This is a genomic window from Methylobacterium sp. GXS13, from assembly GCF_001455965.1.
In the GTDB taxonomy this organism is placed as follows: Bacteria; Pseudomonadota; Alphaproteobacteria; order Rhizobiales; family Beijerinckiaceae; genus Methylobacterium.
Genome location: NZ_LKKO01000022.1, coordinates 1 through 96,986, shown reverse-complemented (window position 1 = coordinate 96,986; position 96,986 = coordinate 1). Strand labels below are relative to the sequence as shown.

97 protein-coding genes and 1 pseudogene are annotated in these 96,986 nt (G+C 68.7%); 48 read left to right on the top strand and 50 right to left on the bottom strand.

Annotated features, from left to right (window positions below):
- The 5 genes and pseudogenes from AO398_RS07575 to AO398_RS07555 all read left to right on the top strand — a co-directional run.
- Nucleotides 1-495: pseudogene (locus tag AO398_RS07575) on the top strand (cell division protein FtsZ); the annotation flags it as partial.
- Nucleotides 496-932: 437 nt separating this feature from the next.
- Nucleotides 933-1,880 carry a UDP-3-O-acyl-N-acetylglucosamine deacetylase gene (lpxC, locus tag AO398_RS07570; RefSeq protein ID WP_058191441.1) on the top strand — a complete coding sequence of 316 codons (948 nt, stop codon included), beginning with the start codon at nt 933-935 and terminating at the stop codon, nt 1,878-1,880.
- Nucleotides 1,881-2,072: 192 nt separating this feature from the next.
- A complete protein-coding gene (locus tag AO398_RS07565; protein WP_058191440.1) occupies nt 2,073-2,954 on the top strand; it encodes an outer membrane protein assembly factor BamD in 882 nt (293 codons plus the stop codon).
- Nucleotides 2,955-3,132: 178 nt separating this feature from the next.
- Complete coding sequence (recN, locus tag AO398_RS07560; RefSeq protein ID WP_058191439.1) at nt 3,133-4,806, top strand: DNA repair protein RecN; 1,674 nt, start codon at nt 3,133-3,135, stop codon at nt 4,804-4,806.
- Between the two features lie 117 nt (nt 4,807-4,923).
- Nucleotides 4,924-5,124, top strand: a complete 201-nt coding sequence (locus tag AO398_RS07555) for a hypothetical protein (protein WP_058191438.1) — start codon at nt 4,924-4,926, stop codon at nt 5,122-5,124.
- Nucleotides 5,125-5,180: 56 nt separating this feature from the next.
- Here AO398_RS07555 and AO398_RS07550 read toward each other — a convergent pair whose 3' ends face one another.
- Entirely contained in the window at nt 5,181-5,426 is a 246-nt protein-coding gene (locus AO398_RS07550; protein ID WP_058191437.1) for a hypothetical protein, read from the bottom strand.
- A gap of 254 nt (nt 5,427-5,680) precedes the next feature.
- Between AO398_RS07550 and pstS the strand changes: the two genes are divergently transcribed.
- The 6 genes from pstS to phoB all read left to right on the top strand — a co-directional run bounded on the left by pstS (nt 5,681) and on the right by phoB (nt 11,430).
- Nucleotides 5,681-6,721 carry a phosphate ABC transporter substrate-binding protein PstS gene (gene pstS / locus AO398_RS07545; protein WP_058191436.1) on the top strand — a complete coding sequence of 347 codons (1,041 nt, stop codon included), beginning with the start codon at nt 5,681-5,683 and terminating at the stop codon, nt 6,719-6,721.
- Nucleotides 6,722-6,805: 84 nt separating this feature from the next.
- A complete protein-coding gene (gene pstC / locus AO398_RS07540) occupies nt 6,806-7,783 on the top strand; it encodes a phosphate ABC transporter permease subunit PstC (protein WP_058191435.1) in 978 nt (325 codons plus the stop codon).
- Nucleotides 7,784-7,795: 12 nt separating this feature from the next.
- Complete coding sequence (gene pstA, locus AO398_RS07535; RefSeq protein ID WP_082643170.1) at nt 7,796-8,692, top strand: phosphate ABC transporter permease PstA; 897 nt, start codon at nt 7,796-7,798, stop codon at nt 8,690-8,692.
- A gap of 22 nt (nt 8,693-8,714) precedes the next feature.
- Nucleotides 8,715-9,530, top strand: a complete 816-nt coding sequence (gene pstB / locus AO398_RS07530) for a phosphate ABC transporter ATP-binding protein PstB (protein WP_058191434.1) — start codon at nt 8,715-8,717, stop codon at nt 9,528-9,530.
- Nucleotides 9,531-9,847: 317 nt separating this feature from the next.
- Complete coding sequence (gene phoU, locus AO398_RS07525; protein ID WP_058191433.1) at nt 9,848-10,570, top strand: phosphate signaling complex protein PhoU; 723 nt, start codon at nt 9,848-9,850, stop codon at nt 10,568-10,570.
- A 164-nt stretch (nt 10,571-10,734) separates the two neighbouring features.
- Nucleotides 10,735-11,430 carry a phosphate regulon transcriptional regulator PhoB gene (gene phoB / locus AO398_RS07520; RefSeq protein WP_058191432.1) on the top strand — a complete coding sequence of 232 codons (696 nt, stop codon included), beginning with the start codon at nt 10,735-10,737 and terminating at the stop codon, nt 11,428-11,430.
- A gap of 17 nt (nt 11,431-11,447) precedes the next feature.
- On the opposite strand, the gene AO398_RS07515 is transcribed toward phoB, so the two are convergent.
- The 4 genes from AO398_RS07515 to AO398_RS07500 form a co-directional block, all read right to left on the bottom strand.
- Entirely contained in the window at nt 11,448-13,595 is a 2,148-nt protein-coding gene (locus AO398_RS07515; protein WP_201025725.1) for a protein-disulfide reductase DsbD domain-containing protein, read from the bottom strand.
- A 156-nt stretch (nt 13,596-13,751) separates the two neighbouring features.
- On the bottom strand, nt 13,752-14,261 hold the full coding sequence (locus tag AO398_RS07510; protein WP_058191431.1) for a hypothetical protein: 510 nt from the start codon (nt 14,259-14,261) through the stop codon (nt 13,752-13,754).
- Nucleotides 14,248-14,541: a hypothetical protein gene (locus tag AO398_RS07505; protein ID WP_152997449.1), complete on the bottom strand. Its 294-nt coding sequence runs from the start codon at nt 14,539-14,541 to the stop codon at nt 14,248-14,250. The genes AO398_RS07510 and AO398_RS07505 overlap by 14 nt, the downstream gene beginning before the upstream one ends.
- 126 nt (nt 14,542-14,667) lie before the next feature.
- Entirely contained in the window at nt 14,668-16,506 is a 1,839-nt protein-coding gene (locus AO398_RS07500; RefSeq protein WP_058191429.1) for an aminopeptidase P family protein, read from the bottom strand.
- Nucleotides 16,507-16,643: 137 nt separating this feature from the next.
- Here AO398_RS07500 and AO398_RS07495 point away from each other — a divergent pair, with 137 nt between their 5' ends.
- Complete coding sequence (locus AO398_RS07495) at nt 16,644-16,904, top strand: hypothetical protein (protein WP_058191452.1); 261 nt, start codon at nt 16,644-16,646, stop codon at nt 16,902-16,904.
- A 13-nt stretch (nt 16,905-16,917) separates the two neighbouring features.
- Here the strand turns inward: AO398_RS07495 and AO398_RS29305 are convergent, their stop codons facing one another.
- Both AO398_RS29305 and AO398_RS07490 read right to left on the bottom strand, forming a co-directional pair.
- Nucleotides 16,918-17,106, bottom strand: a complete 189-nt coding sequence (locus tag AO398_RS29305; RefSeq protein ID WP_082643169.1) for an Rmf/CrpP family protein — start codon at nt 17,104-17,106, stop codon at nt 16,918-16,920.
- A 30-nt stretch (nt 17,107-17,136) separates the two neighbouring features.
- On the bottom strand, nt 17,137-18,057 hold the full coding sequence (locus AO398_RS07490; protein ID WP_058191451.1) for a 50S ribosomal protein L11 methyltransferase: 921 nt from the start codon (nt 18,055-18,057) through the stop codon (nt 17,137-17,139).
- 308 nt (nt 18,058-18,365) lie between these two features.
- Here AO398_RS07490 and AO398_RS28980 point away from each other — a divergent pair, with 308 nt between their 5' ends.
- The 3 genes from AO398_RS28980 to modB all read left to right on the top strand — a co-directional run bounded on the left by AO398_RS28980 (nt 18,366) and on the right by modB (nt 20,503).
- Entirely contained in the window at nt 18,366-18,509 is a 144-nt protein-coding gene (locus AO398_RS28980) for a hypothetical protein (protein WP_201025724.1), read from the top strand.
- A 476-nt stretch (nt 18,510-18,985) separates the two neighbouring features.
- Nucleotides 18,986-19,795, top strand: coding sequence for a molybdate ABC transporter substrate-binding protein (gene modA / locus AO398_RS07485; protein WP_058191428.1), 810 nt, complete (start codon nt 18,986-18,988; stop codon nt 19,793-19,795).
- A gap of 15 nt (nt 19,796-19,810) precedes the next feature.
- Nucleotides 19,811-20,503 (top strand): molybdate ABC transporter permease subunit, encoded by a 693-nt coding sequence (modB, locus tag AO398_RS07480; RefSeq protein WP_058191427.1) that lies wholly within the window; start codon nt 19,811-19,813, stop codon nt 20,501-20,503.
- A gap of 33 nt (nt 20,504-20,536) precedes the next feature.
- Here modB and AO398_RS07475 read toward each other — a convergent pair whose 3' ends face one another.
- Nucleotides 20,537-21,193, bottom strand: a complete 657-nt coding sequence (locus AO398_RS07475; RefSeq protein ID WP_058191426.1) for a glutathione S-transferase — start codon at nt 21,191-21,193, stop codon at nt 20,537-20,539.
- Between the two features lie 275 nt (nt 21,194-21,468).
- Between AO398_RS07475 and modC the strand changes: the two genes are divergently transcribed.
- From modC to AO398_RS07460, 3 genes are all read left to right on the top strand, one after another.
- On the top strand, nt 21,469-22,575 hold the full coding sequence (modC, locus tag AO398_RS07470; RefSeq protein ID WP_058191425.1) for a molybdenum ABC transporter ATP-binding protein: 1,107 nt from the start codon (nt 21,469-21,471) through the stop codon (nt 22,573-22,575).
- Between the two features lie 163 nt (nt 22,576-22,738).
- Nucleotides 22,739-23,143, top strand: coding sequence for a TadE/TadG family type IV pilus assembly protein (locus tag AO398_RS07465; RefSeq protein ID WP_244498694.1), 405 nt, complete (start codon nt 22,739-22,741; stop codon nt 23,141-23,143).
- A complete protein-coding gene (locus AO398_RS07460; protein WP_058191423.1) occupies nt 23,140-24,789 on the top strand; it encodes a TadG family pilus assembly protein in 1,650 nt (549 codons plus the stop codon). Before AO398_RS07465 ends, AO398_RS07460 begins: the two co-directional genes overlap by 4 nt.
- Nucleotides 24,790-24,849: 60 nt before the next feature.
- On the opposite strand, the gene AO398_RS07455 is transcribed toward AO398_RS07460, so the two are convergent.
- Nucleotides 24,850-25,452 carry a PAS domain-containing protein gene (locus AO398_RS07455; protein ID WP_058191422.1) on the bottom strand — a complete coding sequence of 201 codons (603 nt, stop codon included), beginning with the start codon at nt 25,450-25,452 and terminating at the stop codon, nt 24,850-24,852.
- A 534-nt stretch (nt 25,453-25,986) separates the two neighbouring features.
- On the opposite strand from AO398_RS07455, the gene AO398_RS07450 reads away from it, so the two are divergent.
- From AO398_RS07450 to AO398_RS07435, 4 genes are all read left to right on the top strand, one after another.
- A complete protein-coding gene (locus AO398_RS07450; RefSeq protein WP_058191421.1) occupies nt 25,987-26,889 on the top strand; it encodes an alpha/beta hydrolase in 903 nt (300 codons plus the stop codon).
- Nucleotides 26,890-26,899: 10 nt separating this feature from the next.
- A complete protein-coding gene (locus tag AO398_RS07445; RefSeq protein ID WP_058191420.1) occupies nt 26,900-27,679 on the top strand; it encodes a helix-turn-helix transcriptional regulator in 780 nt (259 codons plus the stop codon).
- A gap of 122 nt (nt 27,680-27,801) precedes the next feature.
- Entirely contained in the window at nt 27,802-28,269 is a 468-nt protein-coding gene (locus AO398_RS07440; RefSeq protein WP_058191419.1) for a nuclear transport factor 2 family protein, read from the top strand.
- Between the two features lie 23 nt (nt 28,270-28,292).
- Nucleotides 28,293-28,829, top strand: a complete 537-nt coding sequence (locus AO398_RS07435; RefSeq protein ID WP_058191418.1) for a TetR/AcrR family transcriptional regulator — start codon at nt 28,293-28,295, stop codon at nt 28,827-28,829.
- A 9-nt stretch (nt 28,830-28,838) separates the two neighbouring features.
- On the opposite strand, the gene AO398_RS07430 is transcribed toward AO398_RS07435, so the two are convergent.
- The 6 genes from AO398_RS07430 to AO398_RS07405 all read right to left on the bottom strand — a co-directional run bounded on the left by AO398_RS07430 (nt 28,839) and on the right by AO398_RS07405 (nt 33,388).
- Nucleotides 28,839-29,996 (bottom strand): M20 aminoacylase family protein, encoded by a 1,158-nt coding sequence (locus AO398_RS07430; protein WP_058191414.1) that lies wholly within the window; start codon nt 29,994-29,996, stop codon nt 28,839-28,841.
- Nucleotides 29,993-31,270 (bottom strand): GNAT family N-acetyltransferase, encoded by a 1,278-nt coding sequence (locus AO398_RS07425; protein ID WP_058191412.1) that lies wholly within the window; start codon nt 31,268-31,270, stop codon nt 29,993-29,995. The genes AO398_RS07430 and AO398_RS07425 overlap by 4 nt, the downstream gene beginning before the upstream one ends.
- A 90-nt stretch (nt 31,271-31,360) precedes the next feature.
- Nucleotides 31,361-31,720, bottom strand: a complete 360-nt coding sequence (locus AO398_RS07420; RefSeq protein ID WP_058191411.1) for a helix-turn-helix domain-containing protein — start codon at nt 31,718-31,720, stop codon at nt 31,361-31,363.
- Nucleotides 31,690-31,971 carry a BrnT family toxin gene (locus AO398_RS07415; RefSeq protein ID WP_058191410.1) on the bottom strand — a complete coding sequence of 94 codons (282 nt, stop codon included), beginning with the start codon at nt 31,969-31,971 and terminating at the stop codon, nt 31,690-31,692. Before AO398_RS07415 ends, AO398_RS07420 begins: the two co-directional genes overlap by 31 nt.
- A 191-nt stretch (nt 31,972-32,162) precedes the next feature.
- Nucleotides 32,163-32,912: a glycerophosphodiester phosphodiesterase family protein gene (locus AO398_RS07410; RefSeq protein WP_058191408.1), complete on the bottom strand. Its 750-nt coding sequence runs from the start codon at nt 32,910-32,912 to the stop codon at nt 32,163-32,165.
- A 2-nt stretch (nt 32,913-32,914) separates the two neighbouring features.
- On the bottom strand, nt 32,915-33,388 hold the full coding sequence (locus tag AO398_RS07405) for a RidA family protein (protein WP_058191403.1): 474 nt from the start codon (nt 33,386-33,388) through the stop codon (nt 32,915-32,917).
- Nucleotides 33,389-33,671: 283 nt separating this feature from the next.
- Between AO398_RS07405 and AO398_RS07400 the strand changes: the two genes are divergently transcribed.
- The 3 genes from AO398_RS07400 to AO398_RS07390 all read left to right on the top strand — a co-directional run bounded on the left by AO398_RS07400 (nt 33,672) and on the right by AO398_RS07390 (nt 37,334).
- Nucleotides 33,672-34,862: an aspartate aminotransferase family protein gene (locus AO398_RS07400; protein WP_058191402.1), complete on the top strand. Its 1,191-nt coding sequence runs from the start codon at nt 33,672-33,674 to the stop codon at nt 34,860-34,862.
- 178 nt (nt 34,863-35,040) lie between these two features.
- On the top strand, nt 35,041-36,021 hold the full coding sequence (argF, locus tag AO398_RS07395; RefSeq protein ID WP_058191401.1) for an ornithine carbamoyltransferase: 981 nt from the start codon (nt 35,041-35,043) through the stop codon (nt 36,019-36,021).
- A gap of 278 nt (nt 36,022-36,299) precedes the next feature.
- On the top strand, nt 36,300-37,334 hold the full coding sequence (locus AO398_RS07390; protein ID WP_082643168.1) for an Hsp33 family molecular chaperone: 1,035 nt from the start codon (nt 36,300-36,302) through the stop codon (nt 37,332-37,334).
- Between the two features lie 138 nt (nt 37,335-37,472).
- Here AO398_RS07390 and speG read toward each other — a convergent pair whose 3' ends face one another.
- From speG to apaG, 3 genes are read right to left on the bottom strand one after another with little or no spacing between them, the layout of a single operon-like run.
- Nucleotides 37,473-38,021, bottom strand: a complete 549-nt coding sequence (gene speG, locus AO398_RS07385; RefSeq protein WP_280139118.1) for a spermidine N1-acetyltransferase — start codon at nt 38,019-38,021, stop codon at nt 37,473-37,475.
- Between the two features lie 14 nt (nt 38,022-38,035).
- Nucleotides 38,036-39,205, bottom strand: coding sequence for an acetylornithine deacetylase (argE, locus tag AO398_RS07380; RefSeq protein ID WP_058191399.1), 1,170 nt, complete (start codon nt 39,203-39,205; stop codon nt 38,036-38,038).
- A gap of 35 nt (nt 39,206-39,240) precedes the next feature.
- A complete protein-coding gene (apaG, locus tag AO398_RS07375; protein ID WP_007562424.1) occupies nt 39,241-39,633 on the bottom strand; it encodes a Co2+/Mg2+ efflux protein ApaG in 393 nt (130 codons plus the stop codon).
- A gap of 262 nt (nt 39,634-39,895) precedes the next feature.
- Between apaG and AO398_RS07370 the strand changes: the two genes are divergently transcribed.
- Nucleotides 39,896-41,035 carry a 2'-deoxycytidine 5'-triphosphate deaminase gene (locus tag AO398_RS07370; protein ID WP_058191396.1) on the top strand — a complete coding sequence of 380 codons (1,140 nt, stop codon included), beginning with the start codon at nt 39,896-39,898 and terminating at the stop codon, nt 41,033-41,035.
- 38 nt (nt 41,036-41,073) lie between these two features.
- Nucleotides 41,074-41,535: an Lrp/AsnC family transcriptional regulator gene (locus AO398_RS07365; protein WP_058191394.1), complete on the top strand. Its 462-nt coding sequence runs from the start codon at nt 41,074-41,076 to the stop codon at nt 41,533-41,535.
- 142 nt (nt 41,536-41,677) lie between these two features.
- Here AO398_RS07365 and AO398_RS07360 read toward each other — a convergent pair whose 3' ends face one another.
- The 8 genes from AO398_RS07360 to AO398_RS07325 all read right to left on the bottom strand — a co-directional run bounded on the left by AO398_RS07360 (nt 41,678) and on the right by AO398_RS07325 (nt 53,296).
- A complete protein-coding gene (locus AO398_RS07360; protein ID WP_058191393.1) occupies nt 41,678-42,199 on the bottom strand; it encodes a cysteine dioxygenase family protein in 522 nt (173 codons plus the stop codon).
- 387 nt (nt 42,200-42,586) lie between these two features.
- The gene (locus AO398_RS07355; RefSeq protein WP_058191388.1) at nt 42,587-43,654 is read right to left on the bottom strand and encodes an HD-GYP domain-containing protein; all 1,068 of its coding nucleotides are present in this window, start codon (nt 43,652-43,654) and stop codon (nt 42,587-42,589) included.
- A gap of 107 nt (nt 43,655-43,761) precedes the next feature.
- Nucleotides 43,762-44,487, bottom strand: coding sequence for a 6-phosphogluconolactonase (gene pgl / locus AO398_RS07350; protein WP_058191384.1), 726 nt, complete (start codon nt 44,485-44,487; stop codon nt 43,762-43,764).
- A 10-nt stretch (nt 44,488-44,497) separates the two neighbouring features.
- Nucleotides 44,498-45,478, bottom strand: coding sequence for a phosphogluconate dehydrogenase (NAD(+)-dependent, decarboxylating) (gene gnd / locus AO398_RS07345; RefSeq protein WP_058191382.1), 981 nt, complete (start codon nt 45,476-45,478; stop codon nt 44,498-44,500).
- Between the two features lie 138 nt (nt 45,479-45,616).
- A complete protein-coding gene (locus AO398_RS07340) occupies nt 45,617-48,463 on the bottom strand; it encodes a bifunctional transaldolase/phosoglucose isomerase (RefSeq protein WP_058191375.1) in 2,847 nt (948 codons plus the stop codon).
- Between the two features lie 151 nt (nt 48,464-48,614).
- Nucleotides 48,615-50,690 (bottom strand): transketolase, encoded by a 2,076-nt coding sequence (tkt, locus tag AO398_RS07335; protein WP_058191372.1) that lies wholly within the window; start codon nt 50,688-50,690, stop codon nt 48,615-48,617.
- The gene (locus AO398_RS07330) at nt 50,687-52,576 is read right to left on the bottom strand and encodes a glycoside hydrolase family 15 protein (RefSeq protein ID WP_058191371.1); all 1,890 of its coding nucleotides are present in this window, start codon (nt 52,574-52,576) and stop codon (nt 50,687-50,689) included. Before AO398_RS07330 ends, tkt begins: the two co-directional genes overlap by 4 nt.
- A gap of 138 nt (nt 52,577-52,714) precedes the next feature.
- On the bottom strand, nt 52,715-53,296 hold the full coding sequence (locus AO398_RS07325) for a hypothetical protein (RefSeq protein WP_058191370.1): 582 nt from the start codon (nt 53,294-53,296) through the stop codon (nt 52,715-52,717).
- Between the two features lie 197 nt (nt 53,297-53,493).
- On the opposite strand from AO398_RS07325, the gene AO398_RS07320 reads away from it, so the two are divergent.
- The 10 genes from AO398_RS07320 (at nt 53,494) to AO398_RS07275 (ending at nt 66,485) form a co-directional block, all read left to right on the top strand.
- A complete protein-coding gene (locus tag AO398_RS07320; protein ID WP_058191368.1) occupies nt 53,494-54,081 on the top strand; it encodes an ANTAR domain-containing protein in 588 nt (195 codons plus the stop codon).
- Nucleotides 54,078-55,091, top strand: coding sequence for a CmpA/NrtA family ABC transporter substrate-binding protein (locus AO398_RS07315; RefSeq protein WP_058191365.1), 1,014 nt, complete (start codon nt 54,078-54,080; stop codon nt 55,089-55,091). Before AO398_RS07320 ends, AO398_RS07315 begins: the two co-directional genes overlap by 4 nt.
- An 844-nt stretch (nt 55,092-55,935) precedes the next feature.
- The gene (locus tag AO398_RS07310) at nt 55,936-57,189 is read left to right on the top strand and encodes an FAD-dependent oxidoreductase (RefSeq protein ID WP_058191363.1); all 1,254 of its coding nucleotides are present in this window, start codon (nt 55,936-55,938) and stop codon (nt 57,187-57,189) included.
- A gap of 10 nt (nt 57,190-57,199) precedes the next feature.
- Nucleotides 57,200-59,011, top strand: a complete 1,812-nt coding sequence (locus tag AO398_RS07305) for a NirA family protein (protein ID WP_058191362.1) — start codon at nt 57,200-57,202, stop codon at nt 59,009-59,011.
- Entirely contained in the window at nt 59,008-60,612 is a 1,605-nt protein-coding gene (locus AO398_RS07300; RefSeq protein ID WP_058191360.1) for a sulfite reductase subunit alpha, read from the top strand. Before AO398_RS07305 ends, AO398_RS07300 begins: the two co-directional genes overlap by 4 nt.
- Nucleotides 60,613-60,842: 230 nt before the next feature.
- Entirely contained in the window at nt 60,843-63,539 is a 2,697-nt protein-coding gene (locus AO398_RS07295; RefSeq protein ID WP_058191358.1) for a nitrate reductase, read from the top strand.
- Nucleotides 63,540-63,764: 225 nt separating this feature from the next.
- Nucleotides 63,765-65,222 (top strand): siroheme synthase CysG, encoded by a 1,458-nt coding sequence (gene cysG, locus AO398_RS07290; RefSeq protein ID WP_058191449.1) that lies wholly within the window; start codon nt 63,765-63,767, stop codon nt 65,220-65,222.
- A gap of 89 nt (nt 65,223-65,311) precedes the next feature.
- On the top strand, nt 65,312-65,557 hold the full coding sequence (locus tag AO398_RS07285; RefSeq protein WP_058191357.1) for a type II toxin-antitoxin system Phd/YefM family antitoxin: 246 nt from the start codon (nt 65,312-65,314) through the stop codon (nt 65,555-65,557).
- A complete protein-coding gene (locus tag AO398_RS07280; protein ID WP_058191355.1) occupies nt 65,547-65,834 on the top strand; it encodes a type II toxin-antitoxin system RelE/ParE family toxin in 288 nt (95 codons plus the stop codon). The genes AO398_RS07285 and AO398_RS07280 overlap by 11 nt, the downstream gene beginning before the upstream one ends.
- Nucleotides 65,835-65,990: 156 nt before the next feature.
- Nucleotides 65,991-66,485: a cupin domain-containing protein gene (locus AO398_RS07275; protein ID WP_058191353.1), complete on the top strand. Its 495-nt coding sequence runs from the start codon at nt 65,991-65,993 to the stop codon at nt 66,483-66,485.
- Between the two features lie 13 nt (nt 66,486-66,498).
- Here the strand turns inward: AO398_RS07275 and nudC are convergent, their stop codons facing one another.
- From nudC to AO398_RS07250, 5 genes are all read right to left on the bottom strand, one after another.
- The gene (nudC, locus tag AO398_RS07270) at nt 66,499-67,398 is read right to left on the bottom strand and encodes an NAD(+) diphosphatase (protein ID WP_058191351.1); all 900 of its coding nucleotides are present in this window, start codon (nt 67,396-67,398) and stop codon (nt 66,499-66,501) included.
- Between the two features lie 7 nt (nt 67,399-67,405).
- Complete coding sequence (locus AO398_RS07265) at nt 67,406-67,825, bottom strand: HIT domain-containing protein (protein ID WP_058191349.1); 420 nt, start codon at nt 67,823-67,825, stop codon at nt 67,406-67,408.
- 86 nt (nt 67,826-67,911) lie between these two features.
- Entirely contained in the window at nt 67,912-68,505 is a 594-nt protein-coding gene (locus AO398_RS07260) for a hypothetical protein (protein ID WP_244498693.1), read from the bottom strand.
- Between the two features lie 73 nt (nt 68,506-68,578).
- Nucleotides 68,579-69,442, bottom strand: a complete 864-nt coding sequence (locus tag AO398_RS07255; protein WP_058191346.1) for a universal stress protein — start codon at nt 69,440-69,442, stop codon at nt 68,579-68,581.
- Nucleotides 69,443-69,469: 27 nt separating this feature from the next.
- Complete coding sequence (locus tag AO398_RS07250; protein WP_082643166.1) at nt 69,470-70,618, bottom strand: acyltransferase; 1,149 nt, start codon at nt 70,616-70,618, stop codon at nt 69,470-69,472.
- Nucleotides 70,619-70,828: 210 nt separating this feature from the next.
- On the opposite strand from AO398_RS07250, the gene AO398_RS07245 reads away from it, so the two are divergent.
- On the top strand, nt 70,829-71,533 hold the full coding sequence (locus AO398_RS07245) for a DUF4142 domain-containing protein (protein WP_058191344.1): 705 nt from the start codon (nt 70,829-70,831) through the stop codon (nt 71,531-71,533).
- A 323-nt stretch (nt 71,534-71,856) separates the two neighbouring features.
- Here AO398_RS07245 and AO398_RS07240 read toward each other — a convergent pair whose 3' ends face one another.
- From AO398_RS07240 to AO398_RS07230, 3 genes are all read right to left on the bottom strand, one after another.
- Nucleotides 71,857-72,519, bottom strand: coding sequence for a carbonic anhydrase (locus tag AO398_RS07240; protein ID WP_058191447.1), 663 nt, complete (start codon nt 72,517-72,519; stop codon nt 71,857-71,859).
- 45 nt (nt 72,520-72,564) lie between these two features.
- Nucleotides 72,565-73,080, bottom strand: a complete 516-nt coding sequence (locus AO398_RS07235; protein WP_058191343.1) for an NUDIX domain-containing protein — start codon at nt 73,078-73,080, stop codon at nt 72,565-72,567.
- A 91-nt stretch (nt 73,081-73,171) separates the two neighbouring features.
- Nucleotides 73,172-73,915, bottom strand: coding sequence for a DUF429 domain-containing protein (locus tag AO398_RS07230; protein WP_058191446.1), 744 nt, complete (start codon nt 73,913-73,915; stop codon nt 73,172-73,174).
- 118 nt (nt 73,916-74,033) lie between these two features.
- Between AO398_RS07230 and AO398_RS07225 the strand changes: the two genes are divergently transcribed.
- The 3 genes from AO398_RS07225 (at nt 74,034) to AO398_RS07215 (ending at nt 78,036) form a co-directional block, all read left to right on the top strand.
- Nucleotides 74,034-74,915, top strand: coding sequence for a CoA ester lyase (locus tag AO398_RS07225; protein ID WP_058191342.1), 882 nt, complete (start codon nt 74,034-74,036; stop codon nt 74,913-74,915).
- On the top strand, nt 74,912-75,382 hold the full coding sequence (gene dut / locus AO398_RS07220; RefSeq protein WP_058191341.1) for a dUTP diphosphatase: 471 nt from the start codon (nt 74,912-74,914) through the stop codon (nt 75,380-75,382). Before AO398_RS07225 ends, dut begins: the two co-directional genes overlap by 4 nt.
- 491 nt (nt 75,383-75,873) lie before the next feature.
- Entirely contained in the window at nt 75,874-78,036 is a 2,163-nt protein-coding gene (locus AO398_RS07215) for a TonB-dependent receptor (protein WP_160329316.1), read from the top strand.
- A 141-nt stretch (nt 78,037-78,177) separates the two neighbouring features.
- Here the strand turns inward: AO398_RS07215 and AO398_RS07210 are convergent, their stop codons facing one another.
- A complete protein-coding gene (locus AO398_RS07210) occupies nt 78,178-79,044 on the bottom strand; it encodes an ATP-binding protein (protein WP_058191339.1) in 867 nt (288 codons plus the stop codon).
- Nucleotides 79,045-79,195: 151 nt separating this feature from the next.
- On the opposite strand from AO398_RS07210, the gene AO398_RS07205 reads away from it, so the two are divergent.
- The 5 genes from AO398_RS07205 (at nt 79,196) to AO398_RS07185 (ending at nt 83,082) form a co-directional block, all read left to right on the top strand.
- Nucleotides 79,196-79,639, top strand: coding sequence for an OsmC family protein (locus AO398_RS07205; RefSeq protein ID WP_058191338.1), 444 nt, complete (start codon nt 79,196-79,198; stop codon nt 79,637-79,639).
- A gap of 123 nt (nt 79,640-79,762) precedes the next feature.
- A complete protein-coding gene (locus AO398_RS07200; protein ID WP_058191337.1) occupies nt 79,763-80,128 on the top strand; it encodes a nuclear transport factor 2 family protein in 366 nt (121 codons plus the stop codon).
- 85 nt (nt 80,129-80,213) lie between these two features.
- Complete coding sequence (gene serS / locus AO398_RS07195; protein ID WP_058191336.1) at nt 80,214-81,674, top strand: serine--tRNA ligase; 1,461 nt, start codon at nt 80,214-80,216, stop codon at nt 81,672-81,674.
- Entirely contained in the window at nt 81,674-82,438 is a 765-nt protein-coding gene (gene surE, locus AO398_RS07190) for a 5'/3'-nucleotidase SurE (RefSeq protein WP_058191335.1), read from the top strand. The genes serS and surE overlap by 1 nt, the downstream gene beginning before the upstream one ends.
- Nucleotides 82,435-83,082, top strand: coding sequence for a methyltransferase domain-containing protein (locus AO398_RS07185; RefSeq protein WP_082643164.1), 648 nt, complete (start codon nt 82,435-82,437; stop codon nt 83,080-83,082). The genes surE and AO398_RS07185 overlap by 4 nt, the downstream gene beginning before the upstream one ends.
- Before the next feature lie 134 nt (nt 83,083-83,216).
- On the opposite strand, the gene AO398_RS07180 is transcribed toward AO398_RS07185, so the two are convergent.
- From AO398_RS07180 to AO398_RS07155, 6 genes are all read right to left on the bottom strand, one after another.
- On the bottom strand, nt 83,217-84,095 hold the full coding sequence (locus tag AO398_RS07180; RefSeq protein WP_058191334.1) for a phytoene/squalene synthase family protein: 879 nt from the start codon (nt 84,093-84,095) through the stop codon (nt 83,217-83,219).
- Nucleotides 84,095-84,493: an MTH938/NDUFAF3 family protein gene (locus tag AO398_RS07175; RefSeq protein ID WP_058191333.1), complete on the bottom strand. Its 399-nt coding sequence runs from the start codon at nt 84,491-84,493 to the stop codon at nt 84,095-84,097. The genes AO398_RS07180 and AO398_RS07175 overlap by 1 nt, the downstream gene beginning before the upstream one ends.
- Before the next feature lie 11 nt (nt 84,494-84,504).
- Entirely contained in the window at nt 84,505-85,446 is a 942-nt protein-coding gene (gene secF / locus AO398_RS07170; RefSeq protein ID WP_058191332.1) for a protein translocase subunit SecF, read from the bottom strand.
- A 233-nt stretch (nt 85,447-85,679) separates the two neighbouring features.
- Nucleotides 85,680-87,284 (bottom strand): protein translocase subunit SecD, encoded by a 1,605-nt coding sequence (gene secD, locus AO398_RS07165; protein ID WP_058191331.1) that lies wholly within the window; start codon nt 87,282-87,284, stop codon nt 85,680-85,682.
- A gap of 57 nt (nt 87,285-87,341) precedes the next feature.
- Nucleotides 87,342-87,677 (bottom strand): preprotein translocase subunit YajC, encoded by a 336-nt coding sequence (gene yajC, locus AO398_RS07160; RefSeq protein ID WP_058191330.1) that lies wholly within the window; start codon nt 87,675-87,677, stop codon nt 87,342-87,344.
- Nucleotides 87,678-87,797: 120 nt separating this feature from the next.
- Complete coding sequence (locus AO398_RS07155) at nt 87,798-88,682, bottom strand: alpha/beta hydrolase (protein WP_058191329.1); 885 nt, start codon at nt 88,680-88,682, stop codon at nt 87,798-87,800.
- A gap of 124 nt (nt 88,683-88,806) precedes the next feature.
- Between AO398_RS07155 and AO398_RS07150 the strand changes: the two genes are divergently transcribed.
- The gene (locus AO398_RS07150; protein ID WP_058191328.1) at nt 88,807-89,199 is read left to right on the top strand and encodes a YidB family protein; all 393 of its coding nucleotides are present in this window, start codon (nt 88,807-88,809) and stop codon (nt 89,197-89,199) included.
- 83 nt (nt 89,200-89,282) lie between these two features.
- Here AO398_RS07150 and AO398_RS07145 read toward each other — a convergent pair whose 3' ends face one another.
- A complete protein-coding gene (locus AO398_RS07145) occupies nt 89,283-90,761 on the bottom strand; it encodes a peptidoglycan DD-metalloendopeptidase family protein (RefSeq protein ID WP_058191327.1) in 1,479 nt (492 codons plus the stop codon).
- A 190-nt stretch (nt 90,762-90,951) separates the two neighbouring features.
- On the opposite strand from AO398_RS07145, the gene AO398_RS07140 reads away from it, so the two are divergent.
- Nucleotides 90,952-91,518: a GNAT family N-acetyltransferase gene (locus AO398_RS07140; protein ID WP_058191444.1), complete on the top strand. Its 567-nt coding sequence runs from the start codon at nt 90,952-90,954 to the stop codon at nt 91,516-91,518.
- A gap of 151 nt (nt 91,519-91,669) precedes the next feature.
- Here AO398_RS07140 and AO398_RS07135 read toward each other — a convergent pair whose 3' ends face one another.
- The 8 genes from AO398_RS07135 to AO398_RS07100 all read right to left on the bottom strand — a co-directional run.
- On the bottom strand, nt 91,670-91,987 hold the full coding sequence (locus AO398_RS07135) for a hypothetical protein (RefSeq protein WP_058191326.1): 318 nt from the start codon (nt 91,985-91,987) through the stop codon (nt 91,670-91,672).
- Nucleotides 91,988-92,282: 295 nt separating this feature from the next.
- Nucleotides 92,283-93,560, bottom strand: a complete 1,278-nt coding sequence (locus tag AO398_RS07130) for a porin (protein ID WP_058191325.1) — start codon at nt 93,558-93,560, stop codon at nt 92,283-92,285.
- Between the two features lie 224 nt (nt 93,561-93,784).
- Nucleotides 93,785-94,633: a 23S rRNA (adenine(2030)-N(6))-methyltransferase RlmJ gene (gene rlmJ, locus AO398_RS07125; RefSeq protein WP_058191324.1), complete on the bottom strand. Its 849-nt coding sequence runs from the start codon at nt 94,631-94,633 to the stop codon at nt 93,785-93,787.
- A 66-nt stretch (nt 94,634-94,699) separates the two neighbouring features.
- The gene (locus tag AO398_RS07120; protein ID WP_058191323.1) at nt 94,700-95,362 is read right to left on the bottom strand and encodes a ribonuclease T2; all 663 of its coding nucleotides are present in this window, start codon (nt 95,360-95,362) and stop codon (nt 94,700-94,702) included.
- Nucleotides 95,363-95,364: 2 nt separating this feature from the next.
- The gene (locus tag AO398_RS07115; protein WP_058191443.1) at nt 95,365-95,826 is read right to left on the bottom strand and encodes a hypothetical protein; all 462 of its coding nucleotides are present in this window, start codon (nt 95,824-95,826) and stop codon (nt 95,365-95,367) included.
- Between the two features lie 282 nt (nt 95,827-96,108).
- Entirely contained in the window at nt 96,109-96,327 is a 219-nt protein-coding gene (locus AO398_RS28975) for a type II toxin-antitoxin system RelE/ParE family toxin (RefSeq protein ID WP_082643163.1), read from the bottom strand.
- Complete coding sequence (locus AO398_RS07105; RefSeq protein WP_058191322.1) at nt 96,320-96,598, bottom strand: type II toxin-antitoxin system ParD family antitoxin; 279 nt, start codon at nt 96,596-96,598, stop codon at nt 96,320-96,322. The genes AO398_RS28975 and AO398_RS07105 overlap by 8 nt, the downstream gene beginning before the upstream one ends.
- Before the next feature lie 119 nt (nt 96,599-96,717).
- The coding region (locus AO398_RS07100) for a family 16 glycosylhydrolase (RefSeq protein WP_152997447.1) at nt 96,718-96,986 on the bottom strand (269 nt) is incomplete at its 5' end.

Below are 96,986 nucleotides of genomic sequence, written 5' to 3'. Positions count from 1 at the left end.
CAGGCCGTGCAGGATCCGCAGGTCCAGGCCGGCCCGTTCGTGCCGCCGCGTCCGGCTGCCCCGGCCGCCGCGCCGCTCGCCCGGGCCCCGCGCATGCCGCAGATCCACGAGTTGCCGGCGATCGCCCAGAATCAGATCCTGGCGAACCGGGCGGCCGAGGAAGCAGCGCCGGAGTCCAAGCGGACCTCGCTGCTGCGTCGCCTCGCCACCGTCGGTTTCGGCGGAAAGCGCGACGAGATGGAAGGCGTGCCCGCCCCGCGGGCCGCGGCCCCGGTCGCTCCGCAGCCGCACGCAGCCCAGCCGCAGCACCTGGCTCAGCCGCAGTTGAACCATCCCCACGTGCCGCCGGCCCCGCGCGCCCCGCTCCCGGCGGCGCCGCAGTACCGGCCGGCCCAGGGCGGCCTCGATGCCCAAGGCCGCATCGCGCCCCAATCGCGGATGATGGACGACGACCAGCTCGAGATCCCGGCGTTCCTCCGCCGCCAGGCGAACTGAACGGCCTCGATCCGGGACGAGAAGCAGAGCCGGCGGGAAACCGCCGGCTCTTCGCGCTGCACCGAAGCAACTCTTGGTTGCTGATCCGGAGGACAGGAGTCACAGCGGCGTTAACGTTTGTGACGCTATCCCCAGGCGCGTGATGCATCGACGCCACAGAATGACCGTCGGTTAGCCACGCATTAACCAAGCTTTAAGCCTTTGTACCATCACGTTTTTAGCGGCTCCCAGCAGCAAGCGTGTCTGTAACAGAGCGTAAGAATCCGTGATTTGGCGGCCCTGTGCGGTGCAGCTATAGACACTCGTAGACCAATGAGACGCGCTTCAGGACACAACCTGATAGCGCGGATGGGGCTTCAAGCAGCGGACGGATCGGACAGTTTCCTCACCATCCCCGGTCGGGATGGCGGGACCTGATCGCGGCCGGGGGCTAATGAATGCGAACGCATAAACAGACGACCCTGAAGGGGCCCGTGACGCTCTCGGGCGTAGGGGTCCATTCCGGAAACCCGGCCGAGATCACGATTCGGCCCGCTCCCGCCAATCACGGCATCGCGTTTCTTCGCACCAGCACCACCCATGGCAACGACCGCCTGATCAAGGCCCATCACGCCCTCGTCTCCGCCACCGAACTCTGTACCGTCATCGGTGACGTCGAGACCGGTGCCGTCGCCACCATCGAGCATCTGATGTCGGCCCTCTACGGACTGGGTGTCGACAACGCCCTGGTCGAGATCGACGGGCCCGAGATGCCGATCCTCGACGGGTCTGCCCTCCAATTCGTTCACGCCATCGACACGGTCGGGATCGCTTCCTGCGCCACCCCGCGCCGCTGGCTCAAGGTCCTGCGCCACGTCCGCATCGAGACCGGCCGCGCCTTCGCGGAACTGCGCCCGATCGACCGGGGCTTCCGCCTCGACGTGGAGATCGATTTCGACAGCCCGGTGATCGGCCGCTCGCGCAAGGCGATGGACCTGTCGCCCGCCACCTACCGCCGCGAGATCGCCGGTGCCCGCACCTTCGGGATGATGAAGGACGTCGAGCGCTACTGGAAGGCCGGCTTCGCGCTGGGCGCCTCGCTTGAGAACACCGTCGCCGTCGGCGAGACCGCTGTGGTCAACCCCGAGGGCCTGCGCTTCCCGGACGAGTTCGTCCGCCACAAGATCCTCGATGCGGTCGGCGACCTCGCGCTGGCCGGCCTGCCGATCCAGGGGGCCTACCGCTCCTATTGTGGCGGCCACCGGATGAACGTCGGCGTGCTCTCCGCCCTGTTCGCCGATCGATCGAACTACGCCATCGTCGAGGCGCAGGGCTCGCGCCGCGAGGCCGTGCTCTCGGAACTCGGCGTCGGCCTCGGCATCGCCGCCTTCGCCGGCGAGCTCTGATCCCGAAACTGTCACCCGCGGGCCACAGCCGGCAACCGATCCAGGCTGCCGCAGCCTTGCCGCTTTCGTGCCCGAATCAAACGTCACGGTTTAATAGTCCGTGAACGACGGGCACGGCCCGGTCGGGTCGGATCCACTCACGCGATGGCACGACGGCGCGGGACGTGCGCCGGTTCCGGGAAAGAGCGCCAGATGCCTGTCACCATTCGTCATCGCCGGGCGGCGGCCTTCATGGCGCCCCTCGTGGCCGTTCTCGGCCTGGGCCTCGGTGGCTGCGACTTCGACCCGACCAACCTCTTCGCCGAGAAGTACAAGCCCGAGGTCGTACCGGACGTCCCGGCGGACAAGCTCTACAGCGAGGGTCTGGCCAAGCTGGAAGACAGCGACTACGAGGGCGCCGTCAAGAAGTTCGACAATCTCGACAAGCAGTACCAGTATTCCGAGTGGTCCCGGAAGGCGCTGCTGATGACGGCCTACGCGAACTACGAGGGCCAGAAGTACGACGAGGCGATCAGCGCGGCGAAGCGGTATCTGCAGCGCCACCCGGCCAGCAAGGATGCGGCCTACGCGCAGTACCTGATGGCGATGTCGAACTACAAGCAGATCCCGGACGTGACCCGCGATCAGGACCGGTCCGAGAAGGCTCTGGTTGCCCTGCAGGAGCTGGTTCAGAAGTATCCGACCTCGGAATATTCGACCGACGCACGGTCCAAGATCCAGATCACCCGTGACCAGCTCGCCGGCAAGGAGATGGAGGTGGGCCGCTTCTACCTGGAGCGGCGCAACTTCCCGGCCGCGATCAACCGGTTCCGCGACGTCGTCGCCAAGTACCAGACCACCCGCCACGCGGAAGAGGCGCTCGAGCGCCTGACCGAGGCGTACTGGGCGCTCGGCATCACCCAGGAGGCGCAGAACTCCGCGGCCGTGCTGGGGCATAACTTCCCGGACAGTCCCTGGTACAAGGATGCGCACGCGCTCCTGGCCCAGGGCGGCCTCGAGCCGCGCGAGGAGAAGACCTCGTTCCTGTCCAAGATCTATCGGACCGTGACGGGCAAGACCGCCTCGGCCGAGTGAGAACCGCGCGGACTGCAGTCCGCACGACGACGCCCCAAGGCCCGGAGCCGCCGCTCCGGGCCTTTCTCGTCTGCGCAGCCCCGCGGCACTGGGGATGGCGGACGTCGCATTTTTGGGGTGAATCCGCGCCGCAGCGGCCTTATGTCTGCGGTCCCTTCCTCAGGAATCCCGTCGCCGCATGCTGGCGCAGCTCGCGATCCGCGACATCGTTCTGATCGACAGGCTCGAACTGAATTTCCGGACGGGGCTGAGTGTCCTCACCGGGGAGACGGGCGCGGGCAAATCGATCCTGCTCGACGCTTTCGCCCTGGCCCTGGGCGGCCGCGGCGATCGCGCGCTCGGGCGCCACGGCGAGGCCCAGGGCGGGGTCACCGCGGTGTTCGACCTGCCCCTCGACCACCCGGCCCGCCAGATCGCGGCCGAGGCCGAGATCGATACCGAGGGCGACCTGATCCTGCGCCGGACCCAGATGGCGGACGGCCGCACCCGCGCCTTCGTCAACGACCAGCCGGTGGGCGTGCAGGTCCTGCGGGCCATCGGCGCGGCGCTGGTGGAGATTCACGGTCAGCACGATGACCGGGCCCTGGCCGACCCGGCCTCGCACCGGGCGATCCTCGACGCCTTCGGGGGGCTGCAGAGCCAGCTGGGGAAGGTCGCGGCAGCGGCCAAAGCCGTGCGCACGGCCCGCGCAGAGCTCGCCGAGCACCGCGCCCGCATCGAAGCCGCCCGGAAGGAGGCCGATTTTCTGCGCCACGCGGTCGAGGAACTCGCCGCCCTGGCGCCGCTGCCCGGGGAGGAAGCCCAGCTCGCCGAGCGCCGCAGCATCATGCAGCAATCGGAAAAGGTCGCCCGCGAGCTGAACGAGGCGCTGGACGCGGTCGGCGGTCCGCATTCCGGCGTGCCACATATCTCGGCCGCCCTGCGCAAGCTGGAGCGCCGCGCCGGCCATCTGCCGGCGCTGATCGATCCCTGCGTCAACGCCCTCGCCGCGGCCCTGGTCGCCCTCGACGAGGCACGCGCGGTCCTGGACGCAGCCGTCGCCGAGACGGAGTTCGACCCGCGCGACCTGGAACGGGCGGAAGAGCGGCTGTTCGCCCTGCGTGCCGCCTCCCGCAAATACGACGTCCCGGCCGACGACCTCGCGGCTCTGGCGGAGCGCTATGCCGGCGAAGTCGCAACCCTCGATGCCGGCGAAGCGGCCCTGGAAGGTCTGGAACAGGCCCGCGCCAAGGCCGAGTCCGTGTACGCCGAGGCGGCGGAAAAGCTCAGCGCCGGGCGCCGACGGGCGGCCAAGCAGCTCGACGCCGCCGTGAAGGCCGAATTGCCACCGTTGAAGCTGGAGCGCGCTCGGTTCATCACCGAGATCGCCACCGATCCGGAGGCCCGCGATCCGGCCGGCATCGACCGGGTCGAGTTCTGGGCCCAGACCAATCCCGGGACCAAGCCCGGCCCGATGATGAAGGTCGCCTCCGGCGGCGAGTTGTCGCGCTTCATGCTAGCTTTGAAGGTCGTGCTCGCCGACAAGGGCTCGGCCCCGACCCTGATTTTCGATGAGATCGATACCGGCGTCGGCGGCGCCGTGGCCGACGCAATCGGCCTGCGCCTGGCGCGCCTCGCCAGCACGGTGCAGGTCGTCGCGGTGACCCACGCACCCCAGGTCGCGGCGCGGGCGAGCACGCATTTTCTGATCGCAAAGGCGCCCGTGAAGGGCGCCGGCCGCGTCGCCACCAGGGTGGCGAGCCTGCCGGTGGCGGAGCGCCGCGAGGAGATCGCCCGGATGCTGGCCGGCGCCACCGTGACCGACGAAGCTCGGGCGGCGGCGGCCCGGCTGCTTCAAGGCGCGGACGCGTAAACACGCGTCAACCTTAACCGTTGGTTGAGCGTAACCCTTCGTTAACCATTTTTACCGAGACTGTTTTCATCCCGGTGCCGTGCTGAGGCGTACGCGGTTTAAGGGCGGGAGGAACACATGAAGCCGTCTATCGTCGCGTCCGATGGGCGCCCGCACCTCGGTCGGCGCCTCAAACAGGCGATCGACACGCAGCAGCTCGGCCTGACGCTTCGCACCGTTTACGAAGGCAGCGTCGACACGCAGCCGATCACCGACACCCATGTCGAACTCCTGCTGCGCCTGCGCCAGAAGGAGCGCGAGCTGCGCCGGGCCGGCTAGGGCCGTCCAACTGCCGGATCCGTATTTGCTTCGGCAGAATTTTTTTTCAGCCGGCGCTACCAGCGCCGCGAGCCGGGTCGCCGACGGTACTCGGCCGCCCGAATCTGCGTCAGGATCCTGTCGAGATCGACCAAAAGCTCGGCCTCCTCGAGCCGCGCCCGCGCCTCCGCCTCGGCGTCGGTGCCGTAACGCTGGCGCGCCTGCGCCAGGCTCAGCGCACGCTCCACGGCTTCGCGGTCAGCATGCAAGGCGCGCCAGCCCGCGTCGGGACCTGCCTCCGCGTCGGTCCCCTGGTCATCCACGATCCGACCACCTTCCCAGCATCGCGGACGGCATCGTCGAGCGCCGCCACAGGGCCTGAACGCACGAGCGACCGAAACCGGTCCCTCGGCCCTGCGACGCGGTGTCATGCCGATGTCATCTCACTGTCGTAACGCCCGACCCATCGGGCGGCCGGCGCCGGGTCTTTAGGAAGACCGGCCGCACAGCTCTGCCGCGGGCATGGGCTTGCCGGCAGAGAGGCGCAGGCTTTCGCCCGACGGCAACGGAGATATCCTTGAGACCCTTCGCTTACGCGCTCGCCGTCGGCCTCGCGACGGTTCAGCTGGCGTCCGCGGCACTCGCTGCCGACATCACAGGGGCCGGCGCCACCTTCCCGTTCCCGGTCTACTCCAAGTGGGCCGAAGCCTACCGCAAGGAGACCGGCTCCGGGCTGAACTACCAGTCCATCGGCTCCGGCGGCGGCATCAAGCAGATCCAGGCCAAGACCGTCGATTTCGGCGCCACCGACGCGCCGCTCAAGGGCGAGCAGCTGGCCAAGGACGGCCTCGTCCAGTTCCCGACCGTGATGGGCGGCGTTGTGCCGGTGGTGAACATCGCCGGACTCGAGCCCGGCAAGCTGAAGCTCACCGGCGACATTCTGGCCGACATCTACGCCGGCAAGATCTCGAAGTGGTCCGATCCGCGGATCGCGAAGCTCAACGAGGGCGTGAAGCTCCCCGACGCCACCATCACCCCGGTCTACCGGTCCGACGCCTCGGGCACGACCAACATCTTCACGACGTACCTGTCCCAGGCCTCCGAGACCTGGAAGAAGGAGTACGGCGCGGCCACGACGATCTCCTGGCCGGTCGGGCAGGGCGGCAAGGGCAACGAGGGCGTGACCGCCACCGTGAAGCAGGTGCCGAACGCCATCGGCTACGTCGAATCCGCCTATGCCAAGCAGAACAAGCTGGCTTACGCCCTGTTGCAGAACAAGGCCGGCAAGTATCCGCAGCCGGAAGACAAGGCTTTCCAGGCCGCCGCCGCCAGCGCCGACTGGAAGTCAGCTCCCGGTTTCGGCATCTCCCTGACCAATCAGCCGGGCGACGACGCGTGGCCGATCACGGCGGCGACCTTCATCCTTGTCCACAAGGAAGCGACCGATCCGGCCAAGGCCGCCGATACGCTGAAGTTCTTCGACTGGGCCTACAAGAACGGCGACAAGCTCGCCGCAGACCTCGATTACGTGCCGCTGCCGGACAACGTCGTCGCTCTGATCCACGAAGAGTGGAAATCTGTGAAGGGCAAAGACGGTAAGCCCGTCTTCAACATGTGAGACAGTTGGGGAGGGGGTTGCAACCCCCTCCCTCGCCTCGCGGCCCGCACCGCGCTACCACGCCCCCTTCGCAGAGAATCGCGGATGCCCGCTTTGACCGAGACGATTGCCCTCGCACGACCCCGCGCAGCCGCTGCGCGCAAAGGGCCGAGCCGGAGCCTCGACACCCTGTTTCGGGTCTGCTCCTACGGTGCCGCACTGTTCGTGCTCATCGTGCTGGCCGGGATCCTGGGTTCGATCCTGTATGGCGGCTGGCCAGCCTTCCGGGAATTCGGCTTCGCCTTCCTGACCTCCAGCGCCTGGAACGTCGGGACCGAGCAATACGGCGCCCTGGTCGCCGTTATCGGCACCGTGGCCTCGGCCACCCTGGCGCTTCTGATCGGCGTGCCGGTCTCCCTGGGGATCGCCGTCTACCTCACGCAGCTCTGCCCGGGCTGGGCCCGCAAGCCGGTGGCGATGACCATCGAGCTGCTCGCCGCGGTGCCCAGCATCATCTACGGCATGTGGGGCCTGTTCGTTTTCGCGCCCCTGTTCGCGCGCTTCATCCAGATCCCGGTCTCGAACCTGGTCGAGGGCATGCCGGTCGTCGGCACGCTGTTCTATGCCCGGGTGCCGTCCGGCGTCGGCGTCTTCACCGCCGGCATCATCCTGGCGATCATGATCGTGCCGTTCATCGCCTCGATCGCTCGGGACATGCTCGACCAGATCCCCACCGTGCTGCGCGAGAGCGCCTACGGCATCGGCTGCACCACCTGGGAGGTGGTGCGCCACGTGCTGGTGCCTCAGGCCTCCGTCTCGATCATCGGGGCGATCATGCTCGGACTCGGTCGCGCGCTCGGCGAGACGATGGCGGTGACCTTCGTGATCGGCAACGCCAACCGCCTCTCGGCCTCGATCTTCGACCCGAGCTCGACCATCGCGTCGCGCATCGCCAACGAGTTCAACGAGGCCGACGGTCTCCAGCTCAACGCGCTGATGGCCCTGGGCTGCATCCTCTTCGTGATCACCTTCGTGGTGCTCATCATCGCCCGGCTGCTGACGCGCCGCGTCAAGGCTGCCTGAGGAGGGCTCACGATGGACGCGTCCAATCCCATGACCATCTCCGACGCCGCGCCGCGTCGCTCCGGGCGGGTCCGCCAGAGCCGTCGGGTCGCCGACCGGGTGCTGCGGACAGCCTGCTTGATCGCCACGGTGGTCGGCGCCGTGGTGCTCGGATCGATCCTGCTGATGCTGATCGTCCAGGGCGTACGTGGCTTCACACCCGCCATGTTCATGCATCCGACCCCGGGCCCCGGCTCCGAGGGCGGCGGCATCGCCAACGCAATCCTGGGCAGCCTGGTGCTCACAGGGATCGGCATCACGATCGCGACGCCGATCGGCGTGATGGCCGGCACCTACCTGGCCGAATACGGCCGGTTCTCCAAGATCGCCGGGCTGATCCGCTTCCTCAACGACATCCTGCTCTCGGCGCCGTCGATCCTGATCGGCCTGTTCGTCTACACCCTGATGGTGCGGCCGATGGGGACCTATTCGGGCTGGGCCGGCGGCGTGGCGCTCGCAATCATCGCCGTGCCGGTGATCGTCCGCACCACCGAGGATATGATGCGCCTGGTGCCCGGCACCCTGCGCGAGGCCGGGGCTGCGCTGGGCGCACCGCCGTCGACGGTGATCATCAGCGTCACCTGGCGCGCGGCCTCGGCCGGCATCGTCACGGGGATCATCCTGGCGCTGGCCCGCATCGCCGGCGAAACCGCGCCGCTGCTGTTCACCGCGCTGAACAACAATTCCTGGTTCTCCCCGGACCTCATGGGCGGCGTCGCGAACCTCCCGGTCATGATCTACCAGTTCGCCCTCTCGCCCTATCCGAACTGGCAGAGCCTCGCCTGGGCCGGGGCGCTCCTCATCACCGCGACGATCCTGGTGCTGTCGATCATCGCCCGTCTCGTCATCAAGCCGCAGATGTCGCGCTAAGACCCTTCTCGAGGACACGACGATGAACGCCGCCTCCGCGATCCCCACGGTCGATCTCACCCGCAACCACGCCAACGAGGGTGGTGCGGTCCGGATCGCCGTGAAGGGGCTGAACTTCTACTACGGCAGCTTCCACGGGCTGAAGAACGTGGACATCAACTTCCACGACCGGCAGGTCACGGCCCTGATCGGACCGTCCGGCTGCGGCAAGTCCACCCTGCTGCGCTGCTTCAACCGGATCTACAGCCTCTACCCCGAGCAGCGGGCGGAGGGTCAGATCCTGCTCGACGGCCAGAACGTGCTGGATCCGTCCGTCGATCTGAACGATCTGCGCGCGCGCATCGGCATGGTCTTCCAGAAGCCGACGCCGTTCCCGATGTCGATCTACGACAACGTCGCCTTCGGGCTGCGCCTTTACGAGAAGCTGCCGAAATCCGAACTCGACGGACGGGTGGAGCAGGCTTTGCGCAAGTCCGCCCTCTGGGACGAGGTGAAGGACAAGCTGCGCCAGGCCGGCACCGGCCTCTCGGGCGGGCAGCAGCAGCGCCTGTGCATCGCCCGCACCGTGGCCCAGAGCCCGGAGGTGATCCTGTTCGACGAACCGACTTCGGCGCTGGACCCGATTTCCACGGGCCGCATCGAGGAGCTGATCGAGCAGCTGCGCGACGAGTTCACCATCGTGATCGTCACGCACAACATGCAGCAGGCGGCCCGCATCTCGCAGTTCACCGCCTTCATGTATCTGGGTGAACTGATCGAGTTCGGCCCCACCAATCGGATGTTCATGAACCCTGTGGAACAGCGCACCCAGGATTACATCACCGGCCGCTTCGGCTAAAGCAGTCGATCGGAAATTGAACACGGCTCATACGCAGCGCTGAGAGCCGCCATCAAGATGAGAAGGCGCGCCTGATCGTAAGATCGCCAAGCGCGACTTCGGAACAAGCCTCGTTGATACGGGAACATCGGCGGAGGCTGCCTGCTTGTTGATGCGTGTTGATTTCAGGGTGCCGATCCTGACCTCTCCGCATCATGTTCTCGACTGTGACAGGGACTGGGTACCGGGGAACGCGCCGCGGTATCCGTGATCGTAGCAGCGGGTTTCCGCCAGACCTCGCGGATCAAGGTTTGCGGGACGCCATCGAAGGATCCACCATGCCGGGCCATATCGTCAGCTCCTACGACACCGATCTGGATGACCTGCGCCGCTCGATCTCCGAGATGGGCGGCGTGGCCGAGAAGATGGCCGCCGAGGCAACCGACGCCCTGGTCCGCCGGGACGATACCCTCGCGCAAGCGGTGATCCTCGCCGACAAGCGTCTCGACGCGCTCCAGCGCGACATCGAGGAGCGGGCGGTGCTGCTCATCGCCCGGCGCCAGCCGCTGGCGATCGACCTACGCGAGACCATCTCGGCGATCCGCGTTTCCGGCGACTTGGAGCGGATTGGGGATCTCGCCAAGAACGTCGCCAAACGCGTCGTCGCGATCTCGGATCAGGCGCCCGCGCAGAAGATCGTCCTCGGTGTGCGCCACATGAGCGACCTCGCCGAGGCGCAGCTCAAAGATATCCTCGACGCTTATGCGAGCCGCGACGTCAAAGCGGCCTACGATGTCTGGGAGCGGGACGGGGAGATCGATGCGCTGTACAATTCGCTGTTCCGCGAACTCCTGACCTACATGATGGAGGATCCGCGCAATATCTCGTTCTGCACGCATCTCCTATTTTGCGCCAAGAACGTCGAGCGGATCGGAGATCACACCACCAATATCGCCGAGACGATCCACTATCTCGCGACCGGTGAGACGCTGGCCGGAGAGCGCCCGAAGAACGACGCGTCGAACTACGCGACGGTCGGTCCCGCCGCCACGGCCCCGTAACGCGGGGACCATGCAGCGCACGATGCGGCCTGGGGGCAGAATGCGATGAGAGGCGCACGCGGGTTGAGGGATCGCGGCGTCTGTCGCACCATTTGCCTGCGCGCGCCATCCGGCGCGGGCGAGCCGTCCGGTGCCGTCTACGGAACAGGTTATCGAACGTGAGCATGCAAGTCCTGATCGTCGAGGACGAGGAGGCCCTGACCACCCTGCTGCGGTACAACCTTGAGGCCGAGGGCTTCCTGGTGGATTCAGCCGCGCGCGGCGACGATGCGGAGTTGCTCCTGGCCGAGCGCACGCCCGATCTGGTGCTGCTCGACTGGATGCTGCCGGGCCTCTCGGGGATCGAGCTGTGTCGCCGCATCCGGGCCCGGCGCGAGACCGAGCGGCTGCCGGTCATCATGCTCACCGCCCGGGGCGAAGAGGGCGATCGTGTCCGCGGCCTCGGTACGGGCGCGGACGATTACATCGTCAAGCCGTTCTCGGTCCCTGAGCTGCTCGCTCGGGTACGGGCGCTGCTGCGCCGGGCCAAGCCGGCCCATGTTGCGGACCGGCTGGCAGCCGGCGATATCGAGCTCGACCGCACCGGCCACCGGGTCCGCCGCGCCGGCGAGGAGCTTCATCTCGGACCGACCGAGTTCCGCCTGCTCGAATTCCTGATGCTGGCGCCCGGCCGGGTCTTCTCCCGCGAGCAGCTCCTCGATGGTGTCTGGGGGCACGACGTCTATATCGACGAGCGCACCGTGGATGTGCATGTCGGGCGCCTGCGCAAGGCCCTCAATGCTCCGCGGCAGGCCGACCCGATCCGCACGGTGCGAGGCTCGGGCTACGCCTTCGACGAGACATTCTCGCTGGAAGCCTAGCTGCGCTCAAGGACAGTTCAGCGGGTCAGAGCCGCGCTCTTGCCCGCGGCCGGCACCGTCTCCAGGGCTGACAGAACCGTCCCCTCGGTGAGGATCTGCGGCAGCACCTGCGGCTCGCCGCTTCCCGCGTAAAGCAGGTAGAGCGGCACGCCGCTGCGCCCGTGCTTCTCCAGGAGGCGGGTAATCTCGGGATTCTGGTTGGTCCAGTCGCCCTTCAGGTAGGTAACACCCCGGTCGGCCATCGCTTGTCGCACCGCCTTCGTCGAGAGCGATGTCGTCTCGTTGACCGCGCAGGTGATGCACCAGGCGGCGGTCATGTTCACGAAGACCGGCCGGCGCTCGTTCACCAGGGCATCGAGGCGGGCCTGGGTGAACGGCTCGACGCCGTTGGCGGCAGCCTGGGCGGGGGCAGCGGCCCGCTCGTGGCCGAGGCTCAGCGTCAGGGCGGCAACCGCCAGGATCGTCAGCACCGCAAGACCCTGAGCGATCCGCCCGGCCCGGGGGGCCGCGGCGTGTCCGTGCTCCCAGGCCCAGGCGGCAAAGCCCACCAGGACGAGGCCGAACAGCCCGGCGAGCAGCCCCTGCGGCTCCACCTGCTGCGCCAGGACCCAGACCAGCCAAGCCACCGTGGCGTAGACCGGGAAGGCCAGAACCTGCTTCAGGGTCTCCATCCACGCGCCCGGACGCGGCAGCGCCCGCAGGGCCGGCGGCCACAGGGTGAGGGCCAGGAATGGTAAGGCGAGGCCCAATCCGAGACTGGCAAACACGGCAAGCGCGACGCCGGCGCTCTGGGTCAGGGCGAAGCCCACTGCCGAGCCCATGAACGGCGCCGTGCAGGGCGTCGCCACCAGGGTCGCAAGCACGCCCGTGAAGAATGATCCACTCAGACCGGAGCGCCGGGCCAGCCCGTCGCCAAGGCCGGCGAGCCGCCCGCCGGCATGGACCACGCCGGAGAGGCTGAGGCCCATGGCCAGGAGCAGGTAGGCGAGCCCGGCCACCACGGCGGGCGATTGCAGCTGAAAACCCCAGCCGATCGCCGCCCCGCCGCCCTTCAAGGCGAGCAGCAGGCCGGCCAGCCCGAGGAAACTGACCAGCACGCCGGCCGTATAGGCGAGACCGTGCAGCCGCAGGCGGGCGGGACTCTCGCCCGCATGCCGCAGGAGGCCGAGCACCTTGATCGATAGGACCGGGAAGACACAGGGCATCAGGTTGAGGATCAGGCCGCCGAGGAAGGCGAGCCCTGCCGCGGTAGCGAGGGTCAGGACGTCGAAGGCAGGGGCGGGCGGCGGCGGAGTCGCGATTTCGGACGCCGTCGCCGGAGCCGGCAGCACCGGCTCGTCGCCATACGCGAAGGCGAGGCGGTGGCTACCGACGCCCGTCGCTTCCTCGACGGTCAGCACGCCGGGCAGGGCGGCCGGTGCCGGCTCGGCCAGGTTGCTCCGGGCGAGGGTAAGATGCAGGCCGGATTCGTCGACCGTCATCACCTGGGCGGCGGCATTGTCGATCGCGGTCTCGGAATAGGGGAAGAAGGACGCGCCCTTGATCGTCTCCGGCTTGAGGCCGGTAGCGGCGAAATCGAGCTGCAGCGTATCGCCCTGGCTCGAGAGGCGCACAGGCCAGAGCGCCGGGGCGGGCAGGGCGGCTCGGGCGCGCTCGAACAAAGCGGTCTGGCCGGCATCCGGCCGGGGCTCGCCCACCGGCAGGGCCAGGGCGAGATCGGCGGAGCCAGGCACGCATTCGGTCTCGCAGACCAGATAGGTCAGCTTGGCCTGGATCCGCACCGGATCGGCCGGGTCGAGGCTCGGCGGCGGCGTGACCGGAACGAGCAGCGTGACCTCGCCCTCGTAGCCGTAATTCATCAGGGTCGCGATCGCGATGCGCTCGGGGGCCGGCCACCGGATCGCGCCGGCGTTGAAGCCCGCCGGCAGGGTCCAGGTCACCTCCGGCGGCAGGCCGGAATCGCCCGGATTGCGCCAGTAGACGTGCCAGCCCGGCTTCACCTGCATCCGCACCGCCAGCGTGAACGGCTGTGCGCCCGCCACCGCGACGGGCTCCGCAACGAGGCTCGACCGCACCAGATCGGGCGGCGTGCGGAAGTCCTGGGCCGAGGCGGCCGAGAGGCTCGCGGCGAGCATCAGGACCAGGAGTGCGAGGCGGCGGATCATGCTGTCCCTTCGCGCGCGGGGCGGTCGCGGTTTCACCCACGATATCGTCCGGACCGGCGTAGGCTATTCGTGACGGAGGACCTTATAGCGCGGTGGTCCACGCCCTGTCCTCCGCTCAGCTCCGTAAGGCTGAGACCATGACGCCGCTGGGACCGCTCAGCGGGGCTCGAACAGGATGAGGTAGAGGAAGGCCCGTCGCTGCTCCGCGTTGAGATGGGCCAGCCGGTTGACCGCCGACCGGGCCGTTTGCAGCGCCGCCCGCGCATCCGTCTGCAGGAAGGATAGGGACGGGTCGTAATCGGCGGCGTGCCGCCGGTCCTGCAAGTCCGAAACGGCCCCGGCAATCGTGACGACGTGACCACCAAATCCACCGGGGGGCTCATACCGCCTGATCTTCGGCTTCAGCGTCGCGGCTTGGAGATCGTTGCAGATGCTTTTTAAGCGCTGATGAGAGACCGAACGATACGCCAGCGTCCAGAGCGGATCCTTGCGCCGCGTCCGCCCCACCGCCTCGTCGGCCGCAGCCGTCAGGATCGCGTGAAACAAGCCGTAATAGGCGTTCGAGAAGGTCCGGCGCAGGTCGGCCTGCCGCAACGAGCTGCGGCCGATTTGGAGAAGAAACGCATCCGCCTGGCTGAACAGATGTTCGGGATTAATCAGCGCCAAGTTCGTCGAGCTCGCGCTGCTCAGCATATTCGACGACCACGCGCAGCGTCTCGCCGGCCTTCTGCAAGGCTTTGCGGATAGCGAGGCCGGCATCGAGCAGCTTGTCGCCGTCGAGCTGGTCGATGGCATCGTCGAAGACGATCAACTGAACGCGACGGACATCGTCGCCGTCGGACCCTTCCATGTCGCCGAGGCTGACTCTCTGCACCAGAGCGCTCCCGAAGGACGCATTGGCAGCCTTTTTCGCAACCTCGGCGAGATCCTGGGAGCGTCGGGGCATGGTCGAGCACCCTTAAAAAGCTTGGCCGCCCGTGGCGTGAGCGAACGAGGGCGACCAAACGGTTCGTCCACTCTGTCGTGCCGCCTTCGCCCGCACAAGGCCGCGCCCAGCATGGCCGCGCAGCCTTCAACCTGCCAGCGGCGCCGTGGCACGATCCAGCCAGACGCGGGTTTCCGCGTCGACGAGCGGTGCCAGGGTGTCACGCACCCGGGCGTGATAGGCGTCGATCCAGGCCCGCTCCTCCGGCGCCAGCAGGTCCGGGCGGATCAGCCGCCGATCGTAGGGGGCGAGCGTCAGGGTCTCGAAGCCGAGCATCGGGCGCTCGCCGCCGGGGATCGCCCGATGCTCGACCAGGACGAGGTTCTCGATCCGGATGCCGTAGGCGCCGCGCGCGTAGTAGCCCGGCTCGTTCGACAGGATCATCCCGGGCTCCAGGGCGACCGCTCCGGTCTTGGCGATACGCTGCGGCCCCTCGTGCACCGATAGGAAGGATCCGACGCCGTGGCCGGTGCCATGGTCGAAATCGAGTCCCGCCTGCCAGAGTGGAGCGCGCGCGAAGGCGTCGATCTGGGCGCCGGTGGTATCCTTCGGGAAGACCGCCCGGGCGATGGCGATGTGGCCCTTCAGCACCCGGGTGAAGCGGTCGCGCATCGCATCCGTCGGGTCGCCGACCGCGACCGTCCGGGTGATGTCGGTGGTGCCGTCCGGGTATTGCGCGCCAGAATCGATCAGGAACAGCTCGCCCGGCCGCACGACCCGGTTACTCGTACGGGTAACCCGGTAATGGACGATCGCGCCGTTCGGGCCGGAGCCCGAGATCGTCGGGAAGGACACGTCGCGCAGGTCGCCGCCGGCCGCGCGGATATCCTCCAGGGCCTCGACGGCGGCGATCTCGCTCAAGCCCCCCGCGGCGGCGGCACCATCGAGCCAGGCGAGGAAGCGCACGACGCTCGCACCGTCGCGGGTATGGGCTTCGCGGGCGCCTTCGATCTCGGCGACGTTCTTGACCGCCTTCATGGCGGTGATCGGGTCCTTGCCGATATCGGCGGTCCCACCTGCGGCCTCGATCTTCTCCTTGAGGGCGACGGCGCCGGTGGCGGCATCCACGCGAACGCGCACGCCGCTGAAGGACCCGAGCCCATCATCGAGGTCGGCCCGCGTCAGGATCTCGGCCACCGGCGCCAAGGCCGCCCGCAGGGCCGAATCAACCTTGGGGGAGGACAGGAACAGCCGGGCCCGACCCTCGCGCGGAAGGATCGCGTAGCCGAGCGCCAGTGGGGTATGACCGACATCGGAGCCACGCAGGTTGAACGCCCAGGCGAGGTTGTGTGGATCCGAGATCACCAGAGCGTCGCAGCCGCCCTCGGCCAGGGCTTCACGGATGCGGGTGAGCTTTGCGGCGACCGTCTCCCCCGCGAAGGCCTCGGGATGGAGGACGACCGCGCCGGCGGGCGGCTTCGGCCGGCCGGCCCAAACCGCGTCGACGAGGTTCGGCACGGCCCGCACCGAACCGCCGGCCTTCACCGCCGCCCGCTCCAGGCGCGCGACCCCGTCCGGCGTATGCAGCCAGGGGTCATAGCCGAGAACCTGATCACGCTTGAGGTTGTCGGCGATCCAAGCCTCGGGGGTCGATTCGCTCAGGGGCACCACGGTGACCACGCGGGTATCGACCTGCTCGGGCGCCTGCAGGGTGTAGCGGCCGTCAACGATCAGGGCTGCGGACTCCATAAGGATCACCGCGGTCCCGGCCGATCCGGTGAAGCCGGTAAGCCAGGTCAAACGCTCCGCGTCGGCGGGGACATATTCCGATTGGTGCTCGTCGGCCCGGGGCACCACGAACCCATCGAGGGCTGTCTCGCGCAGGGCGGCGCGCAAGGCCTCGATCCGCTCGGCGCCCTTGCGATGGCTGGGATCGTCGAACGTCTGGAACCGGTGGCGGGGCTGGTTCGGGCTGGGCTCTGTCATGGGGCGAGCCTATCGCCCGCCGGTCCATGGCTGCAACCGCATCGGATCCATCAGGAGATCCATAGACGTAGCCATAACCTATGGTTTAGCGTCGGGCGCAATCTTATCACGTCAGTTCTTTGCCCTATCTCTCGGTCATGCCACGCCGCGTCTTCTACCGGATCAGCGACAGACCCGACGGCCTCTTCGACGCCATCACCACGATCGAGCCCGACACCGTGATCCGGCGCGACGGTTTCGGATCGCTGGCGGAGGCCGAAGAATGGGTGGATGGATTGCGGATCCTGATGGCTGCTCTGGGCGCACCGGTGGCACAGGAAACCGATACGGAGCGCCCGGCCTTCGAAACGGCGCCGGTGGATCCGCCCCGGTCCGGTCAGCTGCGGACCGTGCGCTAGAACCTGCCCGCGATCAGGCATCCGCTATCGGCAGATCCCGAATTCGGCCGGTCGGGACCCCGTCATAGCCCTCCAGCCAGGCGATGCGGGCCGGCGACGCCACCGGATAGGGGCAAGCATCCTTGGGCCGGCCCCGGGCTCGCGCCCGCGCGCCCTCAGTCAAAGGGTCAACGAGCGGATCGTGATGCGGCGTCTGGCTCATGCCCGAGCAATGCGCGGACGAGGCGCCGGTTCAGCGCCGCGGCCGCTTCGCCGCACCACCGCGGGCCAGCACGAGGGCGACCCAGCCCTCGATCAGGCCATGGCGCACGAGATGAAACCCCTGGTGGCGATAGGTGGAGAGCACACCCGCGACGTCGCGCTCGATCAGCCCGGAGAGAACCAAGACGCCCGCGGGCGCGACGACCCGAGACAGGGTCGGGGCGAGGCGCCGAAGCGGCCGCGCTAGGATATTGGCGAAGACGAGATCGAAGTGCCGCGGTCGGTCTGCGAGCCGATGGCGTACCCCGGGCCCCTCGTAGAGCTTGAGGTAGGGCCCGAGACCATTGAGCCGTGCATTCTCCCGAGCGGTGCGCACAGCCACGCCGTCGAGGTCGCCGGCCAACACCGGCTGCCGCAGGGCCTTGGCGGCTGCGAAGGCCAGGATCCCGGTTCCGGTCCCCACATCCAGCACATGGGCTGGCCGCCGCTGCTTCAGCTCGGAGACGAGCGCCCGCAGGCAGCCGAGGGTGGTGCCGTGATGGCCGGTGCCGAAGGCCAAAGCGGCCTCGATCTCGATCGGCAGGTCGTTGCCGCGCACTGCATCGCGGTCGTGCGAGCCATGGATCAGGAATCGACCGGCCCGGACCGGCTTCAGCCCCTCCAGGGACGTGCGGACCCAGTCCTGCTGCTCGATGGTGCGGAATTCGGCCACGTCGGCCTCGTCCCCGATCACCGGCCGGATCAGGTCACGGACGTAATCCTCGTCCGGCGCGTCGGCGAAATAGGCTTCGAGTCGCCAGGTGCGGCCATCCGCATCCTCGAACGCAGCGACGGCGGTCTCGGTGGGATCGAACATCTCGCCCAATAGATCCGTCATCGCCCGGGCCGACCGTTCGTCGGTCGTGAGGCGCAGGATGTGAGTCGGGCGGTGGGGCGGCAGACCTTCCAGCATGATGCCCGGCTGTAGCGCCCGGGCGCGCCGCATCACAGGGGCCAGACGAAAAAATCGCATCCGGCCCGGCGGATTCGATCCGGTGCGGCGCATCCGTGGCAATGCCGGGCATCAGCAGGATCGCGATGGCTGGCTTGTTGCCGCTCAGTCACATTCAACAATCCGAATGTTCAAAACCACGTAAACCAGTTTCCGCACGTGAGATCTCTGATTACAACAGTCTCGGCTTCCCCAAGGCCAGACCCTCAACTCAGGCGCGCCGCTCTTCGTGATCCGGCGCGCCCGTTTTGATTGATGACAACGCAGCCATGAACGCGCCTCTTATCGTCAGCGCCGCCGTCACGCTCACGACGGCCCTCCTCGTCGCCTTATGGGCCAGTCTGGTCGCGACCGGCATGGCGCCGGTCCCGGAAACCGAGCCGCAGGACCGGCGTGACATTCGGACCTGGTAAGGTCGCGGCCGCCTCTCGGATTCGCAGCGGAAGCCGCCCAGGAATGCGGCAGAGTGTCTGTGCGTTAATCACAGGATCCACCGAATGCCTGCGGAACCGGCGCCGCCAGCCGGCGTTTTTGCCGGCTTTCGCAAGAGCCGTCATCGAGCAGGGTGCGTACAGCGTGACCAAGTCCAGGCGTTCAGGACCGCGCGGCCCCGTCGTCGTCAACGACGGCAGCGCCCGTCCGACACCGCGCGAGCGGCTCTTCGGTGGCCCGGCGCCGGATGGCCCGCTACCCGGCCATCTCCTGGTCCTGCTGAGCCAGCTGCATCGGGCGGAAACTGCTCCGCGCGAGCGCCGGGAGACGCCGCTCAGCTGAGCATGGTGGATACCTCGCAAGACCCTGGGCCGCGCTTGGCCCACAGGGTAATCGGTCCTATGGTTCTCGCTGCACCCCACCCGCCGGCGGGTCGCGACAGGGAAGGCCCGAACCGATGCGAGTTTTCCGACGGGTCTGGACCCTGCTCGCGGTGCTGGCCCTTGTCCCAGCGGCGAGCCCGTGCCGAGCGGCCGATCCGGTGGTCGTCTTCGCCGCGGCGAGCCTGAAGAATGCGCTCGACGATGCGACGGCTGGCTGGGCCAAGGACACCGGCAAAACCACCCGGATCTCTTATGCGGGATCGAATGCGCTCGCCAAGCAGATCGAGGCCGGGGCACCGGCCGACCTGTTCGTTTCGGCCGACCAGGCCTGGATGGACTATGCCGAGAAGTCCGGCAGCCTGAAGCCGGGCTCGCGCGTGGACCTCCTGCGCAACGCGCTCGTGCTGATCGCTTCCGGCCCGAAGACACCCGGTTCGGATCCGCAGATCGCCCTGGCGCCGGATCTCGGCACGACGCTCAGCCGGATCCTCGGCGGCGGCAAGCTCGCCATGGCCACGATCGATGCCGTCCCGGCCGGGAAATACGGCAAGGCTGCCCTCGAGAAGCTCGGCGCCTGGAATTCCGTGAAGGGGCAGGTCGCCCAGGCCGAGAACGTGCGTGCCGCCCTGTTGCTGGTCGCCCGGGGCGAGGCGCCGCTGGGCATCGTCTACGCCACCGATGCGGCCGCCGATCCGAGCGTGCACGTCATCGCGACCTTCCCATCCGACAGCCATCCGCCGATCGTGTATCCGGCGGCCCTCCTCAAGGATTCGGCCAACCCGGATGCCGCGGCCCTGTTGACCTACCTGCGCGGCCCGGCAGCCAGGGGCTACTTCGAGCACCAGGGCTTCACGGTGGTCGAGAAGCCCGGCGTCAGCCAGTAGACCTGCGCACCGACCTTGTTCGGCCTGCCCCCAGACGCCTGGACCGCCGTCGCCCTAAGCCTCCGGGTGGCGAGCGTCGCGACGCTCGCGAGCTTGCTGCCCGGGCTCGCGGTGGCGTGGCTTCTGGCGCGGCGCCGGTTCCCCGGTCGCGCACTCCTCGACGGGCTGGTCCACCTCCCGTTGATCCTGCCCCCGGTGGTGACCGGCTACTTGCTGCTGCTGGCGCTCGGCCGGCGCGGCTTCCTCGGCGGCGCGCTCGGGGAGATCGGCATCGTCTTCTCCTTCCGCTGGACCGGCGCAGCCCTGGCCTGCGCGGTGATGGGCTTTCCGCTGATGGTGCGGGCCATGCGACTGTCGATCGAGGCGGTCGATCCCAAGCTCGAACAGGCCGCTAGCACCCTCGGGGCCAGCCCGCTCGCGGTCTTCCTCACCGTCACGCTGCCGCTCAGCCTGCCGGGCTGCATCGCCGGCGCCGTGCTCGCCTTCGCCAAGGCGATGGGTGAGTTCGGGGCGACGATCACTTTCGTGTCGAACATCCCCGGGGAAACCCAGACCCTTCCCTCGGCGATCTACACGCTGACGCAGGTCCCGGGCGGGGAGGGGCCGGCCTTGCGCCTGACCCTGATCTCGGTCGCCCTGTCGGTGACGGCGCTGCTGATCTCAGAGTTCCTGGCATCCCGCGCCGGGCGACGGCTTCGGACGGGCTGAATGGCGGATCCCGGGAACACGCGCGCGCGCGCCTCAAGCATAGGCGTAGGGCCCGCCCCGCTCCAATGCGGTCCGGTAGGCCGTGCGTGCATGGATTCGTGCGAGCCAGGCGGTCACCCGCGGCCCGGCGCCGGTCCCGCGGGCCGTGAAGGCTTCGAGGGGAAAACTCATCATGATGTCGGCGGCGGTGAAATCTGCCCCGCAGAAATACGGCCGGTCGGCGAGTTCCTGCTCCCAGAACGCCGCGTGGCGGCGCAGGTCCGGATCGACGAAGTTGTGCAGTACGGCGTCGGCGATCCGGCGAACCAGAGGTCTCAGGGCCCAGGGGCTACCCGATGCAAGACGCGAAAAGACCAGCTTCAGCAGCAGCGGCGGCATCGCCGAGCCTTCGGCATAGTGCAGCCAATAGGTGTAGCGTGCGCGCTCGGGCGTCCCGAGGGCTGGCACCAGGGCTCCCCCGGCCCGGTCGGTGAGGTAGGTGACGATGGCGCCGGTCTCGGCCACCACGATCCCGTCCTCGGTGATGATTGGAGACTTGCCCAACGGGTGAACGGTGACGAGTTCGGGCGGCGCCCGCATGGTCTGCGGATCCCGGGCGTAGCGCTTCACCGTGTAGGGCAGGCTGAGTTCTTCGAGGAGCCAGAGCACCCGCTGCGAGCGGCTGTTCTCGAGATGGTGGACGGTGATCATCGTATGCGCTCCGTGGCGGGTGCCAACGCGCATCGCCGCCGCCCGTTACGATCTTTAGACATCAAGCCTTGCAGGCCGCGACAAGCGCTCCTCCCCCTTGCGGAGAGGAGTTGGCCGCGGCTGTTGTTCAGAAGGCACCGCTTCGCCTCGTCCTGCACCACCCCCAACCCTGGCCCCTCTCCGCAAGGGGGAGGGGAAAACGCGTTGCGCCGCGCGCGCCTGCTCCAGGACCTCTGGGGCGGATCCACGAGCCCACGCCGCCGGGGGCGAATCGCGTGAGCATCGCCATTGACCTAATCCTCCGGCGCGGCGCCTTCAGCCTCGAGGCGGCCTTCGAGGCCGGGCCGGGCCTCACCGCCCTGTTCGGCCGCTCGGGGTCCGGCAAGACGACGCTGATCGACCTAATCGCAGGGCTGGCTCGACCGGATCGCGGCCGGATCATCGCCGAAGGCACCACGCTGGTGGACAGCGCCGCGAGGATCTTCCTGCCGCCGCATCGCCGCCGGGTCGGGGTGGTGTTTCAGGACGCGCGGCTATTTCCGCATCTCAGCGTGCGAACCAATCTGGGCTACGGCCGCGTCTTCGGGGGCCGGGCCGCCGACCCGGCCGGATTCGCCGCGGTGACCGAGATGCTCGGGATCGGCCACCTGCTCGACCGGAGGCCGGCGGGCCTCTCGGGCGGCGAGCGCCAGCGGGTGGCGATCGGACGGGCGCTGCTCGCCAAGCCGCGCCTGCTGCTGATGGACGAGCCGCTGGCGGCCCTGGACGAGGCCCGCAAGGCCGAGATCCTCCCCTATATCGAACGCCTGCGCGACGAAGCCGGCGTGCCCATCGTCTATGTCAGCCATGCTGTCGCCGAGGTGGCGCGGCTCGCCACCACGGTGATCGTGCTGGAAGCAGGGCGCGTGGCCGCGTCGGGTTCCGCCGAGGCGATCCTGCGGCGGGCCGACCTCGTTCCGGTCCACGCGGCCGAGGCCGGAGCGCTCCTCGACATGGTGGTTGCGGGGACCGATCCGGAGACCGGGCTGACGCGGCTGACGGGCCGAGCGGGTCAGCTGCTCGTTCCGGGTCTGCCAGCGCACCCACCCGGAACGCGGCTGCGCGTGCGGATCCCCGCCCGCGACGTGCTGGTGGCGACCGAGTCCCCCCGGGGCTTGAGCGCGCGCAATATCCTGCCCGGCCACGTCTTCGCGCTGACCCCGAGCGGCGCCGAAGTGTCGGTGGACATCGATTGCAATGGTGCGTTGATCGCCGCACGCGTCACGGCGGCCGCAAGTCTCGAGCTGGGTCTGGCGCCGGGTCGGTCCGTCCATGCCGTGATCAAGAGCGCTGCCTTCGATCCGTCGGGGATCGGGACCTCGCGACCGGTGGTGGATATCTAAATTTTCCGTATCCGGCCCGAAACACTGGAATTCGGGTGATGAATACAACCTTTGATTAGAGGATCGATGCGACCATGGGTTGTGCCGCTGCAGCAGCAGCGTGCCCCCGGAGGGCGTTTCGATGGGCTGGCTCCAAAGATTTTGGCGAAGCGGACGCCACGGCTTGGCCTGCCGAAGCGGCAGCTCGGCGGTCGAATTCGCCCTCGTCGCCCCGGTGGTACTGATGCTGTTTGCCGGCATCACGGTCTTCGGCATCTGCCTGGGCGCCGCCCACAACCTTCGCCAGATCGCCGCCGAGGCGGCCCGGGCCTCCATCGCCGGCGTCACCGATACCGAGCGCACGACCCTCGCGCAGACCATGGTGACCCGCAGCCTCAGCAGCGGCGCGATGTTCCGTCCCGACAGCATCAAGGTCTCGGTCGGCCCCGATCCGAACGATGCCACGCTCTACACGGTCACCGTGACCCTGGATGCCAACACGCTGGGGATCAACGTTTTCGCGAAGCTGATCCCGATGCTGCCCACCATCCTGCGCAGCAGCATCAGCGTCCGGAAGGGCGGTCTGTGACCGTATGGCGGGCCGCTCTCCGCGCACGGCGCTTCGGCCAGGCCCGGGGCGGCAATGTCGTGATCCTGGTGGCGCTCGGCAGTTCCTTGCTGATGGGCGCCGGCGCCGTCGGGATCGACCTCGGACAGGTGTTTCAGGCTCGGCGCAAGGCGCAGGGCGCGGCCGATATCGCCGCCATGCTGGCGGCCGTCGACCCGACCAAGGCGGACACGGTCGCCCGCCGGTCGCTCGTCGATAACGGCTACGATCCGGCGCGGGCCACGGTGGCGACCGGCGGCTACGATGCCAGCGCGCCCAACGTCGTCCCAGGCAGCCGCTTCAACTCTGGCGCGAATCCCGCCAACGCCGTCCGGGTCGGCCTGTCGACCACGGTGCCGGTCACCTTCGGCCGGGCGATCGGATTGCCGGCCACCGTGCCGATCCGGGTCACCGGCACGGCAGCCAGCGCGCAGTTCGCAGCCTTCACCATCGGCTCGGGCACCGCGGCGTTGAGTGGCGGCATCGCCAACGCCGTCCTCGGCGCATTGCTCGGAGCGAAGCTGTCGCTGGGCGTCAGCGATTATAACGCATTGGCCAGCGCCAAGGTCGATGGCCTGCGCGTCCTCGATGCGCTGGCAGCAAGCCTCAACCTGCAGGCGGCCAACTACACTGACATCGTCCAGGCGAATGCGAGCGTCGGTCAATTGCTGATGGCGATGCGGGTCGCCGCACAGGGGAATTCCGCTGCGGTCTCGGCCCTCTCGAGCATCCTCAACGCGCTGCCGAATGCCGGCAACCTCGTTCCTATCGGCCAGGTCGATGCCCTGGGCGATGTGGCGGCTCTGGCCCCCGGACGCGGCCTAGCCGGCCCGTCGCTGGACGTGATGGACCTCTTGGCCGCCACCGCGTCGCTCGCCAACGGACAGAACCAGGTTGCGATCGATCTCGGGGGCACCGTGCCGGGGCTGCTCTCCACGCGCTTGACGTTGGCGATCGGCGAGCGCCGCCGCAGTTCCGGATGGGTCCGACCCGGCAGCCCGAATGCCACGGTCAAAACCGCCCAGACCCGGCTGCTGATCGAGGCCACGATCTCGGCCCCACTTGGGCTCGGCACCGTCTACGTGCCGATCTACGCCGAGGTCGCTTCCGCCCAGGCGACGCTCCGAACGCTCGCGTGCTCGGGGCCCAGCGGCGGTCGCCAGGCCACCATCGAGGCGCAGACCGGGCTCGCGACACTGGCCATTGCCGCGGTGAACCGCGCCTCGATCAACGGCGGTACGACCAGCCCAGACCTGTCGCAGCCGGCCGTGCTGATCGCGCTGCCGCTGGCCAATATCGGCGGCCGGACGGTAACGAACATCGGCTCCAACACGCAGACACTCACCTTCACGGATGCCGATATCGCCAACCATACCGTGCGCACGGTGTCGTCGACGAACGTCGCGCAGTCGCTGACCGGCAGCCTGCTGGGCAATCTCAGCTTCAACTTGAACGGCTTCGGCCTGACCCCGCTGCTTCAGACCTCTCTCGCGACGACGCTCGGCCTGGCCGCCGCGCCCCTCGATCTGGTGCTCAACGCCGTGCTGCAGAGCCTCGGCCTGCGGATCGGCTACCTGGATGTCGAGATGGACGGAACCCTCTGCAGCCAGGCTGTGCTGGTGCAGTGAGTCGGCGGTCCGACTTCGCGTCGGACCGATCGACGTCGCGAGGCACCGGCCTCCGGCCGCTTAGTGCGCGCGCCGGGCTCCGGTGCCGGTAGCCCCCTTGGCGATGCTCTGTCCAAGGCGCAGCAGCAGCATGTCGATGAGGAGTTGCAGCTCCGAATCCGCAACCCCTCCGAGCGCATCGCGGCACTCGATCGCCCGGTCGATCGCCACAGAGAGCGCATCCAGCGGCTCGACCTGTGCAGGGATTTCGGGCTCGTCCTCGCGCCGGTTGTCGGTCACGTCGAGGATGAGGCCGTGTCCGGTCCGGCGGCTCGACCCGGCGGCGGGCACGCGGCCGCGATCGAGGATCCAGCGGACCTGCCCGGCCGGCGACAGCGTGCGGTATTCGGCTACGAACAGGCCCCCGCGCTCACAGACCGCCTGGAAGTGGCGCACCACGGCGGGCCGATCCTCGGGATGAATGCAGGATCTGGCGATTTCCAGCGGAAGCGGACGGCCGACGAGGCCGGGATCGCCTGCCAGCACCTCGGCGGCGCCGGCATCCAGGATGCAGCGATCAGAGCGGGGCGACCACGACCAGGCACCGATGACGCCGGACGCGTCGAGGGCTGCCGACAGATCCACCGGCAGGCCGCGCGTGCGCTTGATCGCATCGACAACCATGGGCGATCTCCGACACCGGCGTGCCCCTCGCACGCTTCCTTCACGGCCATACAACCCATGATGGAATTAAGAGGTGGTTAACTCAACCGCGCAACCTGGCTTCCAGGCAGGTCAGTCTACTGACGAACCGGTGCAAAGCCGATCGCTGACGCGGTGGATCGCGACTTTTTACCTGATCGGAGCTCCCGCAATGGTTGTACTTTAGGGTAAGCTCATCAGCCGATCTGCGTGATCAGTGTGAACGCGCCGAACAGCAGCACGGCCCCGACGACCGCCGCGAGCAGAATAAGCGCGGCCCGCGATTCCCGAATGTCCGGCGCCATAAGCCTCCCCAATCGCACTGCCCGCTCGGGCGGGTCGCGTTCCACGTTGCTTTGGACTCAAGATTTACACCGATCGCCTTGGCTGTCGACGCCGGGAAGAACGATCATGCGACACGAGGCTTTGGCCGATACGCGGCGTTCTTTGACCGGTTCTCCGGCGCCGATCTATGGAGTGTTCGGCACGATGCCCCGGTGTTTCAGGGAGCGGCCGATGCGAAGGGATGTCGAGTTCTGTTCCGAGGGGCGGAAGTTGCGTGGCTGGCTCTACCGGCCGAGCGCGCAGGAGAACGTGTCGGGCGCCGTGGTGATGGCCCACGGCTTTTCGGCGGTCAAAGAGCAGTATCTCGACCGTTACGCGGAGGTCTTCCAGGCGGCGGGCCTCGGCATCCTGGTCTACGACCACGCCAATTTCGGCGCCAGCGAAGGCCTGCCCCGGCAGGAGGTCGATCCGGTGCTGCAGAAGCGCGGATACCGTGACGCGATCAGCTTCGCGCAGACGATCCCCTGGGTCGATCCGGCACGGATCGGGATCTGGGGCACGAGCTACAGCGGCGGGCACGTGATCGAGGTGGCGGCGATCGACCGCCGGGTCCGCTGCGTGGTCGCGCAGGTGCCGCAGATCAGCGGCGCGCTCTCGGCGCAGTGCCGGACCCGGGCCGATCTCGTCCCGGTGCAGCTCCGCCGCTTCGAGGCCGACCGCGCCGCCCGCTTCCGCGACGAGGCCCCGGCCATGCTGCCGGCCGTGTCGGCCGATCCGCTTCAGCCTTGCGCGATGTCGGGACCGGACAGTCACGCCTTCTTCACCGGCACGCGCGCCTTCGCGCCGAACTGGCAGAACGCGGTGACGCTGCGCAGCGCCGAACTCTCCCGCGAGAACGAGCCGGGGGTACATATCGCCCGGATCAGCCCGACGCCGCTGCTGATGATCGTGGCCGAGGACGACGTCCTGACCGCCACCGACCTGTGCCTGGAGGCCTATCAGCGCGCTCTGCCGCCCAAGACCCTCGTGATGGTCTTGGGCGGCCATTTCGATCCGTATCTCCGGCACTTCGACCGCACCAGCACGGCCGCGCGCGACCTTCTCGTGACCCATCTCGGTGCGCCGGCGGCCTGACGATCCATCCGTGTTCGGTCCTCCCTCCTTCAGCAGCCCAAAGGTGATCTGCGTCGCCGGCGACTACCCCGATGGCGGGACCGTCGGCCCACATTGTCACGCCCGTGCGCAGCTGATCTTCGCCACGGCCGGCGTGATGGAGATCCGCGCAGCCGGCAGCCTCTGGCTCGTACCGCCGCAGCGGGCGCTCTGGGTGGGCGCCGGGATCGATCACGCGCTGCGCGCCCGCGGCGCGGTCTCGCTCCGGACCCTCTACATCGCCGATCGTGCCGTCCCGGCAACTCTGCCGGCCGTACCGACCAGCCTCGCGGTGACGCCGCTCCTGCGCGCGTTGATCCTGCGGGCGATCCAAGGCGGCGGAGAAGCCGACCCGGACGGGCGACACAATCGCTTGCTCGATGTCCTGCTCGACGAGGTGGCTGCACTGCCCTCTTGCCCGTTGCGCCTCGCCATGCCGACCGATCCGCGGCTTCGGCGCGCCTGCGAGGCCGTCCTGGCCGATCCCAGCGCGCGGCAGGATATGGCGGTGCTGGCCCAGGTCGCGGGGGTCTCGCCGCGGACGTTGGCGCGGCTGGCGGAGCGGGATCTCGGCGTGCCGTTTTCGGTCTGGCGACAGCAGGCCCGCGTCCTGGCCGCGCTCCCCATCCTGGTCGGCGGCGGCTCGGTGACCGAGGCAGCGCTCACCTTGGGCTACGACAGCCCGAGCGCCTTCGCGTCCATGTTCCGTCGGATGATCGGTGCCGCGCCCGCCGCCTACCGGGCCCAAAACGCCGATCCAGCACTGCGCTGATCGTGGATGGCGTGAGGCATCCACCGCAAGCGCCATTCCGGCTCAAGCACCCTTCCCGTTGACTTGGCAAAGCCACGCGTCCATCCCTGTACCGATCGGTACAAACTCGCGAGGACATGCCCATGTCGGAACGCCCGCCCCTCCCGCCCTTCAGCGAGGAGACCGCCGCCCAGAAGGCCCGGATGGCCGAGGATGCCTGGAATGGGCGCGATCCCGAGCGGGTCTCGCTCGCCTACACGCCGGACAGTGTCTGGCGGAACCGCAGCGAGTTCCTGACCGGGCGCGAGGCCATCGTGGGCTTCCTCGAGCGCAAATGGGCGCATGAATTCGAGTACCGGTTGATCAAGGAACTGTGGACCTTCAGCGGCAATCGGATCGCCGTGCGCTTCGCCTACGAGTGGCACGATGCGACGGGACAGTGGTTCCGTTCCTACGGCAACGAGAACTGGGAATTCGACGCGCACGGTCTGATGCAGCGACGGATCGCCAGCATCAACGATCTACCGATCGCGGCGGCCGACCGGAAATTCCATTGGCCCCTCGGCCGGCGCCCCGACGATCATCCGGGCCTGAGCGATCTCGGCCTTTAGGCGCAGTGACGACGCGGAGCGACATGGTGCCGGCGCTCGCGGAAGTGTTTCGCGAGCACGGCTATGCGGGCACCAGCCTGGCGCTGATCAGCGCGGCGACGGGCCTCGGCAAGGGCAGCCTGTATCACCTGTTCCCGGGCGGCAAGGCCGAGATGGCGGCCTGCGTGATCGCGGAGATCGACGCCTGGTTCGAGTCACACCTGTATCGGCCGCTGCGCGAACAGGATCCGCCAGAGACGGCAATCTCGGACATGTTCGAGTCCGTCGACCACTACTTCCGGTCCGGGCGGCGGGTCTGCCTAGTCGGGGTCCTGGCGCTCGGTACGAGCCGCGACCTGTTCGCCGAGGCGGTGCGCGGCTACTTCGCCCGCTGGGTCGACGCCCTGGCCGGTGCCCTGCGGCGGGCGGGCCATAGCGACTCGGCGAGCGTGGCGCTGGCGGAGGACATCGTCGCGCAGATCCAGGGTGCGATCGTGCTCGCACGGGCACTCGACGAGCCCGCGCTCTTCACCCGCGCCCTGGCGACGCTGCGGTCACGCGTGGCGACCGCAGCGGAGTGAGGCGCCGGATCAGGCGGCCGTGCGGCTCTCGACCATTCGGGCCAGGAAGGCGCTGCCGATCGGGATGATTGAATCATCGAAGTTGTAGCTGGCGTTGTGCAGGCCCGGACCGGGGTTCGAGCCGAGCCAGACATAGGCGGCTGGGACCGCCTGGGCCATGTCGGCGAAATCCTCGCTGCCCATCCTCGGCACGGCGTTCGGTTCGACATTCTCGGGCCCGAGCAGCTCGGTCGCCACCGCAGTCGCGGCCGCCGCCTGCTCGGGAGCGTTCTCCAGCACCGAGAACATGTCTTGGATATCGACCTTGATCTCGGCTCCGTAGGCAGCCGCGAAGCCAGCGGCAATCTCGTGCATGCGGGTGCCGGCCAGCGCCCGGATCTCCTTGTCGAAGGTACGGATCGTGCCGGCCAGATGCGCCGTTTCCGGGATGACGTTGTAGGCGGTGCCCGCCTCGATCCGGGTGATCGACAGCACGATCGACTTCAGCGGGTCGGCGTTGCGCGACACGATCGACTGCAGCGCCTGGGCGAGGCCGGTGGCGATGATGATCGGGTCGTTGCCGCCATGGGGCTGGGCCGCGTGGGCGCCCGTGCCGCGGATGTGGATGTCGAAGAAGTCGGCCGCCGCCATGACCGGGCCGGGGCGCAGCTTGATCCGCCCGTGGCCGCCCGGCTGGTTGTGCAGGCCGTAGATCTCGTCGCAGGGGAATTTCTCGAACAGCCCGTCCTTGAGCATCGCCCGGGCGCCGCCGCGGCCCTCCTCGGCCGGCTGGAACACGAAGACCGCGGTGCCGTCGAAGTTGCGGGTCTCGGCGAGGTAACGGGCGGCGCCGACCAGCATGGTCGTGTGCCCGTCATGGCCGCAGGCGTGCATCTTGCCGGGATAGGTCGAGCGATAGGGGAGGTTGGTCTCCTCATCCATCGGCAGGGCATCCATGTCGGCGCGCAGGCCGATCCGCCGTCCGTTGTCGGTGCGGCCCTTGAGCAGCCCGACCACCCCGGTGCCGCCGACGCCGCGATGCACCTCGCAACCGAACTTCTCCAGAAGCTCGGCGACGATGCCGGAGGTGCGTACTTCCTCGAAGCCCAGCTCGGGGTGGGCGTGCAAGTCGCGGCGCAGGGCCGTCAGCTCGTCGGCATAGGTCTTGATGTGGTCGATCGGGCTCATGTGTTCGGGCTCTCGGGGGCGGGTCGTGCGGGTTCTGCCGCATCGTCGCAGGCTCCGGGCGCGCGGACCTCGTCCGTCCGCCGGAACGGCGTGAGCGTATCGAGATCGTCCACCGCCTCGGCGACGTGGGCGCGCTCCCGCTGCAAGTAATCGGCCACCGCCCGACGGAAGGCCGGGTCGGCGATGTCGTGGGCGGAGTGCATCAGCACCGGCTTGTAGCCGCGGGCGAGCTTGTGCTCCCCCTGCGCCCCGGCCTCGACCCGCTTGAGGCCGCGCGCGATCGCGAAATCGATCGCCTGATAGTAGCAGATCTCGAAATGCAGGAAGGGGTGATCCTCGGTGCAACCCCAGTTGCGCCCGTAGAGCGCCGTGTCGCCGATCAGGTTGATCGCCCCGGCGATATAGGCGCCGTCCCGGCGGGCCATGATCAGCAGCACCCGGTCGGCCATGCGCTCGGACAGGAGCGAGAAGAACCGGCGATTGAGGTAGGGGCGCCCCCATTTGCGCGCGCCCGTGTCCATGTAGAAGGCGTAGAACGCGTCCCAATGGGCCTCGGTGATGTCGGCGCCGGTGAGGTGCTCGACGCTGATCCCCGGCGCCAGCGCATCGCGCCGCTCCTTGCGGATGTTCTTTCTTTTCCGGGACGCGAGCGCTTCGAGAAAGTTCTCGAAGCTCGCGTAGCCCGCATTCTCCCAGTGGAACTGTTGGTCGGTGCGCTGCAGGAAGCCCGCAGCCCCGGCCCGGTCCCATTCGGCCTCGCGCATGAATGTGACGTGGATCGAGGAAGCCTTGGTCTCGCCCCGCAGCGCCCGCAGCCCCGCGACGAGGCCGGCGGTGGCCTCGTCCGGATCGGCACCCGGGGCGATCAGGAAGCGGGGGCCGGTTACAGGTGTGAACGGCACGCTGACCTGGAGCTTCGGATAATAGGCGCCCCCGACTCGCTCGTAGGCGTCGGCCCAGCCGTGATCGAACACGTACTCGCCCTGGCTGTGCGACTTCAGATAGCAGGGCGCCACGCCGAGCAGCGTGCCGTCGCGCTCGACCATGACGTGGAGCGGCAGCCAGCCGGTCTTGCGCGAGACGCAGCCGGACTCTTCGAGCGCCGACAGGAAGGCGTGCGAGACGAACGGATTGTGGGTCTCGTCGCCCGCCGCGAGGGTCTCGGGGGAGAACGCGCAGGCATCCCAGGCCGCCGCGCCGATCTCCTTCAAGCCGGTGATCGCCCGCACGGTAAGCGTGGGGGTCTCCGGCGCCGGCCCGGGTTCTTGCTTCATGGGCTCAATCTAGCCGGGGCAGGCAGAGGGGCAAGCGGGCGGATGCGCGCGGCTGGCCAGCGGCCTTGTCAGATGGGTGACAGATGAAACTCAAGCTGCTTCTTTCTTATGCCCCAGAGCCCGCCGGGATGCCTCGGGTTCCCGATCCAAAATGTCGAACAGGGCCCGGATCCCGCTGGGCAGCGATGTCCGGCCCTGCTCCCAGTTCCGATAGGTCGCCAGCGGCACGCCAATGAACGCAGCGAAGCGCTCCTGCGTCAGCCCGAAGCGCTGCCGGATCTCGGCCGGCGGGCGCTCGACGCGCCAAGCCGCATCCGGGATTTGCTCATCCGGGTCGAAGCCATCCTCGATCATGTGAGCCCGGATCTCGCCCTCCGCGGTGGCGTCGAGCTTCGCGCGATCGATGGTCGAGGGCCGGTTCAGGGCGTCGGCGAGACTGATCTTTGCCATGCCGCTCTCTCCTTGCGGTTGGATCTCCAGGCCGTGATGATCCACCGCACCGCACCGCGGTCGGTGTAGACGACCGTGATGAAATCGGCGCCGACGCAGCCAACGGCGATGTGCCGATCGTCTCCATAATCCAGCCGGTCGTCCCGCCGGACCAGGACCGGACCGCCGAAGATCGCAACGGCGTCGGCGAAGCTGAAGCCGCGCTTAGACAACACCGTCGCGTGCTTTGCCGGATCCCAGTCGAAGTCCATGGGCTGTCTACGCTGTCAGCGTATTTCGCTCAAGACTGCGCGGCGTGCCGTTTCGCTGGGCGAAAGCTGAGTCATGTCGAAAGCCACCCTAGATCGAGGCGGATGCGCCACTGGAACCGTCGCATCGCGCGCGGACAAGCCCAGCCCAAGGCGGCGCCTGGCGATCCGACGGCGCTCCCCGGCCGCACCGGTCACGGCACGAACCCCTCGAACACCATCTGGTCCGCATGCGTGCCAGCGCGGGCACGCTGTTCCTCGGTCCGCACCGTCCAGGCCATCACCGGGATGCGGCTGAGGAGCCGGCACAGGTAGGTCGGCGCGCAGGGCAGGTCATCGACCCGCCAGGACAGGAAGTCCGGCCGCGACTCCGAGAAATGCAGCAGATTGGACAGAGCCCGACGCGTCGCCCAGGGCATGGCAGCATAGGCTGGATCATCCTGCGTGGTCTCGGCTACGATCCCGCGGGGAATTGCCGGCGGGCACAGGTCGCGGAGTGCTGCGACCACCTGCGGATCGAAGGATTTCACCGCCACCGGACCAGCATAGGTGACGGCGATCTCGGCGGCGCGGATCGCCAGCCGCGGATCGCCGTCGTACCGCGATTTGACCTCGACCACGACAGGCACCGCCCCGGCCACCGCCGCCAGGAATTCTTTGAGCGTCGGGATCCTCTCCGACGTCCCGGCCACGGACAGGCTCCCAAGCTCGGCGGCGGACTTGGTCCCGATCGCCTCGCTCGCCTCAGTCAGCCGGCCGAGGGCGGCGTCGTGGAACACCATCGCCTCGCCGTCGGAACTCAGCTGCACGTCGCACTCGATGGCGAAGCCGCCCGCGATGGCGGCGCGGGCGGCGGCCAGGGTGTTCTCCGGCCGGCCCGCCGCCCGGTCGTGCAGCCCGCGATGGGCGATCGGCCACGCGGTAAGCCAGTCGGGAGCAGCCACGCCTAACGGACCTCGAACATCGCCTCGACCTCGACCGCGGCGTCGAGGGGCAGTTCCGCAACACCCACCGTCGAGCGGGCATGGCGGCCGCTATCGCCCAGAAGCTCGACCATCAGGTCGGAGGCGCCGTTCATGACCCCGGCCACAGCGGAGAAACCCGGCGCGGCGTTGATGAAGCCGCCCAGCCGCACGCATTGCTCCAACGCGCGATCGAGATCGCCCACTGCGGCTTCGAGCTGGGCCAGGACGTTGAGGGCGCAGAGCCGGGCGGCCGCTTTGCCGGCTTCGGGCGAGACGCTGCCGCCGACCTTGCCCTTATGCTCGGGGGCGATGGTCCCGTCCGCACCGAAGCAGACCTGGCCGGAGATGACCACGAGGTTTCCGGTGCGAACGAACGGCACGTAGTTCGCGACCGGTGCCGCCGCCTTCGGCAGGGTGAGGCCAAGCTTCTCGAGACGGTCCTTGATCGTGCTCATGCGATTCTCCCGCGCTGACTCGAATCTGCGCGAGCTGGAGCATGACCGCCCCCCGCCGCGCAAGAGGATGGGCCAGGGGGACGAGCCCATTCAGGCACCGCGAAATTCGGTTCGCGCAAGCATCGCGCGGAGCGGCCGTGCGCGCGGCATGGTCCGTGCAACGTTGACAGGAGGCGGTCGATTCATAGTAATCGCGCGCGTGCCGCCCATGACGAGGCGGCACTTTCATTTGGAGCCGGCTATGGCTTGCTCCGGGCCTTTCTAAGATACGGAGACGGGATCCGTGACGTCAGCCCTTCTGCCGACCTACGTCCGCGCGCCGCTCGCCTTCGAGCGCGGCGAGGGCGCCTGGCTCGTGACGGAAGCCGGGGAGCGATACCTCGATTTCGGCGCCGGCATCGCGGTCAACGGCCTCGGTCACGCCCATCCGCATCTCGTCGGCGCGCTCACGGAGCAGGCGAACCGGATCTGGCACACGTCGAACCTGTTCGAGATCCCCGGCGGCGAGCGCTTCGGCCGGCGCCTCGTGGACGCGACCTTCGCGGACGTGGTGTTCTTCTGCAACTCGGGGGCCGAGGCCAACGAGGCGGCGATCAAGATCGCCCGGAAGTACCACGCGGCCGGCGGCAATCCGGAGCGCTACCGGATCGTCACCTTCGCGGGCGCCTTCCACGGGCGGACCCTGGCGACGCTGGCGGCCGGCGGCCAGCAGAAATACATCGAGGGCTTCGGCCCCAAGGTCGACGGCTTCGATCAGGTCCCGGCCGGCGATTACGACGCGCTGGAGGCAGCGATCGGCCCGGAGACCGCCGCCCTGATGATCGAGCCGATCCAGGGCGAGGGGGGCGTGCGGGTGATCCCATATGCGGACCTACGCCGCCTGCGCGAGATCTGCGACGCGAATGGCCTGCTGCTGATCATGGACGAGGTCCAGACCGGCGTCGGGCGAACCGGCAAGCTGTTCGCCCATGAATGGTCCGGCATCACCCCCGACATCATGAGCGTCGCCAAGGGCATTGGCGGCGGCTTCCCGATGGGCGCTTGCCTCGCCACCCGCGAGGCGGCCCGTGGCATGACCGCCGGCAGCCACGGCACGACCTTCGGCGGCAACCCGCTCGCCATGGCAGTCGGCAATGCCGTGCTGGACGTGGTGCTGGAGGACGGCTTCCTCGACCGCGTTGCCCATGCCGGGCTCCTGCTCAAGCAGAAGCTCGCTGCCTTACGCGACCGCCATCCCCACGTGATCCAGGAGATCCGCGGTGAGGGACTGATGCTCGGCCTCAAGCTCGGCGTCCCGAACACCGATTTCGCCGCCGCCGCCCGGGCCGCCCACCTGTTGGTGATCCCGGCTGGCGACAACATCGTTCGCCTGCTGCCGCCACTGATCGTCAGCGACAGCGAGATCGACGAGGCGGTGCGGCGGCTCGATCAGGCCGCCTCCTCCTTCGAGGCCCTGCGCGGAGCGGCCGAATAGCAGCTGGATCCCGCTGTACAAGAATCACCGCCCTGCGCCGCGTTCCGGTGCGGGGCGGTGCGAAGCATTTTCGGGTGCGGTCGATCCCCGCCGTGCGTGACGAGAATGCCCCCACTAGGAGATAGAGTGTCGTTCATGATCAGGTGATCGTGGAGCAGGCTCTAGCGAACGTGACGCGATGAAAGCCCAGATTGACGGCCGGGCGCGTGCCCCAGCCCCGCACCTGAAGGGTGCCGGCCCCCGCCACTTCCTCGACCTCAAGGACTTCTCCGGGGCGGACCTGCGCGCGGTGCTGGACGCGAGCGCCGCCATGAAGGCGCGCCGCCGCAAGGGCGAGCGCGCCGTCGAGCGCCCGCTGGTGGGCAAGACCCTGGCAATGGTGTTCGACCGGCCCTCGACCCGGACCCGCGTTTCGTTCGACGTGGCGATGCGCGAACTCGGCGGCGAGACCCTGATGCTCACCGGCTCCGAGATGCAGCTCGGCCGCGGCGAGACCATCGGCGATACGGCTCAGGTGCTGTCGCGCTTCGTCGACGCGATCATGATCCGCATCCTCGATCATGGTCAGATGCTGGAACTGGCCGAGCACGCCACCGTGCCGGTGATCAATGCCCTGACCAAGGTCTCGCATCCCTGCCAGATCATGGCCGACGTGATGACCTTCGAGGAGCATCGCGGGCCGATCAAGGGCCGCACCGTGGCCTGGTCGGGTGATTCCAACAACGTCCTGGCGAGCTGGGTCCACGCCGCCGCACGGCTCGACTTCAGCCTGAACATCGCCAGCCCACCCGAGCTCGCGCCGCCGCCTGGCCTGATCGCCTGGGCGAAGGGCGAGGGCGCGAACATCACCGTCACCACCGACGCCTTCGCGGCTGTGAAGGGCGCCGACGCCGTGGTGACGGATTGCTGGGTCTCGATGGGCGACGACGACGAAGGTCACCGCCACAACCTGCTGAACCCCTACCAGGTGAACGCTAAGTTGATGGCGGCCGCCAACCCGGACGCGATCTTCATGCACTGCCTGCCCGCCCATCGCGGCGAGGAGGTCACCGCCGAGATCATGGATGGGCCGCGCTCCGTGGTGTTCGACGAAGCCGAGAACCGCCTGCATGCGCAGAAAGGGATCTTGGCTTGGTGCCTCGGCACGGAGGCGCCCTGATCCCGGGCTCGCGCTTTCCGGCATCGCGCCCCATATGCGTCTAAGCGGGTGGCGTTTGCGGCCCGTATCCCCATCACGGCTGCCGGATGGCAGCATCCCGGCGACGGATGTGGCGCGATGCGCCCCCTCTCCCGTGCGGGCGCGGGCGGGGTGAGGGATCAGATCGTTCCGGACGGGCCCTGTTCCTCACGCCATCTCGCTCCTCGCCGGAGCGGGATCTGCGCCCCGGCACGTCGGAGCGGCCGCCGCAGGAGCCGGACGTATCGATCGGAGCGGGCATGACCTCAGGACCAGAGTCGCAATCCCAGACGCAAGCCGGGCAACCTGTCGGCAACGGCCACGACGGCGCGGACGATGCCGTCCTGCCCTTCGAGGGCGAGGCCCTCGACGTGCGCGGGCGCCTGGTCCGGCTCGGTCCCGCGGTGGACACGATCCTGCGCCGCCATGGCTACCCCGATTCGGTCGCCCGGCTCCTGGGCGAGGCCGCCGCGCTGACGGTGCTGCTCGGCTCGTCGCTCAAGTTCGAAGGCCGGTTCCAGCTCCAGACCAAGACCGACGGCCCGGTGGCGATGATCGTGGTCGATTTCGAGGCGCCCGACCGCCTGCGCGCCACCGCGCGGTTCGACGCGGAACGGGTCGCCGCCCTGGGTGAGCGCCCCCTGAAGGATGCCGACCTGATCGGTGCCGGCCATCTGGCCATGACCATCGACCAGGGCTCTGCGGCCAGCCGCTACCAGGGTGTCGTCGCGCTGGAAGGCCAGAGCCTGGAGGAAGCCGCGCACCAGTATTTTCGCCAGTCCGAGCAGATCCCGACGCAGGTGCGCCTCGCCGTGGCCGAAGCGGTGGAAGAGGGCACCGGCCGTTGGCGCGCCGGTGGCCTGCTCGTGCAGTTCCTGCCCCAGTCGATCGACCGCGCCCGCCTGGCTGACCTTCCGCCGGGCGACATCCCGGAGGGCCACACGCACCTGTCCGGGCAGGCCGTCGAGGACGATGCCTGGGTCGAGGCGCGCTCCCTCGTCGGCACTGTGGAGGATCATGAACTGGTCGATCCAAGCGTGTCGAGCGAGCGCCTGCTCTACCGGCTGTTCCATGAGCGCGGGGTGCGGGTGTTCGACCGCCAGCCGGTGCAGGAGGCCTGCCGCTGCTCGCGGGAGCGGGTGATGGGTATGATCCGCTCGTTCTCGCCGCAGGAGCGCCAGGACATCGTGGCGGATGACGGCCGCATCGTCATCACCTGCGAATTCTGCTCCCGCCGCTACGATCTCGACCCACAAGAGGTCGAGGCCGAGATCGGCGGACAGCCGAATCAGTAGCGGTTCCATGGGGAGTAGGCGGGAGCGCGCAGGCCGGCAACAAGATCACCGGGCGGGCAGCGCCGCATGCGGAGCTCGCCCGCCGGGTCGCCCCGGAAACACGAATGGGCCTGGGCGACCCCTTCCGCGTGGTTTCGCTCAGACCTTCAGCACCGGTTCGGCGATGTCGCCGCGGCCGCGGTTCTTGAGGTAATCGGGCTGGAACAGGCACATCCGCACAGCATCACGATAGCGGCCGTTCACGAAGAACTCGTCCTTCAGGACGCCTTCGGGGTGGAAGCCGCAGCGCTCGTAGATGCGCACCGCTCGCGCATTGTCGCGGTCCACGTGCAGGTACAGCTTGTGGATGTTGAGGACGCTGAACGCATAATCCATGGCGATCCGCGTTGCCTGCCAAGCGTAGCCCCGGCCCTGAAAGCTCGGGTGGATCGCGATCTGGAATTCACAGCGCCGGTGCAGGTGGTTGATCTCGACGAGCTCGATCAGCCCCGCGGGCTCGCCGGTCGGATCGGCCACGATGAAGCGGCGCTCGGTCTGGTTGTGGATGTTGCGCTCGTAGAGCTGCTGCAGTTCGGCGAAGGACTCGTAGGCCTCCTCGAACCAGTAGCGCATGATGCTGTCGTTGTTGTTGAGCTGGTGGACGAAGCGCAGGTCCTCGCGTTCGAGCGGTCGCAGCTTGATGGTGATGCCGGTGAGCGCGTTCATGACGCGTAAGCCTCGATCAGGGCCCTCAGGAACCGCTCGCCCTTGTCGAGCGCGTCGAGGGTGATGAATTCATCGGGTTGGTGGGCCTGGGCAATGTCACCCGGTCCGCACACGACCGTCGGGATCCCCGCCTGCTGGAAGCGCCCGGCCTCAGTGGCGTAGGGCACCGCGATGGTGCGGTTGCGTCCAGCGAGCCGTAGGCACAGCCGTTCGGCCTCGGATCCGGGTTCGGGGGCGAGCCCCGGAATATCGACCTCCTCGAGCGTTTCGATTCGCCCGTAATCACCGTAGCGGTTCAGGCGCTCGCGCGTCACCCGTTCGACCTCCTCGGCGAACAGGCGTGGGATCTCGCCCGGGTCGAGATCCGGCAGGCCGCGATACTCCCAGTGAAAGCGACATTCCTTGGCGAGGATGTTGCGCGCCGTGCCGCCCTGGATCGTCCCGACATGGATTGTGGTCGCGGCCGGATCGAACCGCCCCGACGCGTCGCCGCGCTCGATCATCCGATCGGCGATCCGGTTGAGGCCGGCGACCAGTTCGCAGGCCGCCGCCACCGCGTTCGCCCCCAGAGCCGGCCGGGCGGAATGGGCCTCATGGCCGTGAACCGTGGTCAGGCAGGTGACGATGCTCTTGTGCGCGTCCGCCACCTCCATCCCGGTCGGCTCGCCGACGATCACGGCGCCGGGGCGCGGCAGGTCGGCGCCGAACCGCGTAATCGCGTCCATCGAGCCGAGGCAGGTGGTCTCCTCGTCGTAGGACAGCAGGATGTGGATCGGCCGTTTGAGATTAGCCGCCAGCATGTCGGGCACGAGCGCCAGCGCCAAGGCGTCGAAGGCCTTCATGTCGACCGCGCCGCGGCCATAGGCCCGGCCGTCGGCGATGCGCAGGGTGAAGGGGTCGCTGGTCCAGGACTGGCCCGCCACCGGGACCACGTCGGTATGGCCGGAGAGGACGACACCGCCCTCGATCATCGAACCAATCGTGGCGAACAGCGCCGCCTTGTCGCCGGCGGCGTTCGGCAAACGCAGGTAGGGGACACCCCAACCGTCGAGATAGGCGCAGACGGAATCGATCAGGGCGAGGTTCGACCTGTCGCTCTCGGCATCAAACGACACGAGGCGGGCGAGCATGTCGAGCGGACTGAGCCGCTCGCCGTTCCCAGACATGGATCCCTCCGGAGCGAGGCCCCGGAACCGGAACCTCAGTGCAGGCTTCGGCGGACGTGCGGACTGTCGAGGGAGAAGGCGGGAATCTCGGCCTCGAAGCTTTCGCCGGCCACTGTCGCCATGGTGTAGCTGCCAGCCATCAAGCCATCGGGCGTGTTGAGCGGGCAGCCGCTCGTGTAGCAGAAGGACTCGCCCGGCTCCAGCACGGGTTGCTTGCCGACCACACCGGTGCCGCGCACTTCCTGGCAGGCCCCATGGCCGTCGATGATGCGCCAGTGGCGGGAGCGCAGCTGCACCTGCTCGCTGCCGGTGTTCACGATCTCGACCGTGTAAGCGAAGAAGTATCGGCTCTCGTTCGGCGAGGACTCTTCCTCGACGAAGCGCGGCTGAACGGTCACACGAATTCCCCGCGTCTCGGCCTTGTACATCGCCCTATAAGGCCCTTCTTCGAACGGTGCGATTCGATGAAAACGAACTGAACACGCTTCACAGGCGGTGGTAGTAGGCGGTGAAATCCCCGTCAATTGCGGCGGACTACCTCGCGTGGATGATGCCGCAGGCCCATTCGATGGGATCCGAGTGCGGCGCCGGGCGCCTCGCGCACCCGATTAAGCCGACATTAGCCAGTCCCGGCGGAGAACGTATCCGGACGCGGATCCACCCGGAGGCGCGCGAAGGAGTCGAGGCGCGATGAACGCGGGCGCAGGCAAGCAGGCCGCCGAGTCGGGCACCACCGATTCGAGCGCCGGGACCCTCTCCGGCATCCTGCCGGCCGAGGCGATCGCCGCGTTGGCGCAGGCTGGTGGTATCCGAGTGGCCGAGGCTTTTGCGGGCGACCAGATCCAGCCGGCGAGCCTCGACCTGCGCCTCGGCGCGACCGCCTACCGGGTCCGCACCAGCTTCCTTCCGGGGGCGACCCGGACGGTCCAGGCCTGCGTCGAGCGTCTGTCACTGCACAAGATTGACCTGCGCCCCGGCGCGGTACTGGAGACGGGCTGCGTCTACATCGCCGAATTGCAGGAGAGCCTAGCGCTGCCGGGCAACCTTGCGGCGGCCGCGAACCCGAAGAGCTCCACCGGCCGGATCGACGTGTTCACCCGGGTGATTACCGACCGCGGCGAGGCATTCGACCAAGTCGAGCCCGGATATACCGGGCCGCTCTACGCGGAGATCTCGCCGCGCACCTTCCCGGTGCTGGTCCGGACCGGATCGCGCCTGTCGCAGATCCGCTTCCGCCAGGGGTCGCCGCGGCTGACCGAAACGGAACTCGGCCAGCTGCACCTGCGCTCGGCCCTGGTCGATTCCAACGCCCCGTCCTTCCAGGGCGGCCTCGCGGTCTCGGTGGACCTGTCCGGATTCGATGGCCTGATCGGCTACCGGGCGAAGCGCCATACCGGACTTGTCGATGTCGACGCCCCGGGCCGCCACCGGGCGGTGGATTTCTGGGAGCCCCTGGCGGCCGACGGCTCGGGCGCCCTGATCCTTGATCCCGGCCAGTTCTACATCCTGGCGTCGAAAGAATCGGTGCAGGTCCCCCCGGACCACGCCGCCGAGATGGTGCCGTTCGATCCGCTGGTCGGCGAGTTCCGTGTGCATTACGCCGGATTCTTCGATCCCGGTTTCGGCCATGCCGGAGCCGGCGGGGCGGGCGCCCGCGCGGTGCTCGAAGTCCGCTCCCGCGACGTGCCGTTCCTGCTGGAGGACGGCCAGATCGTCGGCCGGCTCGTCTACGAGCGGATGCTGGCGGTCCCCAAGACACTCTATGGAGCGGGGGCCGGCTCGAACTACCAGGCCCAGGGGTTGAAGCTCTCGAAGCACTTCTTCCTGTAGCTCGGGCAGCCCGAACCCCGCGCGGGAGCAGCTTTCGCATGGACGCGGTGGACCGAAAAATCCTGGACGTTCTCCAGCAGGACGCGACACTGCCGGTCGCCGAGCTGGCTGAGCGGGTCGGCGTGAGCGCAGCGCCGTGCTGGCGCCGGGTTAAGAAGCTGGAGGCCGCCGGCGTGATCCGCGGCCGGGTCGCCCTGGTGGACCGGCGCAAGGTCAACGTGCCGACCACGGTGTTCGTGGCCGTGAAGGCACCCCGCCACGCGGCCGACTGGTCCGACGCGTTCCGCCGGGTGGTCGCCGGCTTCCCGGAGATCGTCGAGGCCTGGCGCCTGACCGGCGAGATCGACTACCTGCTGCGCATCGTCGTACCCGACATCGAGACCTACGATGCCGTCTACCAGCGGCTCATCGCCAAGCTCGAATTCTCGAACCTGTCCTCCTCCATCGCTATGGAGGAGATGAAGTATACGACTGCCGTGCCGACGATCTACATGGAGTGATGGTTACGGGTTGGACGATCGGTGACCGCTTCCACCGTCATTGCGAGCATAGCGAAGCAACCCAGTGTCGCGGGCGGTCTCAGAACGCTGGCGTTTCCCTAGGTTGCTTCGCTCCGCTCGCAATGACGGCGTGGGTGTCACGTCACCCCTCCGCGATCGCGTAGGTGCGGTCGATCGAGGAAGCCTGCTCCCGGTGATCGTAACCGTAGACATGGATCGAGATCGCCGGGTCCGGGCCATCATTGGCGATCCGGTGCAGGTTCGGTCCCGACGGCATCATGCAGGCCACGTAGCCCGGGCTGCGAACCACATCCAGGGTCGCGACCGCGTGCGTCTCGCTGATCGGGCGATACCAGGTCTCGCGCAGGCTGCCGCTGAGCAGGCCGAAGCAGCAGGAGCAGTGGTGATCGTGCACGGGCGTGACCGCACCGGGGCTCCACACCATGGCCCAGACGCTGAGCGCTCGGTTGCCGAACAGCAGGTTGCGGCCGAGCCCCCCGGGCGGCGCGACGAGCCGCGTCCGGTCCAGCAAGTCCGGCCGCACCAGGATATTGAGTAGGGTCGTCCGGGCAGAAGCCAGGTAGGCGTCCGAAGAGCGCCGGGCTGCAAGCGCGAGATCCGCCAGCATCGCCTCGACTTCGGCCGGATGGGTCAGCGGGGTCATTCGCGATCTCCTCAGATGCGCTCCGTCAGGCTGGACGAAGCCTAGCGTGGAGGTGCGGGAGACGGGTTGCGAAGTTCGCGCAAGAAGGGCCCGAGCAAGCAATGCGATTGCGCAAAATGGCATGCCGGCGAAATTACATTTCTCCCAACGGACGAGATGCGTCAGGCGTTGGCCCATCTCGCTCCAGAGGCGCAATGTATGGCATCCCGCTATATGCGAGGCCAATCGATCCGTGCGCCGCTCAACCACCGTCGTTGCGAGCGCAGCGAAGCAACCCGGTGCGGCGCGTGATCTCCGAAGGTGGCGTTTCCCTGGGTTGCTTCGCTGCGCACGCAAGGACGGCGCGGGAGAAAGGGGCCGGCGTGCTTCGGCACCCAGCAGCGTCGGTCAGGACCCCGCGACGGAGCGCTCGAAGGCGCGCACCAGGGCTCGGTCGAGCTTGCCGTCCATGCCGTGGAGGATCCTCACGGCCTCGGCGGCCGGCATCGGGGCCCGGTAGGGACGGCGCTCGACCAGGGCGGCGTAGACGTCGCAGACGGTGATCAGGCGGACGATGTCGTCGATGGCGTCGCCGGAGAGGCCGTCCGGATAGCCCGAACCGTCGAGCAATTCATGATGGTGGCGCACCACCTTCAATACGGCGTCGTCGAAGCCTCCGGCCTGGACCAGGATCTGGTGACCCAGGGCGGCATGCGTGCGCATCACCGCCCGCTCCACCGGGTCCAGGGGACCGGCCTTATTCAGGATCGCGAGGGGGATCTTGGCCTTGCCGACATCATGGACCAGAGCGGCGCGCACGAGTTGCTGGCGGTCGGCTGCCGAGAAACCGAGGTCGATCGCGAAGGTCGCGGCAAGGCCCGCCACCAGCAGGCAATGCTGATAGGTGGCGTCGTCGTAGGCGCGCACCGTGTCGAGCCAAGAGGTCAGGCCACCCTGGCCGATCGCCCCGAGGATCGGCTCCAGGCCGTCATTGACCAGGGCGGCATCGACTGTGCCCGAGTCTCGTGCGGCATCGAGCAGGTTGGCGATGACCGCGCCGGCCTTGTCGGCGGCCTGGACGACCAGCGGAGAGTTGCCGCGCGCGACGGGCTTCGCGGTGGCAGCCGTGGGCAATAGCTGCGCCCGCAGCGCCTCGGCCACGGTTTCCACCGGCGTATCCTCCGGCAGGCAGAGGCGGGCGCCGAGCCCGCGCGCCGCTGAGAGGCTGCGGGCGCCCATGCTGCGCATCAGGAAGATCCGCGGCAGGGCCGGGGAGGCGGCGATCAGCGTCCGCAGTCCGACGAGCGGGGACGGCTGGAGTAGGTCGAGGTCGACGACCAGGGCAAGACAGGATCCGACGGGCGCCGAGGCGGCGGCGTCCAGCACCGTGCAGGGCGCGAACGGCTCGAGGGCGCGCAAGAGGTCGGCGCGGCGGGTGGGCTGATCGGTGTAGAGGACGACGGTGCCCGCGCGCATCTGGCCCTTCGTGGCATGGGACCGCCCCCGCGACGCGGTCGGACCGCGCAGCTGTCCGACCGGTCTAGCGCGAGCGCCTTGCCAGACCGTAACGGTGGAGTCAGGGCTCAGCCAGCGGCAGCGACGTCGAGAAGCCAGGCCATGTCGCCGATGCTGGCGACTCGGCCCGCGGGCAGGTCCTCCCCGGCGGCGAGACGGGCGAGGGCAGGGCGCTTGCCGGCGCCGGTGACCAGGAACAGCACGTGCCGCGAGGAGGCCAGGGCCGGGAGCGTCAGCGTGATGCGCGGTACGAACGGCGCCAGACCGGCCTCGGGCACGGGGGCGACCAGCCGCGCGGTCTCATCGACCGCCGGCTTGCCAGGGAACAGGGAGGCGGTGTGACCGTCCTCACCGAGGCCAAGCAGGACAAGATCGAACAGCGGCCGGACGGGGTCGAGGGTTTCGGCCCCGTAAAAGTCGAGCAGGGTCTGCTCGTAGGCCCGGGCCCCGACCTCCGCGCCCGCGTCGGAGGGGATGAAGTGCAGATGGGTCGAGGGGATGCGGGAGCCGTGCCCGAACGCCTCGCGGACCATCCGGACATTGCTGCGCTCATCGTCCCAGGGGACCACCCGGTCGTCACCGAAGAACCAGTGGATCCGCTCCCACGGTACCCGCGCGGCATAGTCCGGGCCGGCGAGGAGGCCGTAGAGCACCTTCGGGGTCGAGCCTCCCGACAGGCAGATCGCGATCCGCTCGGACTCGGTCTCGCCACAGGCCACGATCAGCCGCTCGGCCGCCTCGCGGGCGACCGCCAACGGATCGGGCAGGACATGGGTGCCGGTGGGAAGGCTCATCGGCCGGTACTCACGACTTTTTCGGTTCCTGGTGGCCGCCGAATCCCTTGCGCATGGCCGAGAGGAGCTTGTCGGCGTAGCTTTCCTGCTCGCGGGAGCGGAAACGGCGGTACAGGGCATTGGACAGGACGGTGGCCGGCACGCTCTCCTCGATGGCGGCGTTGATCGTCCACCGGCCTTCGCCGGAATCTTCGACGTAGCCGGAGAAGTCCTGAAGGTTCTCGTCGCCGGCGAGCGCTTGCGCGGTCAGGTCGAGCAGCCAGGACGAGACGACGCTGCCGCGCCGCCAGACCTCGGCGATGTCGCCCATGTTCAGGTCGAAGCGGCGCTGGGCCGGGAGCGCCTCGGAATTGGCGTGCTTCAGGATGTCGAAGCCCTCGGCATAGGCCTGCATCAGGCCGTACTCGATGCCGTTATGGACCATCTTCACGAAATGGCCGGCGCCGATCGGCCCGGCATGGATGTAGCCGTGCTCGGCGCGGGGGTCGCGACCCTCGCGGTTGGGCGTCTTGGGGATGTCGCCGACGCCCGGCGCCAGGGTCTTGAAGATCGGATCGAGGCGGTCGACGGTCTCCGTGTCGCCACCGATCATCATGCAATAGCCGCGCTCCAGCCCCCAGACGCCCCCCGAGGTACCGACGTCGACGTAGTGCAGGCCCTTGGCCTTCAGCTCGATCCCCCGGCGTACGTCGTCACCGTAGAACGAATTGCCGCCGTCGATGACGCAGTCGCCCGCCTGCATCAGGTCGGAGAGCGCCTTGACCGCCTCCTCGGTGATCGCGCCCGCCGGCAGCATGACCCAGGCGGTACGCGGAACCTCGAGCTTGGCGACCAGATCCTCCAGGCTCGATGCGCCGACCGCGCCGGCCTCCACCAGCCCGGCCACTGCCGCCGGGTTTTGGTCGAACACCACGGCTGTGTGCCCGTCGCGCAGGAGGCGCCGGACGATGTTGCCGCCCATCCGGCCGAGGCCGATCATGCCGAGTTGCATTGTCGTCATCTCCTCGGAGTTTTCCCCTCCCCCTTGCGGGGAGGGGTCAGGGGTGGGGGTGGTTCAGACGGGACCGCTGAGCCTCATCCGCAACCACCCCCACCTCCGGCTCCTCCCCGCGCGGGAGAGGAACGATGCTTAAGCGACCGCCGCCTGGAGCGCGGCCGCGATGCGCTTCAGACCGGTGTCCAGGTCGCTCTTGATGTGGACCCGCAGTGCCCGGCGACCCCGCTCGGCGAGCACCGCGAAGTCGCCTCGGGCCTGCGCTGCTACGACAGTCGTGAAGCCCAGCGCCCGGCCGGGGATGGGCAGGTCCTCGGTGGGCTCCGCGGTGATCTGCAGGAACACCCCGGTATCCGGGCCGCCCTTGTAGGCCTGCCCTGTGGAGTGCAGGAATCGCGGCCCGAATTCCAGGCAGGTCGCGACCTTGCGGGCGTCGCGCACGGCAATCCGCGCCTCCTGTAGGATACCGGCGGTCTTCGCGTCGCGCGGCACGTAGGCGAGGAGCCCGAGATAGTCGCCGTCCTTCAGACGGGCGACCTGCGCCTTCAGCGCGGCCTCCAGGCCGTTGGTTGCCTGAGGCAGGGCCTCGGCGTTCTTCGGGTCGGCATAGAGCGCGACGGTCTCGTCCTCGAACAGAGGCGTCTCCGTGGGGAGGGCGCCGCTCGCTTCCGCCTCGGAGAACAGCTTCTTCGTCTCAATCTTGCTGGCCTCGACGTCCGGCTGATCGAATGGGTTGATGCCGAGCACCCCTCCCGCGACCGCGGTGGCCATCTCCAGCCGGTAGAATTCCTGCGGCAGCTGCTCGATCGAATCGAGGGTGATGCGGACGATCGGATGGCCATCGCGCTCCAGGGCGCGCAGGGCCTCGTCCTGGGCCTCCTGGGCCTGACCGTCGAGGCGCAGATAGATGAAGAACCGGTCGCGGCCGTAGACCGCCGGGACGCTCGCCGGCTCGCCATCCACCGGCACGAGGCCCTTGCCCTGCTTGCCGGTCGATTCGGCGATGAGCTGCTCCGCCCAGGCGCCGAAGCTGTCGATGCCCGGCGAAGCGATGATCGTCACCTTGTCGCGACCGGCGAGCGCCGCCGCCCCCATGGCAGCGCCGAGCAGAACGCCCGGGTTCTGTGCGGGCGGAACCACCGGTCCGCAGGAGCGGACCATGATCCGCGCGGTCTCCAGCAGGGCCTTCACGTCGAGGCCGAGGGCGGCAGCCGGCACCAGGCCGAAGGCCGACAGCACCGAGTAGCGCCCGCCGATCTGCTTCACGCCGTAGAAGATTTTCTTGAACTTATCCTTCTGCGCCGCGCGCTCCATGTCGGAGCCCGGGTCGGTCACGGCGACGAAGTGGTCGCCCGCCCGGTCGCCCAGTTTTTCCTTCACGCGTCCCAAAAAGTAGTCGCGAAAAACGTTGGGCTCCAGCGTCGAGCCGGACTTGGACGAGACGATGAACAGCGTCCGGCCGAGATCAATGCTCGCCTCCAGGGCGCGCACTTGATCCGGATGGGTCGAATCGAGGATCTGGAGCTTCGGGAAACCCTCGCGTTGGCCATAGGTCAGGCTCAGCACCTCGGGGCCGAGGCTGGAACCGCCCATGCCCAGCACCACGGCATCGGTGAAGCCCTCCTGCTTCACCCAGTCTGAAAAAGCTGCGTAGTCGGCGGCCTTCTCCAGCTCCTCCTCGACGATATGCAGCCAGCCGAGCCAGTTCGCCTCGTCGTGGCCGGACCAGACCGTGGCGTCCCCGGCCCAGAGCCGGCGGATCGAACCGCTCGCCCGCCAGGCCTCGACGGTCTTCTTCGCCTCGGCGGCGAGGGTGTCGTCCATGACCAGGCTCTGGCCATCCAGACGCTGGCCGAGGAGCGCGGCGCGCTTGCCGGCCACGGCGCCGAGGAGGTCGTCGGCGGCGTCGATGAAGAGCTGTACGCCCTCCTTGACCAGTTGCTCGGCGACAGCCTCGATGTCGATACCGGCCCGGGCGAGCCGGGTCATCACAGCCTCGGCCCCCGGCACGTCCTCCTCGATCGTCGCCCGGACGGTGCCGTGGTCGCGGAACGCGTCCATGGTGGCGGGCGGCATGGTGTTGACGGTGTTGGGCCCGATCAGCTCCTCGACGTAGAGCACGTCGGAATAGGCCTTGTTCTTCACCCCCGTGGAGGCCCAGAGCAGCCGCTGCGCCTTGGCGCCCTTCTCGGCCAGGGCCGTCCACTTCGCCTCGGAAAAGATCTTCCGGTAGCGCTGGTAAGCGAGCTTGGCGTTGGCGATCGCGACCTTGCCCTTGAGCTGGCCGAGCGCTGCCTTCTCGTCGGGGTCGTTGGCCTCGGCGATCTTCTCGTCCAGCAGCTTGTCGACAAGCACGTCGATCCGGCTGATGAAGAAGCTCGCGACGCTCGCGACCTTCGACACGTCGTGGCCGGCCTTGGCCCGCTCGTCGAGCCCGTCGATGAAGGCGCGGGCCACCGCTTCGTAGGCCTCCTGCGAGAACAGGAGCGTCACGTTGATCGAGATGCCCTCGGCCGTGAGCTGGCGGATCGCCGGGATGCCCTCGGGGGTGGCCGGCACCTTCACCATCAGGTTGTCGCGGGCGACCGCCTTGTGCAGGCGCCTTGCCTCGTGGAGCGTCGCCTCGGTGTCGAGCGCAAGATAGGGCGACACTTCGAGGCTGACGTAGCCGTCGGCCCCGTCGCTCGCCTCGTAGACCGGGCGCAGCACGTCGGCGGCGGCCTGGATATCGGCGATGGCCAGGCCCTCGTAGAGGTCGATGACGCGGCTGTCGCCGGTTGCCTGCACGGCCTTCAGACTGGCATCGTACGCGTCCGAGTGGCCGATCGCCTTCTCGAAGATGGAGGGGTTGGACGTGACCCCGCGCAGGCCGTCCTCCTCGACGAGGCGCTTCAGCTCACCCTTCTGGATGAAGCCCCGGGCCACGAAGTCCAGCCAAACCGCCTGATCCTGTTCGTCGTGCAGGGCCTTGAGCGCGTTCATGTCGGTTCCTCGTCCTTCCCTAATCACGCCCTGCTCTCCTCCCCCTTGCGGGGAGGAGTTGGAGGTGGGGGTGGTGCCGGATGAGGCTCGGCGGTTCCTTCTGAACCACCCCCACCCCAGACCCCTCCCCGCAAGGGGGAGGGGACGCGCTTTATCGCTTATGCTTGGCGAGCTGCGCCCGAGCGGCCTCCAGCACCTTGTCGGGGGTAAAGCCGAACTTGGTCTGGAGATCCTTGATCGGCGCCGAGGCGCCGAAGGTATCCATGCCGATGACCGTACCCTCGGTTCCGGCGTAACGGTCCCAGCCGATCATGCTGCCCTGCTCGACGGTCACCCGCGCCTTGACCGCCGGGGGCAGGACCGAGTGCCGGTAGGCCTCGTCCTGGCGCTCGAACAGGTCCCAGGACGGCATCGAGACGACCCGGGCTTTCACGCCCTCGGCCTTCAGGGCCTCGTAGGCGCCGACGCAGAGCTGCACCTCCGAACCCGTGCCGATCAGGATCACCTCCGGGGTGCCGTCGCTATCACCCAGGATGTAGGCGCCCTTGGCGGTGCCGGCGGCCGCTCCGTACTTGGAGCGGTCCAGCGTCGGAAGCGGCTGGCGGGAGAGGGCGAGCACCGCCGGCTGGTTCTTCAGGGAGAAGATCACCCGGTAGGCCTCGGCCACTTCGTTGGCGTCGGCCGGGCGCAGGGTGACGAGGCCCGGGATGCAGCGCAGCGACAGCAGCTGCTCCACCGGCTGGTGGGTCGGCCCATCCTCGCCCACGCCGATCGAGTCGTGGGTGAAGATGTGGAAGATCGGCAGTTCCATCAGCGCGGCGAGCCGGATCGGCGGACGCATGTAATCGGCGAAGACCAGGAAGGTGGCGCCATAGGCCCGCATCCCGGACAGGCCGAGCCCGTTCACGATCGAGCCCATTGCGTGCTCGCGCACGCCGAAATGCATGTTGCGGCCGCCCGGCGAAAACGGTCCGAACGAGCCGGCGCCCTCGAAGGTGAGGTTCGACTTGTTAGACGGCGCCAGATCGGCTGAGCCGCCGAGCATGAACGGCACGTGCTGCGCGATGGCGTTGAGCACCTTGCCGGAGGATTCCCGGGTGGCCATGCCCTTGGCGTCGGGCTCGAAGACCGGGATGTCCTTGTCCCAGCCGTCGGGCAAGCGCCCTTCCAGCAGGGCGGCAAGGTCCTCGGCATGATCGGCATCGGCCGCCCGCGCCTTGGCGAGCAGGCCCTGCCAGGCGTCGTAGAGGGCGGCGCCGCGCTGGCCGATCCCATCGCGGAAGTTCTCCTGCACCCCGTCCGGCACCAGGAACTGCGCGTCCTCGGGCCAGCCATAGGCGCGCTTGGCGCCCTTCACCTCGTCCTCGCCGAGCGCGTCCGAATGCGCCTTGGGAGTGCCCTGCTTCTTCGGGGCGCCGTAGCCGATCACCGACTTGACCACGATCAGGGTCGGCCGGTCGTTGGTCGCCAGGAACGTCTCGAGGGAGCCGGCAATCGCGTGCAGGTCGTTGGCATCGGCCACCCGCAGCACCTGCCAGCCATAGGCCAGGAACCGGGTCGCGACCTCCTCGCCGAAGGCCAGCTCGGTATGGCCCTCGATGGTGATGGTGTTGTCGTCGTAGATCCAGCAGAGGTTGGCGAGCCGCAGGTGGCCGGCGAGCGAAGCGGCCTCGGAGGCCACGCCTTCCATCAGGTCGCCATCCGAGCAGATGGCGTAGACGTTGTAGTCGAACAGCGGCAGCTCGGGCCGGTTGAGGCGCGCGCCGAGGAAGCGGCCGCCGATCGCCATACCGACCGAGTTCGCGACACCCTGGCCGAGCGGGCCGGTGGTGGTCTCGACGCCGGTGGTGAAATGATATTCGGGATGCCCCGGGGTCCGGCTGTCGAGCTGCCGGAACTTCTTGATCTCCTCCAGCGTCACGGCCGGCGCGTTGCCGCCGTCGCTCTCGGCGACGTTGGCGAGGTGCAGCAGGGCGTAGAGCAGCATCGAGGCGTGGCCGCAGGACAGCACGAAGCGGTCGCGGTTCGGCCAGTGCGGATGGGCCGGGTCGTAGCGGAGATAGTGATTCCACAAGGTGTAGGCGACCGGGGCCAGGCCCATCGGCGCACCGGCATGGCCGGAATTCGCCTTCTGCACCGCGTCGATCGCGAGCGTCCGGATGGTGTTGATGCTGAGCGTGTCGATCTCAGCGAAGCCCGCCTTGGCGGGAGTGTCAGCGCCGCTCATGATGTCGCGTCTTCCAGTTCGCCTCTTGCGTGCCGCTTGGCGGCTTCACGCTGCCGAAGGACGGCGGGAGGGGCTCCGTTGGCCTTACCACCCTGCCGATCCGCCGGTCCTTCGCCACGCGTATAGCTGAGCAGCGTGTTGACGAGCGCGACATGGGTGAACGCCTGGGGGAAGTTACCCACAAGCCGCTTGGCTTGCACGTCGTATTCCTCGCTCACCAGGCCGAGATCGGTGCAGATGCCGATCAGGCGCTCGATCAGCGCCCGCGCCTCGTCCCGCCGGCCGAGGCCGATCAGGTTGTCCGCGTACCAGAACGTGCAGGGCAGGAACGCCCCCTCGTTGCCGGACAGACCGTCGGTGGTCTGACCCTCGGTCTCGTAGCGAAGGATGAAACCGTCGCGCATCAGCCCCTTGCCGACCGCCTCGACGGTGCCGACCACCCGGGGATCGTCCTGCGGCAGGAAGCCGGTATGCGCGATGAGCAGCAGGCTCGCATCGAGCGCCTGCGATCCGTACGATTGGACGAAGCTATTGAGCCTGGCGTCGAAACCCTTCGAACAGACTTCGGCGTGAATCTCGTCCCGGACCGCGCGCCAACGCGCAGCTTGTTCCTCGGTGGCGCCGGACTCGTGCATCTCGTGCATGCGCAGGGCACGGTCAAAGGCGACCCAGGCCATTACCTTCGAATGGGTGAAATGGCGCCGACCGCCGCGCACCTCCCAGATCCCCTCGTCGGGATCGCGCCAAGCCTTCTCCAGATGGCCGAGGATGGCCAGCCCGACCCGTAATCCGTCCTCACTGATCGGCAGGCCACGGGCATGGGCTTGGTAGAGTGCGTCGAACAGCTCGCCGTAGACGTCGATCTGGAACTGCGAGGCGGCGGCGTTGCCGATCCGCACGGGCTTCGAGTTCTCGTAGCCGGGAAGCCAGTCGAGCTCGATCTCGGGCAACAGCCGCTCGCCGCCAATGCCGTAAAGGATATGCGCCTGCTCGGGATTGCCGGCCACGGCCCGCAGAAGCCAGCCCAGCCAGTTGCGCGCCTCGTCGATATAGCCGCCATCCATCAGGGCGATCAGCGTCAACGTCGAGTCGCGCAGCCAGCAGAAGCGGTAATCCCAGTTGCGCTCGCCGCCGAGGCCCTCGGGCAAGGAAGCGGTGGGCGCGGCGACAATGCCGCCCGTGGGCTCGTAGATCAGTGCCTTCAGGGTCAGGAGCGAGCGCTGCAGCATCCGATCCCATGCCGTGCCCCCCGCACAGCGCTCCGACCATTCGCGCCAGGCCTGGTCGGTCGTGTCGAGGGCCTTGCGCGGCTCGATCGGGGTCGGATCGTCCTCGTGAGATGCGCCATAGCTTAGAACGAAGCGGTGCCGCTCGCCGGCATGCACGGTGAATTCGGAGATCGTGGTCTGCGCGTCCGAGCCCTTCAGGTGGACATCGGTACGCAACACCACCTTGTGCGGTCCGGCGACGGCGCGCAGATCCCCCAGTTCCGAGCGTGAGACCCAGGGTACCGCGGAACCGTAATCGAAGCGGACCGCCATCTCCATCCGCATGGCGACGCGCCCATGCACGCCCTCGACCAAGCGTACCAGATGGGAGCCGTCGCCGACCGGCATGAAATCGGTGACCAGTACTTCGCCCAGCCGGGTCTTGTGCCGGGTCTCCAGCACCAGGCTACCGGTCCGGTAGGCCCAGTTGGTCTCGACATGCTCGGCCTCGGGGAAAATTTTCCAGAAGCCATGTGCCTCAGTGCCGAGCAGGCTCGTGAACAGGGCGGCGGCATCGAAGCGCGGCCAGCACAGCCAATCGACGCTGCCCTGCCGGCTGATCAGCGCGGCGCTGCGGCAATCCCCGACGAGCGCATAATCCTCAATGCGTGCAGCCATCCGGCCCCGGCTCCCGCGAGGCCAGGTGCCCCGGCCATCCGCTGCAACGCACCTAGGACGCCCGGTTGCGAGGTCCAGGGGCGGTTGCGCGGCAAGCCAAGTGGGCCGCTGTGCGGTGCCGTTGGTCTGACGCGCGCGTCAGCGCAGGCAGTCGGCCACCACCAGGGCAACGGATCCGTGCAAGGCGGCCGCGCCGTCGCGCACCAGATCGGCCGCATCGCCAACGACCCGGGCGGCGGGCGCCAACCGTTCAACCACCGAGGCGGCGAAGGGCAGGGCGGCAGGCGGCAGCAGTCCGGCTTCGTCGGAATCCGCGGCCTCCGCGCGGCCGGCCGCCAGCGGATCGATCACGCGCTGGGGCGTCTCCGGGCAGCGGCGACCCGGGCAGGCATGGCGGCCCACCGTCGCGATATGCGCCGTCGCCCGGGCCGCAAGCACCGGCCTTGCCGGCTGCGGCGGGGCGAGGGGATAGACTTCGGCGAACGCCAGGGCTGCCGGACGGCGGACGGGCACGGAGGCCGGCGCGGTTTTGACGAAGGCGGTGGGCGAGGGAGCCTCGGGCACGCTCAGCTCGGTGCGGGCCTCCGGCGGCGTCTGCGACGAAGGGCAGTACAGCGAGGCGACGCCCAGCATCGCCACCACCACCACCGTGGGCAGAAACGGCATCGACACGCGCCCGGAGGTGGCATCCGTCAGGGCAAGCTGGTCTGGCCTGCGCATCCGTTTCACCGATCCCCGCGATAGTTCCGAGGTCGCCAGGGTAGCCCCAGCATTGCGGCGGAAGCTGGACCGTTTCATTGCGCGGCGGTAACGCTGGCGGCGACCGCGGGGCATACACTTTGCTTGGTCCATTGGCTTGGCTGGGGGTGCCCGAACCGGGCCACCCTTTTGAGAAGACCCGCCCCGATCGGGCCCCGATGACCGAATCCAATCTCACCGTCGCCGTGATCGATCCGAGCCGCGCCCGCGCGGCCATCCTGGAGGAGGGATTGCGCGCCGCCGGCATCGGCCGGATCGTGGTGATCCCCGACACTGCCGACCTTCTGGAGCGGATAACCGCCCTCAGGCCCGACGTCGTGGTGATCCATTTGGAAAGCCCGAGCCGCGATATCCTGGAGCAGATGTCGGGCGTCTCCCGGCAGGTCGAGCGGCCGGTGGCGATGTTTGTGGACCGCTCGGACACGACCATGATGCAGGCGGCGGTCGATGCCGGGATCTCGGCTTACGTGGTCGACGGGCTGCGGGCGGAGCGGATCAAGTCGATCCTCGACATTGCGATCCTGCGCTTCAACGCCTTCGCGCGGCTGCAGCGCGAATTGTCCGAGGCTCGCGGCGAGCTGGCCGACCGCAAGCTGATCGAGCGTGCCAAGGGCATCCTGATGAACCTGAAGGGGCTCACCGAGGACGAGGCCTACAAGCAGCTGCGGCGCAAGGCCATGAACGAGAAGCGCAAGATCGCCGATATCGCCCGGGCCATCGTCACCACGGCGGATCTGCTCGGATGAGGCTCCAGCTCGGCTACATCCCGCTCTGCGATGCCGCGCCGCTGATCGCGGCCCACGAGTTCGGCTTCGCCCGCTCCGAGGGGCTGGACCTCGACCTTTCCGCCGAACCCTCCTGGGCAACTCTGCGCGACCGCCTCGCGCTCGGCCATCTCGACGGTGCCCACATGCTGGCGCCATTGGCCCTGGCGAGCCGGCTCGCCCTGTCCGGCCCACCGTCCGACCTCGTGGTCCCGCTCCAGCTCAGCGTCAACGGCAACGCCATCACGGTGTCGCATGGGCTCTGGGCCGCGATGGCACCGGCGAGCGAAGACCTGGTGGATGTTGCCCGCGCCTTTGCCCGGATCGCGACCGCGCGCCGGCACGCCGGCCGGCCGCTGACGCTCGGGACTGTGCATCCGTTCTCCTGCCACAGCTATCAGCTACGGCTGTTCGCCGAGGCCGGCGGCCTTGATCCGTCGGCCTTCCGGATGGTCGTGGTTCCGCCCCAGCACAGCGTCGAAGCCCTGGCCCGCAATCTGGTCGACGGCTACTGCGCGGGCGCTCCCTGGAACGACGTGGCCGTGGCGGCGGGCCACGGGCGGACCGCGGCGCTCGGCTGCGACCTCGCCCCCGACGCTCCCGAGAAGGTGCTGGCCGTGTCAGCGCGGCTCGATGACGCGACGCTGCCCCTGGTCCGGGCGGTGGCGCGGGCCGGGCAATGGTGCGCCCGTCCGGCCAATCGCGCCGATCTGCTTCACCGCCTGGCGCATCGGAGCTACCTCAACCTCGATGCCGAGCTGATCGGCCGGGCCTTCGCGGGCGACGCGATCCAGGATTCGGCCGGCAGCTTTCGGCCGGCGCGCGGGCATCTTGACCTCAGCGCCTCCGTACAGGAGCCACGCCCCGGGGCCGCCCGCTGGCTCGTGGCCCAGATGCGCGCCTCGCGGCAGATCTCTCACGAAGACCACCTCGAAACGGAGGCGGACGCAGTCTACCGGCCCGATCTGTACCAAGCCGCCCTGGCTCTCTGAGGAAGCGGGTAAGGCGAGACGCTTATCATCGATGCGCTGTGCGAACACACTCAAGCGCGGAACGTTGCTGGGTTTCGGTCGTTACGTCTTCGCCATGCCCGGATGCCGTAAACTCGATACCGAATCGTCGACATCGCATCCGCGTATGCGGGTCGAACTTCGACGCTATGTTCGCCGTGGCGCAAAGGTGCCGCGTGCCAGCAACGACAACCGCCGTCCTGGCGGTGTCCCCTCTTGGTATTGGGTCCTCGTGGCCGGCGCCATGCCAACACTCGGCCTGCTGGCGATGCTCTCGACATTGATCTGATCCATCAACGACTTTGGATCACCCGGCCAGACTTTGTCTCCGGGGAATTGTCGTGCCGTCGCGATCTCGTCGTGAGCCGTTCGATTTGGACGGCCGATTGAGGCGCCATTTCACAGGCGCAGACGCCGCGTGTGAACATCTACGACGGCATGCGCTCCGACCATTGTCCATGATCGGCTTCACAAGCATCGATCACACCCGCTCGCCTTGAGCTGCGCTGATCGTTTAGGCGACCTTACGCCTGCTTTTTGTGCAGTGCGGTCATCGCCCTTTGCGATCGAGACCACTCCCTCACGGTCGTCTTTTCTATAACACTCGGAATAGCTTACATTGAGTGCTCGTGCCTGGCACGAGTTCTGCAAGCCTCTCTGTGTCCGTCAATGGCGACGGGCAGCGCCGTCAGCGAGGCCGCTGATCCGGTTCTCCTGAGGCAGAAGCCTGCACCGGGGGATGACCGGCAGCGGCTTTTTCGTGGGCGGTCCGCCGACGACCCTGCAATCGAGGTCCAGACGCGATCCAGAGATGGCGACATCCCCCATGGACACCAGCGTACACGATGCGCGCGCCGAGACCGGCCTGCCGCGCGAGCGGCTCGTCGTGGTCGGCAACGGCATGGCCTCGCTCCGATTCCTGGAGCGCCTGACAGAAGGGTCCCCCGGCCGCTTCGACGTGACCTGCGTCGGCGCCGAACCGCAGGCGGCCTATAACCGCGTTCTGCTCTCATCGCTGCTCGGCGGCGAAGTCGACGAGGCCGCCTGCGAATTCCGAGGCTTGGACTGGTATGCGGCCCACGGAATCCGCCTGATCACCGGCGCGCCGGTCACCCAGATTGACCGTGAGAACGGCCTCGTCCTCGTTGGCGAGACCCATGTCCTGCCCTTCGACAAGCTCGTTTTGGCGGTGGGATCCCTGCCGATTCGGCTGCCAAAGCCCGGCATGGACCTTCCGGGTGTCATCACGTTCCGCGATCTCGCGGATGTGGCGGCGATCCGCAGGGCTGCCGTCCAGCACGCCAAGGCCATCGTCATCGGCGGCGGCCTGCTCGGACTGGAAGCCGCGGTCGGGCTGGCGCGGCTGGGCGTCGATACGACCCTGCTCCACGTCATGGATCGGCTGATGGAGCGCCAGCTCGATCATCATGCTGCCGGGCTGGTCAAGCGCGCCATGGAGGCCCGCGGCGTCCGGGTGATCCTCAAGGCCGACACCGCCCAGGTGGAAGGCGACGGCAAGGTCGAGCGCCTCGTCCTCGCCGACGGATCCGTCCTTCCGGCCGACCTCGTGGTCATGTCGGTGGGCGTGCGCCCCTCGGTGGCCCTGGCCCAGGGGGCGGGGCTGGAGATCGGCCGCGGTATCAAGGTCGACGACCGGATGACTACCTCCGATCCACGTGTCTTCGCGCTCGGCGAATGCGCCGAGCATCGTGGCCTCATCTACGGGCTGGTCGAACCGGCTTACGAGCAGGCCGATACCTTGGCTCGGCACCTAGCCGGTGAAAGCGCTGCCTATGGCGGCACGTCGCTCGCGACCAGCCTGAAGGTCTCGGGCCTGCCGGTCTTCTCGGCCGGCCTCGTGGACACGCCCGAGGATGCCGAGGCGATCGTCCTGTCCGATCCCGGCGCCGGCCTCTACCGCAAGCTGCTGCTGCGGGAGGGGAAGCTGATCGGCGCCGTGTTCGTGGGTGACATCGCCGAGCAAGGTGCCTGCAAGGGCCTGATCCGCTCCGGCGATCCGGTCGAGAACGTCGACGATCTGATGTTCGGGCGCCCGGCGCCCGAGCAATTGGCTGCTTAGGGAGGCGCAGATGGCCGAGACCACCACACAGACCGCCCCGGACGGCTTCAATCCAGAGCAGAAGCGCTACCTCGAAGGCTTCGCTTCAGGCGTCGCCGCGGCCCGCCTGACCGGCGGCCTGGCGATCGGGCAGGGCCCGGCCGCGCCGGCCGAGCCGACCGGGCCGGACGCGATCCACATCAAGGCGCAGGACAAAACCGTCAAGGACGGTGGCAAGCTCTGCGAGCAGGAGAAGTGGAAGCGCGCCGAGAGCCCGTTCGATAGCCATAACCGGCTGATCGCGGAGGCCGCCGCCGGCAAGCAGCCCAAGCCCGAGGACAATTTCCGCTGGCGCTACCACGGCCTGTTCTGGGTCGCCCCGAACCAGGTGAGCTACATGGCCCGCCTGCGGATCCCCAACGGGATCCTGCACCATTGGCAGTTCGCCGGTGTGGCCGACCTCGCCGACCGGCACGGCGGCGGCTACGTTCACGTGACGACCCGCGCCAATCTCCAGGTGCGCGAGATCAGCCCCGAGCACGCCCAGCCGTTCCTCGACGGGCTCGTCGATATCGGCCTCACGGCGCGCGGCTCCGGGGCCGACAACATCCGCAACGTCACCGGCTCGTCCACCGCCGGCATCGACAGCCAGGAGTTGCTGGACACCCGCCCGCTGGCGAAATCCTGGAACAACTGGATCATCAACGACCGCTCGCTCTACGGCCTGCCGCGCAAGTTCAACGTCGCCTTCGACGGCGGCGGCGTGATGCCGACCCTGGAGGAGACCAACGATATCGGCTTCCAGGCGATCGAGGTGCTGGCCATCGCCGCGGTGGCGCCGGGCGTGTGGATGCGCCTCGTGCTCGGCGGCATCTCCGGCCACCGGGACCTCGCCCGCGACACCGGCATCGTGCTCAAGCCCGAGGATTGCAACGCGGTGGCGGACGCGATCATCCGGGTGTTCATCGAGAACGGCGACCGGACCAACCGCAACAAGAGCCGGATGAAGTACGTCCTCGACGCCTGGGGCTTCGACAAGTACCTCGCCGCCGTAGAAGACAAGCTCGGCCGCAAGCTCGATCGGGTCGATCCGGCCCATGTGGCGCCGCGCCGGCCCACCGACCGGTTCGCCCATGTCGGTGTGCACGCCCAGAAGCAGCCCGGCCTCAACTGGATCGGTGTCGTCCTGCCGGTGGGCAAGATGACGAGCGATCAGGTCCGGGCCTTGGCCGAGATCGCTCGGGAGTGCGGCGACGGACAGATCCGCCTGACCGTCTGGCAGAACTTCATCTTTTCGGGGATTCCCGATGCGCGGGTGGCCGAGGTGGAGAGCCGGGTCGAAGCGCTCGGGCTGACCATCAAGGCGGCCGGCATCCGCTCCGGCCTCGTGGCCTGCACCGGCGCCCGGGGCTGCAAGTTCGCCGCCTCCGACACCAAGGGCCATGCGCTGATCATCGCCGACCATGTCGAGCGCACCGTCACCGAGCTCGACGTGCCGGTGAACGTCCACCTCACCGGCTGCCACCATTCGTGCGCCCAGCACTACATCGGCGATATTGGGCTGATTGGTGCCAAGGTGGTCGTCTCCGAGGAGGGCGACACCGTCGAGGGCTACGACATCGTGGTCGGCGGCGGCTTCGCCGAGAACCCGAAGATCGGCACCGAGATCTGGAAAGCCGTGAAGGCCGAGGACGCGCCGTTCCGCGTCGAGGCGCTGCTGCGCACCTACCTGGCCCGCCGGGAAAGCCCGGACGAGAGCTTCCAGTCCTTCACCGCCCGCACCGGCGCCGAAGCCCTGCGGGACGCCGCCGAGGAACAGCCAGCCCTGAAGGCCGCCGCATGAGTGAGCACGTCGCGCCCCCCCTCGTCCTGATCCCCGAGACCGCCCCCTTCGACGCCGACCAGCGCTCGTGGCTTTCGGGCTACTTTGCCGCCCTACTCGGCCCCGCCGTCACCGGGGCGACCGCCCTTGCGCAGGGCGAGGCGCTCCCGGGCGGCCCCAAGCTCGCCGACAACGACGACGCGCCCTGGCACGACCCCTCGGTGTCGATCGTCGACCGGATGGCGATGGCCAAGGACCGCCCCGAGCCGCAGAAGCTGATGGCCGCCATGGCCCAGCAGGATTGCGGCCAGTGCGGCTACAATTGCGCCGACTACGCCAACGCGATCTTCCTGAAGAACGAGGAGCGCCTGAATCTTTGCCAGCCCGGCGGCAAGGAGACCCTGCGCATGCTCAAGAAGCTGGAGGAGGAGTTCGTCGCTGCCGGCGGCGCGCCGGCTGCCCCGAAGGCCGAGGACGACGCCCCGAAGCCGGCGGCCGATCTCGGGCCGCTCGGCTTCTGCCGGGAGAACCCGGTTGAGGCCCTGTTCCTGTCCCGCCGCCGCCTCAACGATCCGGGCGGTGAGAAGGAGACCTGGCACATCGAGATCGGTCTCGACGGCACGCCGATCACCTACGAGGCCGGCGATTCGCTAGGCCTCTTCCCGGCCAACGCCCCGGCGCTGGTCGACGCCGTGATCGCCGAACTCGGCGCCCGGCCCGAGCGGATGATCGGCGACAAGACGCTGCGCGATCACCTCCTCAAGGACTATGCGCTCGGCGCTGCACCGGACAACCTCTACCAGCTGCTGTCGCTGCTCACCTCGGGCGCGGCCCGCAAGAAAGCGCAGGCCTTGGCCTCCGGCGAGGATCCGGACGGCGACGCCGCCTATCTCGACGTGCTCGGCGCCCTGCACAAGTTCCCCGGCGCCCGGCCCGATGCCGAGGTCTTCCTGGAAGCCCTCGATGAGTTGCAGCCGCGGCTCTACTCGATCTCGTCATCGCCGAAGATGGATGCCGGGATTGTGTCCCTGACCGTGGATGCAGTGCGCTACAATCACCGCTCGCGGCTGCGGCTGGGCGTCGCCTCCACGCATCTCGGCGAGCGCCTGCCCGAGCAGACCCACGTCAAGATCTACCTGCAGAAGGCCCACGGCTTCGCCCTCCCGGCGGACCTGTCCAAGGACGTGATCATGTGCGGCCCCGGCACCGGCATCGCGCCGTTCCGGTCGTTCCTGCGCGAGCGCGCTGCGTCCCAAGCGCCCGGCCGCAACTGGTTGTTCTACGGCCACCAGCGCCAGGCGACGGACTTCTTCTACAAGGACGAGCTGAACAAGCTGAAGGACGACAAGATCCTGACCCGCCTGTCGCTTGCCTGGTCCCGGGACGGCAGCGAGAAGACTTACGTCCAGGACCGGATGCGCGAGAACGGCGCCGATCTGTGGAAATGGCTCGAAGGCGGCGCGCATTTCTACGTCTGCGGTGACGCCAAGCGCATGGCCAAGGATGTGGAGCGGGCGATCATCGACGTGGCGGCGCAGTTCGGCGGCAAGAGCCCCGAGGATGCGGTTGCCTATTTCGGCGCCCTCAAGAAGGCCGGCCGCTACCAGGCCGACGTGTACTGAGCGCAAAACCCTCCCCCCTCTGCGGGGGAAGGTGCCCCGCGTATGCGGGGCGGGAGAAGGGCAGCGCGACGGTTCAGGATCTGAAGCCCGTTGCGACTTGTCCGGATACGTCGCTCCCCTCTCCCGGCCCGCGCTGACGCGAGGGCCACCTTCCCCCGCAGAGGGGGGAGGGAATAGGCGGCCCGCCTCTTGCGGCGGATGTCGAACAAAAAACTTTCGAGGACCCAGCCATGACCCTGTCCGTGGCAGACCCGACGGTGCGGACGACCTGCCCCTATTGCGGGGTCGGGTGCGGCGTCCTCGCGACCCCGGACGGGAGCGGGGGCGCGGCCATCGCGGGCGACACCGAGCATCCCGCCAATTTCGGCCGGCTGTGCTCGAAGGGCTCGGCGCTGGGCGAGACTTTGTCGCTGGAGAACCGCCTGCTCCATCCAGAGGTTAATGGGGTCCAGGCCTCGTGGGACGCGGCGCTGTCGACCGTATCGGAAAAACTGCGCGCGGTGGCCGAGGCGCACGGGCCGGATTCGATCGCTTTCTACCTCTCGGGGCAGCTTCTCACCGAAGATTATTACGTCGCCAACAAGCTGGCGAAGGGCTTCATCGGCACCCCTCATGTCGACACCAACTCACGGCTGTGCATGTCGAGCGCAGTGGCGGCCCACCGCCGCGCCTTCGGCTCCGATACGGTCCCGGGCTGCTATGAGGATCTCGACGAGGCCGACCTGATCGTGATGGTCGGGTCCAACACCGCCTGGTGCCACCCGATCCTGTTCCGGCGCATGGCCGACGCCAAAGCCCGGCGGGGCACGAAGTTCGTGGTGATCGACCCGCGCCGGACCCAGACCGGCCAGGAGGCCGACTTGTTCCTCGGGATCAAACCCGGCAGCGACGTCGCTCTGTTCTCGGGCCTGCTCGTGCACCTTGCCGATAACGGCTTCCGCGACCGGGCCTTTGTGGACTCCCACACGGCCGGGCTTGATGCCGCCCTCGACCGCGCCCGCAGCATTGCGCCGGATGTGGCCGCGGTCGCCGCCGCCACCGGTGTGCCGGCATCCGACATCGCCGCCTTCTACGACCTGTTCGCCGGCACCCGCCGGGTGGTCACCGCCTTCTCGCAGGGGGTGAACCAGTCGGCTCAAGGCACCGACAAGGGCAACAGCATCATCAACTGCCACCTTATCACCGGCCGCATCGGCGAGACCGGGATGGGGCCGTTCTCCCTCACCGGCCAGCCCAACGCCATGGGCGGGCGCGAGGTCGGGGGCTTGGCCAACATGCTGGCCGCACACATGCACTTCGCCCCCGAGGAGGTGGACCGGGTGCGCCGGTTCTGGGCCGCCCCCCGGATCGTCACCGGCGAGGGCATGAAGGCCGTAGCCTTGTTCGAGGCGGTCGCCCGCGGCAAGATCAAGGCCCTGTGGGTGATGGGCACCAACCCGCTGGTCTCGATGCCGCAGGCCGACAGGATCCGCGACGCCCTGAAGGGGCTCGAACTCTATGTCGTCTCGGAGGTGATGGCCGATTCCGACACGGTGCTGGGCCTCGGCAAGACCACGGTGCTGCTGCCGGCCCTCGCCTGGGGCGAGAAGGACGGCACGGTCACCAATTCCGAGCGGCGAATCTCCCGGCAGCGCCGGTTCCTCACCGCCCCCGGCGAGGCGCGGGCCGACTGGGCGGTCCTGTCCGAGGTCGGCCGTCGGCTGGGCCACAACCGGGCCTTCGCGTTCTCCTCGGCCGCCGCGGTGTTCCGCGAGCATGCCGGGCTCTCGGCCTACGAGAACAACGGCACCCGCGACTTCGATCTCGGCGCGCTCACCGACATCAGCGACGCCGCCTACGACATCACCCTGCCGGTGCAATGGCCGATCCCGAAACGCTCCGGCCCCAAAGGCGCGCCGCAAGGCAAGGCCCGTCTGTTCGGCGACGGCCGGTTCTACACCTTCGACCGGCGCGCCCGCTTCGTGGCCGTGCAGCCGCCGGGCCTGGCCCAGGCGGTCTCGGAGGATTTCCCGTTCGTGCTCAACACCGGCCGGGTACGCGACCACTGGCACACGATGACCCGGACCGGGAAGAGCCAGCGCCTCTCAGCCCACCGCGCCGTCCCGTTCGTCGAGGTGCATCCGAACGACGCGGCCAGACTCGGCCTGACCGAGGGCGGCATCGCGCGATTGCGCACCGAGCACGGCGAGGCCGAGCTCGAGGTGATGATCACCGACACGGTGGTGCCGGGCGGCCTGTTCATGCCGATGCACTGGGGCAGCGCCTACGCGTCGAAGGCCCGGGTCGGCGCCCTGGTGCGCGGCGTGCCGGATCCGGTCTCGGGCCAGCCTGAGCTGAAGGCGACCCCGGCCGCCCTGGAGCCCGTCGCCTACCGGGCCCGGGGTTTCCTGCTGTCGCGCCGGCAAGTTGCGTTGCCGGAGGGCTGGTGGTGGGCGCGGGCATCGATCACCGGCGGCTGGGGCGTGCAATTCGCCACCGCGGCGAGTTCCAGCGCCGTGGCCCTGATGGTCCGCGGGCTGATCCGGAGCGAGGCGCTGGCCGGCTTCGAGCTCGCCGAATATGCCGACCACACCAACGACCGTTACCGCTGCGCCGTCTACGATGGCGCGCGGCTGGTCGCGTGCCTGGCCTACGCCCCCGCGGAGGCGCGCCCCGACTGGGAGGCGGCCAAGGCCTTGTTCGCCATTGACGAGCCCGAGGCCGCCGAGCGCCGGGCGCTGCTCTCCGGCCGCGCCGCTACCGCCTCGGCGGGGCCGGTGGTCTGCGCCTGCCACGGCGTCGGCGCCGACGTGATCGCCGCCACGATCGGGGCCGGGGCCGGATCGGTCGAGGCGGTGGGCGCCGCCTGCAAGGCCGGCACGAATTGCGGCTCCTGCATCCCGGAGATCCGGAAGATGCTGACGGCCGAGACTGCCCGCGCCGCATGATTCTTTGATATACGCCGGATCGAGAACAGATCGGCCCGTCCCACCACTCCCCTCATCAGGAGGCGCGGGCGCGAAGCGATCGCCTTGAAGGAGCCCTCCAGCGCTCGCGACGATCCCTGGAGCTCCCTTCGCGGCCGCGACGCGACACGCCGGATGAGGTTGTCTGGCGGGATGACCGGCACGATGTAGGCTCAGGACAGACCCGTGACCGATTCGCCCGTGCCCCTGCGCGCAGCCCGCGCCCCCCGCGAGACCCAATCCGCCGGCCTCGAGCCGCTGGCGGTGCTGCCGGTATTTGTGCCCCTGCGCGGCAAGCGTGTGGTGCTGGCGGGCTCCTCGGGCGGGGCGCCCTGGAAGGTGAAGCTCCTGGCCGCGGCCGGCGCTCATGTGGACGTCTACGCGCCTGAACCCAGCGACGAGTTGCGCGCGGTGCCGGGCGAGATCGTCGACGGGCACGTCGACCTGCACGAGCGCGCCTGGGCGCCGGACGACCTCTGGGGCGCGGCGTTCTGCATCGGCGCCATGGAAGACGAGACCGACTGCGTCGCGTTCGTGGCTGCCGCCCGGGGCGCCGGCGCCATCGTCAATGCGGTGGACCGGCCGCATCTCTGCGATGTGAAGTTCGGCGCCATCGTCAACCGCTCGCCGCTGGTGGTTGGCATCTCTACGGAGGGCGCCGCCCCGGTCTTTGGCCAGACTGTACGCGCCCGGATCGAGGCGATGCTGCCCCGCGGGTTCGCCCGCTGGGTCGGAGCCGCCCGCGATTGGCGGGACGGCGTCACCGCCCGGTTCCACGGGTTCAGTGAGCGGCGCAGCTTCTGGGAACGCTTCACCGACCGCGCCTTCGCGGAGCCCGACCGGGCGCCGACGCAGCAGGACCTGGCCGAGTTGCTCGGGGACACCGAGGCGGCGCCGAAGGGGGGCGCGGTGACCCTGGTCGGGGCGGGGCCGGGCGACGCGGAGCTGCTGACCCTCAAGGCCCTGCGAGCGCTGCGCAACGCCGACGTGATCTTGTACGACGATCTCGTCGCTCCCGAGATCCTGGACTATGCCCGCCGCGAGGCGCGGACCATGCTCGTTGGTAAGACCGGACATGGCCCGTCCTGCCGCCAGGACGACATCAACGCCCTGATGGTGCAGCTCGCCCGCACCGGCAAGCAGGTGGTGCGGCTCAAATCCGGCGACACGCTGGTGTTCGGCCGGGCCGGCGAGGAGATCGACGCCTGCCGGGCAGCCGGCATCCCCGTGACCGTGGTGCCGGGGATCTCGGCCGCGCAGGGGGCGGCGGCGGCGCTGGGCCTGTCGCTGACCCACCGCGACGCCGCCCGCCGCCTGCAATTCGTCACCGGCCACGACCGCCGCGGCGCCCTGCCGGACGACCTCAACTGGGTGGGGCTCGCCGATCCGAGCGTGACCACGGTGGTCTACATGCCCAAGCGCACGTTGCGGGCGCTGCTCGCCCGGGCGGTGGAAGAGGGGCTGGCGCCTTTGACGCCGGCTTTGCTGGTCTTCAACGTCAGCCGCCCGAATCAAGCTTCACTGCGCGGCACCGCTGCCGACCTTGCCGACCGAGTCGAGGCAGCCGGATTCGATGGGCCGGCGCTGCTGATGGTGGGCGAGGCGTTCTCGGAAATGCGGGCCGCGGTACCGGCTGAGGCCGCGCCGACGCGGGTGGCGATCTGAGCCGAAGGGTAAGCGTTTGACGAGTCGAAATTCAGTACCGAGTTTGCTATTGAATTTCGCAGGCAGAACGAGACCCTTCGGAGTTTAGGATGCAGGCCGTGCTGGCGAACGTGGCCGTGAGCGTGTCGGATCTGAAGAGGAGCCCCTCCAACGTATTGAGCGAGGCGCAAGGCGAGACCGTCGCAATCCTCAACCACAACCGTGTCATGGCCTACATGGTCTCCCCGGCCGCCTACGAGGCGATGATGGAGTTGATCGACGACGCCGAGCTGACCACTCTGATCCGAGCGCGATCCGGCGAGGTGCCAGTGAAGGTCGCGCTGGATGAGCTATGAGCTGCAATTCCTTCCCTCCGCTCTGAAGGAATGGCGCAAGCTCGGCGATACCGTCCGCCAGCAGTTCAAGGCCAAGCTCGCCGAGCGGTTGGAGGCACCGCATGTCCCAGCGGACCGGCTGCACGGGGCCGAATTGAAGGCTTGCTACAAGATCAAGTTGCGCGCCTCCGGCTATCGCTTGGTCTACCGGGTCAGCGATGAAGCGATCACGGTGACCGTGGTCGCTGTCGGCAAGCGCAGTCGGGATGACGTCTACCGAACAGCTCAAGAACGATGACCGCGGTCGAACCGGTCAGACGACTGCCCCGCTGAAGCGGTGCCCCTACAACCCCGCGACAATCTGTGCCAGCGCCCGCGCCTGGGAAACCGCCAAGCCAGCGCCAGAAAAGGGCTGCGGGGGCGAAAGACGCCCGCGGGAATTGGGAGGCGCTCCATGACAACCCGTTCTTGGCTCGGTGTCGCGGCCATGCTCGTCGCGGCCGGGCCGGCCCTTGCGGCGGATCACGACGCGCCCGGGATGGTGGTGAAGCCCGACGGGGCGTCGGTGGTCTACGGACCGGGGCCGGCGAACCTGCCGAAGGGCACGCAGATCAGCCAGGTCGCCGGCGATCCGGCCAAGCCCGGCCCGTTCGTGCTGCGGCTGAAGTTCCCGGCCAACACGGTGATCGCGCCGCATACGCATTCGAAGGCGGAGACGCTGACGATCCTGTCGGGCTCAATCTACCACGAGCACGGGGAGACGCTCGACAAGGCCAAGGGCGCGGCGCTGAAGGCCGGAGGCTTCGTCTTCCTGCCGGAGGACATGCCCCATTCCCTCTGGACCACCGATGAGCCGGTGGAGTTGCAGGTCAACGGCTCCGGCCCGTTCGGGCTGAACTACATCAACCCCGCCGACGACCCCAGCCGGCAGACGGGTGGGAAGGGCTAGAACAAGCGGACGCTCAGGTCTCACCCGCCACGAACGCCCGCATCAGGTAGTTGGCGATCGCCATCGGCGGTGGGGCCTGGATGCCTTCGGGATGGGTGCCGGCCAGCATGGCGGCGACGGCCGCGCGGTCGAACCAGCGGGCGTCCTCCAGCTCAGTCGGATCGGTCACGATGGCGCCGTCGAGGGCCTCGGCGGCGCAGCCCAGCATCAGGGAGGACGGGAACGGCCAGGGCTGCGAGGTCCGGTAGGTGACGGCGCCGACCCGGATCCGGGTCTCCTCGAAAACCTCGCGGCGCACCGCGTCCTCGATGGTCTCGCCAGGCTCGAGGAAGCCGGCGAGGCACGAGTACATGTGCGGGCGGAAATGCGGCCCCCGGCCGAGCAGGCAGGTCTCGCCTCGGCGCACCAGCATGATCACCACCGGGTCGACCCGGGGGAAATGATGCGCATTGCAGGCCGGACATTCCCGCCGGAAGCCACCGGCCTTCGCCACAGTGGCGGTTCCGCAATTGGCGCAGAAGCCGTGGCGGGCGTGCCAGTCGAGCATCGATTTGGCCACGGCGAGCAGGCCCAGCTCCTCGGCCTCCACGGCGGACTCGGTGGCGATGGCGCGCAGGTCGAGGGTGCGGGTCTCGCCCGCGGCGAAGCCCTCTGGGGCGTCGGCCGGCGCCGAGGCGGCGAAGACCGGACCTCCGTCCCGATGGCCGAGGAAGATCCGCGTCCCCAGCAACTCGGGTGCATCCGCTGTGGTGATCAGCGCGGTCGCCCCCCGCAGCACGATCCAGTCGCCGCAGATCAGGACGAGGCGCGCATCCGGCGCATCGAAGGCCGGCACCGCCTCCTCCGGCTGCTCGGCCGAGTGCCGGTCGAGGCGGTTGCGGACGAAGCGGAGCGTGTCGCGGGGATCGGTCATGGAAGGGTCAGGCCGCGGAGAACAGGGCGCCGGCGCGCTCGATCAGCTGGGCGCGGGCATGGAACGGGTAGGGCTTTCGCGTCTCGAAGCCCCAGACCGGCCCAGGCCAGGCCGGGTCGGAGCGGAAGCGGCCGACCACGTGGACGTGGAGCTGCGCCACCACGTTGCCGAGCGCCCCGACATTGAGCTTGTCGGGCTTCGACAGCGTCTGCATCACCCCGGTGGCGATGCGAATCTCCCGCCAGAGATCCGCGGCATCAGCCTCGGACAGATCGGTAATCTCCGAGACATCGGGCCGGCGCGGCACCAGGATCAGCCAGGGGAACCGGGCATCATCCATCAGCAGCACGCGGCACAGGGCGAGGTCGCCCACCTCGACGGTGTCGGCGGTGAGGCGCGGATCGAGGGCGAAGGCAGACTCGGTCATGGGAAAACGATGTAGCGCAGCTTACGCCGCGGCGCGCCTCTCGGATGCGCGGATCGGTGACGCGACATCAACCTGGGGCCCGCCGGTCAGAATGACGGCACGGCCCCCTGTCGGCCCACCGCGATCGTACCGACCGAGAGGGCGCCGTCCGGTCCAGACTGGGTGAACAAGGTGACGGCCGCGCCGGGCTCGAGCAGAGCCTTCTCGCCCGGTGCGATCGCAGTGATCGGGGTCCCAGCCGGCACCGTGAAGCTCGCTTGACCGCCGCCATAGCCTAAAGTCAGCTGAAGCGGGCGGCCGCGCTTCAGATCGGCGACCCAGCCCGCCGTGAAGGTTGCGCCCGGATCGGTATCCCAGGGCTGGGTCCCCGCTTCGAAGCCACGTTCCGAAGGCGAGTACAGGGTTACGGCCTTGGCCCGCAGGGGCTCGGCCCCAGGCCCGGCCAGCACGCTGACGTAGCTCTCGGGTTTGATATTGCGTAGGGCCGCCTCGGTCACCGCGAAGACGCGGGTGCGCGGGTTCATCCGCAGGGTGAGGCTGCTTCCGCCAGGTCGGCGGATCTGGAGGCGGTCGGCCTCGGCCCATTCAACCGTGCCGCGGAACCGGGCAGTGGTGGGTTGTGCCTGTACGGCGGCCGCGGCAGCGACCATCAATAGGGAGGCGAGAAGGAGTCGGGTCACGGCTGTCGTCACGGGGATCCTGATCCGGCTGCGGTGGCCGAACGCCAGGGGCGCACGGCGGTTCCAGATCTAATCAATGTGCGAGCAGAACCGGCATGTCGGCATGGGCCAGCACATGGCTGGTGACGCCGCCGAAAATCATCTGGCGCAGTCGGCTCTGGGTGTAGGCGCCCTTGATCAGGAGATCGCAGCCAAACGCCTTGGCTTCCGCCAAGAAGGTCTCGCCCGGCGCGCGGCGGCCGGCCGGGAGGGCCCGGTGCGAGGCTGCCACACCCTCACACGCAAGGGCCTGCGCGAGGTCCTGCGCACTCGGCCCCGGGACCATCCCGCCCTCGACACTGAGAACCAGCACCCGCTCGGCTCGGCGCAGGAACGGCATGGCGAAGGCCACCGCCCGAGCGGTCTCGGTGGAGCCGTTCCAGGCGATCAGAATGGCGTCGCCCAACGTCGTGGGGGCGACCGGAGGGGCCAGCAAGATCGGGCGGCCGCCCTCGAACAGGGCGGTCTCGAAGGTGGTCATGCGCGGGGCGTTGTCAGTGGTCCCGGGGCGGCCGACGACGGTGGCCGAGAACAACCGGGCATATTGGCCGAGGAACGCGTCGCCAGTGGGCACGTCCTGCCGCCAGCGATAGCGCGGTCCGGCATCGGCCACCTTCTCGGGGATGCAGAGCCCGTCGCGAGCGTGCCGCGGAATGCCGGCGGCGTCCATGAAGGCGACGAAGCGGCCACCCGCCTCCTCGGCCTCGGCCCGATCGGCCTCCTCGTCGCGCAGCCAGGTCATGCCGCCGACCATGTCGACCGGAACGTACTCGGCGAGCGCCGGTCGCAGGGACACGCCCTCGATCAGGCTCCCGAAGCGCGACGCCGCGAGCCGGGTCGTCTCGAACACGGAGGTCAGGCCGTCATGCATCGCGACGGGAACGAGCAAGGTCTTCATCGCAGCATCCTCCTCCAACGCGTGAGGCTAATCCGCCCGGTGCCCGGGGGGAACCGGGACTGAGGCGGCGCGCACACGGTTTTGCGCTTCGCCGGGATCGAGACGCGCCCGCAGCCACCGGGTCAGGGGCCCCTCGACACAGCGACGGACCAGCAGACCCGCCACGACGCTGAGGGCGAGCATCGCGACGAGGCTGCCCCAGGGATGCAGGGCCGGGGCGAGGCCGACCCTGAGCAACGCCTCGCGCCCCAGACGCAGAGCGAAGGGATGAACGAGGTAGAGGGCGTAGGAAGCGTCCCCGAGACGCACCAGCCCGCGCATCAGCACCGGCAGCGCCGCGACCTGAGCTGCCGACCGCTTCGGCCCGAGCGCGGCGGCCACCAGCAGACAAGCCGGCAGGCCGACAAGCAGCGGGCGCAGGACGCCGTCGGCGGCCCCGTCGCCGACGAGCAGGCGGGCGGCCAGGCTCAGCCCGAGGCATCCCAAGATCGCCGAGCCGAGGCGCAGCGCACGTTTCGGCGCGAAGCCTTCGCGGTGGGCCAGGGCGAGCCCGGCGCCGAGCAAGAATTCCAGCACGATCGGATTCGCCCAGAACCGGACCGGCACCGGCAGTCCGGGCACCAGAACGCCCACGGCGACCAGCGTCACCAGGGCTAGGGCGAGCCAGGCCACGGCACCGCGCCGGCCGAAGCCGAGGCCGAGGGCGAACAACGCGTAGAAGAACGCTTCGTAATTGAGGGTCCAGCCGAGTCCGTAGAGGGGCTGGACGATGCCGTCCGGCCTGGCCGCCGGCCAGAACAGGAACCCGGCCAGGATCGTGCCGGGCACCCGCACCAGGGTCGCCGCATCCCCGAGGAGGTCGGGGCGTGCCAGGGCGAGCGCCAGATAAAGCAGGCTCACCAGCCAGTAGAGCGGTACCACCCGGGCGACCCGGTGGGCCAGGAAACGGACCCGCCCGCCGGGCGCTCCGAACAGTCTTCCGCTCGCATGCACGATGACGAGGCCCGAGATCACGAAGAACAAGTCGACCCCGCCCCACCACGGCAGAAGCGTACCGGGATCGAGGGCCGGCCCCGCGCCACGCGCGGCCATCAGCTCGGCCTCGTGCCGCGCGTGGTGCCAGACCACCATCAGGGCAGCGACCGCGCGCAGGATCTGAACTTCGATCAGGATCACGGAGCCGATTGCACCAGTAGAGTCTCCTTAATCCCCGGCCCTAAGCAAAAAACGGCAGGAACCATAGGCCGATAGCCCCGTTGTCGAACCAATTCGCGAACGTGTCGCCGCACGGTTTCGGCTGCGAGATCTTGGTCCTCGGATGAGGTCCAGGCTTCCGCCCCTGGCCCATTGTGCCGGTTCGCGTCTCCACTCGAACTCGAGGTTCCCATGCTGAAGAACTACGCTGCTGCGTCCGCGCTCGTCCTGGCTCTGTCGACCCCGGCCTTCGCGCAGGGTGCCAACGATTTCCGTTTGCAGTCGATGCAGGCGAACGCCTTCGAGATCCAGTCCTCGCAGATTGCGCTGTCGAAGTCGCGCAATCCGAAGATCCGGTCCTACGCCCAAGAGGCGATCCGTGACCACCGCGCTGCCAACGTTGCCCTGGCCGGCGGCGAGAACAATTACATGACGGCGCGCGACGAAGGCCTCGGCGGCCTCGTGACTGCCCCGCTTGCAGTGGCGGGCGGTGCTGTCGGTGCCGGCGTCGGCGCGGCGACGGGCGTGGTCGGCGGCACCCTGGCGGGTGGTCCTGTCGGCGGTCTCCAGAGCGCCGGTACCGGTGCAGCCAACGGTGCGCAGGCGGGCAGCCGCCTCGGCCGCGGCGATGCCATGGCGACCGGCGCGTCCACGGTTGTCCCGCCGAGTCCGGAGCAGCAGGCGATGCTCGCCGAGCTGTCGTCCACCCCGGCCGGCCCGCGTTTTGACCGTCTCTATGCGAACCAGCAGATCCAGGCGCATCAGATGACGATCGCCATGACCCAGGCCTATGCCCAGGGCGGCCCGAGCCCGGCCCTGCGCAACTACGCCCAGCAGGCACTCCCGACCCTGCAGATGCATTACGACAACGCCCAGCGTCTGCCGGGCGCCATGTAATTTGTTGGATCGCCCGGCCTCGGCCGGGCGGCACAGCGCGAGGCGGTGGGCGCAGGCCCGCCGCCTTTTTTTGTCTGATCCCGAAGACGTTGATGATTGCGTCGACGGGCCTCGAAAGAGCCCTCCAGGGATCGCCAAGATAACGGGAGCGTTCTTCGAGGCCGAGCGATCTACGATCGCCCAGCCTCACAGGAAGAGCAGGAGGCCTGGGTATCCCGCGCGCGGCTACGCCACCCGACGGAGCCTCTACTGGTCAAACCGTCCTATGGGCCGGGCACTTCCAAATCGCGATCGGGCCCGGCGCCTTGCCGTGACGCAGTTCCTCAATCGCAAGCGACTGCGGTTGGCAGAACCTTCCGGCCGGCTTGGTCCACCGCCGGATGGAAGTCCCCGGTCTCGGAATCACGCACCAGCAGCACACCGTTGGCCACGCCGAAATGCGCGCCGTGGATGTTGAGCCGCCCCCCCTCGACCCGCTCCTTGATGAACGGGAAGCTTAAGAGGTTTTCCATGCTCTGGCTGACCATGGCGTGCTCCATCCTGGTCAGGTAGTCCGGGGCGCTCGAATCGCCTGCCTTCGCCTCGGCAGGCGCCACGAGCGAGACCCACTTGCCGATGAAGTTGCTGCTCGAGAGCGGCGCAGCCTTGTTGGCGAAGGCCTTGATACCGCCGCAGGTGGCGTGGCCGAGCACGACGATGTGCTTCACCTCCAGAGCCTGGACCGCGAACTCGATGGCCGCCGAGGTGCCGTGATAGGCGCCGTCCGGCTCGTAGGTCGGCACGATGTTGGCCACGTTGCGGATCACGAACAGCTCGCCGGGGCCGGCGTCGAAGATAGCCTCGGGAGCCACGCGACTGTCGCAGCAGCTGATCACCAGGATCTGGGGCTCCTGGCTCTGGGCGAGCTGCGCGAAGCGTCGGCGCTCGGTCGGGAACCGGTCGGCCAGGAACGCGCGGTAGCCCTCGGTCAGGAATTCAGGGAACATGCAATCTCCATCGGGTTCGATGATCTCGCACATGCGAGATCGGGATCACTGATCGTGCCAAGTCAGAACGCGCGGCCGGGTCGGAATAGTCCCTGCGGCAAGATCGATCGCGAGATCGGCAAGACCCGCCGGCTCGACGCGCTCACTACTGCCCCGCAACGCGGCGAGCGGCCACCAGCGGGTCCCGATCACCGGGTTGTCCTCGGTCTCGGCGAGACGGCTGGTATCGACCCGGTCGTCGGGCAGGCGGACCAGGAAGTAGCGCTCGCGGGCGTCCCGTGACTGGCGGAAGAGGTGGAACGGGCCGTCGCAGGCCGCGACCTGCGGGCCGATCGCGACATCGTCGCGGCCAATCTCCTCGCCCAGTTCCCGCCGACAGGCGGTAACGTGGTCCTCACCCGGTTCCAGCCCGCCCCCCGGCATGAACCAGAACCGCAGCGGCTCGCCGTCCGGCCCCTTCGCATGGACCGACGCGTAGGCGATCAGCAGGATCCGATCCTGCGGATCGAGAACGATCGCCCGGGCGACATGGCGGATCGGGAGGGGATGCGGGGCACTCATGGGACTGAGCTAGAGCGCGACGGTCCGAACGGACACCGGTCGAGGGCGTGATCCAGGAGAATTCAGCGCCACGGCCCAGCTTCGAGGCGGCTCATCGGCAATCCCGCACGGCGGGTGCCCAGATCACCACGGGCAGGCCATACGCATCTCGCTCCGGCGAGTCCGGCAACGGCACAGCGCATCCATCGAGGATGTCCCGGGCCACCACCAGGGCGGCCAGGGCGTCGAGGTGGTCGTCGGCCGGCACCCCCTTCACCCGGGCGTCCAGCAGGGCAGCCGGAAGGCCGGCCGCGTCAAGCAGAGTCCGGCGCAGGGCCAAGCCCTCTCGAGCCCGAACACCCTTCTTCGGCAGGCCAAGGGGGCGGCCGCCGTTGAGGGCGTGGAACGCGACTTCCGGATGGACCTCGTGGACCCGCGACAGCAGCTCTGGCCGCGCCCGCAGGAGCGTGTCCACGGCGCGGACGGAGCGGAAGATATTGTAGCCCTGGATTGAGGGCGCGAAGGGCGGCTCGCTGGCCGCCCGCGAGGCGGCCTTCGCGGAATCATAATCGGGCGCGTAGACAGCCGTGCGGGGCGGCATCGGGAAGACCGAGGATCGGGCGGGTCCGAGCCGGGCCCGGGCGGCCCGGTCGGCGCCCCGGCCACCCCCAAGGATCCGGTCCGGCAGCCCGATCGGCATGTCGATGCCAACGATCAGCGGCTGCTCCGGCGCATCGAGCAGGCTCGCCACGTCGGCAAACAGGGCACAGCGGTGCCGCTCCGGATCGTCGAGGTCGAGGAGCGCCCCCGCCCAGGCCCCCCGGCAGCCGTCGAGCCCCGCGACCCAGCGCGCCATCCCGTCCCCGCAATCGATCGTGAACGCATCGTCTTGCCCCACGATGCGTTCTTGCCCGGGACGCGGCGGAAAGCTATCGGCGATCCGGAGGGTGTTCCGCCGGCCCGGGAGAAGCGTGATGAGCGAGATCCGTCCCCGCCGCAGCGTGCTGGCCATGCCCGGCTCGAATGCCCGTGCCCTCGAGAAGGCGCGCACGCTCCCCGCCGACGTGATTCTGATCGACTTGGAGGACGGCGTCGCCCCGGAGCGGAAGGAAGAGGCCCGCGCCGCGGTGGCTGCCGTCGTCTCGGCACGGGGCTTCGGCCCGCGCGAGGTCGTGGTGCGGATCAACCCGCCCGAAACCGAGGCCGGCGAGGCCGACCTCGCGGCTTTGGCCGGGTGCGGGGCCGACGCGATCCTGGTGCCGAAGGTGCGCAGCTCCGACGCGCTGATCGCCGTAGGCTCGCGCCTGCGCCGGCTCGGGGCTCCCCCTGCGACCCGCATCTGGGCGATGATCGAGACCCCGATGGCGGTGGTCAACGCCGCCGAGATCGCCGGCGCCGCCCGGGACGTCGATGGACGGCTCGCGGCCCTGGTGATCGGCCCCAACGACCTCGTGACCGCGGCCCGGATCCGCCCCCCGGGGCGGGCAGCCCTGCGCCCCTGGCTGATGCAGGTCCTGGCCGCCGCCCGGGCCTACGAGATCGAGGCGATCGACGGCGTCTTCACCGACCTGCGGGATGGTGCCGGTTTCGAGGCGGAATGCGCCGAAGGTCGCGATCTCGGTTTTGATGGCAAGATGCTGATCCATCCGAGCCAGATCGGCCCGGCCAACGCCGCCTTTGGACCGGACGAGGCGGACATTGCCGAAGCGCGCCGGGTGGTGGCGGCCTTCGACGCGCCGGAGAATCAGGACCAGGGCGTCATCGCGTTGGACGGCCGCATGGTCGAGCGCCTGCATGTCGAAGCCGCCCGGCGCGTCTTGACCCTGGCCGAGGTGATCGCGCGGTTCGGCGCGTGAGCCCGCTGCCGGAAGTCGGCCTGCGCATCCTCGACCCACGGCTGCGGGGCTGGGGGTTTCCGCGCTGGGGCTCGGCGACTGCCGCCGGCCTCGACCTGCATGCCTGCCTGGACGAGCCACTGGTCCTGTCGCCCGGGAGCGTGCCGGCCCTGATACCGGCCGGCTTCAGCGTGCTGATCCGCAACCCCGACTGGTGCGGCCTGATCTTCCCCCGCTCCGGCCGCGGCCATCGCGACGGCCTCGTGCTCGGCAACGGAACCGGCGTGATCGATGCGGATTATGAAGGCCCCCTGATGGTCTCGGCCTGGAACCGTGACGCCGCGAATCCGATCCGGGTCGAGCCCGGGGACCGGATCGCGCAGCTGGTTTTTACACGCGTGACCCGGCCGGTCTTGACCATGCTGGAAGACGAGCCCGGGTCGGGCTCCGGCCGGGGTGCGGGCGGGTTTGGATCGAGCGGGCGGTAGGCCCCGCGCAGCAGCGCCGGATATCCAAATCCCCGCCGCCCTCCGCAATACCCGGCGATTCCATACAACCACGTCATTCTGAAGCGCCCGCGAAGCGGACCTCGAAGGGATTTCTCCAGAACCCGTGCAGCCGGGTGCAGGGATCCTTCGAGAGCTACGCTGCGCTCCGACAACCTTGGACAAAACAAAGGATTGGATATCAACGCTTTTAAGGCAACGCATATTGAAAATTCCCGGCATCAACAAATCTATACCACAGAGTTATGAAAATATTCGAATAGTATCTTTGTTCGACAAATTACAATCGATAAAATCTAGGTTTAATTTCTTGATCCAACATCTTGCCACTGCTAGCGGCGATCTGTTGGCGCAATGATGATTCCCACGCCGGTCCGCTGTTCGGACAGAGGAATCGATCGCCGCCATGGTTTCGCGACTAGATCGGCGCTCGCTTTTTCATGCCCAGCATATACATCCGCCATATTGCACCCGTGGCAACGCTTCTCCTCACGGCGAACCACGCCGCGACGACCCAGGAAAACTCGATCCACCCTGAAATAACCTCGGTCCAACTCGAAACGCTCTCGGTCGAATCGCACAATCCGACTGCGAGCCGGGTGGGGCAGGGGGAGGCGGGCGGCCTGCCGAAGGCTTTTCCCGGTGGCCAGGTCGCCCGCGGCAGCCGGCTCGGGATCCTCGGCAACAGGGATTACATGCGCACGCCGTTCAGCACGGCGAGCTACACCGAGAAGACGATCCGCGACCTCCAGGCGGTCAGCGTCGGCGATGTCCTGACGCGCACGGACCCATCGGTTCGTGTCTCGATCGGCAGCGGCAACCGCTACGACGCGCTGACGATCCGCGGCTTCCGGGTCGACAACCGCGAGTTCGCCCTGAACGGCCTGTACGGCCTCGTGCCGGATTACCGGATCAATCCGGCCCCCCTCGAACGGATCGAGGTGCTCAAGGGTCCGGCGGCGTTCCTGTTCGGGGCCTCAATCTTCGGCAGCGTCGCCGGCACGGTGAACGTCGTCACCAAGCGCGCGGGCGACGAGCCGCTCAATCGGGCGACCGTCGATTACGCCTCCACGACGCGGGGCGGCGCAGAGATCGACGTGGCGCGGCGCTACGGCGACGCGAAGCAGATCGGCGTGCGGATCAACGGCGCAGGTTTGGGCGGCGCCACGCCGATCGACCGCACCGCCCAGCGCAACGGTGTCGGCTCGCTGGCCCTCGACTATGACGGCGACCGCCTCCGCCTGTTCCTCGACGTCATCTATCAGCACGACGCCTATGACGCCCAGACCCGCGGCGGCAATCCGGTGCAGGGACTGCGCGTGCCCCGGGCGCCCGACCCACGCCGGAACATGTCCCAGAACTTCGATTTCTCCCGTTCCGACAGCCTCACCACTCTGGGGCGGGCGGAATTCGACCTGACCTCGGACATTACGCTGTTCGCGGCGCTCGGCGGCAACCGGTTCATCTACGACAAGCAGGAGAATCCTGCCTTCACCCTCCTGGACCGGACCGGGCGGACCAAAGTGAACTCGATTTTCCAGACCGGCGACACGTCGACGCTGTCGGGCGAGGCGGGGGCCCGGGCGCGCTTCGAGACGGGCTGGATCAAGCACGAGGCCGTGTTCACCGCGACGTATCTCGACCAGGATCTGACGCTCGGTCAGATCACCTACCCGGACTATGACTCCAACCTCTACGCGCCTGTCCGCCTGGCCTGGCCGGGGCAACCGAAATCTGCATTCCCCCGGGGTCGGGCGAGCTACGACCGGATGACGAGCTACGCCGTGGCCGACACGATGTCGGTGGCCGACGGGCTGGTCGAGCTGATGGTGGGCGCCCGCCGGCAGGAGATCGAGATCGGCAGTTACGCCCCGGTCACGGGCCTCCTGAGCAGCACCTACGACAAGAGCGCGACGACCCCGGCCTTCGGCCTGGTGGTACGGCCCACCGAGGTGCTGTCGGTCTACGCCAACGCGGTTCAGGGCCTGACGGCGCTGAAGGCGCCCGGCTCCGCGATCAACTCCACGCAGACCTTCCCGCCGGCCCGGTCGCGGCAATACGAGATCGGCGCGAAGCTCGACTTCAAGACTTTTGGGGCGACGCTGGCCGCCTTCCAGATCACCCAGCCGGCCGGGAACGTCGATCCCGTGACCAATGTCTTCGGCGTCGGCGGCACGCAGCGGAATCGCGGCTTCGAGGGGACGATCTTCGGCGAGATCGTGCCCGACCTGCGCGTCATCGTCGGCGCGACCCTGCTCGACGCCCGCTGGCGCCGGACCCGGGGCGGCCTCTACGACGGCAATCCCGCAACCGGCGCACCGCGCTTCCAGGCCACCACGGGCCTCGAATGGGACACGCCGGTCCTGCGTGGCCTCACGGCGATCGCCACAGTGGTCTATACCGGCGCGTCCTATGCCGGCACGACGTTCACCAACCTGCCCTTCTCGAGGATCCCGGACTGGACGACCCTGGATCTCGGCCTGCGCTACGCGACGCTCGTGCAAGACAAGCCGGTCACGCTGCGGGCGACGATGAGCAACGTCACCGACAACCACTACTGGATCGCCAACCCGAACGGCGCCCTCATCCTGGGCGCCCCGCGCACCGTGTGGCTGTCGGCTTCCATCGACTTTTGAGATGCCAAGCCGTCATCGCGAGCGGAGCGAAGCGACCCAGCGCAGCCCGCGATCCCAGGAGGGTGCGTAGCCCTGGGTTGCTTCGCTCCGCTCGCAATGACGGGGCGAACGCCGGCCGGATGCTTCAGGCGCCGGAGCGTCTCAATCCAGCACCTTCCCCATCCGCCCGGCGAGATCCTGGATGAACTGGAAGGCGGTGCGGCCGGAGCGGGAGCCGCGGGTGGTGGCCCATTCCAGCGCCTCGGCGCGCAGGCGCTCGGGCGGCAGGTCGAGGCCGTAGCGCTCGGCATAGGCGCGGATCATCGCCAGAAACTCGTCCTGGCTGCATTTGTGGAAGCCGAGCCAGAGGCCGAACCGGTCCGAGAGCGAGACCTTCTCCTCCACGGCCTCGCCGGGGTTGATCGCCGTCGAGCGCTCGTTCTCGACCATGTCGCGGGCGAGCAGGTGCCGGCGGTTCGAGGTGGCATAGAACAGCACGTTGCCGGGCCGGCCCTCGATGCCGCCGTCCAGCGCGGTCTTGAGCGACTTGTACGAGGTGTCGTCGCCGTCGAAGGACAGGTCGTCGCAATAGACCAGCCAGCGATGCGGGTCGGGCCGCAGCAGCGCCATCAGGTCGGGCAGCGCCTCGATGTCCTCCCGGTGGATCTCCACGAGCTTCATCGGCAGCGCGCCGTCCGGCCGGCGGGCGTTGATCTCGGCATGAGCCGCCTTGACCAGCGAGGACTTCCCCATGCCGCGGGCGCCCCAGAGCAGGGCGTTGTTGGCCGGCAGGCCGCGGGCGAAGCGCTCGGTGTTCTCGATCAGCGTGTCGCGGGCCCGATCGATACCGGTGAGCAGGCCGATCTCCACCCGGGCCACCTGGGGCACCGGGGTGAGCCGCCGCTCGGGTCCCCACAGGAAGGCGTCGGCGGCGTTCGGGTCGGAAGCCGGCGGGACGGGCGGTGCGGCCCGCTCCAGCGCGGTGGCGATCCGCTCCAGGAGCGGCATCAGGGTCTCGAGGCTCGTCATCGGATCGGGGGGTTTGGCTGCCGGGTCGGTGGAGCAACCGTACTACGGCGTTCGGCTCCGAAAATCATCCGGCCGACGATTGCATCGGCCCGGGGCCGAACACGCCCTAGGATCGAACGTTGGATCCTTCAAGAAGCCGGGGAGGGCGCTGATGGAAGCGGGACCGACGATCCGGATCACCCAGGTCGGCGCTTACGTCTTCACGGTCGATTTCGGCGCCGCCCTGCCCGACCTCCTCACCGACGAGGCGCCCCCGATCGGCGGCGGCACCGGTCCGGTCCCGGAGCAGATGCTGATCGCCGGGGTGGCGAACTGCCTGTGCGCCAGCCTGGTCTTCGCCCTGGGCAAGTTCCGGCAGGACGCGCAGGGCGTCGCTGCAGAGGCCGCCTGCCGGGTCACGCGCAATCCGGAAGGCCGCCTGCGGATCACCGGGATCGACGTGCACATCCGGCTCGGTGCGCAAGCCGCCGCGATGCCGCGGATCGACCGGGTGCTCGACCAGTTCCAGCGCTTCTGCACGGTGTCGGAGAGCGTGAAGGCTGGGATCCCGGTCGCAGTCACGGTCGAGGATGGCGGCGGGCGGCGACTCGCATGACCGGCCCCGGGCCGGATCCCAAATGTCCCGCGGGCGAAGACCGCCGCGCCTCGTTTCTGCGGACGGGATGATCCGCCCTTCGCCCCGAAACCGTTACCCCCCTGGCCTTCACAGGAGCGACGCATGGCCCAAGACAACCGGGACGCTGCAACCGAGCCGTCGGCGCTGGCCGAACTCTTCAACCAACGCGCCAATGCTGGCGATGTCGAGGGGCTGGTGGCGCTCTACGAGCCGGGGGCGGTGCTGGCGGCCGGGCGTGTGGTCGCCACCGGGCATGACGAAATCCGGGCCTTCTACGCCAACCTGCTCGGGCGCAAATCCGAGTTCCCAGCTCCCGAGACGCTGGAGCCCGTGAGCAACGGCGATCTCGCCCTCACCTTCGCCCGGTTGCCCAACGGCGCGCTCTCGGTGGAGGTCGCCCGGGCGCAGCCGGACGGGACCTGGCTCTGGGCGATCGACCAGTTGAAGATCGCGCCGCCGAGGGAGTAGCCGTGCCGCGCTTGTCCCACCGGACGCGATGCGGCAAAGCGGGGGCCGCGCGCCCCGAGCCTGCGCGCCGATCCGAGCCGACACGATGCACGACATCCGCGCCATCCGGGACAACCCGGACGCCTTCGACCGCGACCTAACCCGCCGGGGCCTCGCGCCGCTCTCGGCCGAGCTGATCGCCCTCGACGAGGCGCGGAAATCGTCCGTGTCGGCGGCTCAGGCCAACCAGGAGCGGCGCAACGCGCTGGCCAAGGAAATCGGCGGCGCTAAGAAGGCCAAGGACGAGGCCCGCGCCTCTGCCCTGATGGCGGAGGTCGCCGCCCTCAAGGCCGCCGAGCCGGCCCTAAAGGCGGCGGAAGGCGAGGCCGACAGGGCACTCGCCGATAAGCTCGCCGCGATCCCGAATCGCCCGAAGCCCGACGTGCCGGACGGCGCCGACGAGCACGGCAACGTCCTCTACCGCAGCCACGCCTCGACCCGGGAGCGCCTGACCGAGGGGAAGGAGCATTTCGAGCTCGGCGAGGCCTGCGGGCTGATGGATTTCGAATCCGCCGCCAAGCTCTCCGGCTCGCGCTTCGTGGTGCTGAAGGGCCAGCTCGCCCGGCTGGAGCGGGCGCTCGGCCAGTTCATGCTCGACCTACACACGCAGGAGCACGGGTATTTGGAGGTGGCGCCGCCGGTGCTCGTTCGGGACGAGGCGATGTTTGGCACGGCACAGCTGCCGAAGTTTGAAGACGATCAGTTCGTGGCGACGCGTACTTTGGCAGAGTCAGAGCGCGCTTCACGGGCCTACGAACTTGCGGCAGGTCGAATGCTTCCTTTGGAGCAGCCACTTCGTCCGTCTATGAGTGGCACACCGGTGATCCCGCCCGGCGTGACACCCCCGCCTGGTTTGCTTCCGTACATGGAGGCGTACCATGAAATTGGCTCTGCGGAACGCCGCTGGCTCATCCCCACCGCCGAGGTCCCGCTGACCAACCTCGTGCGCGAATCCATCCTGCGCGAAGAAGAACTGCCCCTGCGCTTCACCGCGCTCACGCCCTGCTTCCGGGCCGCCGGCGGGGCGGCGGGGCGGGATACGCGGGGCATGCTGCGCCAGCACCAGTTCAACAAGGTCGAGATGGTCTCGATCACCACGCCGGACGAGTCCGACAACGAGCACGAGCGCATGCTCACCTGCGCGGAGGCGGTCCTCAAGAAACTCGATCTGCCCTACCGGGTGATGACGCTCTGCACCGGCGACATGGGCTTCGCCTCCCAGAAGACCTACGACATCGAGGTCTGGGTGCCGGGCCAGCGCACCCACCGAGAAATTTCTTCGTGTTCCGTCTGCGGTGAGTTCCAGGCCCGACGGATGAACGCGCGCTACCGGGGCAAGGACGGCAAGCCGGCCTATGTCCACACGCTGAACGGCTCAGGCGTCGCGGTCGGCCGCGCTCTGATCGCCGTGATGGAGAACTATCAGAACCCGGACGGGAGCATCACGATCCCGTCGGTGCTCCACCCCTATATGGGCGGGCTCAACCGGATCGAAGGGGCCCGCTGATGCGCATCCTAGTCACCAACGACGACGGCATCCACGCGCCGGGGCTCGCCACCCTAGAGGAGATTGCCCGGGAGCTGTCGGACGACGTGTGGGTCGTGGCGCCGGAGAGCGACCAATCCGGCGTCTCGCACTCGCTCTCGCTCAACGACCCGCTGCGCCTGCGGCAGGTCTCAGAGCAGCGCTTCGCGGTGAAGGGCACGCCCTCCGATTGCGTGATCCTGGGCGTGCGCCACATCCTGGGCGATCACGGGCCGGACCTGATCCTGTCGGGAGTCAACCGCGGCCAGAACGTCGCCGAGGACGTGACCTATTCGGGCACGATCGCGGCCGCCATGGAAGGCACGATCCTCGGCATCCGCTCGATCGCCCTGAGCCAGGCCTACGGGGCAGGCGGCCGCAGCGCGCTCAAATGGGATTGCGCCCGCGAGCACGGCCCGAAGGTCGTCCGCAAGATCCTGGAGACCGGGATCGAGCCCGGCATCCTGATCAACGTGAACTTCCCGGATTGCGAGCCGGTGGACGTGCAGGGCGTCGCGGTGGCGGCGCAGGGTTTCCGCAACCAGGCGCTGCTCTCGATCGACGCCCGGGTGGACGGGCGCGGCAATCCGTATTTCTGGCTGGCCTTCGCCAAGGCCCGATTCGAGCCGGGCCACGGCTCGGACCTCAAGGCGATCGCGGAGAAGCGGATCTCGGTGACGCCCCTGCGCCTCGACCTGACCGACGAGCCGACCCTGACCCGCTTCGCGCAGGCCTTCGCGGCGTGATCGACCTGGGCGGCCTTGAGGAGGCTGCCGGCAACGCGGCCTTCGTCATGGCGCTCCGGGGCCGGGGGATGCGGGACACCGCGATCCTGCGGGCCATGGAGCAGGTTTCGCGGGAACCCTTCGCCCCCGCGGCCCATCGCGCCCAGGCCCGGCGGGACATCGCCCTGCCGCTGCCCTGCGGCGCCTCGATGACCGCGCCGACCCTGGTGGCGCAGATGCTGGCGCTCCTGCGGGTCGAGCCTGGCCACCGGGTTTTGGAGATCGGCACCGGCTCGGGCTATGCGACGGCGCTCCTAGCGAAGCTCGGGGCCGGCGCTGTCCTGAGCCTGGAGCGCTATGCGACGCTCGCCCGCGAGGCCGCTGTACGGCTCTCCGACCAATCCGAAATCCACGTGGTCCAGGCCGATGGCCTCGCCCCGGAGCTGCCCGATGGCGGCTTCGACCGCATCCTGGTCCACGGCAGCGTCGAGGCCATCCCGCCGCACTGGCGCGCCGCCCTCGAACCGGGGGGCCGCCTGGTGACCGGCCTGAGCCCAGATGGCCGCTGCCGGATCGCGACCTTGGCGAGCCCGGAGGCCGAACCGGAACTCGGCCCGCCAACGCGTTTGGCGGCGCTGGTGCCCGGATTGGCGCGGGTGCTGTGACGTTCCCGTTCTACGCCGTCATTGCGAGCGTAGCGAAGCAACCTAGGGCAGCGCGCGATCTCAGAACGGTAGCGTTTCCCTGGGTCGCTTCGCTGCGCTCGCAATGACGGTGAGGGTCGTTCGCTCGAAGGTGTTCATCCAATCCGCCGCGAGGCCCGCCACAGCCGCCACAGCCTCCGCCAGCGCGGCAGGTCGGTGATCGTGTTGAGCGGGTCGTAGCTCGCCCGCTCCATCGTCGCGAGGTAGGGCTCGACCAGGGCCACCGGCAGGAACGCCGTACCCGCGAGCGGCGCGATGGTCGGGCGGGCGGCCTCGAAGGCCTTGAGATGGGTCCGGGCGAGGTCGCGCAGGTCGGCGCAGGCCCGGCGCAGGCCGGGGCCGCCGCGGCCGCTGGTGATGTCCTCGCGGGTGACGCCGTAGCGGGCGAGCACATCGGCGGGCAAGTAGACCTGGCCGGAGCGGGCGTGCCAGGGGAGGGCGCGCAGCAGGCCGGTGAGGCCGTAGGCCACGCCGGCGTGGCCGGCAGCGCCCGCGCCGCCCGGCTCGGTGCCGTTGCCGATCACCAGGCTCGCCAGCCGGAACAGGGCGGAGGCGGTCTCGCCGCAATAGCCCTCCAGGTCGTTCACCCGGGGCATCGGGTCCTCGTAGAGGTCGAACACCCGCGCATCGATCAGGTCGACGAAGGGCTGGCGCAGGAGGCGGTTCACCCGGATCGCCTCTTCGAGGGCCGCCGCCACCGGGTTGGCTCGGACATCGCCCCTTGCCTCGCCCTGGAGCGCATCGCGCCACCATTGCAGGCGGATTTCGCCGGCCATCGGGTTCGAGGCGGCCCCGCGCACCCGCGCGACGGTCAGGCTGAAGGCGTAGAGCGCGAAGAGGTGCGGCCGGGCGGCGGCCGGGGCGAACAGGGTCGCATAGTAGCGGTCGGGGTCGCCGTCGCGGACCAGCTGCTCGCAATGGGCCTGCGCGAAAGCCAGGCCGGTCTCTGCGGGCTTGTCGTCGACCTCCGGCATCAATCGACCACGATCAGGGCGGCCGCGACCTTGCGGTTCTCGGCCACCAGGATGTTGTAGGTGCGGGCGGCCGCCCCCGTCTGCATCACGTCGAGGCCGACGCCGGCATCCTTAAGCCAGCCGCGCAGGGACGGGTCGATGGCCGCGATGTCGAGGCCGGTGCCGACCAGAAGCAACTCGATCCCCGCCGCCTCGGCCTGGACCGGCCGCAACGCGGTCCGGTCGATCGCCTTTGGAGAGGTCACGTCCCATGCGCGCACGCCCGAGGGCAGGAGCAGGAGCGAGCCGCGATGCGACATCCCGGCAAAGCGGAAGCCGCCATTGCCATAGGTGTCGATGATGTGGCGCCCCGGCACGAAGCCGGAGTCAAAGTTTTTCGGACTCGCCGGCTCGGTCATCGCGTCAAAAATTACTCGGCGGGTTGCGGGACGCCGGAGCGCTCGGCCGCCGCCCGGGCGCCCGAGAGCATCAGCCCCAGATAGATCAACACCGGAGTCGACACGAAGATCGCCGAGTAGGTGCAGATCACGACGCCGCAGAGCATCACGATGGCGAAGCCCTTGATCGCCTCGCCGCCGAACAGGACCAGCGCCAGGAGCGACAGGCCCGACGAGATCGAGGTCATCACGGTGCGCGACATGGTCGAGTTGATCGACAGGTTCAGCAGGTCGACCGTGGGGATGGTCTTGTAGCGCCGCATCAGCTCGCGGGTCCGGTCGAACACCACCACGGTCTCGTTGAGCGAGTAGCCGACGATGGTCAGGATCGCGGCGATCGAGGTCATGTTGAACTCGATGCGGGTGATGATGAACACGCCCACCGTCAGGACGATGTCGTGGAGCGTACCGACGATGGCGCCGAGCGCCAGCTCCCGCTCGAACCGGAACCAGAGGTAGAGCAGCACCGCGACCACCGACAGCACGACGCCGAGCGTGCCCGACTGGACCAGCTCGCCCGAGACGCGCGGGCCGACCGTCTCGGTGCGGCGGAAATCGTAATCGGCATCGAAGGCGGCGTGCGCCTTGTTCATCACGGCGGTCTGGCCCTGCTCGCCGGGCTGGAGCGGCAGGCGCACCAGCACGGTGCCCTGGTTGCCGAGCTCCTGAACCTCCGGCTCGCCGAAGCCGAAGCCCACTGCGGTGTGCCGGATCGCGGCCACGTCGGCGGTGCCGGACTTGGCCTGCAGCTCGACCAGGGTGCCGCCCTTGAAGTCGATGCCGAAGTTCAGCCCGATGGTGAGGAACAGCACCACGGTGACGAGCGACAGAACCGCCGAGAGCGGAAAGGTCAGCCGCCGGAAGCGCATGAAGTCGAAATGCGATTCATCGGGCCAGAGGCGGAGCAGGCGCATTTTTTCGTCTCGGTTCGCGTATCGGGCGCGCGGGGGCGCCGGATGATCGACGCGGGTTCATCCCGCTCGCTCCGTCATTCCGGGGCGCCGTAGGTGAGCCCGGAATCCAGACGCGCGGTGGCGGCAGGATCGGGCGCCGTCGGCGGCTCTGGATCCCGGGCTCCGCTGCGCGGCCCCGGGATGACAGGTCTGTGTCGGATCGCCCGGCCAACCTCCTCGGAAGATTTGAAGCCTCAGAACGGCAGGGCCTTCGGCCGGAACGTCTTATACCACACCGCGATCATCATCCGGGTCAGCGTCACGGCGGTGATGACGGTGGTCAGGATGCCGAGGATAAACACCACGGCAAACCCCTTCACCGGCCCGGAGCCGAGGAAGAACAGGATCAACGCGGCGATCGCCATGGTCGAGTTCGAGTCGATGATCGTCGCGAAGGCGCGGTCGAAGCCGGCCTGGAGCGCGGAGATCAGCGAGCGGCCGGCATGGCTCTCCTCGCGCATGCGCTCGTAGATCAGCACGTTGGAATCCACCGCGGTGCCGATGGTGAGCACGATGCCGGCGATCCCCGGCAGGGTCATGGTCGCCTCCAGCACCGACATCAGGCCCAGGATCAGCCCGACATGGACCATCAGGGCGATGTTGGCGATGAACCCGAAGGTCCCGTAGGTGGCGAACATGAAGCAGACAACGAGGCCGGCGGCCACCAGGGTCGCGAGCTTGCCGGCCTGGATCGAGTCCCGGCCGAGGCCGGGGCCGACGACGCGGCGCTCGACCACGGTGAACTTCGCCGGCAAGGCGCCGGCCCGGAGCAGGACTGACAGGTCGTTGGCCTGCTGAACCGTGAAGTTGCCGGTGATCTGGCCCGAGCCGCCGGTGATCGCCGAGCGGATCACGGGAGCCGAGACCACCTCATTGTCGAGCACGATCGCCATGCGCCGGCCGACATTCTCCGAGGTCGCCTGGCCAAAGCGCTGGGCGCCGCGCAGATTGAATTTGAAGCTGACCATCGGCTCGTGCGACTGCTGGTCGAAGGCCGGCTGGGCGTCGGTCAGCTCGCCGCCATCGGCCATGACCCGGCGCTCGACCGGGACCTTGGCGCCCTTCTCGTCCTTGGAGGGCAGCATGTCGACGTCGCCCGAGGGGCTGTCGGCGAGCATGCGGAACTCGAGCTTGGCGGTGGAGCCCAGCAGCTTCTCCAGCCGCTCCGGGTTCTGCTCGCCCGGGACCTGGATCAGGATCCGGTCGGCGCCCTGCTGCTGGATCGAGGGCTCGGTGGTGCCGGTGGAATCGAGCCGGCGCCGGATGACCTCGATGCCTTGGCTGACCGCCCGGCGGGTGCGGTCGGTGATGCCGGCGTCGGTGAGCGTCAGGCGGATCACGGCACCGGGCTGCTCGGTGATGTCGAGGGTGCGGGCGGCGGTCTGGCCGATCGACGTGGTGATCGGCAGCGACAGTTCCTGCAGCTTCGGCAGGACCTTGGCCCGGGCCGCGTCGTCCGCGACCTTCACTTGGACGCCGCGCTGGAGCAGGCCGATGCCGCCGTCGGCGCGGACGTTCTCCTGTTGCAGCGTGCGGCGCACGTCGTCCCGCAGGGCCTTGGCCTGGGAAGCGATCAGCTCGTTCTGGTCGACCTCCAGCAGCAGCTGCGAGCCGCCCTGAAGGTCGAGGCCGAGTACGATGCCCCGGGTCGGGACGATCCAGGTCGGGAACCAGGACGGCAGGCTCGCCACGAAGCCCTTGCGCTGCTCGGGCGTGAAGAAGCTCGGCACCGCGAGCATCAAGCCGATCAGGATCGCCGCGAGGGTCGTGATGATCTTCGCACGGGAGAAGCGCAGCATCGGCCGGTGTTTTCTCTGTCAGGCCGGCGACTTACGCCGGCCGCTTCATGAAAGGTGTCAGACGGCCTTGGCCGGTCCGCCCTTGGCGCGGACCTCGGAGATCATCGTCCGCACGACCCGGACGCGGACGTTCGGGGCGATCTCGACCTCGATCTCCGGCTGGTCGTCCACGGACTTCGTCACGCGACCGACGAGGCCGCCGTTGGTGACGATCGTGTCGTCCCGGCGCACCGCCTTGATCAGCGCCTGGTGGTCCTTGACCCGTTTCTGCTGCGGTCGCAGGATCAGGAAATACATGATCACGAAGATCAGGACGAACGGGATCACCTGAAAGGCGATCTCCGCTCCGCCAGCGGCCGTAGCGGCCCCTTGCGCGAAGGCGGGGGTGATCAACGAGCGTCTCCTGCGATTGGCACGCAGGCCTGCCGCCGATTGCGGCGTCCGCAGACCTGTCTGAAAGCGCGCGGACTATAGCCAGGGGCTTCCCGAAAGCAACGCCCCCTGCTCAGGCCCTCACAGCAGGCCGAGCACAGCCTCCGCGAAGGTGTCCGGTGCCTCCTGGGGAAAGTTGTGTCCGACCCCCGAGACGACGGCGCGCCGGTAGGGCCCGGTGAAATGCGCCGCGTCGGTATCGGTCGCCGGCGGTGGGCCGACGCCGTCGTCGGCGCCGAGCAGGACCACCGACGGTACCGTGATCGCCGGCTGGCATGCCAGCCGGGCCTCGATCGCGACGAGCGTCGGATCGCCGGGGACCAGGCCGAAGCGATGGCGGTAGGAATGGACCACCACGTCCACGAAATCCGGGTTCTCTTCGAAGGATCGGGCGGTCCGGGCGTACATCTCTTCGGTGAACCGCCAGGTCGGCGACCACAGCCGCCACAACAACGCGCAGAATTCCGAGCGGTTGGCTGCCAGGCCGGCGCGGCCGCGCTCGCCGTGGAGGTAGTACTGGTACCACAACCTGTGCTCGACATCCGGCGCGGCCGGTTTGCCCGAGGCCGGGATATTCTGAATGTTGTAGCCCACGCCGCAGCTGACCAGCCCGGCGGCCCGATCCGGCCAGAGGGCCGCGACCACGCAGGCTGCCCGGCCGCCCCAATCGTAGCCGGCGAGCACCGCCCGCTCGATCCCGAGCGCGTCCAGGAAGGCCAGGAGGTCGGAACCGAGGGCCGCCTGCTCGCCGGAGCGTGGGGTGGCGGGATCACGGAACCGGGTCGGTCCGTAGCCCCGCAGATACGGGATCAGGCAGCGCACCCCGGATCCGGCCAGGCGCTCGGCCACGGCGTCATAGGCGTGGATGTCGTACGGGAAGCCGTGGAGCAGCACCGCCGGCTTCCCGTCCGAAGGGCCGACATCCCGGTAGGCGACGTCGAGAACACCGGCCAGCACGCGTTTCACGGAACGCTCCCTCCCTGCATCCGGCACCCTAACCGATTCCCCGCGCAATTTCCGCATGCGCTCTTGCCGCCGGCCCGATACGCCCGACCTTGGGCGCGGTGACGGAACCAGGAGACACGACGCGATGGGCCTGCTCGACGGTGTGAAGACCCTGATCGGCGACGTGGTCGCGGCAGCCGACCGGGCGGTCGTGAACGCCGGCAGCGGCAAGCTCGCGTTGGCGCTGGCGAAATTCTATCCCGGCGGACTGGTCGCCTTCCTGGATCGCCTGCGCGAGGCCGGCCACGGCGACGCTGTCGAGTCCTGGATCGGGTCCGGTGAGAACCGCCACATCCCGGCCGCTGCCATTGCCGTCTGCCTGCCGGAGGCGGTCACCGAGCGGCTGGCCTACGACCTCAACCTGCCCGCCGGGCGGGTGCCGACGGCCCTCGCCGAGTTCCTGCCTGCGGCGGTCGCAGCCCAGAGCGAGGACGGCAAGCTGAAGCCCCAGCCGAATTTCAGCACGCAGGTGCGCTGAGGGCACTGAACCTCGGTCGCGCGGCGCCAACAAAAAACGGCGGCCCCTCTCGGGACCGCCGCCTAGGGTGTCGTCGCGCCGTCTCAGTTGCTGGCGAGCTGGGACATCGGGTCCACGGGCGAGCCGCCCTTGCGGATCTCGAAGTGCAGCTGCGGCGAGGTCACGTTGCCGGAGGCGCCGGACTTGGCGATGGTCTGGCCGCGCTTGACCTTGTCGCCGGGCTTCACGTCGATCTCGCCGTTATGGGCGTAGGCCGAGACGAAGCCATTGGCGTGGCGCACCAGCACCAGCTTGCCGTAACCCTTCACGTCCGAGCCGGCATAGGCGACGGTGCCCTCCTCGGCGGCCTTCACCGGCGTGCCTTCCGGCACCGCGATGTTGATGCCCTCGTTGCCCGAGGTGCCGTAGCCCGAGATCACCCGGCCCTTGGCGGGCCAGCGGAAGCTCTCCGACGGGGTCGCATCGGCGACGGAACCGGTGGCGGCGGGCCCCGTCGCGGCCGGCGCGGCCGCGGCGACCGGCTTCGGGGCCTCCTTGGCGGCGACCTTCTCGGGCTTCTCCGCGGCGGCGGCCTTCTGGGCCGCTTCCTTGGCGGCCTTGGCCTCGGCGAGCTTCTGGGTGGCCTCGGCCTTCGCGGCCGCCTTGGCCTCGGCCTTGGCTTCCATCGCCTTCGCCTCGGCCTTGGCCTTCGCGTCCGCCTTCGGATCGGCCTTCTTCTCATCCGCCTTGGCGACCTGGCCCGGGCGGACATGCTTCTTCTTGTCGGCCTCCTTCAGGGAAGCCTCCTTCAGGGAAGCCTCCTTGCGGGATTTCTCTTCCGCGACCTTGCGGGCAGCGGTATCCCGGGCGAGCGCCTCCTTGCGGTCCGCTTCCTTCTCGGCGGCGGCCCGCTTGGCGTCTTCGCGCTTGGCCTCCTCACGCTTGGCCTCCTCACGCTTGGCCGCCTCCTTGGCGTCCTCGCGCTTGGAGGGAACCTTGGCTTCGATCTGCCGGGCGTCCTCGCGCTTCTCTTCGACGGCCCGGGCCGGACGCGCGGTCATCGGGGCCGCGGCCGGGTTCATTCCGGAGGCGTTGTAGACCGGGATGACGATCTGCCGGCCGGGGGTGATCTGGCTGGCATTGGACAGGCCGTTGGCCGACAGGATCGCGGAGGCGGGGACCCCGAAGCGCGTCGACATCTGGTTCAGGCTGTCGTTCTTCGACACCGTGATCTGGGTGCCGCCCTGTGCGCTCCAGCCGGGGGCGCCGGTGGAGGCGACGCGGGTGGCCGGCGCGGCCGCAGGGGTCGGGGCCGGGATCGCCGTGGCCGCCGGGCGCGGGGCAGCACCGGGGGCGCCGAGCGCCTCGGACTGGATCCGGCCGGTGCGGATCGCCGGCGCCGGCTTGAGGCTGCCGTCCGGCAGGCTGCCGGTGGCGGCAGGCTCCGACGAGAAAGGGTTGGAAAATGGGTTGCTCAGGCGCGATGCGTCCGAGGAACAGGCGGCGGCACCGCCACCAATGATGCCGATGAGGGCGACGCGTGACAGCGTCCGTAACCCTCGACCCGTACCGCGCACCCGCATCGACGCACCCGTTTGCCTGACGCAACTTGATGCCGCAATGAAGACGGATTCAGGTTAAGCAACCGTTCCCGTCCAGCTTATCCGTGACCGCCCCGCGCTGTGCCACACGGATCGTCGAAGCCTGCGCGGGATGAAATCAGGGGGCACAACCGTGCCTTTTCCGGCACGGCCGGCACCCCACATCGCAGAGATGTTTACCATCCGCGCCACCCGCGACAGCCTCGCCGACCTGCCCGGGATCGAGACCGCCCGCCTGTCGATCGCGGCGCTGGGGCCCGACGATGCCCAGGATTTGCGCCGGATCACCGACGACCCGGCGATCACCGCGGCGGTCGATTTCCTGCCGGCCCCCTTCACGGTACGCGATGCCGAAGACCTGATCCGCAGCGGCACCCGCGGCCAGGACCGCTTCCTCGGAGCCTGGATGCGCCACACGGACGCGTCGGAGGCCCGTGAGGCGGCATCCCACGAGTCCGTCGGGCCGAACCTCGTCGGCGTGGTGGGCACCCATCTGCGCGGCCCCGGCGCGATCGAGATCGGCTACTGGGTCGGGGGCGCGGCGCGCGGGCGCGGCTTCGCCTTCGAGGCGGTCGCGGCGATCGTCGCGCTGCTCGCACGGCGTTTCCCGGCGCGCATCATCGTTGCGGAATGCCGCCCCGGCAACGTCGCATCCTGGGGCCTCCTGCAGAAGCTCGGCTTCCGCGACACCGGGGAGGAGGGGCATCGTCCCGGGCGACGCCTGCTCCAACGGGGTTGATCGGGACCGATCCCGATTCTCCGCGGCGCAGGACGGATGCGGCCGCCTTTGAGGCGCTGACCGTCCACGTCGATGACGGCACGGCGTCAGGGAGCGGGGGATCAGCAGCCGAGATCTCGTCCCAAGCGCTACGCGCTGGGACCAACGAGCGCTAGTTCAGCGCTTCGGCCAATTCGGCGGTCGCAGCCTCGGCCGTCTTGGCGACCCGGCGCTTCTTCTTGTGGCCCTCCACCTTGATGGTCCGCTCATCCTCGGAGACGCGCTCGACGAGGGCAAAGCCGTGCAGTTCGGCTAGGCAGGACGGGTCCTGCGATTGTTCCTCGATCAAGGCATAGAAGGCTGCCCGCACGATATCCTTCTTGGACGCATCGGGATGCTTTTCCCGGACGGCGGCGCGCAACGCCTTCGGCGACATGCCGGGTGCGGCAACGCTCCGCAACGTGTCCGACAAAACCTTGATCACCGGCATTTCCAGATGTCCTCGACCTGTCCACGAACGACGGGCAAAGAACAATACGTGATACAAGGCTGGATGTGCAAGTTTTTCATGTCACGAGTCACATATTTGATACTTCAAAATACGATAGAAAAAATCCCACCTATGCCGATATAGGAAGCTTATATATTAAACTTCATAGTTCATGGCGATAGAAAACAAATCCTCCGCGATGAATACGGCTTTTCCGCGCGCACGAAAAAACCCCCGGGCTCACGCCCGAGGGTTGTTGGAAGAGCCGGCCCGAGGGCCGGCCTGGAGAATCGGCTCAGAAGGTGATGCCGGTCTCGACCATGTAACGGTCCTGCGAGGTGCGGTTGCCGGTGCGGCCGAAGCCGGTACCCAGCGTGCCCTCGGCCAGATTCCCGCGGGTGATGCCGCCGAGCTCAACGTGGGCGTATTCGACCCGGAAGAAGTAGCGGTCGAACGTGAAGGTCGGCGTGACGGTGACTGAGAAGGCGTTGCTGCCGGCACCGAAGCCGAGCAGGTTCGTCCCGCCGGAGCCCCTCACACCGGTCTGCTCGGTGTATTCGACGCGGCCGGCCAGCGAGAAGTTGTCGGTGAAGGAGTAGGCCGCCAGCAGGGCGCCGCCATAGGTCGAGGCGGTGTTGCCGATCCCGACCCGCAGATCACGCTCGACGTTGGTGAACTGGAAGTACGGCGAGATGATCCACGGACCGTTCGCGTAAGTGTAGTTGATGTTGAAGATGCCGCTGTTCTGCTGCGCGTTCGGCGTGGCGAACTGGTAGCGCGCGCTGCGGTCGAGGGCATTGGTGCGCCCGACGTTGAGGCCGCCGTTGACGCCGATCGTGTTGAAGTCGTCGAGCTTGTAGGCGACGTTGCCGGTGAACCAGGTGATCTCGTTGGAGAAGAACCCGTCGGTGCCGGCGAGCGAGACCGAGAGCGGGCCGCTGCTGTAATTGACCTGCACACCTTGGTTGATGAAGTTCTCCTGCACGAACAGGAGGCCGCGGTTGATGTTCAGGTTCTGGTAGGTGAACAGCAGCTCGGTGCCGATCAGGGTGAACATCCGACCGCCCTGGATCGACCATTCATCGTTGATCTGGATCTTGCCGTAGGCGACGGGCACCGGTCCGAACAGCAGGTCGGTCTGTGTGAACGTCCCGAGGGTCGGGAAGCCGAGCTGCGGGATCGAGTAGCCACCGGCCTGGATGTAGAACTGGAACGCGCCCTCGGGCTTCTGGATGATGCCCTGGAGGTTCGAGAAGTCGACCCGCGCAGCCCGATCCCGGTCGTTGGGGGCGGCCGGCGTCGAGAACGAGGCGAACGGGTTGGTCTGGGTGTAGGCGTAGCCGGTGACGGCACCGCCGACATAGAGGTCACCCAGCGGACCGGCCGAGAAGCAGGTCGGGTTCGGGTTGGCCTTGATCACGCCGGCGTAGGCCGGGCCCAGCAGCGTGGCCTTGCAGGGCTCGGCCGGAGGCGCGACGGGAACCGGTGCCGGGGCTGCAAGATCGGCCGCGAGGATGCTGGTCGAGGTGAGCAGCACGGTGGCCAAGCCGGCCAGGGTGGATCGCTTCAGCATGATTTCGCAGCTCGTTGGAATTGGTTCCCTGCCAAGCTGACACCGACCTGCCGGTGACACAAAAACAAACAAATGGCACTTGCCTAGTTTTTAGTCATTCTTGAGGGTGGCGCGTGGGTCTGCTGAGAAATGTGTCTTTGTCGCCACAACAGCGGCGGCCGCGTGGGCGCGAAATCTCTTAAAGAATTGCCGCGGCGGCGCTCACCCATCCCAATAGTGACGAATCAGCTTGCGGGGCCGATCGAATCACAGCGAAACCCACCGAACTCCTCCCGGGCCAGCCGCTGAGCTAGGGCCGGCAGGAACAACAACGCCTCTTCGGCGAGGCGCCAGGGCGGATTGACCACGATCAAGCCGCTTCCGCACAGCCGGGTCGGGTCGTCCGGCCGGTCGATCAAGAGATCCAGGCGCAGGGCCGGGCGGGGCAGGGCGGCGTCGAGGTCGCGGACCATGCGGTCGATCGCGGCCGCGTCCTTGATCGGGTACCAGGCCAGGAAGATCCCGGTCGGCCATTTCGCCACCGCGCGGGCGAGATGGCTGCCGAGGCGCTCGATCTCGCCCGGCACCTCGTAGGGCGGGTCGATCAGCACGAGGCCCCGGCGCTCCGGGGGTGGGATCTGGGCGTTGACGGCGGTCCAGCCGTCGAGGCTGAGCACCTTGGTGCGGCCGTCGCGCTCGTAGCGCCCCCGCAGGGTCGCGGCGTCCTCCGGGTGCAGCTCGACGAACACGCCCCTGTCACCGGGCCGCAGCGCCTCGCGGATCACCACGGCCGCGCCGGGATAGGCGGTGGCGCCGTAGCGGGTCTGCACCGCCGCGACGGTCTCGCGGTAGGGCGCGAGCAGCGCCTCGATGTCGGGCGCGAAGGGCGCCTCCATCCGGCCCCAGCCGTCCCGCCACTCGCCGGTGCGGGCGGCCTCGTCGGCGGTCAGGTCGTAGACGCCCAGGCCCGCGAAGGCGTCGAGCGCCCGGAACGGCTTGTCCTTGAGGCCGAGATGCGCGAGCACCCGCGCCAGGACGAGGTGCTTGAGCACGTCGGCATGGTTGCCGGCGTGGAAGGCGTGCCGATAGTTCATGGCTGCGCCCTGAAGCGGATCGCGCGACCCGGGTCCAGCCTCAAACCGCGACACCGGCCAAATAAATCAGCGGGCGGCGTCCAGCGTGATCTCCGGGGCGCGGCAATTGCCGCGGGCGACCTCGGGGCAGGGGGTGAAGCCGCGCAGGTCCTTGGAGAAGCAGATCCGCACCTCCTGGAGCTGCCCGCGGGTGCAGGTCACCGCCATCATGTCGGGGCGCAGGCCGCGGTTGGCGGCCACGAATTGGCGGGCGATCTCGATCGGCGCCAGGCTCTGCGGGCCGCCGCCGCCCTTGAGACCGTCGGGGATCGTCACGGCGAAGCGCGCGTCGCGGGCGGCCTGGAAGTAACTGGTGGGATCGAGTCCGGAACAGGTGCCGTGGGCGCGCCACTCGTGCCGGGCGAGCCCCTCGCTCGGGTAGACCTGCCCGGCCACCTCGAGCGCCTGCCGGGTCGGCGCCCGCTCCACCGCGGAGCAGTTCTGCGGGTAGCCCCGCGTATATTGCGGCCAGAGCCCATGCACGACGAAGCCGAGGCCGCGGCCAGGGGTGCATTGCCCATCGTTCCGGCGCTCGCCGACGCCGGCGCAATAGGTCGGCGACCAGGACAGGGCCAGCACGTAGAAATCGAACGCGCCCGGCTCGCCCCGGCGGCCGAAGCCGCCGATATCCTGGGCGGCGGCCGGCCCGGCGAACAGCAGGCCGGCGAGGCAGGCGGCGCGGGCGCGCATCCTCAGGGCCGCGCCATCCGGCAGGCGGTGGCGTAGGCGTAGGCCAGGTCGCGGTCGAGGCCGTGCACGCAGAACTCGACGCCCCAGGTCGCCCCGATGATGCCGAGGCTCTCGCGCACGGAGTAATCGACCTTGCGGCGCACGCCGTCCGAGGTGGTGACGGTGGCCGAGCAGAACCGGCGGGGATAGGTGTCCAGCCCCCAGGGCCGCCAGGCGGTGCGCTCGATCGTGTCGAAGGACCGGATCGTCATCGACGAGTTCCAGTACTTCGCCTCCTTCTCGGCGAAGTTGGTCGAGACCTGCTCCAGGACGCTCGGGTCCTGGCAGCCGGGGATCTGCGCGTCGAACGGGAAGATCCGCTCCTCGGCGGGCTCGATATCCTCCCGGGCCGAGCGGGCCAGGGCCGGCTGCGCGACGGAGAGGAGGGCCAGCCCGAGGGCCAGGCTGTGAAGGATCGGGCGCATGGCGCGTGCCTCGACGGGGGTGCTGTCCTGCATGCGCGAGACGATGGCTCGGCGGGGGCGCCAGTCAAGTCGGCTCAGGGGTGAACCGACGGTTTACCGGGCGGTGCGGCGCAGGTGCCACGGTCCCGGTGCAGGGCGTACCGACCAGGGCTGCCCCCCCTGAACGGTAGCGGATTGCCAGCCCGAATCGACGGCAGCGTGGCGTCAAGGCACGACGTCGGAGGCGTCCAGATCCAGATATCGGCTGCGGATCCGGACGAGGTCGATACCGGTGGGCGTCGGCTAATAGAACAAGACGTAGTTTCCAACCGCGATGCTTCGCAGCGCGTCAGCCAACTCCGGTCTCGCGCGGCCAATCAGCGGGCGATCGGCGACCAACACAAGCTTGGCCTGGATCTGATCGACCAGCCGGTCGGCTGCCCGCACGTCGTCCTGCGCGATGTAAGCCCAGATTTCCACAAGGTCTTTTTCGGCGCGCGGGCGCCGGACGATCCTAGTCACCGCGCCCGGAAGCGGATTGCACGGCAGCCAAGCGGCGACGCCCTTCGGCCTTGACGGCTTCGATATCCAAGTGCGCGGAGGGACCGCTGTCCAAGCCCTCACGGATATCCCGACGGAGGGCATCCAGCTTGGCGGTGCGACGCCGCTCGCGCTCCTCGACGAGGCGGAGCCCGTCGCGCATCACGTCGCTCACCGACGCGTAGCGCCCGGTCTCCACCATCTCGCGCACGAACCGCTCGTCCTGCTCGTCCAGGATATAGCTCGCCGGCATTGCCCCCTCCGCGGAAGCCGCGAGACTACCACCTTGCGATCGTCCCGCAATCCGGGGCCGCAGTTCAGTAGATCGGCCCCGTGCTCGACGGCGGCGCGCCGAGCTGCAGCGGCTCGTCGTCATCCTGCGCCGGTTCCTCGGGCGCCGCGGCGGCGACGCGGGGCGCGCGGGAGCGGGGCGGCGAGGTCCCGGCCCGGGCCGCTCCAGAGGGAGCGCAGGGGCTTGCCGGGAGGCGGCGGGCTGGGCTTGTCGGGCCGGGCGCGCACCTCGCGCAGCAGCCGGCCGTTGACCGACCAGCGCAGGCGGTCGGGCAGCCATTCCAGCGCGTAATCGGCCATGGTGGTCGAGGCGTCGAAGCCGAGGCTCTCGACGGTCTCGTGCTCGCCGG

Excerpts from the sequence above, each read along its gene's own strand:
- AO398_RS07175 (WP_058191333.1), bottom strand. The coding sequence starts at position 84,493 with ATGACCGAGCCGGCGAGTCCGAAAAACTTTGACTCCGGCTTCGTGCCG.
- AO398_RS07370 (WP_058191396.1), top strand. The coding sequence starts at position 39,896 with ATGAACGCGGGCGCAGGCAAGCAGGCCGCCGAGTCGGGCACCACCGAT.
- AO398_RS07455 (WP_058191422.1), bottom strand. The coding sequence starts at position 25,452 with ATGGTTGTCGATGCGATCAAGCGCACGCGCGGCCTGCCGGTGGATCTG.
- AO398_RS07355 (WP_058191388.1), bottom strand. The coding sequence starts at position 43,654 with ATGCGCGCGGGCACCGTCGTCCTCTACACCGATCAGCCCACCCGCCGC.
- AO398_RS07135 (WP_058191326.1), bottom strand. The coding sequence starts at position 91,987 with ATGCCGGTGATCAAGGTTTTGTCGGACACGTTGCGGAGCGTTGCCGCA.
- AO398_RS07515 (WP_201025725.1), bottom strand. The coding sequence starts at position 13,595 with ATGATCCGCCGCCTCGCACTCCTGGTCCTGATGCTCGCCGCGAGCCTC.
- AO398_RS07315 (WP_058191365.1), top strand. The coding sequence starts at position 54,078 with ATGAGGCTCCAGCTCGGCTACATCCCGCTCTGCGATGCCGCGCCGCTG.
- secF (WP_058191332.1), bottom strand. The coding sequence starts at position 85,446 with ATGCGCCTGCTCCGCCTCTGGCCCGATGAATCGCATTTCGACTTCATG.
- recN (WP_058191439.1), top strand. The coding sequence starts at position 3,133 with ATGCTGGCGCAGCTCGCGATCCGCGACATCGTTCTGATCGACAGGCTC.
- AO398_RS07235 (WP_058191343.1), bottom strand. The coding sequence starts at position 73,080 with ATGAGTGCCCCGCATCCCCTCCCGATCCGCCATGTCGCCCGGGCGATC.
- tkt (WP_058191372.1), bottom strand. The coding sequence starts at position 50,690 with ATGAGCGGCGCTGACACTCCCGCCAAGGCGGGCTTCGCTGAGATCGAC.
- AO398_RS07420 (WP_058191411.1), bottom strand. The coding sequence starts at position 31,720 with ATGGCAAAGATCAGTCTCGCCGACGCCCTGAACCGGCCCTCGACCATC.
- AO398_RS07475 (WP_058191426.1), bottom strand. The coding sequence starts at position 21,193 with ATGATCACCGTCCACCATCTCGAGAACAGCCGCTCGCAGCGGGTGCTC.
- AO398_RS07300 (WP_058191360.1), top strand. The coding sequence starts at position 59,008 with ATGAGTGAGCACGTCGCGCCCCCCCTCGTCCTGATCCCCGAGACCGCC.
- AO398_RS07490 (WP_058191451.1), bottom strand. The coding sequence starts at position 18,057 with ATGCTGGAAGGTCTGCCGCCCCACCGCCCGACTCACATCCTGCGCCTC.
- AO398_RS07435 (WP_058191418.1), top strand. The coding sequence starts at position 28,293 with ATGGTGCCGGCGCTCGCGGAAGTGTTTCGCGAGCACGGCTATGCGGGC.
- pstC (WP_058191435.1), top strand. The coding sequence starts at position 6,806 with ATGCCCGCTTTGACCGAGACGATTGCCCTCGCACGACCCCGCGCAGCC.
- surE (WP_058191335.1), top strand. The coding sequence starts at position 81,674 with ATGCGCATCCTAGTCACCAACGACGACGGCATCCACGCGCCGGGGCTC.
- AO398_RS07305 (WP_058191362.1), top strand. The coding sequence starts at position 57,200 with ATGGCCGAGACCACCACACAGACCGCCCCGGACGGCTTCAATCCAGAG.
- AO398_RS07230 (WP_058191446.1), bottom strand. The coding sequence starts at position 73,915 with ATGGCGCGCTGGGTCGCGGGGCTCGACGGCTGCCGGGGGGCCTGGGCG.
- AO398_RS07140 (WP_058191444.1), top strand. The coding sequence starts at position 90,952 with ATGTTTACCATCCGCGCCACCCGCGACAGCCTCGCCGACCTGCCCGGG.
- AO398_RS07565 (WP_058191440.1), top strand. The coding sequence starts at position 2,073 with ATGCCTGTCACCATTCGTCATCGCCGGGCGGCGGCCTTCATGGCGCCC.
- AO398_RS07145 (WP_058191327.1), bottom strand. The coding sequence starts at position 90,761 with ATGCGGGTGCGCGGTACGGGTCGAGGGTTACGGACGCTGTCACGCGTC.
- AO398_RS07115 (WP_058191443.1), bottom strand. The coding sequence starts at position 95,826 with ATGCGCCCGATCCTTCACAGCCTGGCCCTCGGGCTGGCCCTCCTCTCC.
- AO398_RS28980 (WP_201025724.1), top strand. The coding sequence starts at position 18,366 with ATGAACGCGCCTCTTATCGTCAGCGCCGCCGTCACGCTCACGACGGCC.
- AO398_RS07130 (WP_058191325.1), bottom strand. The coding sequence starts at position 93,560 with ATGCTGAAGCGATCCACCCTGGCCGGCTTGGCCACCGTGCTGCTCACC.
- AO398_RS07325 (WP_058191370.1), bottom strand. The coding sequence starts at position 53,296 with ATGCGCAGGCCAGACCAGCTTGCCCTGACGGATGCCACCTCCGGGCGC.
- AO398_RS07295 (WP_058191358.1), top strand. The coding sequence starts at position 60,843 with ATGACCCTGTCCGTGGCAGACCCGACGGTGCGGACGACCTGCCCCTAT.
- AO398_RS07360 (WP_058191393.1), bottom strand. The coding sequence starts at position 42,199 with ATGACCCCGCTGACCCATCCGGCCGAAGTCGAGGCGATGCTGGCGGAT.
- AO398_RS07245 (WP_058191344.1), top strand. The coding sequence starts at position 70,829 with ATGCTGAAGAACTACGCTGCTGCGTCCGCGCTCGTCCTGGCTCTGTCG.
- AO398_RS07390 (WP_082643168.1), top strand. The coding sequence starts at position 36,300 with ATGACCTCAGGACCAGAGTCGCAATCCCAGACGCAAGCCGGGCAACCT.
- argF (WP_058191401.1), top strand. The coding sequence starts at position 35,041 with ATGAAAGCCCAGATTGACGGCCGGGCGCGTGCCCCAGCCCCGCACCTG.
- AO398_RS07505 (WP_152997449.1), bottom strand. The coding sequence starts at position 14,541 with ATGCCCCGACGCTCCCAGGATCTCGCCGAGGTTGCGAAAAAGGCTGCC.
- AO398_RS07255 (WP_058191346.1), bottom strand. The coding sequence starts at position 69,442 with ATGAAGACCTTGCTCGTTCCCGTCGCGATGCATGACGGCCTGACCTCC.
- AO398_RS07265 (WP_058191349.1), bottom strand. The coding sequence starts at position 67,825 with ATGACCGAGTCTGCCTTCGCCCTCGATCCGCGCCTCACCGCCGACACC.
- AO398_RS07365 (WP_058191394.1), top strand. The coding sequence starts at position 41,074 with ATGGACGCGGTGGACCGAAAAATCCTGGACGTTCTCCAGCAGGACGCG.
- apaG (WP_007562424.1), bottom strand. The coding sequence starts at position 39,633 with ATGTACAAGGCCGAGACGCGGGGAATTCGTGTGACCGTTCAGCCGCGC.
- lpxC (WP_058191441.1), top strand. The coding sequence starts at position 933 with ATGCGAACGCATAAACAGACGACCCTGAAGGGGCCCGTGACGCTCTCG.
- AO398_RS07225 (WP_058191342.1), top strand. The coding sequence starts at position 74,034 with ATGAGCGAGATCCGTCCCCGCCGCAGCGTGCTGGCCATGCCCGGCTCG.
- AO398_RS07180 (WP_058191334.1), bottom strand. The coding sequence starts at position 84,095 with ATGCCGGAGGTCGACGACAAGCCCGCAGAGACCGGCCTGGCTTTCGCG.
- AO398_RS07150 (WP_058191328.1), top strand. The coding sequence starts at position 88,807 with ATGGGCCTGCTCGACGGTGTGAAGACCCTGATCGGCGACGTGGTCGCG.
- AO398_RS07275 (WP_058191353.1), top strand. The coding sequence starts at position 65,991 with ATGACAACCCGTTCTTGGCTCGGTGTCGCGGCCATGCTCGTCGCGGCC.
- pgl (WP_058191384.1), bottom strand. The coding sequence starts at position 44,487 with ATGAGCCTTCCCACCGGCACCCATGTCCTGCCCGATCCGTTGGCGGTC.
- AO398_RS07280 (WP_058191355.1), top strand. The coding sequence starts at position 65,547 with ATGAGCTATGAGCTGCAATTCCTTCCCTCCGCTCTGAAGGAATGGCGC.
- serS (WP_058191336.1), top strand. The coding sequence starts at position 80,214 with ATGCACGACATCCGCGCCATCCGGGACAACCCGGACGCCTTCGACCGC.
- AO398_RS07495 (WP_058191452.1), top strand. The coding sequence starts at position 16,644 with ATGCCACGCCGCGTCTTCTACCGGATCAGCGACAGACCCGACGGCCTC.
- AO398_RS07210 (WP_058191339.1), bottom strand. The coding sequence starts at position 79,044 with ATGACGAGCCTCGAGACCCTGATGCCGCTCCTGGAGCGGATCGCCACC.
- nudC (WP_058191351.1), bottom strand. The coding sequence starts at position 67,398 with ATGACCGATCCCCGCGACACGCTCCGCTTCGTCCGCAACCGCCTCGAC.
- AO398_RS07425 (WP_058191412.1), bottom strand. The coding sequence starts at position 31,270 with ATGAAGCAAGAACCCGGGCCGGCGCCGGAGACCCCCACGCTTACCGTG.
- pstB (WP_058191434.1), top strand. The coding sequence starts at position 8,715 with ATGAACGCCGCCTCCGCGATCCCCACGGTCGATCTCACCCGCAACCAC.
- AO398_RS07105 (WP_058191322.1), bottom strand. The coding sequence starts at position 96,598 with ATGCCGGCGAGCTATATCCTGGACGAGCAGGACGAGCGGTTCGTGCGC.
- argE (WP_058191399.1), bottom strand. The coding sequence starts at position 39,205 with ATGTCTGGGAACGGCGAGCGGCTCAGTCCGCTCGACATGCTCGCCCGC.
- AO398_RS07285 (WP_058191357.1), top strand. The coding sequence starts at position 65,312 with ATGCAGGCCGTGCTGGCGAACGTGGCCGTGAGCGTGTCGGATCTGAAG.
- AO398_RS07240 (WP_058191447.1), bottom strand. The coding sequence starts at position 72,519 with ATGTTCCCTGAATTCCTGACCGAGGGCTACCGCGCGTTCCTGGCCGAC.
- AO398_RS07415 (WP_058191410.1), bottom strand. The coding sequence starts at position 31,971 with ATGGACTTCGACTGGGATCCGGCAAAGCACGCGACGGTGTTGTCTAAG.
- AO398_RS07310 (WP_058191363.1), top strand. The coding sequence starts at position 55,936 with ATGGACACCAGCGTACACGATGCGCGCGCCGAGACCGGCCTGCCGCGC.
- rlmJ (WP_058191324.1), bottom strand. The coding sequence starts at position 94,633 with ATGAACTATCGGCACGCCTTCCACGCCGGCAACCATGCCGACGTGCTC.
- AO398_RS07120 (WP_058191323.1), bottom strand. The coding sequence starts at position 95,362 with ATGCGCGCCCGCGCCGCCTGCCTCGCCGGCCTGCTGTTCGCCGGGCCG.
- AO398_RS07320 (WP_058191368.1), top strand. The coding sequence starts at position 53,494 with ATGACCGAATCCAATCTCACCGTCGCCGTGATCGATCCGAGCCGCGCC.
- AO398_RS07430 (WP_058191414.1), bottom strand. The coding sequence starts at position 29,996 with ATGAGCCCGATCGACCACATCAAGACCTATGCCGACGAGCTGACGGCC.
- modA (WP_058191428.1), top strand. The coding sequence starts at position 18,986 with ATGCGAGTTTTCCGACGGGTCTGGACCCTGCTCGCGGTGCTGGCCCTT.
- phoU (WP_058191433.1), top strand. The coding sequence starts at position 9,848 with ATGCCGGGCCATATCGTCAGCTCCTACGACACCGATCTGGATGACCTG.
- AO398_RS07450 (WP_058191421.1), top strand. The coding sequence starts at position 25,987 with ATGCGAAGGGATGTCGAGTTCTGTTCCGAGGGGCGGAAGTTGCGTGGC.
- AO398_RS07205 (WP_058191338.1), top strand. The coding sequence starts at position 79,196 with ATGGAAGCGGGACCGACGATCCGGATCACCCAGGTCGGCGCTTACGTC.
- AO398_RS07330 (WP_058191371.1), bottom strand. The coding sequence starts at position 52,576 with ATGGCTGCACGCATTGAGGATTATGCGCTCGTCGGGGATTGCCGCAGC.
- AO398_RS07555 (WP_058191438.1), top strand. The coding sequence starts at position 4,924 with ATGAAGCCGTCTATCGTCGCGTCCGATGGGCGCCCGCACCTCGGTCGG.
- AO398_RS07500 (WP_058191429.1), bottom strand. The coding sequence starts at position 16,506 with ATGACAGAGCCCAGCCCGAACCAGCCCCGCCACCGGTTCCAGACGTTC.
- AO398_RS07405 (WP_058191403.1), bottom strand. The coding sequence starts at position 33,388 with ATGAGCACGATCAAGGACCGTCTCGAGAAGCTTGGCCTCACCCTGCCG.
- AO398_RS07340 (WP_058191375.1), bottom strand. The coding sequence starts at position 48,463 with ATGAACGCGCTCAAGGCCCTGCACGACGAACAGGATCAGGCGGTTTGG.
- AO398_RS07200 (WP_058191337.1), top strand. The coding sequence starts at position 79,763 with ATGGCCCAAGACAACCGGGACGCTGCAACCGAGCCGTCGGCGCTGGCC.
- pstA (WP_082643170.1), top strand. The coding sequence starts at position 7,796 with ATGGACGCGTCCAATCCCATGACCATCTCCGACGCCGCGCCGCGTCGC.
- gnd (WP_058191382.1), bottom strand. The coding sequence starts at position 45,478 with ATGCAACTCGGCATGATCGGCCTCGGCCGGATGGGCGGCAACATCGTC.
- AO398_RS07440 (WP_058191419.1), top strand. The coding sequence starts at position 27,802 with ATGTCGGAACGCCCGCCCCTCCCGCCCTTCAGCGAGGAGACCGCCGCC.
- secD (WP_058191331.1), bottom strand. The coding sequence starts at position 87,284 with ATGCTGCGCTTCTCCCGTGCGAAGATCATCACGACCCTCGCGGCGATC.
- AO398_RS29305 (WP_082643169.1), bottom strand. The coding sequence starts at position 17,106 with ATGAGCCAGACGCCGCATCACGATCCGCTCGTTGACCCTTTGACTGAG.
- phoB (WP_058191432.1), top strand. The coding sequence starts at position 10,735 with ATGCAAGTCCTGATCGTCGAGGACGAGGAGGCCCTGACCACCCTGCTG.